Consider the following 84,984-nt stretch of genomic DNA (forward strand, 5'->3'; position numbering starts at 1 on the left):
GCTGAGGGAGCGTGAACTTCTTCGGGGCACGGTGATGCCAGTAACGACGCACCGTCCGACGACCCAGCTCGTGGGCGGCAAGCAGCAACGCGATGGGAGACTTCGTCGTTCGCACCCACACCGTACGGAAACAACACTACCTACAGTTTAGCTAGCAACGATAAGATTTCTACAGAGCTACAAAAGTCCGCCCCCACCCTGGGCGCCGACGTTCGTTTCAGCCTTGTATAGCAGCGTGTGGCAACAAAGGCCGGCGACGGGTCTGCCGACTTTTGTCCCCACCCTCGCGCCAATAGGGACAAAAGTCGTTCCACACCATCACGACCAAACTGCAAGGCATTTCGCCGCCAACCGCTCATTAGACCCCTTCAGGTGGCCGGATTCTACAACATTCTGGGAACAGTTTGCGTAGCGTGAACGAAGCGATAAGGCGTCCCCTATACTTCCATTAGACGCCGCGCGACTCACTCGTCCGTCCGGTCCTTGCAGCAACGAGCCGAGCCTTTGACTAGCTACCGCATCTGGATGATTGGCGCCTGCCTGCCCCTCCTGCCCGCGGCGACCTCGGTGGCGGCTCCGGTCGAGGTGTTCATCCCCGGACAGAACCCCGCGGCCGCCACGGCGGGGTGCGCAGTCTACGCCCAACCCTATCGGAAGGACCCTACGTTCGTCGGACGCACTAGCGACCAGGGCGCGTTGGCCGATCGCTTCGACAATGTCGAGGAGCCGGGCCGGCTCGTGCAGCGTGCGTACTGGGTGCTCCCGCACGACCCGGACCGCTGGTCATTGCATGTGGCATCCGAGAAGTCGCTCCCCTCGACGGCGGACGCGCCCTCCGATGACGTGCTGCGGCATATCGGCAAGAGAGTCGAGGCCCACTGGGACGAGGCCAACGGACAGCCGAGCGTCACGACCGACCCCGTGCCCGAGCGGGGCACGGTGCGGATCCAGACCCAGGGGGCCGACGGCCGGCCCCTGGCCGACCGGGCGGTGCACCTTTATCCCGCAGACCGTTTCGGTGGGTTCGGCAGGGAATCCCTGATGCTCTCCGGCAGGACCGACGCGCGCGGCGTGATCGAGATCCGCCAGTTCCCAGGCGTGGCGGAGTGGATCGTCTGCTTCCCCGGGCTGGGGCACACGCAGACCGGCCCGATCGTGGTGACTCCCGGCGGCGAGTCGACGATCACGCTCCACCGCCCGGCCCCGTACGCGGCCATCAGCGGCCGCCTCAGCGACGAGCTGCGTGACCAGACCGACGGCGAGTCGCCGATCGTGCTTCTCGCCACCGACCTCGCGTGGCAGTACCGCCAGGCGCCGTTCGACGCGGAGGGTCGCTTCCGATTAGCCGACGTGCCGATTGGCAGCAACTACGAACTGCGGATCAAGGGCGTTAAAACAAAGACCATCGGGATGCGAGGCCTGCACCCTGGCGAACAGCGTTCCGGAGTCGCCGTCGAACCGCGCGAGAATCCGTCTGCCGAGTGGAAGCTGATAACGCAGCAATGGAATGACCGGCAGCGAAAAGTCCACGACTGGAAACCAACACTGCGCGGGCGGGTCGTTGACCACGAGGGGCGCGCTGTTGAGGGCGCCGAGGTGTTCGCAACGATCAAGTACCACGGCGGGACGCGAATGGGGCAAATCACCAAGTCAGCGACAACGAACGCGGCGGGGATGTACGCGATTCCCGACGCAAGGGGCAACGTAAGCTCGATAGCTCTAATCGCGCATGTCGCCGGCCGTCCGCTAGCGATTGGAAGAGGCGGCTTTGCCGGCGATGACGGGCTCGACTGGTCTGGCGTGGGGTTCGGCAGCTTCCTCAGCAGCGTCTCTCGTGAAGAGCTGGATGACCTGCCCCTGCCTCAGGTGCTGCACCAAGCCGACCTGGTAATCCCGGAGCGTCAACAGGGAGGCGAGCTTCGGGTGACGATCTACCAAGACGCGCGACCAAGCGAAGGCGCCGGCGTAGCGCTGGAATCGGTGGACTACCAGCCTACTTTCAGCCCCATGTGGGCGCTTGGGAACGTTCCGAGAGAACTACAGGAGCTCCTCACCCCATCCGCGCGAACCGACGCCCACGGCGTCGCCGTGTTTTCTGGGCTGACGCCTGGGCTTTACTCAGTCACAACCTTCACTTGGTCCGACGCGTCTGACCGGATACCGCCGATCTATGGGGTGGACCGTTCGTGGTCGTCTTTCGCTGATCACGTCGCGATCCGCTCTGGCGTGTCTACGGTCGCCAGCCTCAACCGCACGAAGACCAAGCTCGAGTACCCACCCATCCGTGTGTTCGACACGAGCGGCGAATGGCTCTCGAACATCAAGGTGAACACTAGCTGGACTCGCCCCGCCTCGCGAGGCGGCGCCCGATCTACCATCGAGATCGACGAGCAAGGCGTCGGTCGCGTCCACATCGGCGGACTTGGCATGCGGCGGCTGGAGGTTCGCTACCTTTCGCCGTCACAGGATTCGGTTACTTCGCCAATGCCGTTCCATCAATCACGCGAAGGCGCCCGGAAGGTGGCCCTCTCCCGGCTCATGCCACGCGAGCAGGCGGTGGTGTTCCGCCCGCGAAAGCTCGAAGCGGCGACCCTGCAGGTCGAAGTCACCGATCAGGACGGGCGCCCCGCCAAGGGCGCCGCGGCGGTTGAGGTGAGGTACGATGTGCGAGAGGTGGCTGCGCTCGACAGCCAAGGCGCCGCACGCTTCGAACGCATGCGGCCTGGCCGGGTAACCGTCGGCGCGATTGTCGCCGGCGCCGCGGCGCCCCCCGCAAGGCTTGACGCCACCGACGAGGAGCTGACGGACCAGTGGATGATCCCCGTCAAGTCGCTCGAGCTCGCGGCCGACGAGCAGGCCAGCGTGCAGCTCAGGGTGCAGCCGGTCGCTTACATCCGCGGCAGAATCAGCCCCCTGCCGCCCAAGAACGCGTCGATGCGACTCTCGACCAGCAACTACGCCGCCCGCAGCTCACTGGACACCAAGTGCTGGTTTAATCACCAGACCGGCGAGTTCATCATCGGGCCGGTGCTGCCGGGCCGCATCGAGGCGCAAGTTCATCTCAGCCGTGACAACGCGCCGCTGGCGTACGCCAAACACACCTTCCATGTCGACCGGCAGGGCGTGCACAGGGAAGACTTCCCGCTGGAGCTCACGACCATCAAGAACTCGACGCCCAGCGCCCCGCCGCTGGAGGGAAGGGTGTACCGCGCCGACGGAAAAACGCCCGCCTACGCGGCGCGCATCGCCGCCTATACGCCCAATCAACCGAGGTCGCCCTACAGCAGGTGGCGCCCGGCGGATACCTGGACCAACGCAGCAGGACGCTTCATTGCCCGCAAGCCGACGCTGTGGCGCAAGCAGTACTCGGACCTTAAGCTTCCGCCCGGCACACCCACAGAACCGGTGCTGGTCGCCTGGCTGCCCGGCGAGCTGGGCGCCACGATCACGCCGTTGCCCTCGCCGCCGGCCGAGGGCGAGGAGCTGCGGATCGTGCTGCCCGAGCCAGCCGGCGTCCGCGGCGCGGTGACCGTCGGCGGCGAGAGCCCGCTCGGCATGCCGGCGGCGATCACGGTGCTGGCGCAGCACCGCGGGCGGGGCCGGCTGGACGAGGTGCTGAGCGTCCGCACCACGGCCAACGCCGACGGCGCCTACGAGCTGCCCGGCCTGACCCCCGGCGAGTACGACGTGCAGGCCGCCGTGGACGGGATCTGGTTGTCGTCCACCACGCGCGTCAGCGTGCCCGCCGGCGGGCCCTGGTCGCACACGCTGGACATCGACGTCCCACCGCTGGGCGACGCGGCCGAGTACCGGCTGATCGACGCCGCGGGAACGCCGCTCGCCAACCAGTCGATCCGGCTGGCCATTCCCGAATTCGACGGGCCGCTGGGCAGCACGCTCCGCAGCCCAGAGATGTCCACCGACACCGGCGGAGTTGTCCACGTCGAGGGCCTGCGGGCGGGCGAACACGAGTTTGAATTGGGGACGGACGGCGCCCGCTACAGGTTCGAGGTCCCCCCGCTTGGGTCGCCGACGCCAATCCCGGTCGATCTGCGGGTGCATGAGTAGGCCTTCGGACGCTGGCGTCGCGGCCCCGCATGCCCGACCCGAGACCTGGGGATTTGGGGCATCTTTGCGGGCGGATCAGGATTCAGATAAACTGCCTGTGTTGATCGTGCCGACTTCCCTGGATGGACACCAGGACTCCCCGCAGCCCATCCCCTCCGCCATGTTCCGCCGCGCCGACAAGCTGAAGCGTGCTATCGCCTGTGCGGCGGTGCTGCTGTCGTTGTCGACGCTGGCGCAGGGATCGGGGATGTTCTGCTACCTGGGCGCCTGCGGGGAGAGCGCTGTATCCCAGCTCGATGGCGAGCACTCGTGCTGCCAACGCGTGTCGGTTTGCCGGCAGGCTTGCTGCGGGGACGACCAGCAATCGGCCGCCCACTGCGACGACCCAGACAACCACCGGCACGACTCGTGCCCGTGCCCCGAACAGTGCTGGTGCCACGTCGCGCCGCAGCCGCTCGAGCCGCCGAAGACCTCCGCCCTGCCGGTGGAGCAGGCGCTGCAGGCAGTCTGCAACATCGACAACCCGCACGTTGGCGGCCCATGCCCCCAGCCCACAACCTCGACCCGCCGGGCGGCCCCGCCCGGCGTAGGCGACCAGCCGGCTTTGGCTCGGTGCGCCCAGCTCTGCCGGTTCTTGATCTGAGTCGCTGAACCGCGCCGGGTAGCAGGGACGGGCCTTCTGACCAGAGCCGCCCGGCCCGCCGGGTCGACTTGGATCGATCCCGGACCCCACCCGGCCCTCTGCACAAGCCCTCACAGGGCAGCGGTACGCGCGCAACGCGCCGCGCCGCCGCGACTCAACACCCGAACCAAGGACGAGATATGCATAACCGCTTTACCCGACTGGCCGCGGCGGCGACCCTGATCGCCTGCGTGCCGGCGGCCCCGGCCGCCCGGCCCACCGCCCCACCCAACGCAGCGATCACCATCACCGCCGAGAAGATGTGCTGCCAGGGCTGTGCGCGGAAGGTGTCCGGCAAGCTCTACACCGTCAAAGGAGTGAAGTCGGTGAGCGTCGACCTGCCGACCCACACGGTCACGGTCTCGCTCCCGCGGCAGGACATCGCCACCGTCGGCGCGCTGTGCGACGCGGTGCGGCAGGGCGTCGACGGCCCCGCCACGGTGACCACCGCCGCGGCGGCCTACAAGCTGGCGCCCGCCGAGTCCGACGACCAGGCCGCCGAGCTCAAGAAGATGGGCGGCACGCAGCGCGTCGTGATCGACAACCTGCACTGCCAGGGCTGCGCGCGGAAGATCGCGTCGCGGCTGTACACCATCAAGGGCGTGACCAAGGTCGAGGTCGACATGTCCCAAGAGACACTGACCGTCCGGACGCACGCGAAAGCGGAAATCTCGCCTTGGCAGACCGCCGCGGCCGTCGCGCAGGCCGGCGAACGCCCGATCGCCGTGACCGGCGCCTTCGGCAGGCTCACGATCGAGTACGCCGAGGCGGCCACGCCCAAGGACCACCAAGCCCAGAACCCCGTCAGCGGAGGCATCCAAAGATGAACGCCCGACTCGCAGCAACCTACCTGTTCCTGTCCGGGTGCGTCGGACTCGCCGGCTGCGGCGGCGACGCGCCCTCGACGTCCGCCAGCCTCACCCCGGTCAGCGTCGACGCCAGCCGCTATCTGCTCACCGAGGAGCCGGACGGCGCGGTCGGCGTGATCGACGCCAAGGAGTCCGCCGCAGACGGCGAGCCGCTGGTGCTGGTGGGCCGCATCGGCGGCGCCGCCAACCCATGGGTCGACGGACGCGCGGCCTTTACGCTGATCGACGCGTCCATGTCGGTGGTGGCCGACGGTCAGGAGTCTGCCGAGGGTGAGATCTGCACCGGCGACTGCTGCGCGACCGAGCGGCTGGGCTGCATTACGCTCGTGAAGTTTGTCGACGAGAACGGCCGGGTCTTGCCGGTCGACTCGCGCAAGCTGCTGGGCGTCGCCGCGGAGGACATGGTCGTGATCCGCGGCAAGGCGAAGAAGGACAAGAGCGGCAACTTCACGATGCTGGCCACCGGCCTGTACGCCCGCAAGTAACCCCGCCACCCGGCCAGCCATGCTCACCAAGCGACTACTCCCGTGGGACTACGGCGTGCGAAACCTGTTCCGCCGCCCGGCCCGCACTGCGCTCACGCTGGGCGGGCTGACCATCGTGGTGCTGCTGGTGCTGGTGGTGGTCGGCTTCATCCGCGGGCTGGAGCGGTCGCTCGCCGCGACCGGCAGCCCGGGCGTGGCGCTGGTGTACTCGCTGTCGTCGGCGGCGGACATCGAGAACTCTTCCATCCCCGGGCGGACCGCCACCCTGCTTTCCGCCAGCGTCGAAGGGGTGCGGCGGACCCACGGCGTGGAGTGCGTCTCGCCTGAGCTGTACCTCGGCACGCGGGTCCGGACCGCCGGGCTGCGGCAGCCGGGGATGGGTTTGGTGCGGGGCGTGACCACCTCGGCGCCGCTGGTGCGCGACCGGGTGCAGCTGATCGAGGGCGCGTGGCCCCAGGCCGGTGAGGTGCTGGCGGGCCGGCTGGCGCACTCGAAGCTCGGCGCTAGCGAACAGGACCTGCGGATCGGCCAGCAGATCGAGTTCGACGGCCAGACCTGGACCGTCAGCGGGCGGTTCGCGGCCGCGGGCTCGGCGTTCGAGTCCGAGGTGTGGGCGCCGCTAGCGGACCTGCAGACGGCGCTCAAGCGGCAGGACCTGAGCCTGGTGGCGGTCAAGATGCAGTCGCAGGACGCGATCGCCGACGTCGACATGTTCTGCCGCGAGCGGGTCGACCTGGAGCTCAAAGCGGTGGCCGAGACCGACTACTACGCGTCGCTGCAGAAGCACTACAAGCCGGTCCGCATGCTCGGCTGGGTGGTGGTGGCGCTGGTCGCCGGGTCCGGCGTGTTCGCCGGGCTCAACACGATGTACGGCGCCGTGGTGGGCCGCGTCCGCGAGCTGGCCACGCTGCAGGCCATCGGCTACCGGCGGCGGGCGATCCTGCTGACGCTGGTGCAGGAGGCCACCCTGCTGGCCTGCGCCGGCGCCCTAGGCGCCTGCCTGCTGGGCCTGCTGCTGGTGGACGGCCTGGCGGTGCGGTTCACGATGGGCGCGTTCATGCTGCGGGTCGACAGCGTCGGCATCGCGGTGGCGTGCGGCGTGGCGGCGTTGCTGGGGGTCATCGGCGCGCTGCCGCCGGCGGCCAAGGCGATGCGGCTGCCGGTGGTCGAGGCGATCAAGGCGATCTAACAAGGGAATCATGGCGACCAGCGCCCCACAACTCGACCTCAGCCAGCTTGCCGTCGACCGCGGCAAGCCAGCGCCCGCGCGGCTGCGGGTGCGTCGCGCCTGGCTCACGCGTTACGTGCTGCCCGCGGCGATCCTGTGCGGATTCCTGGCGCTGTTCGCGTGGGCCGCCCGCGACACGTTCCTGCCCGCCCAGCCGGTCACCATCACGCCGGTAGTGGTGAGCCGCGCCGAGGTGACCCAGGAGGGCGCGCCGCTGTTCCAGGCGGCCGGGTGGGTCGAGCCCCGCCCCACGCCCGTCGTGGCCGCGGCCCTGGCGCCCGGCGTCATCGACCAGATGCTGGTCGTCGAGGGTGACCAGGTGGAGCGCGGGCAGCCGGTCGCCAAGCTCATCGACGTCGACACTCGGCTCGAGCTGGCCAACGCCCGCTCGCAGCACAACCTGCAGCTCGCCGAGCTGGACCGCGCCCGCGCGAAGCTCACCGCCGCCGAGACCAACCTGGCCCAGCCGGTCGCCCTGCAGGCGAAGCTGGCCGAGTCGGACGCGCAGCTCGCCGAGACCGCGCGCGAGCTGAACAACCTGCCCTATGCGATTCAGGCGGCGCGCACCCAGCTCGAGCTGGCGGAGGTGAACGTCCGCCGCAAGGAGCAGGCCGGCGACGCCATCAGCGGCCGCCTGCTGCGAGAGGCCCGCGCCCAGCTCGAGACCGCCGCGAACGCGGTCAAGGAACTTGCCTCGCGTGAGCCCACGCTCCGCGTGCAGCGGGAGTCGCTCCAGCGCAAGCGGGACGCGGTCGCGTCGCAGCTCGAGCTGCTGACTGAGGAGCGGCGGGCCGTGGCCGAGGCCCAGGCGAGCGTCGCGGCGGCCGAGTCACGGGTCGAGCAAACCCGGCTTGCCGTGGAGGCCGCCGAGCTGCGGCTCGAGCGGATGGTCATCCGCTCGCCGATCGACGGCTGCGTGCTGAGCGTCAACGCCCACCCGGGCGAGTGGCTGTCGGATATCCGGTCGTCGTCGACCCACGGCGCCAGCGCGGTGGTGAGCCTGTACGACCCCAAGAGCCTGCAGGTGCGGGTGGACGTCCGGCTGGAGGACGTGCCGCAGGTGCAGATCGGGCAGCCGACCGAGATCGCCACCGCCGCGCTCGCCAAGCCGATCGCCGGCCGGGTGATCTCCGTGACGCCGCAGGCGGACATCCAGAAGAACACGCTGCAAGTGAAAGTCGCCGTGGCCGACCCGCCGGCGGTGATCAAGCCCGAGATGCTCGCCAAGGTGACGTTCCTGGCGCCGCCTACGCCAACCCAGGAGGACGAGGACGCGTCGCCGCCGCTGCGGCTGTTCGTGCCGCAGTCGCTGGTGTCGGCGGCCGACGGCGCATCCGCCGTGTGGGTGGTCGACCTGACCGAGGGCGTCGCCCGCCGTCGCCCGGTGCAGGTCGGACGCGGCGCCGCCGAGGACGGGCTGCTCGAAATCACCAGCGGCCTCTCCCCCACCGACAAGCTGATTGTCGGCGGCCGCGAGACGCTGACCGACGGCGCGCGGGTGCGGGTCGCGGGCGAGGACAACGGCGGCGCCACGACCAACCAGACCAGCTAGCCGAACCACCGACGAAGGAAACCTGCCATGTCGCTCGTCGACGTGCTCAACGTGACCAAGGAATACGCCAACGGCGAGGAGACCATCCGCCCGCTGGACGGGGTCAGCATGTCGATCGAGGAGGGCGACTACGTGTCGCTGATGGGCGCGAGCGGCTCGGGGAAGAGCACGCTGTTGAACCTGATCGCCGGCATCGACCAGGCCACCTCAGGCCAGATCATCGTCGACGGCGTGGACATCACCAAGCTCTCCCGGGGCAAACTTGCCGACTGGCGGGCGGCGCACATCGGCTACGTGTTCCAGACCCACAACCTGATCCCTGTGCTGACCGCCTACGAGAACGTCGAGCTGCCGCTGCTGCTGCTGCCGATGTCCGCCGCCGAACGCCGCAAACGGGTCGAGATCGCGCTGGAGGCGGTCGACCTCACCTCGCGGGCGTCACACTACCCGCGGCAGATGTCCGGCGGTCAGGAACAGCGGGTCGGCATCGCGCGGGCGATCGTGGCCAACCCGACCGTGATTGTCGCCGACGAGCCGACCGGCAGCCTCGACGACGAGACCACCGAGCAGGTGCTCGACCTGCTGGGCCGCGTCAACGCCGAGCTGGGCATGACCCTGCTGATGGTCACCCACGACGCCGACGCCGGCGCGCGGGCCCGGCGGCGGATCCGGCTCGAACGCGGCCGCCTGATGGAGAATGGCAAAGAGACCAAGGCCTCAGCCCTGAGGACCGCCTAGCCGTGGCAAAGTTCCTACCCTACGTGCTGAAGAGCCTGTGGCGCCACCGCGCTCGCTCCGTGCTGACCGTCAGCGGCACGGCCATCGCGCTATTGGTGTTCTGCTTCATCGGCTCGGTGCAACAGGGCCTCAGCGCGTTGACCTCCGACGCCGCCGCCGACCGCACGCTGATCGTGTTCCAGGAGAACCGCTTCTGCCCGCAGAGCAGCCGCCTGCCGCAGGACTACGAGCGGACGATCTCCCAGCTGCCCGGCGTGCGCGACGTCGTGCCGATCAAGGTGTTCACCAACAACTGCCGCGCCAGCCTCGACGCGATCGTGTTCCAGGGCATGCCGGCCGCGCAGCTCAAGTCCGCCCGCGACCTGGAGCTGACTAGCGGCGACTGGGCCGCCTTCGACCAGCAGGACGACGCCGCCCTGGTGGGCCAGGACGTCGCCGCGCGGCGCGGGCTCGCCGCGGGCGACAAGTTCACCATCGGCGACGTGTCGGTCGTGGTGCGGGGCGTGTTCCGCTCGCCGACCGCGGCCGAGAACAGCCTGATCTACACGCACCTCGACTTCCTGCAACGCGCCCGCGGCGCCAGCGACGTCGGCACGGTCACGCAGCTGGAGGTCCACCTGACCGACTCCGCCGACCCCGACGCGGTCAGCAAGCAGATCGACCAGGAGTTCCGCGCGGGCCCGGTCGGCACCACCACCCGCACGAAGGGCATGTTCCAGGCCGACACGCTGGGCGACCTGGCCGAGCTGATCGGCTTTGTCCACTGGCTGGGCTACGCGTGCGTGGGGCTGGTGCTGTCGCTGGTGGCCACCACCACGGTGATGTCGGTCCAGGACCGCATCAAGGAGCACGCGGTGCTGCAGACGCTCGGCCTGCGGCCCCTTCGCGTGTTCAGGCTGGTGATCGTCGAGAGCTTCGTGCTCAGCACGCTGGGCGGCCTGCTCGGCGTGGCGGGCAGCACGGCCATCCTCGCGCTGACCGGCATGTCGGTCGCCGCCGAGGGCGTTACCATCGCGTTTGAGCCCTCGCTCGCGCTCGCGATGCAGGGCGTGGCGGTCGCCGTAGTGGTCGGCATCCTGGCCGGCCTGGCGCCCGGCTGGCAGGCGTCGCGGACCGAGATTGTGTCCGCGCTGCGGCACGCGTAGCAGAGGGTCTGCCCTACGCTGATCGCCTGCGGGCCGGTGCAGTTCGACAGGAAATCTTCCGTCGCCCCTTGTATCGCGCAGGCTGGCCGCGTAACCTCTGTTGAGAATGAGTCGCGACAAGCTTCGTGGCCCGTTCGTCCCGCCCGCTAAGAGGATTCTCCTCTCCGCCAGCCCACATCGCTCCGCCCAGCGGACCCCTCGCTAGGGCTGGCCCTCCCCCTCAACCCTTCCGTTCGGCTGCGCGAATCGCACCCGTCGTGTAGCCGCGTTGCGAAATGCCTGCAAGCCACCTCGACCGACGATTCCGCCGAAAGGCGGGCCGCTGCGCGGCGGGGTTCACGATCGTCGAGCTGCTGGTGGCGGTGTTCATCATCGGCGTGCTGATCGCGCTGCTGATACCGGCGGTGCAGGCCGCCCGCGAACAGGCCCGCCACACCGCCTGCAAGAACAACCTGCGGCAGATCGGCCTGCTGACCCACATGTACCGCGACCTGCACAAGGGGAAGTTCCCCGATGGCGTCCGCACGGGCAGCTTCTCGTACCGGATGTCTCCGGGGCTGAAGACGCAGGGCGACCGGTCGGCGTTCCCGGAGACCTACGGCCTGCAGGCGGTCTTCGAAGAAGAGGACTACATCGAGCCGCGGTCGGGCATCTGGATCTGCCCCTCGCAGACCGAGGAGATGAAGCGTCACCGCAACACCTACGCGTTCAGCATCGCGAAGAGCCTCAGCAGCCGGAACCCGCCCAACCAGAAGACGTCGCTCTGGGTGTGGGACAACTTCAGTCTCAATCCGGGGCTGTCCGGGTTCCGGGGCCCGTTCTCGGCCTACACGATCAAGAGCTCCGAGCGGGTCTACCCTCACGGCTCGCTGCGCGGGAAGGGATACAACCAGTTGTTCCAGGACGGCCACCTAGGCTACCGGCGTCTGTAATCGTACGGGCACCAATCACTCACACACCAGGAGTCACCCCATGCTACGCACCAAGTCCCTGCCCGTCCTGCTAGCCGCCGCGCTCGCGGCGGCGTGTTCTGCGCCGGCGTCCGCCCAGATCGACAACCTCGAGCTGCTAGTCGACGAGCTCACCGCGACCAACGAGAACGCGATCGCCGCGTTCGGCTACAACCCGACCGACGACACCATGTTCATCAGCTCATTCGGCGCCGGCGGAGCGTTGCGCAAGGTGTCCAACGTGAGCACCGCGCCCACGTCCGAGATCTACGTCACCGAGACCGAGCTGCAGCTCTACTACCGGGACGGCGACCCCGACCGCAGCGTGCTGAGCCCGCTGCAGAGCGCCATCCAGCTCAACCCGCTGCCGATCATCGACGGCGAGAACACGATCCCCGCCTACAGCATGGCGATCATCAACGACAACGGCCGCACCCGTGAGCCGGGCAGCAACACCACGGACCCCGCGGCGACCAAGCGTTTCTACCAGTACAACCTCGAGCCGGTCGACTTCATGAACGGCGAGGACGGCCGCGACGTGTTCACCACGCTCGCCACACTCGCGGACATGCAGGCCGCCGTCGGCGAGATCAGCACCAGCAGCAACCAGGGCCGGCAGGGCGCCTGGTCCGGCGACGGCCAGTTCCTGTACTTCGCCGACTCCAGCACCTCGTTCGGCGGCGTCTGGAAGCTCAACCCGATCTCCGGCGCCATCGAGCAGCTGCTGGCCGGCGCCCGCGACACCAATATCGAACCGGCGGTGCTCACGTCCGAAGGCGTGGACACCGTCTTCATCAGCGGCGCCGACGAGGTCAATGACGGCGGCATCGACTCGTTCACCTACGACGGCGTCACCGTCGGCCCCCGCACCACCCACGTGTCGGCCGCCGCGCTGCAGGACTTCCTCGAGCTGTCCGGCGACGACGTGGCCGACGTCCGCTCGATGACCGCCGACGGTGACGGCAACCTCTACTTCAACAGCACCGACAGCAGCCCCAACCGCCGCGGCATCTTCCGCCTCGACCCCGAGGGGCGGCTCGCCAAGGTCGTGGGCTACGCTGAGCGGGACCTGTTCTTCACCGGGCAGCTGGACAGCTCGCCCAACCCGAACTCCAACACGCTCCGCATGCAGACCCGCACCGTCACGCACCCCACCGCGGGCGAGGTGACGCAGGTGATGTACGCCGAGAGCTCGCCCGTCAACTCGGTGGCCGGCGCCTACGCGTTCGAGCCGGGCGACTTCGACCGCGACGGCGACCTCGACTCCGACGACCTCGGCATGCTGGCCACCGCCCTCACGACCCGCGGCGTCGAGATCATTGACGACGGCGACTACCGGTTCGACATGAACGCCAACGCCGTGGTCGACTGGAAGGACGTGAAGATCCTGCAGCAGTTCGCCGAGTTCCCCACCGGCGACGCCAACCTGGACGGCGCCCTCGACTTTACCGACCTCGACATCCTCAACGCCAACTACCACCTGGCCGCCGCCGACGCCGACAAGACCTGGCTCACCGGCGACATCGCCAGCTTCGTGGCCGGCTACCCCGCCGCGGCGTTCGACGCCAACGCCGTGAACCTGGCCGACCTGGTTGAGTTCGCCGGCGAGTGGGTCGACACGCTCGCGCAGGCCATCTCCGAGGAAGACCTGACCACCCGCTATACCGGCGGGTTCTTGGACGACGCGCTGGTCGCCTTTGGCTTCGCCCCGTCGAGCCTGCTGGGCGACTACAACGGCGACAGCATCGTCGACGCGGCCGACTACACCGTGTGGCGCGACTCGCTGGGCGCCGAGGGCGACTCACTGGCCGCCGACGGCTACGCCGATGGCGTGATCGACGGGCTGGACTACCAGCTATGGCGGAACCAGTTCGGCGCCACGGCGGTGGTGTCCGCCGGCGCCGCCGCCCCCGAGCCCGCCTCGCTGGCCCTGGCGGGCGCGGTGGCCGTGGCTGCCGCCGCCAGCCGCCGCCCCTGCCGGGAGGACTTGTGTTGAGCTGTCGAGGCCAGAGGAGGTCGGTTGCGGCGCCAGCCCGCTCGTGGAGCGGCCGGGGCAGGCGCGCCCACACCGGACGACGGCGGACGCCGCGGCCGGCCTCACTGGCGATCGGCCGCGGCGGGCTGATGATGATCGTCGCGTGCGTGGCGCTCGCCGCCGGCGCTCACGCGCAGGAGGCGCCAACCCCTGGGCCCCGCCGGGGCCTGCAAAAAACGGTCGACGAAAAGACCCGCATCGAGGTGTTCCGCGGCCGCAGCGGCTCGTTCACCCGGCTACCCCCGCGGGCTGAGCGCTCGCCCGAAGAACGCGGACAGCACCTGGCCCGACTCCGCGCGGCCTACACCCGGTCGCCCGCCGAGTGGCCCGCCCCGCAGGTCGACCCGGGCGTCGCGTGGCGCGAGCTGGGCCTGCTGCCCACTCCGCCGCAGGTGGAGCGTGGCAGCGTCGAGGACACCCGCATCCAGCTCGGCAAGCGGCTGTTCTTCGACCCCCAACTGTCGTCCAGCGGGCAGATCGCGTGCGCCTCGTGCCACGACCCGGACCTCTCGTGGGGCGACGGCCGCACCGTCTCGTTCGGCCACGGCCGCACGCCGCTCAAGCGTAATGCGCCGTCGCTGCTCAACGTGGGGCAGGCCGACAGGCTGTTCTGGGACGGCCGCGCCCGCTCGCTCGAGCAGCAGGTGGAGCTGGTGATGCTCAATCCCAACGAGATGCACGCCAGCGAGGAAGAAACCGTCCGGCGCCTGCGGTCGGTCCCCGGCTACGTGCAGGCGTTCGCCGCCGCGTACCCGGGCCGGCCGATCTCGCTGGCGACCCTGGCAACGGCGATCGCGGAATTCGAGCGGTCGCTGGTCGGCGGCCGCAGCCGGTTCGACATCTTCCTCAAGGGTCGGCCGGAGGTGCTCAGCGACGACGCGCTGGTCGGCCTGGACCTGTTCCGCACCGACGCCCGCTGCATGAACTGCCACCACGGCCCCACCCTCAGCGACAACCGCCTGCACGACGTCGGCCTGAGCTACTACGGGCGGAAGTTCCAGGACCTGGGCGCGTTCGAGCAGACCCGCCGCATCGAGGACGTGGGCCGCTTCAAGACGCCGTCGCTACGCAACGTCACGCGGTCGGGCCCGTGGATGCACAACGGGCTGTTCACTTCGTTGGACGGCGTGCTGAATATGTACAACGCGGGCATGCCGCACCTGTACCCCAAGAACGCCGAGCAGCTCGACGACCCGTTCTTCCCACACAAGTCGAAGCACCTCCGGCCGCTCGGCCTGAACAAGCAGGACAAGGCCGACCTGATCGCGTTCCTGGAGTCGCTCGCCGAACCACCCCGCCGCGTGCGGCCGCCGGAGCCGTTCCCGCAAGCGGCGAGCGTCGCCGACCAGCGATGAGCGCCACGTGCGGCATTTCTCCACGGCGCTCCGGCAAGGGAAGCGTGCAGGGCGTTCCTTCGGCTCCGACGATTTCTTTGTAGAAACCGGCCAGCCAGCGCGGTCAAATGAGGGGTGCGCCCGCCCTCTTCCAAGGGGACCGCTGCGCGCATTGCGAGCCAAGAGCTGAACGACGGTTTTGACCGATCGGCGCGCAAAATCGGACAGAACCCCCGCGGCCCCAACCGGAGTCAATTGACGTAACCGAATACTGCAAAAACACTTACAGAAAAACCCAGGGAGAAATAGGCCCCGGGTTTTGTCCGCTCCGCGCGTGTTTTTGGACAAAACGATGGGGGCAAAACCGTGGCGAACTGGCGTGCGAGGGAGGGAGAAAGAGAACACTAATCGCCGCTAATGAGAACTTCGTTCATTAGCGTGGATTCGTGTTCCTCCACCTGGCTGCTACTTGGCGGCGGCGCCGTAGGCCTCGCGCAGCTGCTTCAGCTCCTCTGCCGACACCGGTACGACCGAGCCGTGGCGGAAGCGGAACGGGAACTCGAAGCCCTCGGCCGGCTCGAACTTGCCGGACGACAGGTCGGTCGTGGTGTAGGGCTGGTAGCCGCGGCCGCGGGCGTAGTGGTCGAGGATCAGGCCCCACACGGGCGGCTGGTCGCCGTCGGCGGGCTCGATCTGGTAGCACGCGGGGCCCTCGTAGCCGCGTAGGCGGGCGAGTGAGAACTCGGGCATGCCGGTCCACGGGCCGGCGATCGACTCGGCGCGCTCCATGGTGATCGCCTTGAACTTCTCGTCTTTGGTGAACCGGTAGTAGGCGTCGGCGTCGCGGACGATGGTGGTGTCGATCACGGTGGTCGGCTTCTCGATGTAGATGAACGGCTCGCCGAACTCGCGGAAGTCCTTCGTGCGGGCGGCCCAGATGCGGTGCTTGGCGAAGTCGTCCCGGCCGGTGGTCGACGCCCAGAACACCAGGTAGTCACCCTCCTGCTCGTCGAACACCGCTTCGGGCGCCCAGGTGCAGCCGGCGTCTTCCGGGGCGACCTCGACGCGGCGCGGTTCGGTCCAGTTAACCAGGTCCTTTGACTCCCAGATCACGATCGCGTGGCTGCCGCGGCGGACCGCGCGGCCCCAGTCGCCGTTGCGGTTGATCGACAGGTCGGTCGCGATCAGGAAAAAGCCCTCGCCGTCCGGCCGGCGGAGCAGGTACGGGTCACGCACGCCGCGCTCGCCCAGTTCGCTGACCAGCACCGGCTTGGCGTCGTTCAGCGCGTCCCAGTGGCGGCCGTCCTCGCTCACCGCGAAGTAGACCTGCTCGCCCATCGGCGAGCCCTCGCCGGTGAACGTGACAAACAGGAAACCGGCTGGCGCCGCGGCGAAAGCGGGGGCGGCGGAAAGCACAAACAGGGCCGCCAGGCGTGCGGGCAGGTTCATATTCGGGTCCTCGGTGCGCGACGATCGGCCGCATTGCATTGATTGCAAGAACGGGGGTGGACCATCAATCTTAACCAGCGGCGGCAGGCGAACCTACACCCCGCCGGCAACCGGCCCAACGACACTTGCCCGCGGTCCGCGGGTTCAATCCGGTTGCGGCCCCTACGTACTGCTGTTCTGCTGTTGCTTTCACACGCCGAACAGTGGCTCTCCTCTCCGCCTCCCGAGTACTCACCCCCGACAAACAGCTCAATGAATTGCAGCTCAAAGCTACGCCCCCTGCTACTGCTTCTCAGCAGCGTCTGCCTCCCCGGCGCGGCGTGTGCGCAAGAGTCGCCCCCCGTCCGAGAGCTGTTCGACAACGACTGGCGGTTCCAGCTCGGCGAGCTGGAGGACGGCCAGTCGCCCGAGCTCGACGACAGCCAGTGGCGCTCGCTCGACCTGCCGCACGACTGGTCCGCCGAGGCGCCGTTCGACCCCGAGTTCGCCAGCGGCACCGGCTACCTGCCCGGCGGCGTTGGCTGGTACCGCAAGACGTTCAACGCGCCCGACGAGTGGCAGGGCCGCGAGGTCTCGCTGCACTTCGACGGCGTGTACCGCAACAGCGAGGTGTGGCTCAACGGCCAGCGGGTCGGCGGCCGGCCGTACGGCTACATCCCGTTCAGCGTGCGGATCACGCCCCACCTGAACGTGGGCGGTGAGAACGTGATTGCCGTGCGCGTCGCGCGGGACGAGGTGGCCGACTCCCGCTGGTACCCGGGCACGGGAATCTACCGGCACGTCTGGCTGCAGGCGACCGACCCGGCGCACATCGCGCAGTGGGGCACGTTCGTCACCACGCCGCGCATCACCGACGAGCGGGCCGACATCCTGGTCAGCAACACGGTTGCGAACGAGTCCGACGGCCAGCGCAAGCTGCGCGTGGTGAGCGAGGTGGTCGACCCCAGCGGCGCGCCTCTTTCGCACCAGACCACCAGCGTGACTCTGCCCGCGGGCGGCGAGCAGACGCTGGCCCACTGGCACATCGCCAAAGAGCCGCAGCGGTGGTCGACCGACTCGCCCGTGCTGTACACGGCGGTCACGCGGGTGTTTGACGGCGACCGGCTTGTCGACCAGACCCGCACCCCGTTCGGCGTGCGGAGCTACTACTTCGACCCGAATGAGGGCTTCTTCCTCAACGGCGAGCCGACGCTGATCAAGGGCCTGTGCCTGCACCACGACGCCGGCGTGGTCGGCGCGGCCGTGCCCGACGCGGTGCTCGAGCGGCGGCTGCGGCTGGTCAAGGAGCTGGGCGCCAACGCGGTGCGGTGCAGCCACAACCCGATGGCCAGCGAGCTGTACACGCTGTGCGACCAGATCGGGCTGCTGGTCATGGACGAGGCGTTCGACGAGTGGGAGCTGGGCAAACGCAAGTGGGTGAAGGGCCGGAACGTCGGCCGGGCGGAGCGGTTCGGCTACAACGAGGACTTCGAGGAGTGGGCCGAGCGCGACGCGGCCGACATGGTCCGCCGTGGCCGCAACCACCCGTCGATCATCCTGTGGAGCATCGGCAACGAGATCGACTACCCCGGCGACCCCTACGCGCACCCCGAGTTCTTCGACCCTGCCGCCCCGCCCGTTGACGACGGATCGCCGAGCGTGACCCGCCTGGCGGTGGTGGCGCCCAAGCTGATCGCCGCCGTCAAGCGGCACGACCCCACCCGGCCGGTCACGATGGCGCTCTCCAACATGCCCGCGTCCAACGACATCGGCCTGGCCAACATGCTGGACGTGGCCGGCTACAACTACCAGGAACAGTACTACGAGCAGGACCACCGCGACTTCCCCGGCCGCGTGATCTACGGCAGCGAGAACGGCCGCGGCGCGCGGAGCTGGCAGGCGGTGGTCGACAACGACCACATCAGCTCGATCTACCTGTGGGTCGGGTTCGACTTCCTCGGCGAGGCCGGTCCCTGGCCCAACCACGGCAGCCAGGCGGGCGTGTTCGACACGCGGGGCTTCCTCAAGCCCTACAGCTACCAGCAGAAGAAGCAGTGGGACAGCGAACCGTTTGTGCGGCTGTTCGTCGGCCGGCAGCGGCGCGGCGACGGGGGCCGACGGCGGCGCGGTTTCGGCTACGCCGAGCACCCCCGGCTGTGGCGGGCCGAAGAGGGCGCCGAGCTGCCGGTGTTTGTTGTCACCAACACGGACGAGGTGCGGCTGACCCTGAACGGCGAGGCCGTTGAGGCGGAGCGCTCCCGGTTCGGCGGCGACTTTGTCGCCAGGCTGCCGTACGCCGCTGGCGAGCTGCAAGTCGAGGCTCTTAGCGATGGCGAGGTCGTCGCGACGGACTCGCTGCAGACCCCCGGCGACGCGGCCCGGCTCCAACTGGTCGCCGACCGCACGCGGCTGACCGCCGACGGGCAGGACGCGGCGCACGTGGAGGTGCGGATCGTCGATCGCGATGGGCGGCTGGTCAGTGACTCCGACGCCAAGGTCACGCTGTCGGTCGGCGGCGCCGGCCGGCTGCTGGGCGTCGACAACGGCGACCAGAACGATACGACCGCCCTCAAAAACCCAACCAAGCAGCCGCGCGACGGGCGGCTGCTGGCGGTTGTGCAGAGTGGTCGTGAGCCGGGTCAGGTTGAGGTCACCGCCACGGCCGAGGGGCTGGCGCCGGCGACGATCCAACTCGAAGCCGCCCGCTAACACTGCCGAGGCGTCTACTTGTTTACCGGCTCGAAACGCAGGCGCAGCTCGTAGGTTCTGCCCGGCGGCACGCTGAACTCCTTCAGCACGCCCGGCCCGCAGCTGCTGTTGCCCAGCCCGCATTGCGCAGCGTCGATGGAGAGGATCACCTCGTCACGGGGCTCGAGGTTGTACGTGTGGCCCGCTTCCGCCAGGTCCTGCTGCGTGTACGGCAGCGCCGAGAACGCGAACGGATCGCCGAGCGAAGTCACCCGCACGCCGCGGCCTTCCTCGTCGGTGAGCTCGACCCAGCGGGTGTCCTGGTGGGCGCCGGTCTCCTGCGGTCGGGGCCACGGGAAGTACTGCTCGGCCACCGTGCTGTGGAACCGGCCGAGGAAGGCGCTCGCCTTGCGGTCGGGGTAGTTGGCGTGCGGGCCGCGGCCGAAGTAGCGCAGCTGGTCGAGCGAACCATCGAGCCGCAGCACAACGCCAACCCGCGGCAGCGGCGGGAGCGACGCGTTGGGCGTGATTTTGCTGGTGAGTTCGAGGACGCCGTCGCTCCTTACGATCCAGCTTTCCCGAATGGTTAAACGCGGCTTGTCGCCTACTAGTACGGTACGCTCGGCTACGACCTTAGCCCCGGAGTCTCCAATGAATTCGAGATCAAGAAAGGTTAGCAACGGTTCTAGTTCAGCGAGGCCCACTTGCCGCCACTCCTCAGCCAACCAGCCGCCGAAGCCACGGTCGTTGTCGACCGGAGCGCGGAATAGCTGTGGCATCGGACCTCCCGCTAGTTCATCCGTGCTCGATAGCATCTCGACTTCACCCACCGTGAGAGAGGTGATCGCCGCGTACCTACGGCTGAATACAGCTCGTACTCCACTCGCCTCAATGGAGATCACGTCATCACTGTCATCAATCTGGAAGTCATCGACCTGGGCAAGCGGCGCTGCATCACGGTGGGGCGCCACTCCCAATGTGAGCTGCTCAGCAGCGACCACCTGTCCGGCCGGCGCCCAGGTCGCCGGTTCGCGGAGCACGAACTCAAGATTCAACAACCACTCGCCCGGCTGCGAGTGGTCCCAGCCATCGGGTGTCAGGGCAAGCTCGCATTCGCCGCGGGACGGGCAGGCGGGCGGGGCGACCTCGCCCTGCGTGGTCGCGACGCCATCCCGCAGCAGCGTCCAGCGGAGGACGTACCGACTCAGGTCCGCAAAGTCCTGGCGGTTGACCAGACGCACCCTCACCCGGCCGCGATCGGCAGAAACCAGCTCAGCCTCCACCGGCTGGTAGACGTGCTTCAACTCCCAGTACTTGGGCGTCAGCGTGCGGTCGGCCAGCACGACGCCATTCAAACAGAATGCGCCGTGGTTGGGTTGGTCGCCGAGGTCGCCGCCCCGGGCGAAGTACCGCCGGCCGTTCGCCGCGGTGCGGAGCAGACCCTGGTCGCACCAGTCCCAGACGAACCCGCCCAGCAGCTTGGAGTGCGAGTAAATCTCCTGCCAGTAGCGGTCGAGGTTGCCCATCGCGTTGCCCATCGCGTGGGCGTACTCGCTGGTGAGCACGGGATGTGGGTCGGCTTCGTTCTCGGCCAGGTCGAGCAGCCGCTCCCACCGGGCGTTCTCCGCCCGCTCGGGGGCGCCGTCGGCCAACGCCGAGGGGTTGAGGTACTCGGCCCGCAGGCGGGGGTAGAATCGGCTGCGGACGTCTACCCAGTCGGGGTCGCGGGGGTCGCCCTGCGCGCCTTCGTGATGGACCGGCCTGGTCGGATCGAACGCGTGCAGCCAGCCCGCGCAAGATGCGAAGTTGGGCCCCTGCCCCGACTCGTTGCCGAGCGACCACATCACCACCGACGCGTGGTTCTTGTCCCGCTCGGCGAGTCGCACCACGCGGTCCAGGAACGCCGCGGCCCAGCGGGGTTCGTGCGAAAGCTTGCCGCGGAGGCCGTGGGTCTCGAGGTCGGCCTCGTCCATGACGTACAGGCCGTGGCGGTCGCACAGCTCGTACCAGTACGGGTCGTTCGGGTAGTGGGCGGTGCGGACGGCATTGACGTTCGCCTGCTTCAGCAGCCGGATGTCCTGCTCCATCCGCTCGCGGCTGATTGCGTGGCCGGTCACCGGGTCGTGCTCGTGCCGGTTCACGCCCCGCAGGCGGATTGGCTGGCCGTTGACCAGCATCTGCCCGCCACGGATCTCGACCTCGCGGACGCCGACCTTGCCGCCGACCGCCTCGACGGTCTGGCCGGCGGGGTTCTTCAGCGCGATGGCGAGCGAGTACAGGTGGGGTGTTTCGGCGGTCCAGCGTTTGGCATTGGGGACCGGCAACTCCAACCAGCCGAACCGCCCCGCCCCACGCTGCGGCGTGCGGTCGTTCAGCACCCGGGAACGCGATGCGCGGTTGAGGATTGGCTCGGCGTCCTGCTCGTCAGCGGCAACTTGCGACGCGTCATCGAAGAGCCGGGCCGACACGGTCCAGCCGGCAAGGTCCTCGCCCGCGGGCGCGTCGAGATCCAGGTCGATGGCGATGTTTGCGTCGCGGTACCGATCGTCCAGCTCCGTGCGGACCGTGTAGTCGGCGATCCGCTGCGGCGCTGTCGAGTAGAGCGTCACGTCGCGGCAGATGCCGGCCATCCGCCACATGTCCTGGTCTTCCAGGTAGCTGCCGTCCGACCAGCGGTAGACCTCCACCGCGATGTGATTCTCCCCTGCGTGCACCGCGTCGGTGATTTCAAACTCCGCCGGCGAGCGGCTCCCCTGGCTGTAGCCGATCTTCTGCCCGTTTACCCACAGGTAGAACGCGCCCTCAACACCAGCAAAGTGCACAAGCACCCGCCGCCCGTTCCAGTCAGACGGAAGCTCGAAGGTGCGGCGGTAGCTCCCGACCGGGTTGCGGGAGGCAAACGCGGTGTGCGAACTCTTGGGCTCGGAGGTGACCCGCGGCGGGTCAATCTTGAACGTGTAGCCGGCGCTGACGTAGATCGGCGTGCCGTGACCGTGCATCTGCCAGCTGGAAGGAACCGGCAGCGTGCCCCATGCCGAGTCGTCGAACGAAGGCTCGTGGAAGCGTTCCGGGCGGTGCTCTGGATTGGGCGACCAGTGGAACCGCCAATCGCCGTTCAGTGAGGTAGAATACGGAGAATTCTCGCCGCCTGCGACTACCTGCTCGGCCGTTTCACAAGGCCAGAAAGTCGCGCGGGCAGGCAGCCGGCTGATCGCGAGAACCTGCTCGTTTTCCCAGTCGGGCGCCGAGAGGGCGCCAGCGACCAGCACTGCCCACGCGCCAAGAACCTGCGTCAGCCTAGCCATCCGACGCCACCGGATTGAGATTGCCGTCGAGCGTGACGCTCTCGCCGGCCGCCAGACTGAGCGATTTGGACGCGTCGCCGACCTTAAGAACGGCCGGGTGGCCGAGCGTCGATGTGACCGTCGCCCGCATCAGCCGGCCGTCGGACCAGCTGAGATCCACCTCGTACCCGGCCCGCGCCCGCAGGCCCTCCGCCGCGCCCACCGGCCAGGCCGATGGCAGTGCGGGAAGCAGGTTGATGACGACCGGCGAGTCGCCGGCGGGGTCCTCGAGCCGGCTCTGGAGCAGCATTTCGGCAATGGCGGCCGTTGCTCCAAAGTTGCCGTCGATCTGGAACGGCGGGTGTGCGTCGAACAGGTTGGGGTAGGTGCCACCCTGCCAGCGGATGCCGTCCTTGCCGCCGCCGACCGGGTGGAGCTGGTTATTGATCATCGTCAGGGCGCGGTCGCCGTCGCCCAGCCGAGCCCACAGGCAGGCCTTGTTGGCCAGGCTCCAACCGGTGCCGCCGTCGCCGCGGGCGTCGAGCGACCGCCGCGCGGCCTCGGCCAGCTCGGGCGTGTCGGCGTTGATCGCCTGACCGGGATAGACCGCCCACAGGTGCGAGATGTGGCGGTGGTGGGGGTCCTGTTCGGGCCGTTCGGTGAGCCACTCGAGGATCCGCCCATCGGAGCCGATCTGGTTGGGCGCCAGCCGCCCGCGGACCTGGATCAGCCGCTCGCGGAGCTGCTGGTCACGATCAAGGATCGTCGACGCGTCGATCACGGCGCCAAACAGGTACCGCAGCAGCTGCTGGTCCATGGTCGGCCCCATGCAGGTGTGCAGCGATCGGCCCTGCTCGTCCAGGAACGCGTTCTCCGGCGAGTTGGACGGCGCCGTCACCAGCCAGCCGTGGGTGGGTTCCTCGATCAGGATGCTGGCGTAAAACTCCGCCGCGCCGCGGAGCGTGGGGTAGACCTCCTCCAGAAACTCACGGTCGAGGGTGAACTGGTAGTGGTCCCACAGGTGCTGGCACATCCACGCCGAACACGAGACAGTCGACCCCCACGCGGCGGACTCGCCCGGCGAAGTGAACCCCCACGGGTTGAGCAGCAGGTGGGCAACCCACCCCGGCGCGTCGTAGTACGCGCGGGCGGTCTCTTGGCCCGGCTCGACCAGCGAGCCGATCAAGTCAAACACCGGGCGGTTCAATGGCGACAGGTTGGTGATCTCCGCCGGCCAGTAGTTCATCTGGATGTTGACGTTGGCGTGCCAGTCGGCGTTCCACGGCGTCTGCAGCTCCTCGGCCCAGATCCCCTGCAGGTTAGCCGGCAGACCCCCGGGGCGGGACGAGCTGATCAGCAGGTAGCGGCCAAAGTCAAACAGCGTGGCCGGCAGGTCGATATCCGAGGGGTCCTCGGCGTAAGCCGCTAGGCGCTGGGGCGTGGGGAGCGACGCGTTGGGGTGGGCCGCCGGGTACTTGTCTCCCAGCTGCAGCGAGGACCGCTGGAACCACCGTTGGTAGTCCGCCACGTGCTCGGCGCGGAGGGTATCGAAGTCCTTGTCGGCGGCGCTGGCGAGGTCGCGCCGGGCCTGGTCGGCTGGGTCGTCCACCGGGCGGCCGGCGAAGCTCTCGATGGCCACCGCGGCAGAAACCGCGACCACCACGCTGTCGGCGCCGGTCACCGCGAGCTTGCCATCGGCGGCGGCGACACGGCCCCCCTGATTCATCACACGGACCAGCGAAGCGAACCTGACGCCACGGTCGCCGCCGTGCCCGTCGGGCAGCTGGCCGGTAATCAGCAGCGTGGCGTCGCCGGTCGTCTCTATCGAGGCGTTCTCGGCGCGATTTAGCTCGACCTTGAAGCTGAGGCCGCCGGGCTGCTCGCTCTCTAACCGCAGCAGCAGGCACTCGGCCGGCTTGCTGACGAATGCCTCACGCGTGAACTTATTCTTGCCTTGATGGTAGCGCGTCGTCGCGATCGCTCGGTCGAGCATCAAACGGCGTTGGTAGCCCTTGGCTGGCGTTGCGGCGCCTTCGTGATTGAACCGGAGCAGCAACTCGGCCAGCTGCTGGTAGCACCCGTAGGGGGCGTCTTTCCCGCGGCCGCGGTTGGACCCTAGTCCAGTGCAGGTGAAGTTGCGATTCACGAGGGCTTCGGCCTCGGCGTTCTTGCCCTCGAGCAGCAGCCGCCGGATCGCCGGGAGCGCCCGGTGCGCGTCGGCGCGGTCGGCCTGCTGGGGGCTGCCTGACCACATGCCGCCCTCGTTGAGCACAACCCGCAGCTCGTCGGTCCCGCCGAACAGCATGGCGCCCAGCCGGCCGTTGCCCAGCGGGAGCGACTCGGTGAACCGCTCGGCCGGCTTGTCGAACCAGATCGTGCGGGCGGCGGGCAGCGCCGCCACCGTGGAATCGACGGCGACTAGCAGCGTCAGGCAAACAGCGGCAGCTCTACTCATGGTCTCCCCGGAGGTCTTTGGAGGTCGCGAGGGCGAGGGTGCGTTTCTTTCCGCCAACGGCGCAGTAGAAATGGTACACCACCCCATTGTGCTTGATCAGCCACGGCTTGTGGGCGAAGGTCTTGTCCCATTCTTCGGACGGCTCGATCAGGTTTTCCCCCTCCCACTTGGTCCAGTGCACCAGGTCCCGCGACACGGCGAAAGTGTCGAACGCCCCGATCCCCTTCTTCCAGCCGGCGCCAAAGTACGGCATCACCCACAGGTCGCCCATGCGGATGATCTGCGGGTCGCCCGTGATGCCCTTGCCGTTGTCCACGACGGGGCCGTCGCCGTAGCGGCGCCAGGTGACCAGGTCGTCGGAGACCGCGATGCCGATCCGCTCGACCCAGGCGTCCCGCTGCTTGGCGTTGTAGAACATGACAAACGGGGCGCCGAGCGTCTGCGACTCGTCTCGAAAGACGTGGCTCTTGTAAAGCGTCTTCCGCTCGAAGGGTCGGGCGTCGGCGTCGTCGGGCGAGAGGACCGGGTTCTCCTTGAGCCGTTCCCAGGGCTGGCCGCTGCCAAGCTCAGTGGTGTGGGCCATGCCGATGGCGAGCGGGTCGGTCTCGTAGCCCTGCTTGTGCCCGCCGAAGTAAGAGATCCAGTACTTGCCGTCGTGCTGGCTGATGGCGGAGCCGCCCTCCCACTTTGGATCGACCAGCGCGATGCTGCCGTCGGCCTGCCAGCGGTCCCAGCCCTGGTCGCGGAACGGGAGCACCGTTCCGAGGATCTTCCAGTCGAGCAGGTTGTCGCTCTTGGCGATGCAGGTCTCGTAACCGACCAGGTTGCTTATCTTCACGAACACCATGTACCACGAGCCGTCGTGTCGGAACACATTGGGGCAGTCGTAGTACTGGTCCTCTTCCGGCGTGAGGATCGTGCCGTACTTATAGGGAGTGCGGAGCTCTTCGTAGACGCGCTGCATGCTGGCGTCGTCGATGGTATGCGGTGCTGTCGCCGTCTCATCGGCAACCGCGCTTGTGGCAAGCAATACCGAAAGTAAAAGGACGGACCGTAGAGTCATCATTGCGGGGCTTCTGCTTGAGAAGTATTCGATTGAAGTTTGACGGGGCCAAGCAGCCCAAACGGCACAGGGCCCACCGACCCGGGCAGCGGCCGGGCGTTGGTCCAGGTCAGCCGCTCGTGCTCAGGCGCCTTGGCGTCGGCGAGGATGCGGTTCCGCCATACGCCAGCGACCTGGACCTCCAGCCTGTTCTCGCCGGCCGTCACGGCATCGGTGACGTCAACCCGATACGGCGGCGTCCAGGCCACACCGCAGTCGACGCCGTTGACATGAACTCTTGCCGTACCCGCGACAGAACTCAGGTCCAGCCAAGCCCGGTCCTGCCCGTCCTCCGGATTGTAGTCGAACGCCGCGTCGTACGTGGCGATGCCGTCGAATGCCCGCACACCGGGATCGCTGTGGTCGGAGAGGTCAACCAGGCCGGCTAGCTCGATCGCGTCCGGCGCGGGGCCGATGGCAGGCTCAAACGTTACCCGCCAGGCGGTCGGCTCGATCGCGACGACTTGCTGTCGCGAATCCGCTGGCGCCAGGTCGTTGAGCTTCTCGTCGCTCAATACCAGAAGCAACGACTGATGCGGCTCGAGAGAAACCTGCCACCGCCCGCCCTGCTGAATTGCGGGTGCCTGGCTACCGGTCACCGGGTCCCACACCGCGGCGTGCGGCCTGCTCGCCCGCACGCCTACGCTGACACTCCGCCGCGTGTCCTGCTGGTTAGCAAGGAGATAGACGTCCCAACCATCGCCTCGACGGTGGGTCCAGCCGACCTGACGGGCGGTCTCGCCCGCTTCGTCCCAGGCCTGCAGGTCGCGGTTGATCCCTAGCGGATCGAGTGAATCGGGCCGCCAGGCCCCGACCGAGACGTTCGGGTGATCGGCTAGCCGCGAGGCCAGGTCGTCCAGAACCTCGGTGTCGGCTTCGGGGTCGCCCATCCCGGGTGTCCGCTCCGGCAGATCGACCAGCACCAAACGCCCGCCCGCGTCGGCCAACGACAATAGTTTCTCGCCGACCTCCACAGACATCAGGCCCGCCTGCGGCGACATCGGCCGGCTGCCGGGGACAACCAGCACGCCGTAGCTCGCGCCGCCCGGCAGCACAATGCGGCCGTCCTCAACCTCCGCTAGTCGCAGCAGAGCGTCGCGGTTGAGGGAGTCGTACTTGTACCCGCGGAGCGGGTCCGTGCCGCCGGCGGGGTCGGCCATATTCGCCGAGTGCCGCACGCCCTCGGGCATCTCGCGGGTGGGAACGCCGCGGTTGGCGAGCCGCCGCCGCTCTTTGCTGACGCGTTGCTCGCCGATCAGGCCGGGCAGCGTGTCGATGAGTCGTTCAGGCAGAACCGCCCGACTCGGCAACTCCTCGCCGGTGAACACCGCGATGTCGACCACCGCGTCGCCCTGCTGCAGCACCGCCTGCAGCCGCTGCAGGTAGCCGTTCCAGGCGTAGGCGTGCGGCTGCCAAACCTGGTCCCGCTGCTGGAACGTGCCGATGCCGTTGAGCGTCACGCCCGGCTTGCGGTCGAGCCACGGGTTGTGCATCCAGACATGGTGCACCAACTGGTTGACGCCCAGACACAGGTTGTGGTCGGCCATCGGCTTGAGAATGGCCGGCGACTCGTCCCAGCGGATGCGGAGTTGGGTGAACGCCTCGGCGCCGATAGTGCGTTTGCCGTAGATGTGCCCGGCTGAGATCGCGTCGAGCACATCGTTCGGCTTGTCGTGCGTCGGGCTCTGCCGCCAGAATTCGCCCATCGGCATACTGACGTGCTGGTAGTGCCTGAGGCCGTCGGCCAGCATGGTGGGCGCCGTGCACTCGGCGGAAAACGAGGAGCCGGCTTCGGCCGCCAGCTCTTCGAGCGTACCGAAGAACGCTCCGTCGAGTCGCTCGGCAAGCGTCCGCCGAAAGTCGTGAAGAAAACGCTCGGAAGCGTCCGCGTCGTCAATCACGTAGCCGGCCAGTGTTGGAAGCCAGGGCGCCGCGGGGTAGCCGCGACGCTCTATGAATTGCTGCGGCAGGTCGGCCGTCCAATTCTGGCTGCCGCACTCCCAGCTATCGACGTGCAACCTGGTCAGCACCCTGCCGGCAAGCTCGGCCCCCAACTGCCGACGCGCCTCACCGAACCAACCGGCGTACTGGGTTCGAACCGCCTGCGGGTTGAGCTTGTCGCACTCCAGCCCCTTGCCGCCGCCGCCAGTGGCGTTCTGCTTGCCGGTCGAGGTGTGCCCGAACCGCAGCACTACCCATTCGCCGGGCGGCGCGTCCCAATGAAGCACGCCCTGCTCGTCCATCATCGAAGTGACGTCAACGACCGAGTTGCTGGAAACAGCCGCCGCGGCGTCCACATCAGGCGATATCGGCGACACCCGCCACACAGCGCCCGATTTGCCGCGGAAGTGGTGCACGCAGGCCGCGCTGGAGAGCTCGATCCCCTGCACCTTCAGCACGGGGCTCCACTTTGCGAAGTCCAGATCCTCGGCGCCCGGCTCGGCGCCCTCTGGGTCGAATGACAGGCGGAAAACGCAAGCGGTCGTCGCCGGAACCGCGTGCGTCACCGGGCGGCCCTCGTCCTGCCAGCCATGTCGTGGGGCCGATAGCTGGGCGATCGGGCGGAATACTTGCCCATCGTCGCTCGCCTCGAGCCGCATCCGCTGACACTGGTAGTTGTTGCCGTCGGGACGGATGGTCACGGCCCGGCAGGTGAACGGCTGTTCGAAGCGGAAGTCGATCCAGCACGGCGCCGATGAGCGGAGCCGCTCGGTGTTGCCCGGCACAACAAGCTGCTGGGCCTGCTGGTCAGCGGCGTTGGTGGTCACGGTCACCGGAACGCTGGCTGTCGAGATCCCCTCGCCCTCTGGCGCTGGGAACGTCAGCACGGCGACATCCTCATAATAGCCCTCGCGGGTGGCTGGGCGGGGAAGCGTCAGTTCCGCAGGCCCGCCGCCAGACGCGATCGTTCGGGACCAGACGAGCTGCTGCATCGACAGCTCTGGTGTGATCCACGGCCCACCCGCTAGCGCAAACCCGTCGCTTAAGTGCATAGCCAGCTCGATGCCGGCGCGATCGGCCTCCGCTGCGGCGTGACGGACAAGGTCCCACCAGTGCGGCGAGAGCTGCGTCGCCTGCGGGCTCACCAGCGGAGGGTCCTGCGGCCCGTAGATCGGCATCAAGTATGCGCCGCCGAGTCCGGCGTCGCGCATCGCACTAATGTCGGCGGAGATCCCTTCAGCTGTGACCGCCGCGTCGAGCCAGTACCAAAAGGTCCAAGGCTTGGCGGAGTCGGCCGGCGAAACGAACGCGTGCTCCAATTCCGCCGTGTCGGCCCGGGACGAGGAGCTGCACGCAAGCAGCGCACAGAGCGCAGCCGCGCAGATCGTGTTGGCGAACCGATGCGTAGCAGGCAAGCGGAGACCCAGTCGTTGGGGACCTGAGAACAGACACCAGTAGGGTGTGGGCAATCTATGCTACCCCGCGTTGCAGACCGCGTTCCACAAACCGGCGACGCAAAAAGAGGCTTGTTTTCCGTCAGATTCAATTGTTCTGCCTGAAGCAGCGGGCTCCAATGAACCGAATGCGTCCCTTCCTGTCCGCCCTGCCCACGATCCTAGCCGCCCTCTGCTGCGCGTCCGCGTACGCGGCACAGCGCGAGCGGATCGATGATGATTGGCATTTTCGCCTGGGCGACGTTGCTGACGCTCAGCTCACTGAACACGACGACAACCATTGGCCCCAGGTGCGGCTTCCCCACGACTGGAGCATCGGCTTATCGCGTTCCGCCGACGAACCTAGCGCCGGCGGGGGCGGGTTCTTCCCGACCGGCGTGGGCTGGTACCGCCGCCAACTGCACTGCGTGCCAACAGCAGGAGAACGCACCTGGTTGGTGTTCGATGGCGTCTACCGGAACGCCACGGTCTGGCTAAACGGCGAACAGCTCGGCGGCCACGCCTACGGCTACACGCCGTTCCGATTCGAGATCACCAACCGACTCTCCGCCGACGAGCCGAATCTGCTGGCGGTGCGTGTCGACAACTCCGCCCAGCCCAACAGTCGCTGGTACACTGGTTCGGGGATCTACCGTCACGTCTGGCTCGAGCGGCGCCCCACGTTGTCGATCGATCCGCAGTCCTGTGTGGCGTCGGTAGATACGCTGGAGGGCCGGCAATGCACACTCAGCACCTCGGCCCGCGTTGAACAGACTACGCCACAAGAGACTCTGGCCGAATTGCGGGTCGAGCTCTTCAGCCCTGACGGCGAGGTCGTCGCGTCGCACACCGAACCAATTCGGGCGTCACGCGGCAAGTCCGCTGAGACGCACCAGAAGTTGGTGCTTAGCAACCCGCGGCTGTGGAGCCCCGACGACCCCGCACTCTACACGGTCCGCTACCTGTTGTTGAGCGATGGCAAGGAAGTCGACCGGCACGAGTCGTCCTTCGGGATCCGCACCATTGAGGTAACTGCCGACCGCGGCTTGCTGCTCAACGGCAAGCCCGTAGCCCTGTTTGGCGGCAACGTCCACCACGACAACGGCTGCCTCGGCGCGGCCGCGTTCGACCGGGCGGAGCAGCGGAAGGCCGGGCTGCTCAAAGAAGCCGGGTACAACGCGGTCCGCACCGCCCACAACCCGCCCTCCCCCGCCTTCCTCGACGCCTGCGACCGGCTCGGACTGCTCGTGATCGACGAGGCGTTCGACTGCTGGGCGAAGAAAAAAGTCGCGCACGACTACCACGAGGACTTCGCCGAGAACTGGCGGGCCGACCTGGCGGCGATGGTGCGGCGGGACCGCCACCACCCCTCCGTGATCATGTGGAGCATCGGCAATGAGATGTACGAGCGCGGCGCCGATCACGCCCCCGACCTTGCGGGTGAGATGGTAGCGGTCGTGCGTGAGCTCGACCCGACCCGGCCCGTCACGGCGGGGGTCAACGGGCTGGGCCCGCAGAACTGGAGCAAGCTGGATCGCCTGTTCGGCGAGTTGGATGTCGCCGGGTACAACTACGAGCAGGGCCGCTACGCCGACGACCACCAGCGAGTTCCCGATCGGGTGATGTACGCCAGCGAGTCCTACCTAAGTGACCTGGCAACCAGCCGCGACCATGTATCTTCTCGCCCTTATGTGGTGGGCGACTTCGTCTGGTCGGCGATCGACTACCTAGGCGAGGCCGGGATCGGCCGGAATTTCCCGCCCGGCGCGACCGTCACACCGCACTGGGAGGGAACACACTACCCCTACCATGGCGCGCTGTGCGGCGACATTGATATCACCGGCGTCCGAAGGCCTATCTCCCACTTTCGCGAAATCGTTTGGGACCGAGGAGAAAGGCTGTCTGTTGCAGTAGTTGAACCGGCGCCCGATGGCGGAGCGTGGCAGCCATCGCAATGGGCGACCGAACCCCTCATGGCCAGCTGGACCTGGCCGGGGCACGAGGGGCGAGATCTCCAAGTCAAGGTCGCTAGCCGCTGGCCAACGGTCCGGGTTGAGCTGAATGGCCAGGTTGTTGGTGAAGTCACACCGAGTGGCTACGAGGATGGCGTCGCCACGCTGAGTGTGCGGTACGCCCCGGGCGAGGTTACCGCGATAGGACTCGACGAACAGGGGCGGGCTCAACAGCGGATGGTGCTCACCACCGCCGGCCCAGCGGAGAGCATCCGCCTTACGCCCGACCGGACGGACCTAGTCGCCGACGGACAGGATCTGAGCTTCGTCGCTGTAGAGATTGTCGATGCCGACGGTCTGGTTCGCCCGGACGCAGATCACCAGGTCACCTACACGATCGACGGTCCGGGCACGATCGTCGGTGTTGGCAGCGGCGACCTCAGCTCCGACGAACCGTACAACGCGCTTTCACGGCGTGTCTTTCACGGCCGGGCGTTGGTTGTGGTCCGCAGCGATGACGACACCGGTACCATCACCCTGACAGCCTCCGCGCCGGGACTTCCTGCAGCGGAACTGGAACTGTCGAGCCGCTAGGCTCTCCCCCAACAAACAAGGCGCCCTCGATGACCCGCGTCGCACTCACCTGCGCTATAGCAACACTGTTCCTATCGTCAGAAGGCCTGCTGGCCAACACCCCGCTGCGGATCGACCTCAGCGCCGCAACCGGCAGGCGCGACGCGGAAACCACGGGCTGGCACGAATGGGAGATCAAGGAAGGGAGTAGCGTGAGTAAGGAGTTCGACGGTGTTACCGTAACGCTAGAGAGCTCCGGCGCGCCACTGCGAGGCTTCCTGCACAAAGCGAGCCTGGCGACCGGCGCCAGCTTGGCCGCCGACGGCGTCGAGTCACGTTCGACCATCGAGATCAAGATCGCGGGCCTCGCCCCGGGAAAACACACGCTGGCGGCATTCCACAACCGCCCTGGCAATGGACCAACCAGCGGCGTGCAACTGCAGTCGGGTGAGCATCGCAGCGACGGCGCCCCGTCCCACGACGCGGCGCGCGACGACCAGATGGGCGCCACCTACGTTCCGTTCACCGCCGAACCAGGCGCCCCCGCGGTGCTGCGACTAGCAGCCCTACCCGGCGGCGACGATCCCAGCATCGTTCTCAACGCCTTGGAGATCGACACAGGCGATCCACGCGAACGAGCATTCGCCCCCTCGCCCGCCAACTTCGATGAGCACACTGATGGCAAATCCGGCCAGGTTCGGCTGTCTTGGTCTGCGCCTGTCGACGCTAGGTCATTCCGCGTCTACCTAACCCGCGACCGCGACTACAACGCCGCGGTCAACGCGGTGCGAGGAAGCGATTCAAGCACCGCGGTGCAGATCACCAACACCGATGAGCCTGAACTACCGGTCGCCGTTCTCCCCAACGACAGCCTGCAGCACTACTGCTGGCGGATCGACACGACCGACGGGCAGGGTCAGGTGACCCGTGGCGATGTCTGGACGTTCCGCGTGCGGCATCTCGCGTTCCCCGGCGCCGAGGGCTACGGGCGTTTCGCGATCGGCGGACGCGGGGGACGAGTCTTCAAGGTCACGACACTCGCCGACGATGGCCCCGGCAGTCTCCGCGCCGCGGTCGGGGCGACCGGCCCGCGGACGATTGTGTTCGACGTGGGTGGTCGAATTGAACTCAAGTCACGCCTAACGCTTCGCGACAACTACGTGACCATCGCTGGTCAAACGGCGCCTGGCAGTGGGATCTGCATCTCGAACTACAACATGGGGATGCTCGGCGCCCATGACAATATCCTCCGGTACCTCCGTGTGCGTCCGGGCGACACCTCCGGCGACACGCTCGACGGGATGGGCATGGCCAGCAGCGACCACTCGATCATCGACCACTGCTCAATCAGTTGGTCTCACGACGAGGCGTTCAGCTCACGCGGCGCCAGGAACATCACGCTCCAGCGGACGCTGATCAGCGAGGCGCTCAATATCGCAGGGCACCGCAAGTACGAAGAAGGCAAGCAGCACGGCTTCGCCGCGAGCATCAGCGGCGACATCGGATCGTTCCACCACAACCTGTTGGCCCACTGCGCAGGCCGCAACTGGAGCCTCGCCGGCGCCATCGACCAGGCCAACATCCACGCGGGCCGTTTAGATATACGCAACAACCTGGTCTACAACTGGGGCTACCGCACCACCGACGGCGGCGCCAAGAAGGTTCAGTTCGTCGCCAACTACTACAAGCCCGGCCCGGCGACTACCGTATTCCACATGCTCAAGCCCGAACGCAATCACGCTTTCGGCCCTCAAGACTACTACGTCGAGGGGAATGTGATGGAAGGCCGCTACGGGCCCGCTCCACCGCTCGAAGGCGTTGTGGCCCCACGGGACGAACCGCTATCGGAATTCGTCTACGACAAGCCGTTCTTCCCGAGCTATGTGCAGACCCAATCCGCCCGGGACGCGTACTTCGACATCCTGGCCGATGTGGGGTGCAATGTGCCCGCTCTTGACGACCACGACAAACGAGTCATCGCCGAGACCCGAGACGGGACCGCGACCTTCACCGGCAGCCGCAGCGGACTGCCCGGCTTGCCTGACTCCCAAGAGGACGTCGGCGGCTGGGACGACTACCCAGAAGAGCGACGCCCCGCTGACTGGGACACAGACGATGATGGCATTCCGAACGCGTGGGAACGCAACCATGGGCTCGACCCCAACGATCCCGCCGACGGCGCTGTCGACCGAAACGGGGATGGCTACACGAACCTCGAGGAGTACCTCAACGGGCTTGCAACGAGTTCCAATCACGCATCGTGAGCAGGTTCGACTGGACTCCTCAAACGCTAGGTCATCACGACACCGGACTCTAAACAACGGCGTTGGATAAGCCAGCCAAACCTTCGCGTTGCAAACCGTTAGCGAAACCCGTCACCAGGGGCGGGAACCCAGTCCCCCCAAACTACTGGCTGTATAGCAGGAGAGTCTCTGTAACCGCGTCTGCAACATGCCTCCCTACCGTCCCCAACTAACGCAATGCGGTGCTTCGCAAATCCACCAGGAGTGCAACATTTCACCCCCTCCTTGCAACACAGGGCACGCTGAAAAGTCTGAAAAGCAGGCGTCGAATGTGCTGACGACGCCACAAAGGCTGGTAGTATGAGTGATGACGGGAATGCCAACGGCCGCGTCTGCGGCGATAACTTGTCCTGGCGTCCGTCGTTGTGGGCCTCTGTTCCTTTTCTCCTTACGCCGTCGAGACTGTCGCTAGCGGAGCGTAGTGGTCTTACGCCTACTCGAACGATCGGCTGCTTGAGAACCGGGTGATGCCCCACGCGTACTGTCACTTCCTAATCTTTTTGCTGGTTGATTCTGCTGCTCGCCGCCCTGGTCTAGCGCGGCTCCAAGCACCGTGAGTCCTTATCAACTTTGAGGGAGAACTAATGAAGATCGCGACAACGTGCTTCGGCGTGATCGCCGTTGCCTTGATGGCGCTGCCGGCTGGGGCAGAGCTCATCTCGTACGAAGGCTTCCAGTACGCCGACGGCACCGACATCGGCCTCGGTCCGGGGTCGGACGGCGGCTCGGGTTGGTCCAACGAATGGACCCGGAACGGCAGCAATGGCGACCCCAACAGCCTGCGTGCTGTCGGCGGTGGCCTGTCCTACACCGACACGATGGGCCGGACGCTGGTGACCTCGGGCAACTATGGCCTTGTCGACTTCAACGGCCTGAACGACGACCGCGACGGCGGCGGACGCAACGCCCAGTGGTACCGGAACATGGACCTTTCCGGCTATGGCGCCGCGAACATGACGGAAGTCGTCGGTGTCGGCGGTTCGTACTACATCTCGTTCATTGGTGAGCGTCGCGGGTTCCACGACCCGCTGGTCGTTGACACCGACAACGATGGTGGTGGCGACCAGACTCAGTACCACCCGAACGTCTACGCCCGCAACGCCCACTTCACCCTGCTCAATGGCGGTGGTCTGGGCGAGGTTGCTCAGATCGGCAACCCGTCGAACAAGACGACCGACCGCTGGACCCTCCGCGCGAAGAACGCCGCGGTCGACGACGCGGTCAGCGACGAGCGGTTCTCTTACAACCAGCAATTTGTCGTGGTGAAGGTCACCGCCGGCAACCTGGACATCAACGATGTCAATTTCATCCCCGACCTCGTTGAGGTTTGGTTGAACCCAGACCTTTCCTCCGAGGGCCTGAACGGCGCCCCGGACATGTCGAAGTTCATCCTCGACAACGGCGTTGATCCCATCGACCTCGCCCAGACCGGCGTCGGCCTGCTAGCAGGCAGTGAAGGCGGCAACCGCCGCGGAGCCGTGATGGCGTTCGACGAAATCCGCGTCGGCCTCGATTGGGAGTCGGTCACACCGAACGTGCCCGAGCCCACCTCGCTGGCGCTGCTTAGCCTCTGCGGCCTGGGTCTCGCGACCCGCCGCCGCGGCTAAAACCCAAGAGACAGCTGCCCGCGTCCCAATCGCCGCGCAGCAAGAACGACTCGCGGCGCCCACGGCCAGTTCGTGGGCGCCGCCCCTTATGGACAGAGAGCACCAAGATACCCCCGCGGCCAGCGCGCCGCGCAGTGGACGCGCCGGCCTCGCGGCTCCGCGGATGAGCACCGCCACCGTTCGCTGACACGCAGGACACGCCCGGAATTTCGCCGAGGCGACTGCGATTCTGTAAGACTTACCCCTGTAGGAGACTTCGCACAGGAGCGGAGGGAAGCAGATGAAACGGGCAATCACCAAGACAGCTTTGATCACGGCGCTGGGAATCACCCTGTCAACGACCCCGGTCCAGGCGCAGACCACACTGGCGGAGTTCCAGTGGAACAATCTCAGCCCCTCCGGCCCCCAGGACTGGACCAACCCCTCAAACTGGCTTGCGCCAGGAGTCACCTCGGGAAATGCAACCTATCCCGACGACCCCAATCACAACAACGTCGATCCCGACGCTGTTGGTCCGGTCGCTGGCGCCAACCTGTCCGTTGCCCTTACATCCGACTTGGAAGTCCGCCTAAATAGCGGCGACATCACGATCTCGTCCCTGACGCTTGGCGTCGACGGCCGCACCACCACCGTCAGCGGACCGGGCCGCCTCCTGTTTGAACAAGACGAGCCTTCGATCGTGGTGATGATCCCAGACCCGGACCCCGAGGCTGAGCCGGGCGCGATGGTCGATTCGTACACTTGCTCGTTCAACTGCGGCAACTCGCTGGTAATGAGCACCGGATCCACATCGACGAACATCATTAGCGCCGTCGTGGGTTCGACCGAGCGGATCGACTTTGCAGGCCCACGAACCCTGACTCTGGCCGGTGGCTTCCAGGAAGTCGCGGTTGACTCGATGGATGACAATGTCGCCAACAATACCGCCATTCGCAGCCACATTGGAGTGTATAACCCGGCCGTCAGCATCGAATCGCAGCCGCGACTGTTGGTCACGGGGCAGACGGTCACAGTAGTCGACAACCTGCTCAATGCCGACATGCAGCCGGAAGACGTACCCCTCTACCTGGGATCCGGATTCACCGGTACCCCCGAGTTGCTCAACGATGAGAATACCGAGATGGGACAGGGATTCCCCTCCGGAATCATCGACCTGGTCGGCGGCATCACCGGCGGGGGCCGGATTCGTCTCGGGAGCGAGTCCCGCTCTTCAGACGGCCAGCCGCTGGGCACGGTCGTTCTCTACGAGAACTCCTACACTGGCAGCACCGTAATCGACCGCGGCAACGTGATCCTTCGAGACGACCTGGCCTTCGGTCCTAGCGGCTCGGTCCGCAACGGCAACCCGGCGAACTCGATCGGCTTCAACCTCATCGTCGAACCCGGCCCCGAAGAGTCCGGCGAGGGCTTAGAGCGTGTAATCGCCAACAACTTCAGCGTTCCGCACGACTTCACAATCAAGGGCCAGCACTCGCTCAAGATCACCGGCAACGCCCCGGCGTCCAATAGCGCGGGCTGGGTCAACCTGCTGCCCGAAGGCGAAACGTTCACACTAAGCGGCCGCCTGTACACCAACGAAAACCCACAAAACACTTACACGTTCGACGGCAGTGGGCGGACGGTGATCCAAGGCCAGATGGCCAACGCGGCGAACGCGTTCCTCGACACGGTCGCCGCGGCAACAACCGTTTTTGAGAAGCTGGGCAGCGGCGTTCTGGTGGTCGAGTCGAGCCTGAACGGCAACACCAACACCTTCAAGGCGGGTAACACGAACCCCAATCCAGACACGATCCTGATCGACGGCGGCAACCTCCACTTCGCCACCGTGGGCGACATGGGCAACGTGACCGGTAAGGTGCGTTCGACCGGTGGGGCCATCGGCGTTGACACCGGCACGATTGCCGCCATCAACGATGGATCTGGCAACTTCGCCAGCCGCTTCACCACAAGCGATAACGGCGGCCTGATGCTGACAAACGCCGCTGACGCGGCTGCTACGCTCGACTTCACAACGGGCAACCTCGCCCAGTTCGCAAACATGACCGTGGCAGCCCATGAAGACGGCACCACGTTTACCGGCACGATCACGCCGGCAAACAATACGTACCGCCTGGGCGGCGGCAGCGGCACCCTGACCCTCGCGGCCAGCAAGCTCGCAGGCGCCCCGAACCTGGTGGTCACCAACGGCGGCGACTACCGCAACCCCGACGGCGAGGACCGCGTAAGACTAGGCATGGTGCGCGTCACCGGCGTCACCAACAACGCGCTGACCACCACCGTGATGGGCAAGTACCACCGGACCCTGCAAGACCAGGCCGTTGCGGACAACGTCGGCCCCGCCTCGCTCCAGTACCACGGCACCACCCTCGCGGTTGAGAGTTTGGCCGACGGCGCTAGCAGCCTTGGTTCGCTGACCACCGCCTCGAGCCTGTTCATCCAGGGCTCCACTCTCCGCTACGAGGGCGCCGCGGGCAGTTCGAATCGGCTGTTCACCGTCGGCACTGCTGGCGCCACCCTGGACGCGTCCGGCGCCGGCGCCATCAACCTCACCAACACGTCCGCCCTGGCGTTCGACATCGCTCAATCTCGCACCGGCGATATGGACGGTTTCGAAGGCCAGGTGGTGTACAACATCAGCGACACCAGCGACCTGGTGATCGGCATGGGGGTCAGCGATTCCGAGGGCGTGCTCCCCGCGGGCACCGTGATCACCAGCGTCGGCACCAACCGCATTGGTGTGAGCGCTGAGATCGACCAGAGCATTTTCGAGGAGAACGCGACGATCACCTTTACCGAGATCGAACGCACCCTCGCGCTGACCGGCTCCAACACCGGGAACAACACCCTGGCGGCCCAGATCGGCAACTCGTCGAACGGCGGCGTTGTTGCGATCGAAAAGTCGGGCGCGGGCAAATGGGTGCTCAGCAACGCCGCGAACAATTACACCGGCGACACCACCGTCGAGGAGGGCACCCTGAGCCTCGGAGCCGCTTTCCTCAACGACATGTCAAGCGTGGAGCTGTTCTCTGGCGCCATCCTCGACCTCAACTACACAGGTTCAGACGTCATCGATTCGCTGTTCTTCAACGAATCTCTGATGCCCGCCGGCACCTGGGGCAGCCTTGCCTCAAGCGCCGCGAACAAGCGGAGCTGGTTTACCGGCCTCGGCATCTTGAACGTGACTAACGGCGCCGTGATCGAAGGCCTGCCCGGCGACTTTAACAACGACGGCATGGTCGACGCGGCGGACTACACCGTGTGGCGGGACAACCTGGGCCAGGACGACGGAGCCCTCAACGGGAACGGCACCGGCACCGGCACCGTGGTGCAGGCCGACTACAATCTGTGGCGTTCGAACTACGGCATGTCCGCCCCGTCGCTCGAGGCGGCCGCGGGCGTTGCCCCCGAACCAGCCGCACTACTGCTCGCACTGACGGCGATGCCGCTGGCCGTGGGACGGAAGCGTCGGTAGCCGCCCACCGGATGGCCTCGGGGCTCCCCGCCCCATGATGCAACTTAGTCGGGGCGTAGCGGCGGGTCTCCCGCCGCTACGCTCATTGCTAAGCAACCCGCCTACACAAGCCTGGAGCCTTGTGCCCCTATGACCGCCCGACGGCGCGCCCGGCGTCTCCTGTTGTCCGTAATGGCTGCGTTCTCCCTCGCTGGCGGCGCCAACGCCGCTCAGGACCTTTCGCCCGAGGAGGCCGAGTACCGCAAGGTGATCCGCGGCAGGGCCGAGAAGATCGTCGAGCAGCTCGACCTCACCGACCGCGAGCAGGCCGAGAGGGTCATCGTGCTGGTCGCGGACTACTACCGCGGCCTTCGTGACAATCACGACGAACGGGATGCGCAACTTTCTTCAGCCGACGAGGACCAACGTCAAAGCATCCGCAACGAGTCACAACTCGCCGTGCAGAAGCTGCACCGGCAGTTCGTCGCCGCGATCTCAGCCGAGGTGTCGCCGGAGCAGGTGGGACAGGTTAAAGACGGCCTGACGTACGGCGTCGTAGACGTCACCCTAGGCGCGTACAAAGAGTTGCTGCCGGACCTGACGGACGAAGAGCTGCGTTACATCCGAGCCAACCTGATCGAGGCCCGCGAGTATGCGATGGACGGGGGCTCATCCCGCGAGAAGCACGGCTGGTTCGGGAAGTACAAGGGGCGGATCAACAACTACCTCTCAGCCCACGGGTACGACCTGAAACAGGCCGAACACGAGCTCGCCGACCGCAAGCGTCGCGCCGCGGCCGCCAATCAAGCAAGGTAAGGAATGTCTAGCACACGACTCGTCGCCGTGGCCATGGCTGCGGCAATCGCGGCCACCTCCAGCGCCCAGTACCCTAAGATCACCAGCGAAGTGGCGGCCGAGAGCGCCCAGCGCATGGCTGAGATGCGCCGCCGATCAGACGAGGCCTGGCGGCGGGCCCAGCCCGCCATCAAGGCGGCCGCCGAGCAAGGCAAGCCCTACATCCCGGACGCCGCCCGGCCCGAAGACCTTCCGCAGGCGGAGATCCCGGCGTTCCCCGGCGCCCAGGGGGGCGGGATGTACAGCTTCGGCGGACGCGGCGGACGCGTGATCGTCGTCACCAACCTGAACGACGACGGCCCAGGCAGCTTCCGCGCAGCCCTCGAGGCGGGCGGCCCCCGTACGGTGGTGTTCAACGTTGCTGGCGTGATTAACCTGAAGAGCCGACTGGTTGTCCGCGCGCCCTACCTGACCATCCACGGCGGATCGGCGCCCGGCGACGGAGTCTGCATCGCGGGCGACACCGTTGAGCTCGAGACACACGACGTCGTGATTCGGCACATGCGGTTCCGCCGTGGCGACACTTGGGTTGGCGACCGCAACGACTCGCTGGGCGGCAACCCAATCGGCAACATCATGCTCGACCACGTATCGGCGAGCTGGGGGCTCGACGAGAACCTCTCCATGTACCGACACATGTACCAGCCTCCCGACGGCGGCAAAGAGATCAAGATGCCAACCGTCAACATCACCATCCAGAACTCCATATTCAGCGAGGCGCTGGACACCTACAACCACGCGTTCGGCAGCACGCTGGGCGGCTACAACAGCACGTTCCACCACAACCTGTGGGCTTGCAACACCGGCCGCAACCCCAGCGTCGGCATGATCTACGACTTCAATTTCATCAACAATGTGCTGTACAACTGGCGGCACCGCACGGTGGACGGCGGTGACCACCGCAGCTTCTACACGCTGATCAACAACTACTACAAGCCGGGCCCGGTCACGCCCGAGGGCCAGCCCATCGCCCACCGCCTGCTGAAGCCCGAGGCGCGTCGCAGCCCCTATTACCTGCTGGACTACGGCAAGGCCTATCTGGCGGGCAACGTCGTGGAGGGCAACGAGCAAGTCACGGCAAACAACTGGGACGGGGGCGTGCAACCCGACATTGAGCAGCCCCGTGAGCCCCTCAAGAAGGGCGTCCGCGTCCCCACCGAAGAAGAGCTGCTCGCCGAGATCCGCTCCGACCGTCCGTACCCGCACGCCTACGTTGATATCCAGACCGCCGAGGAAGCGTACGAGCTGGTTCTGGCCGGCGCCGGCGCCACCCTACCCCGACGCGACGCGGTCGACGAGCGGATTATCGACATGGTTCGCTCCGGCACGGTCACCTACCCGGAGGGCAAGGGCATCATCACCGACATCAAGCAGGTGGGCGGCTACCCCGAGTACCGTGGCGAGCCGTACGCCGACGCCGACTCCGACGGCATGCCGGACGAGTGGGAAGAGCAGCACGGCCTGAACCCGAACGACTCGGCCGACGCGACCGCCGACGCCAACAATGACGGCTACACCAACATCGAGGCGTTCCTCAACGGCGAAGACCCCGCCGCGCCCCGCGCCGACCCCATCGAATCCCCTCGCACCTATGTCGACCTTTTCTGGCAGGCCTTCTAGCGTCGGCGCAGCGTTGGCGTTAGCGGCGTCCGCCCTGGCAGCGTCCGCCGCTGCTGCGAAGGAGCGCGAGAGCGCCGTTCTCTCGACTGACACCGCCTACGCGTTGGCCGAAAGGTTTAACGCCTGCGACGCCGAGGACGTTCGCAACCTGGTGCCCAACAGCGACGCCGGCGAATGGATCGCCGCCAACGCGCCGCGGTTCGACTGCCCCTCCGGGCGCCTGGTCGAGACCTACTATTTCCGCTGGTGGACCTTCCGCAAGCACATCGTCCAGACGCCGCACGGGCGGGTGCTGACCGAGTTCATCACCCCAGTGAGCCACGCGGGCCCGTACAACACGGTCTCGTGCGCTGTGGGCCATCACATCGCCGAAGGGCGCTGGCTACGCGACCAGGCGCTGCTGAACGAGTACATGAGCTTCTGGCTGCGTTCGGGCGCCGATGGCGGCATGGCGCCACACTACCACAAGTTCAGCAACTGGAATGCATCGGCGCTGTATGAACGCGCAAAGGTCACCGGCGACTGGACGTGGCTTACCGGGCGGCTCGATGATTTGGTCGCCGACTATCAGGCATGGGAGGCGGAACGCCAGCTCCTCAACGGCTTGTTCTGGCAGCACGATGTCAAAGACGGCATGGAAGAGTCCATCAGCGGCGGCCGCCGCGTCAAGAACGTTCGTCCCACGATCAACAGCTACATGGTCGCCAACGCACGAGCGATCAGTGCGGTCGCTCGCCGGGCGGGTCGCGACGATCTTGCAGACGTGTACTCCGCCAAGGCGGACCAACTGCAGGAAGCGATGGTCGAAGCCATGTGGGACCCCGATGCACAGTTCTACAAGGTCAGGCTCGAATCGGGTCAATTGTCGAACGCGCGCGAAGCAATTGGCTACATCCCTTGGGTGTTTGGGATCGCCCATCCGCAGCACACCCCGGCATGGCGGCAGGTGACCGACCGAGCTGGATTTTGGGCCCCGGCGGGGCTCACCACCGCCGAACGACGCCACCCCGAGTTCCGCACCCACGGCACGGGCACGTGCGAATGGGACGGCGCCGTGTGGCCGTTCGCCACCAGCCAGACACTAACTGGCATGGCGAGACTGCTCCGCGATGCCGAGCAGGACACCGTCACCCGGGACGACTACTTCGAACAACTCCTGCGCTACGCCAACAGCCACCAGCAGAACGGCGCCGCGTACATCGGTGAGTATCTGGACGAGGTGACCGGCGAGTGGCTGATCACCGGACCGAAGGCGATGCGGAGCCGGTTCTACAACCACTCCACCTTCAACGACCTAATCATCAGCGGGCTGATTGGCGTCCTGCCCCAAGAGGATGGTAAGCTACGGGTCCACCCGCTCGTGCCGCCCAACGCCTGGAACTGGTTTTGCCTCGACGGAACGCCGTGCCAGGGGCACGACGTCACGGTCGTGTGGGACCGCGACGGCCAGCGGTATGGCCGCCAAGCCGGCCTGACCTTGATGGTCGACGGTCAGACAGTCGCCCATCGTCCGGACCTTGGTCCGCTAACCTATCAACTCCTCCCCACGACAGATCCGACCGAATGAGCCTCCGCATCCTGCTGCTGACCGCGTTGCTAACGGGACTTCCACTCTTGCCTGAAGCGGGAGCATCGCAGTCGGAGCAGGCGATCTGGTTCGATCGGCCCGCAGTTCAGTGGACCGAGGCGTTGCCGGTCGGCAACGGACGGTTGGGCGCGATGGTGTTTGGCGGCGTGCAGGAGGCCCGATGGCAGTTCAATGAGGACAGCGTCTGGACCGGACGCCCGCACAGCTACGCCAATCAGGGGGCGTCAGAACACCTTGACAGGATCCGCGAGCTGCTCCTGGCCGGCGACCAGAAGGCGGCCGAGCAGCTCGCGATGAACGAGTTCATGTCAGACCCGCTCCGCCAGCGGAGCTACCAACCCTGCGGCGACCTCGTCATCACGTTTGACCATGGCGAAAAAGCAGACGGCTTCCGACGCGAACTGAACCTGGACACTGCGCAGGCGGTTACTCGCTATCGTGTCGGCGATGCGACCTTCACCCGCACAACATTCGCGAGCTGCCCCGATGGCGTGCTCGTCGTCCGGCTCGAGTGCGACCGGCCCGGAGAGTTAGCCTTCCGCGCCGCGCTCACCAGCCCGCACAAACGGTCAAAGACGTCCGCCGCACGCGGCGACACGCTGATGCTCAGCGGACGCGTCGGCAAGGATAACGAGGACGCAATCCGCTTCGCCGCCCACGCGCGCGTCGCCGAGACCGATGGGCGCGTCGATGACTCCGATGGGCTGGCGGTTTCAGGGGCGACCCACGCCACACTGCTGCTCACCGCCCGCACCAATCACCAGAACTACCAAGACCTATCGGGGGACCCGGTCGCACGCAGCCTGGACGACCTCCAATCGGCGTCCGACAAGGATTACTCGCAACTCCTCGCCCGCCACACCAAGGACCACCAGAGTCTCTACCGACGCGTGAGCCTCGACCTTGCGGGCGATCGGAGCGATCAGCCTACCGACCAATGGGTCCGCAACAGTGAAGGCAAAGCCGACCCCGCCTTAGCCGAGCTGCTGTTTGACTACGGCCGGTACCTGATGATTGCCAGCAGCCGCCCCGGAGGGCAGCCAGCCAACCTGCAGGGGCTGTGGAACGACCAGCTCAGCCCACCGTGGGACAGCAAGTACACTATCAACATCAACACCGAGATGAACTACTGGCTGACGGACCCCTGCAACCTTTCCGAGTGTGCCGAGCCGCTCTTCGACGCGCTCAACGACCTTTCCGAAACGGGGGCTGAGGTCGCCCGCCAGCACTACGACGCGCCCGGCTGGGTAGTACACCACAACTTCGACTTGTGGCGCGGCGCCGCACCGATCAACGCGTCGAATCACGGTATCTGGCCCACCGGCGGCGCCTGGCTGTGCCAGCACTTGTGGAACCGCTACGCTTACTCCGGCGACGAGGAGTTCCTCCGCCAGGCGGCCTACCCGCTGCTGAAGGGCGCGTCGCAGTTCTTTGTGGGCGTTCTGGTCGAGGACCCGCGCAGCGATGCGGGCCTCCTGATCAGCGGCCCCAGCAACTCGCCCGAGCAGGGCGGACTAGTGATGGGACCAGCAATGGACCACCAGATCATCCGCGCACTGCTGGAGTACGCGATTGCCGCGAGCGAGGCGTTAGACGTCGACCAGTCTTTGCGGGAGGAGTGGCGGTCGGTCCACGACCGCATCGCCCCCAACCGCATTGGCCAGCACGGGCAGCTTCAGGAGTGGCTTGAAGACAAGGACAACCCGACCAATCAACACCGCCACGTTTCACATCTGTGGGCGGTGTTCCCAGGCGCGGAGATCACGCCCGATACGCCAGAGCTGTTCAACGCGGCCCGGACCTCGCTTGAGTTCCGGGGCGATGGCGGGACCGGCTGGGCCCGCGCATGGAAGATAAACTTGTGGGCCCGTCTGCAGGATGGCGACCGCGCCGAGAAGGTGCTCCGAGGCCTGCTTACCCTGACCGACTCGCCGCTGACCGACTACCGGGGTGGCGGCGTGTACGCCAACTTGTTCGACGCCCACCCGCCGTTCCAGATTGACGGGAACTTTGGCGCCACGTCGGGCATCTGCGAGATGCTTATGCAGTCCCACCGCACCACCGACGACGGCCTACGCCACATCGAACTCCTGCCCGCCCTGCCATCCGCGTGGCCCGACGGCGAAGTGACCGGCCTGTGCGCCCGGGACGGATTTGTGCTCGACCTTAAGTGGGACGGCGGCGAACTGCAGCAGGCCGTGATCCGCTCGACCCTGCCCCGCTCCGCGGTGGTCTCGATCGGGGAGAGTCGGCATCGAGTTGAGCTTCAGCCCGGCCAGTCGGTCACCTTGGGCCCTGGCTTAGAGCCGCTGGCGAGCAAGTAGCCGCCCGCGCGTTGAACACCGCGTACGCGGCAAGGCCGCGCAACGAGAGACCTCTAGCAATGCCATCGCCCCGCGTGCCGTCACGACTGCCTAACCCGCTCAGCAAGTGCTGCGCCGCCATGTTCGCGTTGCTGGCATCCACCGCTGTCGCGGAACCGATGCTGCCGATAACCGACACGGCTCAGAGTTCGCACGCCGTGCTCAAGCCAATCGGCGTGGATCAGGCCCGATGGACCGAGGGGTTCTGGGCCCAGCGGTACCAGGTCTGTCGCGACCAGTCGATCCCGTCGATGTGGGAGCTAATGGAGAGCGGAGACTACAAGCCGTTCCTGGGCCACTTCCTCATTGCCGCCGGGCAGGCCGATGGCGACTACCACGGGGCGCCTTGGAACGACGGCGACTTCTACAAATGGATGGAGGCTGCCTGCGCCCTGCTGGCGGTGGACCCCGACCCTCAGCTCCGCGCAGCGGTCGACCGATCCGTTCGCGCCATCGCCGCGGCCCAGCGTGATGACGGCTACCTGCACACGCCTGTGCTGATCCGCGCCAAGAACGGCGACCCCACCGCGAAGCCGCTGTCCGACCGGCACGACTTTGAGGTCTACAACATGGGGCACCTGATGACCACCGGCTGCATCCACCACCGGGTCACCGGATCGAACGAATTGCTCAATGTCGCCAAGCAAGCCGCCGGGTTTCTGGAGCACGCGTTCGCCGACCCCACGCCGGAGCTGGCACGCAACTCGGTCTGCCCGTCTCACTACATGGGCGCGGTCGAGCTGTACCGGACCACAGGCGATGAACGCTACCTGCGCCTTGCCCAGCACTTCCTCGACATGCGCAACCTGATCGAGGACGGCGGCGATGATAATCAGGACCGCGTGCCTTTTCTCCAGCAGCGCGAGGCGGTCGGCCACGCGGTGCGGGCGAACTACCTGTACGCGGGCGTCGCGGACCTGCTGCTCGAGACGGGCGACTCCAAGCTTCGTGCGCCGCTCGACGCGGTCTGGGACAACATCGTGCAGAAGAAGCTGCATGTTACCGGCGGGTGCGGCGCGTTGTATGACGGCGCCTCCCCCGACGGGTCGTCCTCCCAGCGCGAGATCACGCGGATCCACCAGGCGTACGGCCGGAACTACCAACTCCCGAACTCAACCGCCCACAACGAGACCTGCGCCGCCCTGGGCGGGGTGCTGTGGAACTGGCGGATGCTGCTCGCCACCGGCGAGGCGAAGTACGCCGACTGGATTGAGCTGGCGATGCACAACGCGGTGCTCGCCGGCGTTAGCCTGGACGGCGACGACTACCTCTACGTCAACCCGCTCCGCCGTCTAGACCCCGAGCCGCAGGACCTGCGCTGGAGCCGCACCCGCCAGCCGTTCATCGTATCGTTCTGCTGCCCGCCGAACGTTGTGCGTACGCTCGCCGAACTAAGCGGCTACGCCTACAGCAAGTCGGACGCCGCGTTGTGGGTCAACCTGTACGGCGCCAACGAGCTCGCCACCGACGTCGCTGGCGAGGCGTTCCGCCTCACTCAGAGCACCGACTACCCGTGGGATGGCGCCGTGAAGCTGACCATCGAGGAGTGCGGCGCCCGGCCGATCGAACTGCGGCTGCGGGTTCCAGGATGGTGCAAGGATCCAGAGGTTTCCGTCAACGGCACACCGGTCGACACGGATCTCAAGCCCGGCAGCTACGCCCGGTTGAAGCGAGCGTGGACCGCCGGCGACGAGGTCACCCTCAACCTCCCGATGCCCACGGTGCTCCTCGAGTCGAACCCCCGCGTCGAGGAGACCCGCAACCAACTAGCGGTGAAGCGGGGGCCGGTGGTGTACTGCCTGGAGGCGGCCGACCTGCCCGCTGGAGTCCGCGTCGATCAGGTCGCGTTACCCGCCGACGCCACACTCACCCCTCGGTTCGAACCCGACCTGCTGGGCGGCGTCACGGTGATCGAAGCCTCGCTCACCAAACGCCCCGCGGGCGACTGGTCGACGCTCTACCGTCCCGTGGAGAACGGCCCCCGCGAGAGCGTCTCCTCCCGGCTGGTCCCGTACTTCGCCTGGGGGAACCGCGGCGACGGTGAGATGACCGTCTGGTTGCCGCGAGATTAACCTTCTACTCCACCACGAATGAGTAGTCACCCGAGTTGACCTCGACAATGGTGTAGCCGTCTCGCACCTTGACCGACCGCACACCCGTACGCTGGGCGGCGGGCTGGCTGGCCTCGGTCACCTCGCCGATCGGCAAGTAGATGGTCGCCGTGACGTTTGCCGGCAGGTTGGCTTCGAGCGTAAACCGATCGCCCAACCGCTCCCAACGAACACGAACCGGCCCGCGAATCGACTCGTGGGTCGCCTCGGCCCAATCGATCTTGTCGACCGGACGGGGCCGGATGATCACGTTACGGTAGCCAGGCGCCTGCGGGTCCGGGGAAATGCCAACCAGGTCCTTGTAGAACCACTCCGTGATGTGACCCAGCATGAAGTGGTTGTGCGACGAGCGGGAGTTGGCGTCCCACGCCTCGGTGAGGCTGGTCACGCCCTTGTCGACCAGCATGGCGTAGCCCGGCTTGCCGGGGTTGGTGAACAACTCGTAGAGCACATCAAGCCGGTCGTTCTGCGTGAGCGCCTGGATCTCGTACCGCCAACCGACATCGCCGGCGGTGAGGGCCATCCCGCGGCTCTTGATATCATCCACCAACGACGCGAGCGCCGCCTCACGATCCTGTTCCTGCGCGAGTCCCATGACCAGCGCGATCGAGTTGGAGCACTGCGAGCCTGTCGCGTACGAGCCGTCATCGTTGCGGTACTCGGCTATCCACGCGTTGCGGATCGCGTCGGCAAGCTCTGCGTAGCGGCTGGCGTCGTCCTCTTTGCCCAGCACGCTGGCGATCTGGGACATCCGCTGCGCGTCGAGGAAATAGAACGCCGTCGCGGTCACACGCGGCGGGGTTAGCTGGGCGTGGCCGGGGCGGTCGGCAGGGCCGAGGTCGTACCAATCCCCAAGCCCCTCGTCCACAAGGTAGCCCGTGGCCTGAGAGTCGAGGTACCGCATGTATCGCTCCATCACCTCGTAGTAGTCGGCGAACAGCTTGGTGTCGCCGGTCGCCTGGTAGTGCTGCCACGGCACCAGGATCACCGCGGCGCCCCACTCCGCGGCCGCGCGAAACGTCCCCGGGAACTTCACGTACTCCGGCGCGATGTTGGGCACGAGCCCCTCATCGGTCTGCGAATCGGCCATGTCACGCATGCCCTTGATCAGGATGCGCGACACGTCGAACTCGTACCGGATGGCCGGGCCGTTTAGGTGATACTGCTCGAGCCAGCCGAGCTTCTCACGGTGGGGGCAGTCAGTGAGCACAGACACCATGTTCGACCGCTGCGCCCAGCGGACCATGGTGCGGACCTTGTTGAGCAGATCGCTCGAACAGCGGAACTCGCCGGTCGGCGCCGCCACCGAGTGCACCACGACGCCCTCAATCTGCGAAAGCCCGGGCAGGTCGCCTCCCTCGGTAGACGGGATCTTGTCGAGCTGCATATACCGGCAGCCCGCGTAGAAGAAGCGTGGGAACCACTCTTCTGGCTCGTCGGTCGCCTTGGTGTACTGCCAGTATGCGGGGCCACGGTTGCCGCCACACGTGTCGCGGTTGATCTGGCCGTCCTCATCGACGATCTCTGCGTGTGTCAGCCGCACCGTGCTGCCGCGGGGCCCGGTTACCGTGATCCGCGGCATGTAGCTGGCGTTCTGACCAAAGTCGATCACGTCGCGGGTATCGCTCAGCCGGTTGGTGGCTACCGGTCGGATCGACTCGATCGCTTGGAGCGGCGGTGCACTGAAGGTATGCCCACGCAGCGTCCCGCCTGGACGCACCAGGATTACAGCTTGGTCCCACGCCGAATCGTTGAAGCCGGGGGAGTCCCAACCCTGCTCGAGAAGCCGCGCATCGTAGTCCTCACCGCCGAAGATGTCGTTGTACGTGGTTGGCCCGGCAGAGACCCGCCAGCCGCCATCGGTGCCGATGACCTCCCGCGTGCCGTCTTCGTAGTAGAGCTCCAGCTGCGCGATCAGCCGCTTGGGGCCAAACGTGCCCTGGAACTTGCTGAACCGGTTACGCCGCTCCGTGTGGTACATGCCGTCGCCCAGTGCGACGCCAATCGCGTTCTCGCCGCTGCGGAGCATGGGCGTGACGTCATGGGTCTCGTACAGGCAGGTTCGGTTGTACTTGGACCATCCGGGGGCGAGCAGCGCATCGCCGGACTTTTCGCCGTTGAGTGTCAGCTCGTAGTGGCCGAGACCACAGATGTGCGCGACCGCCCGCTTCAAGCCAGGCCCGACCTCGAATTCTTTGCGAAGCAGAACCGACTCGCTCTCCCAGGGCGCGACGATCCACTCGCCGCTCCAGTCGTCCTTGTCGAGCAGGCCCATCGTCCAGCGTGCTGGTTCGCTCCACGCACTCTGCTCGCCTCGCTGGTTCCAGACACGCACCTTCCAGAACACCGGCTGGGATGACTCCAGTCCCTTGCCGGCGTACGGGATCAGGGCCGTCTCGGCTGACTCTACCTTGCCCGTGGACCACAGGTCGCCCTCATCTTTCGCCAGCAGATCGTGGCTGCTGGCCACCAGAATCTCGTAAGCGGACTGCCGTTGGCTGCGTTCGCCGCTGCGGAGGGTCCAAGTGAGCCGCGGGTGCGCAACATCGATCCCCAGCGGGTTCTCGGCGAACTCGCAGGTCACGCGGTCCACCGACAGAGGATCGGCGACGGCCTGGGGGAGGGTCAGCGCCAGTGCGGCAAGAGCGCACAGCGATCGGCAAAGAGATAGACTCATAGCTAGGCTTGCTACTGGAGGTTCTTAAAAAACTGCGCGGCGGCGGCGTGGAATGGGACGTCCTCGACTATCGACAGCGACTCTGCTGCGCCAGCCGCGGCGTATGCCGAACTGATCGGCGCTGACTTCCCGCGGCCTTCACCGACGACCAACAGCGGTCTGGGCGCCCCGAGCGACAGGAAGGATGGGAGGTCGCCGTACTTCACGGCGCCGGGGAGAAAGTCGAGGTCCCGCCAGTCGGCGAGCTCCGCAAACCGGAATCCGCCCGTGTCAATCGCTGCGGCGTTCAGACGATCACCGGCCAGGGCAACTGCGGTCGCCGCGTACGGCGCGGTCCCTTCCTCTGCGAGCAGCAGAACACGCTGGCCCGGCGCCAACTCGCCCGCCGCGTCGATGAGCGCAAGCAGGTCCGCGGCACGCTCCGCCACCAGCGTGCGGTTGTAGCCGTAGGTGAGGCCGGCGGCGTCACGGTCGGGTACGTTCGAAGGCAACTCGGTCAGCGGCAAGGAGCCATCGCCTCGTGTGCCTTGCTCCAGGAGATCGGCTGCCAGAACGGCGAAACCGTCATTGAGAATCCGCTGCACGCTGGGCCGTATATCGCCGTCGCCTACGACGCCTGCCCTGCCTGCCGGACTGACGTACACCACAACGCCCTGGGAGTCGCTAGCCGGCGATAGCATCGTTGCGGTCAGCGACGCCCCGGACCCCGGCACCTGGACGTAGAACGGACGGCCAGAGGCATCTTGCTGGTCCGTGGCCCGTGGTCTTAGCTGCACGGACTCCGGCGCGCCAGTTGGGATCGCGGTCATCACTCGTAACGCAGGCTCGACAATTCCCCGGAATGTTTTAAGCGTAGCCGGGTCGCCTGGGGTGATGGCCGGCAAGTTCGACTCGGAGAGCCTGGTCCACTCCTGCAACAGCTCCGTCTCATGGTCCCGACCACTGCCGGGCTTGGGGTGCGTGCCGTCCCAAACTGTCAGCTCCTCGCGGGACAGCGGCAGGAAGTCCCGCTCCACAACGTCAACACCGTCATCGAGGTCGAGCCACTCCTTCATCCAGACGTACATCGCGGCACGGGTGGGGTAGTTGTAGTTGTGCCCAAACTGGTTGAGCGAGGTAAGGCCGACATGGTCCCGTTTACCGTAGAGCCCGTACAGCTCCTGCAATTCCGGGAAGCCCTTGGTCGGCATCTCACGGGTCCAGTCGTTGGCGGCCCCGATCCCCATTGGCTTGGGAGCGAACAACGCGGCGATCTCGACATTGCCGGTCCCCAGACGCAGGCAGCAGGCGTTCTCACAGGGACAGCCGCCCTGCATCGCGGTCGAAACCATCGCAGCGGGGAAGCTGACCTTAAGCCGGTCGTCCGTCGCGCAGAGCATCATAGTCTGTGTCGCGCCGCCGCTGGCGCCGGTCACGGCGAGCCGATCGGGGTCGACGCAGGGCAGCGTTGCGAGCCAGTCGAGCGCGCAGCGGGCGTCGTACAACTGCACGCCAAGCGGGTTCTGCAGACGCAGCTCGGCCTGGACGCTGTAGAAACCCCAGGCGTCGAGCCCGCTGATGACGGTCTCGTCGGTCGGGCGATGAACGCTTTCCTCGGAGAGCTGGCTGTCGCCGTAACCGATGCAGTCGATCAGGAATACGACACACCCCATCCGCGCGAGCTGCACCGCCCGGGCTTGGATGGCGTGGCGCCCGCCCACCTCGTAGCGTTCGGCGCCCTCGGCGATCTGACGAGCCACCCCCTCCTCGCCGATGTCCTGGAAACGCCCACCAGGCCAGTGACCGTAGGGAGAGATTACGGCCGGCCGTCGGCCTTTGACCTTGGGGCGGAACAGGCTGCCTGTGGCGTAGTGGCCGGGGATCGTCTCGAGGTAGACGCGTGCGACCGAGTAAGAATCACGGTCAACCAGACCGTGCACCGTTGCGTTCGGTGTCGGTCGAGGCAATTCGGGCCACTGGCCCGCCGCGACCGCGATCTGCCGGCGCACGTCCTTCGCCCGCCGCTCCCACTCATCGAGCGACTCGGGCGGGTCGAAGGGGAAGTAGCTGGTGCGCAGGTTAACCCGCTCGCGGAGGCGGGTGTCGACAGGCGGCTTCTCCGATTTCTGGGCCGGGGCATACCCGCCGCCGATCAGCATGGCCGCCAGCGCGCAAACAATGAACCTCAATCGATTCGTCACGACTTGGCTTCGTCCTTCGTGTCGGACCTATTGGCGGTGCTCTTCGTGCCGGTCTGCTTAGCGCGGGCCTCGACGCGTTTCTGGTACTCGTCGATGTTGTCCTTGTTGATCGCCTCGACGCTCACGTGGATTGCCCCCCGGCCGACCACCGGCAGGTACTCCTGCTCACCCCGGTAGAGCGAAACGAGCATTCGCACGGCCTCGTCTCCGTACTTGAACGGGTCTTGAGCGATGGTGGCTTCGATATGGCCCTCTCGCACACCGGCCAGTGTCTCGGGCAGCGTGTCAAACGTGACCAGCTTGATCTTGTCCAGCTTGCCATCGGCCTTGAGCACCTCCAGCAGAAGCGGCGCGTGCCGGGCGTTCATGCCCACCAGACAGGCAAGGTCAGAATGGTCGGCGAGCGCTTTGCGGATGTTCTCGCGACACTTGTCGTCGTCCCCTTCATCGGTGAAGTAACCGACTACCTCGTAACGCTCGTCGACGACCTCATCTTCGGGGTTCGGCGACTCCTCAATACGGGTCTTGAACCCGCCGCGTCGGTCCTGCATGTTGCTCTTGGTGGTGTTTACCATGAGCACGGCAATCTTGCCCCCTTCGGGCAGCGTCTGCTTTACGAGCGTCCCCGCCCGCAAACCGGCGCTAAAGTTGCTGGTCCCCACGAACCCGTGGCGTGAGGAGAGCGGCGAGTCGGAGTCGAAGGTCACCACCGGGCGGTCTGCCGCCAGGGCGTTGATGACGGTGATCTGACCGTCGGCGTCGACCGGGCTGACGGCGATCCCGTCAAACTTGTCGGCGCTGAGCGTGCTGAGCACCTCGTTCTGCTCCTGCACGTTCTCGGTCTGCTCAAGCATCCGCACTTCGAGCTGCACGCCGAGATCATCCGCCGCGTGCCGGGCGCCCGCGGCCGCGGTCTCCCAGTACTCGCCATCCCCCGCGGTGACAAACGCGATCCGCGAGGGCGGGTCGCGGCTCACCTCCGCGTCGGCATTCATGCGGAACCAACCGATTGCCGCCAGCGCGACGACCACCGCGATCCAGAAGGGCGGTTTCTTGAGCATCCGTCTGTCCTCAGGAAGAGTACGTAAGAGGAGATCTACGCTGGGCATCGCCAGCAGCCCTGGGATTATACTCGATCCACGTCACAGGAATCACGCGCAGCCCCAAAAACCGGCCGGTCCTGCGACGCGGTGGAATCCCATGGCACGCCAAGCCGGTGCGTCCCCCCTAGCCACCCAACCGTCAGGGTCGCGACCGGACTGGGCGCGTCAGGCCAGCAGGTCGTGGATCACAAGCGCCGGCTCGACACCGGTTAGCTTCTGGTCGAGACCCTGCGACTTGAATGTAAGGCGTTCGTGGTCCAGGCCCAATGTGTGTAGGATCGTGGCGTGCAGGTCCCGGACGTGCACCGGGTTCTCCACGGCGTTGAAGCCGAGTTCGTCGGTGCCGCCGTAGACTTGCCCGGCGCGGACGCCGCCGCCAGCGAGCCACATGGTAAACGCGTTAGGATGGTGGTCGCGGCCATCGGCGCCCGCGCCCTCGACCATCGGGGTGCGACCGAACTCACCGCCCCAAACCACCAACGTGTCCTCCAGCAGGCCGCGCTGCTTCAGGTCTTTGATCAGCGCAGCGGCTGCGCGGTCGGTCCGCTGGCAGTTGAGTTCCAGATCGATCTTCAGGTTGCCATGCTGATCCCACGCTTCGTGGAAGATCTCGACGAACCGAACGCCGCGTTCGACGAGCCTCCGCGCCAGCAGGCAGGTCGCGCCGAAGGACTGTTTGCCGGGCTCGGCGCCGTACATCTCCAGGATGTGCTGAGGCTCGCTGGACAGGTCCATCGCCTCAGGCGCCGTGGCCTGCATGCGGTACGCCATTTCGTAGCTGTTGATGCGGGTGGCGATCTCGGGATCCCCCGACCGTTCCAGATGTATCCCGTTTAGCTGATTGACCGCGTCGACGGTGTCGCGTTGCTGCTGGCGGTCGACTCCCTGAGGGTTGGAGAGGTACAGCACCGGGTCACCGCTGGTGCGGAACGGGACGCCCTGGTGAGTGGTCGGAAGGAACCCGCTCCCCCAGTTCGCAGCGCCTCCGCTGGGGCCCTTCTTCCCAGTGCTGAACACCACAAAGCCGGGCAGGTTCTCCGATTCGCTGCCCAGACCGTACAGCGTCCACGCGCCCAGGCTCGCCTTGCCAAACTGCTGCGAACCGGTACTCATCAGCAATTGTGCGGGGGCGTGGTTGAACGCGTCAGTGTGCATCGACTTGACGATCGCAATGTCGTCAACCACCTCCCCCAGGCAGGGGAGGAGCTCTGACATCTCCACACCGCTCTGGCCATACCGCTTGAACTTGAACCGCGGGCTCATCAGCTTCGAGGAGGGGTTGATGAACGCCGCCCGGTACCCCTCGATCAAGTGTTTGGGGACGGTTGAGCCATCAAACTTGTTGAGCTCTGGCTTCGGGTCGAACAACTCAACCTGGCTCGGCCCGCCGGCCATAAACAGGAAGATGACGTTCTTGGCCCGCGGTGTGTGGTGGTGCGTTGTAGCCGCCCCAGTGGCGCCGACGGCAGCGCGGCCCCCTAACGCCGGGTGGGCCATCGCGATCGATCCCAAACCGACGCCACACTGATGGAGGAACCAGCGGCGCGCTAGAGACCGGGGTTCCGCGTTTCGGTAGAGATGGTCTTGGCAGTTCACGTCGCTACTCCCGCGTGATCGTTTCATCAAGGTTTAGCACCACGCGTGACACCGCGGACCAAACTGCCAGGTCTTGCGCGGTAAAGCGCTCACTCGCCTCGGCCGTGGCGAGCATGCCGTCCAGCGGCTGCAGCTCCCCGGACTCGTACCGCCGGGCCTGCGCCGCTGCGAACGCCTGCAGCGTCCGCAGCTCTTCACCGCTTGGGTCGCGGCCCAGGCACCGTGCGAAGAGGTACTCGATTCGCTGCGAGTCGTCGTCACCGACACGGTTGAGCGACAGCTTGGCGAGTGACTGTGCGCACTCGAAGAACAGCTCTTCGTTGAGCAGCGTCAGCGCCTGCAGCGGCGTGTTCGATCGGTCACGCCGCACACACGCGGTTTCGCCGGTGGGCGCGTCGAAGTTGTGGTAGACCGGGTAGAGCAGCGTCCGGTAGCGGAGCGTGTACATCGCCCGCCGGTACTGGCTCGCTCCGGGATCAAAGTCCCAGTACTTCTCGGTGTAGCTGGCCGGCTGTCGAAACAGGTACGCCGGCGCCGGCGGGCAGACCGCGGGCCCGCCTGTTGTGCGGTTCAGGAGCCCGCTGGCGGTCAAGGCGATGTCGCGAACCGCCTCGGCCTGAACGCGGTAGCGGGCGCCGCGGGCGAGCAGCCGGTTTTGCGGGTCGACCTCAAGCAGTTGCCCACTCACGCGACTCGACTGCCGGTAGGTGGCGGAGTCGACGATCAGCCTGACAATATGCTGCAGGTCCCACCCGCTGTCCATCAGCTCGACGGCCAGCCAGTCGAGCAGCTCCGGGTGGCTGGGCGCGGCGCCTTGCAGCCCGAAGTCGCCAGGGGTCTCAACGAGGCCGACGCCGAAGATCGATTGCCACACCCGGTTCACGACCGATCGAGCTGTGGTGGGCGAACGGCGGTCGACCAGCCACTCGGCGAAGTCCAGCCGATCCGGACCGGCCACGCCGAGCGGGTGCAGAAACTCTGGGGCGCCTGGCGACACCGCCTCGGCGGGCTTGGTGTACTCTCCGCGATCCAGTCGTCGCGTCACCCGCGGCGTCTCACGTTGCTGCAGCACCAGCTGCGATACTCCCCGCGGGTGGTCGGACCACAGCGCCTCGAGCTCCTCGTTTTCGGCCGACCAGTCGGGGCGGGTGGTGCGGTAGAAGCGGAACAGCTCGGCCGTTGTCGCGTCAGACCAGTCCTCGGCCGGCTCGGCGATCAGCTCACGGATCCGCGCGGTTAATGGGTCTGCAATGGGCTCGGCGTCTGAGGTCACCGACAACCTGAACCGGCCGATGTTGTTGGTGTGCAGGTCTTTGTGGTAGTCCTGCCCGTGCACCTGAACCAGACGCACCCTGATCTTGGTTCCTGGGTCGCAGCGGAGAGGCTCGTCGAGCACAAACACCGCCGTCCGCGGCACATTGCTCCTGCCCGGCCCGATGTCGATCCCCCAGGCGGTCTTCTTGTCACCGTCGACGGCGAGGTCTATTGGGCCGGTCACGCGGCGGCTGCCAGACCCATCGTCGAAACGCGCGGCAAGGTCGGACACGCGGGGTTCGACGTCGGCAAACGCGCGGTCGATCGAAAGCACGCGTCGTTTTCCCGGTTGCTTGGGGTCATCAACCTCAACCTGAAACTCGCTGAGCGCGCACAGCCCAAACTCCGAGCGCCCAGGCCCCTGGTGGGGCAGCGTGGGGTGGTTGAGCAGCTCAAGCCGGAAGGCCGTAACGCGCGGCCCGTCGACCTCCACCTCGAACACCGCATCCAGCTGCGCGGGCGCGTACCCCTCTGCCAGCACGGAGCCGTCTGGCAAGAGCTGGTGCTTCTGCCCCCCGCTGCCGTCGAGCTTCGGTGCGACCACCTGCCATGCGACCGGCGGACCGGCGCTGGAAGCCCCTTCTGCCCAGGCGGCCATGCCCTCGCGCCAATTGGGGTTGTCGTCTTGCAGCCGGCGTTCGGCGTCCTCGATCGCTGTCAGCACCGCATCGCGCTGCTTTCTCGCCTCAGGTGGGTAGAGCGTCACCGACGACTCGTAGGAGTCGTTGAGAAACGCGAGCATCCTGAAATACTCGGTGTGGCTGATCGGGTCGTACTTGTGCGTGTGGCACTGGGCGCACTGCAGCGTCACGCCGAGCACCGACTTGCCGATGGCGTCCATGCGGGCGAATAGCTGTTCCATGCGGAACTGCTCGGGGTCGATGCCGCCCTCTTCGTTGACCATCGTGTTCCGCAAGAACCCGGTCGGGGTCAGGCGGTGGATGTCATCACCCGGCAGCAGGTCGCCGGCGACCTGCTGCTTGACGAACTCGTCGTACGGCAGGTTCTCGTTCATTGCCGCCACGACCCAGTCGCGGTACATCCAGACTTCGCGGTTGCGGTCCTTCTCGTACCCGTTCGAGTCGGCGTAGCCGGCGGCGTCCAGCCACCACCGCGCCCAGTGCTCTCCGTAGTGCGGCGAACGCATCAGCTCGTTGACAACCGCGTGGGACGCGTCATCACCGGGAAGATTGTCGGCCCAGCCGAGCTGCCTCAGCGTGGGGGGAAGGCCTGTCAGGTCCAGGCACAGCCGACGCAGCAGCGTCGGGCCGTCGGCGGGCGCGGACGGCGTGAGCCCCTCCTCCTCAATTCTTGCTAGGACGAACGCGTCGATTGGGTTGCGCACCCACGAGCGGTCCTTCACCACCGGGGGGCCGGGACGCTGCGGGGGATCGAATGCCCAGTGCCGCTTGTACTCGGCGCCGGACGCGACCCAACGCTTGAGGGTCTCGACCTGAGAGGGCGTGATCGTCTTGCCCGAGTCGGGTGGCGGCATCCGCAGGCCCGGATCGTCGGTGACGATGCGCTCGATGAGTTCGCTGGCGGCCGGGTCACCGGGAGAGATGACGTCGCTTGCTGCGGACGAGTCCGGGTCCTCCCACGCGTCCAGTCTCAGGTCGGCCTTGCGGTGCTCGGCATCGCGTCCGTGGCAATGAAAACAAGCGTCCGACAAGATCGGACGCACGTCGCGATTGAAGTCAACGTCGCCCGCAGAAGCTGCGCACACGATCGGCGTCCAGAACGCCGCGCAAACCAATGAAAGCACCGGAAAGATTCGTCGCCGCTTCATAACAGGAACACACACTCTAGAACGCGTCCAGCTGGCCTTGGTCATGACGCCCACCCAGCATAGCAAACAGCTCGGGGTCGACGTCGTACAGGATTACGTCGACCGACCCATCGCACATGGCCATGTGCATCGCCGAGGTGTGGACGCTGCCAAACCGCCAGCGCGTCGCGGTGTCGGTAGCCTGATCGTCGCGAATCGGCGGCATCAGTTCCATCCCGTTCAGCGTGCCGTTGCCCGTGTAGCCAACGTTGTCCTGGTCGTGGCCCGTGTAAACGCACTGATCGTCCGACGAGTGCTCGCCGGATTCGTAGTCGTTCTCGTTGAGCGACTTCTCGCCGATCAGCGCCGTCTTAGACGAGCCGTCGACAATCTTCGCCATCGACGTGGTGCTCCTTTGGAACACGACGCCATTCTGCCGGAAACGACTTGACCACCAGTCGTGCGTCGCCGCTCGGTGGGGGGGCGGGCCTTCCTCCTCGGCGCGGTTCCAGCTCCCGGCGTTCGCACGGTAGTCGCCACGGGCAACAAAGCACTCAGGCGCTGACGTGGTGCCCGACTTGCACGACCGGGCGTTGTACGCAAGCTGACCGTAGCTAGGGTCGATCAATGGGTACGTGCGCACACCACGCCGCGACGGGCAGAGGAACATGTCGACCGGGGTGGAAACGAGGCCCAGCATGGCGTCGTGATCTGCCTGCGGAATATCCTCGCGTGCAGCGAGCCGACGCTTGATATCGCCGCCAAGCTGCCTCCGTGGAGCGAGCTCCATGTACTCGAGGATGTTGTAGGCCCACCCTCCGGGCTGGTCGGGGCCGTAGCCGGACGCCGCGTCTCCGACCCAGCGGTACCCCCACCCACCAGTGGGGAAGTGCCGGTGCGCGCTCTCATGATTGAGCATGGCCAGCGAAATCTGCCGCAGGTGGTTCTTGCACGTCGCACGGCGAGCCGCCTCCCGCGCCGCCTGCACGGCTGGGAGCAGCAATGCGATCAACACGCCAATGATGGCGATCACGACCAGCAACTCGACGAGCGTGAACCCGCGTGCGTGTTGGCTTCGAAACATGCCGTCTGCTCCGCCTGTTTGATTCGGGGAACGCCGCCACAGCAATGAGGGGGCAGTTGGCCGGCGCGCCCGATTAGACGCCGGCGGCCATCGCCTCGCTTACATCGGAGATCACCGCCTGCACCTCTGCCTGGCGAGAGGTTGGCAGGGCCGCGTGGGGCGCCGCCATCGTCCGGCCGCAGATGGAAATCTCTTCCAGCCCCGCCTTCAGCCCCTGGATGCAGCCGGTGCCGCCGTCGGCGCTGAGCCGGTACAGGGCGTCGAGCCGCTCAACCACCAGCTGCAGCTCCTCTGCCTGCTCGTGGTTGCCTTCGACAACCGCCTTGTAGAGATCGACAAACAACCTGGGGAAGAGGTTGGCGCCGCCGCACACTCCGCCGGTGCCGCCCATCTCAAGCGACTGCTTCAACAGCAACTCGGGGCCCGTCATCATCGCCCAGTCGGGGCGGCTGGCGGAAGCGTCGCGCATGGCCTCGAACTGTTCGAGGTCGCCGGAGCTGTCCTTGAACCCAATCACTCGCGGGTCCGACGCCATCCGACGCACGGTGTCGGCCTGGAAGCTCGCCTTCGTGAGCGCAGGCATGTTGTACATTACGACCGGCAGCGGCGATTGGATCGCCAACTGCTCGATACACCGCAACAGGTCAACCTGGGATACCGGAAAGTAGCACGGCGGGGCGTACACCGCGGCGCTGGCGCCGGCCGCGTGCGCGTGCCTCGCCAGCAGGATCGACTCAGCTAGGGAAGTGTCGGTCACGCCCACCAGCACTGGCGCCCGCCCCGCAACGAGATCGCACACGCGGTCAATCAGATCTCGCTGCAGCCGACCGCTGAGCAGCGGCCCCTCGCCGGTCGTACCCAGCACAAACAGACCGTGAACGCCCCCCTGCAGGATGTGCTCAACCAGGCGTTGCAGACCCACCACGTCGAGCTCACCGTCGGCCGTGAGCGGGGTAACCATCGGCGGCACAATGCCAGACAGAGGAGCGGGAAGAGAAGTAGTCTGCATTGCGGGAAGCCAGTAGATTAGTTCGACAACAGGAGTGGCTTAGCCATGTCTCGATATGAGCTAGCTACGGAGTGGTCCGCGAGCCGTCGCGGGCGGGCCACACGCCGTCCTGAATCGGTTGGGTCACAAACTCTCGAGGGTCGAGCACGACGTGCTTGATCCGCTCGCGTTTCCAGGTGTACGTGATGTGCACTAGCCCGTCGGAGGTTTGGATAGCAGCGGGGTACGAGAACCCAGCCGGCGCCTGAGGGTCGTCCTCAAGCACCAACGCCGCTTCCCACGCCTTCCCGTCGTCAGACACCGCAACGTTTAGAGGGCTACGACCATCACTGCTGTGATTGTAGACCAGCAGGTGGCGACCGTCCGCAAGCGTAACCGCGTCAGTGCCTGCACTGGGGTTGGGCAGTCCAAGCCGGGTGACTTCGGACCAGGTCTCTCCCTGGTCACGGGACCAAGTCTGAAACACTCCGCTATGGCGGGTGCGACCGATCGCCTGCAGGCGTCCGTCCTTGTGGACCAAAACGCTGGGCTGAATGGCCCGGATACCATCGGCAGCGGGGATGGGCTCCGTCCGACGAAACTCCTTGGCCATTGGGCCGGTGAACTCAAAGTGAAGCCGCCAGCCCTGGTCTTCGGTGCTCGTCGGGAGCACCACTTTTCCACCTGCCAGCTCGACAGGTTTGTTCTTGATTGGGCCGAGGATGCCGTCCGGCAGACGACGCGGCTTTGACCAGGACTCACCGTGGTCGGCAGACGTCATCAGCATGCCCCACCAGTCGCGGGGGGTGGGCCCCACCTTGTAATAGAGCTGCAGCGGGCCGTCGCTCGATTGGAACAGGACCGGGTTCCAAGTGGGGTGGCGGGTGTCAGAACCGACCCGTCCGTCCGCTACCGGCTTGGGCTGCCCCCACTTTCCGTCGACAAACGCCGCTGTCCAGATTTCCACGTCGGGGTGCCGCTCGTGGGTTCCGCCAAACCAGGCTGCAAGCAGACCGCTAGGCGTCTCGACCAACGTCGAGGCGTGGCACGACGGGAACGGGGCGGACTCGTAGATAAAGCCCGAAGACACCCAACCCGGGCCCATGGCACTCTCCTTGGCCCGGCTTGGGACCGGCCCCACCAGCAGCCCCACCAGCAGGAGCGCTACCGTTAGTCGGGTGTGCGGGATGGATGAAAGCAAGTTCCTGGCCCTAGTGCGATTGAGTCGACACGGAACGTTCGCATTCGATATGCGGCACGCCCTCTGCCCGGCGACGGTGTACGCGGGTTCCTTAAGCATACCCAGTTAGTCCCGCGTACCCGGACGAGACCCGAGCCTCATTCAGGACAAAACAGGCGGCGACGGGTCGCATTCAGACCAGGAAACTGACGCTGGATGCTGCTAGACACCTCGCCTCTTCGTGCATTTCAACGCACCCCAGGGTCTGAGAAACGCAAATGCGACGAGTGCTGGTCGCTTTGCAACGATCGGCATCCCGAAAGCGTTGACGCTGCGGGCCGCGCCGTCACAGAATGAAATTGTGCCACTTGAGTGCTGCCCGCACTCCACTGGCATTCCAGAGTCTAGCAAAGGACTTACGTCCGCTAGCAGGAAACTTTTCGACCGCGTCTTTTCACCACTGCTCCTATCAGGCGACGGCCATGCATCGGCATTCGCGTCACTCCCAGCAGATCTACACACAGATCCGCGACCGCATCACCACAGGCGAGTTGGCGCCCGGCGAGGTCATGTCGGAGGCTAACCTGGCCAAGCAGTACGGCCTGAGCCGAACCCCCGTTGGGGAAGCGCTCCGGCAGCTGGCCCACGAGGGCCTCGTGGTGCAGGTGCCCCGCTATGGAACCGTGGTGCGAGAGATCCCGCGGGAAGAACTGGAGGAGCTGTTCGAGATCCGCGAGGCGCTCGAAGGGATGGCGGTCGTCAAGGCAACTTCGCGGATCACGGACGACGCCCTCGACGAGCTTTCCACGCTGTGCGAGGCCATCGACGCCGAGGCGGACCGGGCCCTCGCTGTAGGCGAGTCGACCCTCGGACGCGACGGGCTGCGTCGGTTCCTGGCGGCAGACCTGGCCTTCCACACACTCATCATCGCCTCGGCCGGCAACAAGCGGCTGAACAAGCTGATGGAGCAGACCCGTACGGTTTCGCTGATGTTTACCGCTCGACGCGGCGAACACCCCGTATCGCGAGTCAAACAGGCAAACGACGCTCACAAGGCGATACTCGCAGCGATGCGTCGGCGCGACGCCGCCGAAGCGCAGCAGCTGCTCATGAATCACATCAAGACGTCCCGCGAGCAGTCGCTCAGCGCGGCGCCCCCCACCGACGCGGTCAACCTGGGCTCGATCAACCTGCCCCAGTTTGTCCGTCAGGACCTCGCCTAGGCGCGGCCCATCGGTGCGGACGACTCCCTGGTAATTGCATCTTTTCCCCAAGCGACAAGAAACTCATCTCAACGCTGGTGCAACTATGATTACTTCACTGCCACCCGCCGACGTGAGCAACGAGCATCGCAGGCAACGTGTCGAGCTGTTCGGCGGCAACAAGGCCGCAGCTCCCGCCATCGCCCGCCGCGCCGTGCGGACCCCACCGGTCGTCGAGCACCGCGAGCCGTTTGTCCGTTACCTGCCGACCGACAGGCCTTCGGCAGGCGACTCGCTCTGTGTGACTGGCGTTGGATGCGCCGACATTAGGCCGGGCGACGCCTACCCGCTTGCGGACCACCCCAATATCTACCAGCTCGACTGGCGAGCCGGGCGCGTGCTGCCCGAGTTCCAGGTTGTGCTGCTGACCGACGGACGCGGCGAGTTTGAGACCCGCGAAACCGGCCTTGTTCGGTTCCAGGGACAGGCGTTGCTGTTCCTGTTCCCAGGAGTGTGGCACCGTTTCCGCCCCGACCCCACCGTAGGCTGGAAGGAACAGTGGGTGTCGCTGAACGGGCCGCTCGTCCGCCGGCTGTTCTCAGCCAGCGGGGTTTCGCCCTCCACATCAATCACCTGCCCGGAGAACGCGGCGCGACTCGCCCAACAGTTTGAGCGGCTGATGCTGGTCGCCCGTCAAACGCCGATCCGGCAGTCCCAGGCGATCAAGCAAGTGGCGACCCAGCTGCTGAGCGACTCGCTTGGAGTGTCTCACGAACGGCCCGCCGCACACGATACGGGTGCGAAGTCGGCCACCGAGCCGGCCCATGATCCAATCGTCGACCAGGCGAGGGAAGTGATCTGGAGCCACCCGCACAAGCGTCCGCTGAGCGTGAATGACGTCGCCCGCCGGCTGCCAGTCACCAGGCGGACGCTCGACCGGCGTTTCGCTCAGGTGCTGGGGCACTCGGTGCTAGACGAGATTAACGCCTGCCGGCTGTCGCGGGCCAAGCGGATGCTAGTGGAGACCGACTTCTTGGTGAAGACGGTCTCGTACCTGGCCGGGTTCCCCAGCCGCGAGCGGATGCGATTATTGTTTTTGAACGAGGAGGGCATGACGCCCACCGAGTATCGAGAGCGGTCTATCGCCAATCAATGAACAAAAGACCGCCTCGCAACTGCATTTTCACCTTGCGGGGCAACGGCTGTCTCGATTGAAGGCGGCTTGTGCAGAAGCGCCATTTTGGCCAGCAGTAAGATTTCAGTTTGATACCATAAGGCAACACGGCAGAGGCAGCTGTGCGGCACGGCATCTCCTCAGGAGTTTCTAGTCATGTCAGTTCTTTCGCGACCCACCCCCAACCGCCTGAGCAGGGCGTTCACCCTGGTAGAGCTGCTGGTGGTCATCGCCATTATTGGCGTGTTGATCGCGTTGTTGCTCCCCGCTGTCCAGGCCGCGCGTGAGGCGGCCCGACGCAACACCTGTAAGAACAACCTCAAGCAAATCGGCTTGGCAGCGATCAACTACGAGAGCACCCACCGCACGTTCCCATCGGGCGGGTGGGGCTTCTACTGGGTGGGCGATCCGGACTGGGGCGTGGGCGAGCGTCAGCCAGGCGGCTGGGTGTTTGGAATTGCGCCCTATCTTGAGGAGGCTGCCGTCGCTCAAGTTGGCAAAGGCATCGCCGGCGGAATCCGGGGTGACACTCCGAAGAAGCAGGCGATCGGCCAACAGATGGCGCACCCGGTAAGCGTGTTTCTCTGCCCCTCCCGACGAGGCGCCGCAGCTTATCCCACCGGTGACCCTCCAGTCCAAGAGCCCTACAACGCTACAGCCCCACCACTCTATGCTAAGAGCGACTACGCGGCCAACGGAGGCGGAGATCGAATCGCGGTCGGTCGCGGCCCCGACGCGCGTTGTTACGAGCGGTATCCAAACTGCGATGGCCTAGGTGCCGGATGGACCTGGAACAAGGCGCACTACGAGCGGTGGGACGGAATCGTTGGGTACCGTCGCGGCGCCAAGCTCCGCCAGATTACCGATGGCTCGTCCAAGACGATGCTAGCCGGTGAGAAGTTCCTTAGCAGCGATATGTACACCAACGGCCTGCACGTGGGTGATGATAACTCGATGTACGAGGGGTTCGACTGGGACACCGTCCGGTGGACGGGCACCCAGCAACCGGATGATCCTGAGGACCAGCCGAATAAGATGCCACAGCCTGATCAGCCTGGGGGCAACAAAAAGGACCTTCATCCGGAGAGCTTTGGATCGCCGCACGCCGCCGTCAATGCGGTGTACTGCGACGGGTCGGTCCACAGCATCAACTTCGATGTCGACCCCGAGGCTTGGAACGCCCTGGGCCGCCGCAACGGCGCGGACACCGGCCGCGAGCGTTTCTCACAGGATCCTCTGTAGGGCAAAGGCGTGGACGTGGCCACGGAACCAACTGACTCGAGCTCCATGGCCACCGTCTGCACTGCCTGGCGCACGTGCCGGACCCAGGTTTGCCTGGTGCTGGCCGCCTGGACAGCGGCTTGGGTGTCGCCTTATCCCGCAGGCGCCGAACCGGCGACGAGGGATGCTGAGAACGTGCTGCTCTTCACGTCCTTCGAGGAACCGGCCGACGCCGGGCTGCGGCTTCTGTACAGCCACGACGGGCTGACCTGGGAACGCATCCCCGGGACGTTCTTGAAGCCGCACGCGGGAGATGGCCGGTTGATGCGCGACCCTAGCCTGGTCCGCGGCCCCGACGGCTGGTTCCACTTGGTTTGGACAACCGCTTGGCGGGGCGACAACGGTTTCGGCCACGCCCGTTCGCGAGACCTGGTGCACTGGTCACCCCAGCGGTTCGTCCCGGTGATGGAGCACGAGCCGACCACGGTCAACGTGTGGGCGCCGGAGGTGTTCTACGACGAGCCTCGGGAACGGTTCATCATCGCCTGGGCCTCCACTATTCCCGGGCGGTACCCCGACGGGTTGGAGGAGCATAAGAACAATCACCGGATGTACGCGACTACCACGCGCGATTTTGAGGAGTTCACGCCCACCGAGCTGTTCTGCGAGCCCGACTTCAGCGTCATCGATGCTGTGATCGTCCCGTTTGATCAGGACTACCGCCTGGTTTTGAAGGACAACACTCGGCCTGTGTTGGGGCTGCGCGTGGCGAAGGGCAGCTCACCGCTCGGGCCCTGGACTGATATCAGCGAGCCGATTACCAGGAAGTTCACCGAGGGCCCAACCGTCGCGCGTTTCGGGGACGAGTACCGCATCTACTTCGACGCCTACCACGACCACCGGTACGGTGTGCTCTCCACCAAGGACTTTGAGCGCTTCCGCGACATCACCGACCAAGCCCACTTCCCTGAAGGTCACAAGCACGGAACGATCTGCAACATCACGCAGGAAGAGCTTGACTATCTGAAGCGGGTTGGCGGTGAGATGCGACCCGGCGTAGGAAGCGAGTTCGCGCCGCAGCTTCCTCAGGACGAGATCAACCGGCGACTGGCCGAAGTTGACAAGACCGCCAACGGAGGGCCATTCATACCGACTTGGGAGTCCCTCAAGGGCTTTCAGACTCCCTCGTGGTACGCCGACGCGAAACTGGGCGTGTTTATTCACTGGGGTCCGTACTCTGTGCCGGCCTTCGGCAGCGAGTGGTACCCCAGAAACATGTACACCACAGGCTCCAAGGAGCACCAACACCACCTCGCCACCTACGGTCCGCTGACCGAGTTTGGCTACAAGGACTTCATCCCCCAATTCAAAGCGGAGAAGTTTGCTCCAAAGGAGTGGGCAGCGTTGTTCAAGCAGGCCGGCGTGAAGTACGTCGTGCCGGTGGCCGAGCACCACGACGGCTTCCCGATGTACGCCAGCGATTACACCACCTGGGACGCGTCGGAGCGGGGCCCCAAGCGGGACGTAGTCGCCGAACTAGCCGATGCGTTCCGTGACGAAGGGATCGTGGTCGGAGCGTCCAGCCACCGAGCGGAGAACTGGTGGTTCTTCGGACAGGGCAAGCTGATCGACTCCGACGTTCAGAGCCCCGAGTGGGCGCCGCTCTACGGCCCCGCCCACAACAAGCGTATGAGTGAGAGCCAGGCCGAGCCGCCCAGCAAGGCGTTCCTCGACGACTGGCTGCTCCGCTCGTGCGAGATCGTCGACAAGCACCGACCGCAGGTGATGTACTTTGACTGGTGGATCTGCCAACCGGTGTTCCAGCCGTACCTCAAACGCTTTGCAGCCTACTACTACAACCGAGCCGACGAATGGGGCCAACCTGCCGCCATCAACTTTAAAGAGTGGGAAGGCTACTCGTTCCCCCGCGGCACAGGCGTGCTGGACGTTGAACGCGGCAAGTTTGGCGGCATCCAGCCGGAGCTGTGGCAGACCTGCACTTCGGTCTCGCGAAACTCGTGGGGCTACATCGAGGGGCACGACTACAAAGACGCAGGCCAGTTGGTCGACGACCTGATCGACATCGTCAGCAAGAACGGCGTCATGCTGCTGAACATTGGGCCGAAGGCCGACGGCACAATCCCCGATGAGGAGCAGGCCATGCTCCGCGAGATCGGGGCGTGGCTGTCCGCCAACGGCGAGGCGATCTACGGCGCCAGGCCGTGGACCACATTCGGCGAGGGGCCAACCGCGGCGGGCGATGGCTCGTTCTCCGACGGCGCAGCCACCGCCTTCACCGACGCCGACTTCCGGTTTACCAGCAAACCGGGCGTGGTCTACGCCATCGGCCTTGCCTGGCCCGAGGGGGAAAGCGCTTTGGTCAAGTCGCTGAATACATCTGCGCACCCAATCGACGAGATCACCTTGCTGGGCGGAGAAAAGTTGGTCGAATGGCGCCAGGATGAAACGGGGCTACACGTGACCCTCCCCCGCACGTCCGACAAGGCCCCCCCCGCCTACACACTGCGGATCACTCTGGCTGACTAGGTCGGCTGCTCTTCATTCTGGCAACACGGGACATGACCACACAGAAACCCGCGCTCGGCGTTATCGTCGGCAACCGAGACTTCTTCCCCGACCAGCTTGTTTCCGAAGCGCGGGCCGACTTGCAGACGCTGTTCGATTCGCTCGGCGTAGAGCCCGTCTGGGTTTCGCCGGAAGAGACCAAGCTCGGCGGCATCGAGACGCACGCCGACGCGCGGCGGTGCGCCGACCTGTTCCGCACCCGCCGCGACGACATCGACGGCGTGCTGGTCTGCCTGCCCAACTTTGGCGACGAGAAGGGCGTGGCCGACACGCTGAAGCTCGCCGGGCTGGAAGCCCCCGTGCTGATCCAGGGCTACCCCGACGACCTGAACCAGCTGGGCGTGTCGCGTCGACGCGACGCGTTCTGCGGCAAAATCTCAGTATGCAACAATCTGGTGCAGGCGGGGATTCCGTTTACGCTAACCGAGAAACACGTCAGCACGCCGGGGTCCGACAGCTTCCAGGCCGACCTGCAGAAGTTCCTCGGCGTCTGCCGAGTGGTGAACGGGTTCCGCGGCGTGCGGCTGGGCGCCGTCGGCGCGCGGCCCGGAGCGTTCAACACCGTCCGCTACAGCGAGAAGATCCTCGAGCGGTACGGCGTCAGCGTGACCACGGTCGACCTCTCGGAGTTCTTAGCCGCCGCCGGCAAGCTGGCCGCGGACGACCCAGCGGTCATGGCCAAGCTGGACGAGGTGCACAGCTACGCCCCGGCGCCCAATGCGCCGAGTGACCGCATGCTGCAGATGGCCCGGCTGGGCGTGGTGCTCGGCCACTGGATGGACGATAACGCCATCGATGCCACGGCCATCCAATGCTGGACCAGCGTGCAGCAGAACTTCGGCTGCAACGTCTGCGCGCTGATGAGCATGATGAGCGAGAAGTTCATGCCCAGCGCGTGCGAGGTGGACGTCACCGGCGTGCTGACGATGTACGCGATGCAGCTCGCCTGCGACTCGCCGGCGGCGATCGTCGACTGGAATAACAACTATGGCGACGACGAAGACCGCTGCGCCCTGTTCCACTGCGGCAACTGGGCCAAGAGCTTCCTGCCCGATATTAGGATCGCCACAGCGCCGATCCTCGGCAGCACTCTGGGCGAAGAGAACACCTACGGCGCGCTTGAGGGCCGCACGCCGGCCGGCCCACTGACCTTCGGGCGGCTCACCACCGCCGACTGCGAGGGCCGTATCCGCGCGTACGTCGGCGAAGGGGAGCTGACCGACGATCAGCTCAACACCTTCGGCACCCGTGCGGTCGCGCGGGTGCCGCGGCTCCGCAGCCTGCTCCACCACATCTGCAAGAACGGCTTCGAGCACCACGTGGTCATGACCCAGTCCCACTCGTCCGCAGTGCTCAGCGAGGCGTTCGAAACCTACCTCGACATCGACACCCACACCCATGCCTGATCGCGGCCCTCTTACCGACGACCAGCTCCGGCGCCTCAGCGTCAGAATGCGGCAGGACGTGCTCCGGTACATCCTGTCGGCCGGCGCCGGTCACACCGGCGGCAGCCTGTCGTGCGTCGACATCCTCAATGTGCTGTACAACCGCGTGCTGCGGGTGTCGCCCGAGACCTTCGGCAACCCAGACCGCGACCGCTACGTGCAGAGCAAGGGCCACTCGGTCGAGGCCCTCTACGTTGTGCTCGCGCACGCGGGGTTCTTCCCGATCGAGCAGCTCGAAACGCTCTGCCAGTACAACTCTCCGTTCGTCGGCCACCCCACCCGCAAAACGCCTGGCATTGAGATGAACACCGGCGGCCTGGGGCACGGGCTGCCGATCTGCACCGGCATGGCGATCGGCGGCCAGCGGTCGGGCGCCCGCTACCGGGTGTTCACGCTGATGGGCGACGGCGAGCTTGCCGAGGGCTCCAACTGGGAGGCCGCGATGGCCGCCGCCCACTACAAGCTGGACAACCTGACCGCCATCATCGACCACAACTCGCTGCAGATCACCGGCGCTACCCGTGATGTCTGCAGCAACGAGCCGCTGGACGAGAAATTCGCCGCGTTCGGCTGGGCGGTGGTGTCGATCGACGGCCACGACTACGGCCAGCTGACCGACGCCCTGTCCGCGCCCGCCGAGGCGGGCAAGCCGACCTGCGTCATCGCCAACACCACCAAGGGCCGCGGCGTGAGCTTCATGGAGGGGGACGTCGCCTGGCACCACGGCGTCCCTAGCCAACAGCAATACGACGACGCCATCGCCGAGCTGCAGGCAGCCGAGCGTGAACTCGAGGAGGCAGCCCTGTGAGTGCACCCGCCCCCAGCGTCTACTCACCAGCGGCCACCGCGCACGCCGAGCGGCTCGGGCTATCTCTGGGCCGTGCGAACCTGGAAGTCTTTGCCGAAACGCTTGAGGAGCTAGCCGATTCCGACCCTAGCATCGTGGCCGTGACCAGCGACTCCCGCGGTTCCGGCAAACTGAAGCCGTTCGGTCAGAGGCTGCCGGACCAGATTGTGGAAGTGGGCATCGCGGAGCAGAACCTGGTCGGCATCGCCGCCGGGCTAGCCGCAGTCGGGCGTCGGTCGTTCGCAGTGTCGCCGGCCTGCTTCCTCACGGCCCGCTCGCTCGAGCAGATCAAGAACGACATCTGCTACTCCGACGTGCCCGCAACGGTCGTTGGGATCAGCGCTGGGGTCAGCTACGGCGCACTCGGCAGCACCCACCACTCGCTGCACGACTACGCGGCGTTGCGGGCGATCCACAACCTCACGATTATCGCCCCGGCTGACAACTACGAAGCCGCCGAGGCGGTCCGCTTGGCCGCCGCTCACGACAAGCCGGTCTACTTGCGGTTCGGCAAGGCCAAGCTGTACGACCTGCCCCGCCACGGGCAGCAGTTTGAACCGGGCCGCGCGACCTTGCTCCGTGACGGATCCGACGTGGCGCTATTCGGCATCGGCGAGACCGTCATCCACTGCCTGTTGGCCGCCGAGATGCTGGCCGAGGACGGCGTGGAGGCCCGAGTGCTGAGCATGCACACGCTACGACCGCTTGATGCCGACGCAATCGAGGAAGCCGCCCGCGACTGCCGCGCAATCGTCACCGCCGAGGAGCACTCGGTGCACGGCGGCCTTGGCGGCGCGGTGGCCGAAGCGCTTGCCGAGCGTGGCGGCGCGCCCCCGCTCAAGATCGTTGGCGTACCCGACGAGGACACCGTGACCGGGAGCCAGGCGGACATCTTCCGGCACTACGGCATCACCGGCGAGGGGATCTCGGCGGCGGCGCAGCATCTGCTGCAGCGGCAGGAGGTCGCCCGATGAGCGTGCTGCTCGCGATCGATCAGAGCACCTCGTCTACTAAGGCGATCCTGTTCGACGCGGAGTGCCGTACGATTGACTCGGCCTCGGTTGACCACCGGCAGCACTATCCTGAGCCCGGCTGGGTCGAGCACGACGCGGAGGAGATCTGGCGGAACGTGCTGGCAGTGACCCGCACGGTCGTCGACCGCAACCCGGGAAGCCCGCCGGTCGGTGTGTCGATCACCAACCAGCGGGAAACGCTGGTGGTCTTCGACAAGGCGACCGGCCGCCCTCTCTGCCCCGCAATCGTGTGGCAGTGCCGCCGAAGCGACCCCATCTGCGAAGAACTGCGTCAGGCGGGCCACGGCGAAATTGTCGCCGCGGCGACCGGTCTTAAGCTCGACTCGTACTTCTCGGCGTCGAAGGTGCTGTGGCTGGTCCGCAACAACCCCGATGTCGCAAGAAAACTCGCGTCTGGTGAAGCCCTCATTGGCACGGTCGACGCCTACCTGGTCTACCGTATGACCGGCGGCGATGTGTTCGCCACCGACCACACCAACGCCAGCCGGACGCTGCTGCTGCACCTGACCGACCGGTGTTGGGACCAGCGGCTGTGCGAGCTGTTCCAAGCGCCGATGGCGGCCCTGCCAGAAGTCCGTGAGAGCTTCGCCCACTTCGGCAACACCGACCTGGGCGGCGCCCTCATGGAACCGGCGCCCATCTGCGGTGTGATGGGCGACTCGCAGGCATCGCTTTTCGCGCAGCGGTGCTTCACCCCGGGCGAGTCAAAGGCCACCTTCGGCACCGGTACCTCGGTGCTGCGGAACGTGGGCGACTGCTCGACGGCGCCGCCCGGCGGCAGCGTCGCGGCGTTAGCCTGGGTGCACGACGGCACACCGACTTACGCGTGGGAGGGACTGATCAACTACTCCGCCGCCACCATCACCTGGCTGCGCGACCAGCTGGGTCTGATTGCGACCGCCGAGGAGTCGGAGGCGCTCGCTGCTCAGGTCGACGACAGCGGCGGCGTCTACCTGGTGCCCGCCTTCGCCGGCCTGGGTGCGCCTCACTGGAGCCCCGACGCCCGTGCGGCGATCGTCGGCATGACCGCCTACACGAACAAGCTGCACATCGTGCGGGCGGCGCTCGAATCAATCGCCCACCAGGTGCGGGACGTGCTCGACTCGATGCCGTTGGACGCGTCGTCCGCCGGAGTGCTTCGGGCAGACGGCGGGGCCACGCGGAACCAACTGCTGATGCAGATGCTGGCCGACTTCACCCGGCTACGAGTGGAGGTCGCCGACGCGGCGGACTTCTCCGCCCGCGGCGCCGCGATGGCAGGCCTACTTGGCCTAGGCATCGTTGAGTCCTTCGACGAACTTCGCCACCTGCCCGCGGATGTGACCAACTACGAGCCCCGCATGCCGGCCGAACAGGCCGACAAGCTGGGCGCGGGCTGGCGGGACGCCGTGCGACGGGTGCTCTAGAACAGTCGCTCCTCTACCTATCCTCTTCCCAAAATCAACGGTACGCGATGAAGACCCTCCGCTGTCTGACCGCCGTGCTCTGCCTTGCCGTTCCCCTCGGCTGTACTCAGTCACCGGCCGGCGACAACGCTGGCGACGCCCCGGCAACTACCAGCAAGGAGCACGGCCGAGTCGCCGTGGTAGTCTCAACGCTCAACAACCCCTGGTTCGTCAAACTGGCGGAAACGGCCAAGGCCCGCACCGAGGAGCTAGGGCACGAGGCGGTGATCTTCGATTCCCAGAACAACGTAGAAAAGGAAGCCAGCACGTTCGAGAACGTGCTGGCTTCCGGGTTCGACGCGATCCTCTTCAACCCGACCGACGCCGACGCATCGGTCGCCAACGTCCGCCGCGCCAAGAAGCGTGGCGTGCCCGTGTTCTGCATCGACCGCGAGATCAACGCTTCGGACGCGGCGTCCGCGCAGATCCTGTCGGACAACTACGCCGGTTGCGTCGAGCTCGGCCAGTACTTCGTCGAGACCGTCGGCGAAGACGGCAAGTACGCCGAGCTGCTGGGCCTGGTCGGCGACAACAACACCCACAACCGGTCCAAAGGGTTCCACAGCGTCGTCGACCGGTTTGAGGGCCTGAAGATGGTCGCCCAGCAGTCGGCCGACTTCGACCGCACCAAGGGCCTGGAGGTGATGGAGTCGATTCTTCAGGCGAACCCGGACCTCAACGCCGTGTTCTGCGGCAACGACGCCATGGCGCTAGGCGCCTACCAGGCGATCGAGGGCGCCGGCAAGGCGGACCAGATTAAGGTGTTTGGCTTCGACGGCGCCGAGGACGTGGTGCGGTCGATCTCCGACGGCAAGATCCAGGCGACCGCGATGCAGTTCCCCAAGCGGATGGCCCAGATGGCTGCCGAGTTCGCCGACGAGCACCTCAAGGGCCGCCGCGAGTTCGAGCAGAAGATCCCCGTCGCGGTCGAGCTGGTGACGCCAGAGAACGTCTCGCAGTACGGCGACTACGGAGCCAAAGAGTGATCCACGCCGCGGCCCATCGCTGGACCCTCATCGGGGCGGCCGCGGCCATCGGCTGCTGGTTCGTACCGCTGGTGCACGTCCGGCCGCTCGGCGCCGATGAGACCGATCCCCAGAGCCAGCCCGCAACCGCGGCGGAGTTGGCCGAGCAGTTCTGGTCTGGCCCACTAGCCAACTCGCACGACCGCGCCCACCCCGCCAATGCCGTTCTGACGGCCCTCACCGCCGACGCGGCCGCGGCCCGCGAAGAGTACGGGCGCACCGTAGGAGTTAGCCGATCTTTCTTGGTGCATCTGCGGGGCGAGGGCACTGTGACGTCGGTGGAACGCAAAGGCATTGGGGTCGACGTCAGCGGCGACGGCCACCGCGATCTGCTCTTGCTTACCGGTCCGATCTTCGGCGCCGCGGTGCGAGACGCCACCGGGCTGCTGACGGCCGACCAGGCGTCCAACTCGCAGCAGTTCAACGAGGTCGCCAATGAGCTGAACCTGATCGTCGAAACGCAGGTCGCTCCGACGCTGCGTGAGCAGCCGCCCGGCCAGGTGGTCCGCTTTGTCGCCTGTGCTGAGGTAAAGTCGCCCAGCAGCATCCCGTCGCCGCTGCCGGCCGTGCCCGTGTTCGTCGAGGCGACCGCCACCCCATGACCGACGAAGCCCAGCCGCCGCTGCTCGAAGCCCGGGACATCGTCAAGACGTTCCCCGGCGTACGTGCGCTGGGCGGCGTGAACCTGCGGGTCCAGGCGGGGCGGCTCAACGCGTTGCTCGGCGAGAACGGCGCCGGCAAGTCGACGCTGATGAATATCCTGGCCGGCGTCTTCGCCCCCGACGCGGGCCAGATCCTCCTCAACGGGTCGCCGGTCACGTTCGCCAACCCCCGCGCCGCTCAAGAGGCGGGCGTGTCGATCATCCATCAAGAGCTCAACCTCGCCCCGAACCTGACCGTCGCGGAGAACATCTTCCTCGGCCGCGAGCCGCGAAACAAACTTGGGCTGGTGGACTACGCCCGCATGAACCACGACGCCGCCGAGCTGCTCGCGCGGCTCAACCTGAGGGTCGAACCCACCCGCCCGGTCGACCAGCTGACTGTCGCCTCCCAGCAGGTGGTCGAGATCGCCAGGGCGTTGTCGTTTGACTCGCAGGTGGTGATTCTGGACGAACCGACCTCTGCCCTCTCCCAGCAAGAAACCCACGCGTTGTTCGCACTGATCGCCCAGCTCAAGGCCGAGGGCGTCGGGCTGGTGTACATCACGCACCGCCTGGAAGAGCTGGACGCTGTGGCGGACGACGTGACCGTGTTCCGCGACGGCGCCTTCATCGCCGCCAAGCCGTACGCGGACGCCACCCGCGAAGAACTCATCCGGCTGATGGTCGGCCGCGACACGAGGCTCGATCCTTCGGCCGCCCGCGCCGCCGGCGAGACGCTGCTGCAGGTGCGCGGCCTGTCGCTCCGCGGCCCAGTGGCGGCCAGCAAGCCGCTGCTCGACGACATCAGCTTCGATCTGGCGCGCGGCGAGGTGCTGGGCGTGTTCGGGCTGATGGGCGCCGGCCGGACCGAGCTGCTGCAGGCGTTGTTCGGCGTCTATCCGACCCGGACCAGCGGCGAGGTGGTCGTCGCTGGGCGCCCCGGCGTGCCCCGCTCGCCAGCCGAGGCGATCGTCGCCGGGCTGGCGTTGGCGCCAGAAGACCGCAAGCAGGACGGGCTGGTGCTCGGCATGAGCGTCGCCCCCAACATCAGCCTGGCGTGCCTGGGCCGCGTGCAGCAGACCGGCCTGCTCCGGACCGCCAAGGAAGACGCCCTAGCCGATCAGTACGGCGGCCGGATGGCGATCAAAACCGCCGGGCGCCGACAGCCGGTCCGCAACCTCAGCGGAGGCAACCAGCAGAAGGTGGTGCTGGCCAAGTGGCTGGCGACCGAGCCCCGCGTATTGATGCTCGACGAGCCAACCCGCGGCATCGACATCGGCGCCAAGCGTGAAATCTATGCGGTGATCGATGAGCTCGCCGCCGCCGGGCTGGGCGTGCTGATGGTTTCGTCCGAGCTGCCGGAGGTGCTCGCCCTCTCGGACCGCATTCTTGTGCTCTGCGAGGGGCGCCTCACCGGCGAGTTCACCCGGGAGCAGGCTACCGAGGACGCCCTGCTTGCCGCCGCCCTCCCTGCCGCCCAACCAAGACCGGCCGCCTGACGCTTCCATGAAACTCTCCGAACGCATCGCGCAGCTGCAATCGCTCATCGCCCTCGCGGTGCTGATGATTGCGCTGAGCGTGTCGAACGACTCGTTCTTGTCGACAGAGAACGGCATGAACGTGCTGCGGCAGATCTCGGTCAATCTCTGTCTCTCGATCGGGATGACGCTGGTGATCATCTCCGGCGGGATCGACCTGTCGGTCGGGTCGGTGCTCGCGTTCTCGGCGGCCGTGTCGGCCAGCCTGCTGAAGCACGGCGTCGACCTGACGCCGCTGGGCGTGCACGTCGAGTTCACCGTGGCGGGGACGATTGTCGCCGGCGTGCTGGTCGGCTCGCTGCTGGGATTGATCAACGGGGTGCTGGTCAGCCGCGTCGGGATGCCGCCGTTCATCGCGACGCTCGGCATGCTCAGCATCGCCCGCGGCATGACCGAGCTGTGGACCGGCGGGCACCCGATCACCGGACTCGGCGACAGCTTCGGCTGGCTCGGCACGGGGGACGTGGCGCGCGTGCCGGCGCCCGCGCTGATCGTGGCGGCGCTGGTCGTCGTGTTCTCGGTGATCACCCTCCGCACCCGCTTCGGCCGGCACCTGTACGCCGTTGGCGGCGCGGAACGCGCCGCCCGCCTGAGCGGTGTGAACGTCGCCAGCGTCAAGACCTGGGCGTACGTCTGCAGCGGCGCCCTGTCCGGCGTGGCAGGGCTATTGCTCACCGCCCGGCTCGACTCGGCCACGCCCCGCCTGGGCGAAACGTACGAGCTCGACTCGATCGCCGCGGTGGTGATCGGCGGCGCCTCGCTCTCCGGGGGCCGCGGCTCGGTGCTGGGCGCGGTGCTCGGCTGCCTGATCATCGGCGTGCTGAACAACGGGCTGGCGTTGCTGGACGTCTCGCCGTTCTGGCAAAAAGTCATCAAGGGAACGGTTATCCTGGCGGCGGTCGCGATCGACCGGCTGAGCCGCCGGCAAGGAGCATAGCGTTGGAACACCTCAAAGCCACCTACCTGATCGAGACCCCGCTGCCCGTCGACGACGCCGCGGCCGTGCTGGCCGGCGAGCAGTCCAGCGGTACGTTTGTCAGCGTGCCGGGCGAAACGGCCGAGCTGAAGCAGCGGTACGCCGCCCGCGTCGAGAGCGTCACGCCGCTGGAGGACGTCGACTCCCCTTCCCTGCCCGGCTGCCGCGCGGGCGATGGGCCGTACCACCACGCGCAGGTCACAATCGCCTGGCCGGCGCACAACTTCGGCCCCAACCTGCCCACCCTGCTGTCGACCGTCGGCGGCAACCTGTACGAGCTGACGCAGCTGTCGGGCGTGAAGCTGCTGGACCTGGAGTTGCCGGAGTCGTTCGCCGACCACTTCCGTGGGCCGGCGCACGGCGTCGGCGGCAGCCGACGCGCCACGGGCGTCGAGGGCCGGCCGCTGATTGGCACCATCATCAAGCCGAGCGTGGGGCTCACGCCCGAGGACACGGCCGCCATGGTCAAAACGCTGGCCGAGGCCGGCATCGACTTCGTAAAGGACGACGAGCTGATGGCCAACCCGCCGCACTCGCCGTTCGACAAGCGCGTCGATGCGGTGATGCGGGTGGTCAATGACCACGCCGACCGCACCGGCAAGCGGGTGATGGTCACGTTCAACATCTCCGATGAACGCGACGCCATGCACCGTCACTACGACAAGGTCGTGGAATCCGGCAACACGGCCGCCATGATGAGCCTCAACAGCGTCGGCCTAGTAGGCGCGAAGGACATCTGCGACCGCGGCGAGCTGGTTATCCACGGCCACCGCAACGGGTGGGGCATGTTCAACCGCTGCCCCACGCTCGGCATGGGCTTCGCCGCGTACCAGAAGCTGTGGCGGCTGGCCGGCGTGGACCAGCTGCACGTCAACGGCATCGCCAACAAGTTCTGGGAGCCCGACGACTCCGTCGTGGCGTCGATCGAGTCCTGCCTGGCGCCGATGGCCGGCATGACGCCGCTGCTGCCGGTGGTCTCCTCCGGCCAGTGGGGCGGTCAGGCGTTCGAGACCTACCGCCGCACCCAAACGGTCGACCTGCTGTACATGGCGGGCGGCGGCATCATGGCCCACCCGAGCGGCCCTGCCGCCGGCGTCCGCTCGCTGCAGCAGGCCTGGCAGGCCGCCATCGACGGGCTCACGCTCGAGCAGGCCGCCGCCCAGCACGAAGAGTTCCGCCAGTCGGTCGAGAAGTTCGGCCGCAAGTAGTCCACACCGACAGGCAACCCACTCCCCCAAGACGTGACCGACAGCCCCTCAACAACGCCGCTGCGACTGGCCTACTACGCCGACGACTTCACCGGGTCGACCGACGCGCTGCAGGTACTGGCCCGCGCCGGTTTGCAGACACGGCTGTTTCTCAACGCGCCAACGCCCAACCAGCTGGCCGCGCACGGGCCGCTGGACGCGATCGGCGTGGCCGGCCGGTCGCGGTCGCTGCCGACCGAGCAGCTCGCCGGCGAGCTCCACCCCGCATTCGAAGCGCTCCGCAACCTGCGGCCTCGGCACGTGCACTACAAGGTCTGCTCGACATTTGACTCCTCGCCCGCCGTTGGCAGCATCGGCCGCGTGCTGGAGATTGGTTCGGATGTGTTCGCCGGCCCGTATGCGCCGATTGTGGTCGGCGCGCCCGCGCTCGGCCGGTGGTGCGTGTTCGGCAACCTGTTCGCCCGCTACGGCATTGGCTCCGAGGGCGGCGTCTACCGGCTGGACCGGCACCCGGCGATGTGGAACCACCCCACCACGCCCGCCACCGAGAGCGACCTGCGGCGGCAGCTTGCCCAGCAGACCGAACTGCCGGTCGGGCTGGTTGACGTGACCCACCTCGACGCCGGCCCCGAAGCAAGCGACGCCGCCCTGCAATCGCAGCTCGCCGCCGGCGCCCGCGCCGTGCTGTTCGACGCGATGACCGACGAACACCTCAACCGGGTCGGCCAGCTGCTCGAGGCTTCGGCCGCCGAGTCGGCCCCGCTGTTCTCGATCGGCTCGTCCGGCGTCGAGTCGGCGCTCGCCGCCCAGTGGCAAGCGGCCGCCCCGGCGGCGGCCTCGGCGTTGCCCCCAACCGACCAGCCGCTCTTGGTGATCGCCGGCAGCTGCTCGCCGGTCACGGCCGAACAGATCGACCACGCCCTGCAGAACGGCTTCGCCGAGGCGCCGCTCGACGCGGCCGCGTTGCTCGACGAGCGCCGGCAACGGCAGGCGATCGCCGACTGCTTGGAAGCGGCCCGCGTCGCGCTGACGGCCGGCCGGCCGGTGGTGGTGCACACCAGCCGCGGCGCCGATGACCCCCGACGCGCTGCGGTCGCCCAGGCCATGGAGCAACGCAGCCTTCCACCCGACTCCCTCGCGCAGCAGATCGGCGGGGCGCTCGGCGCAATCGCGCTGGAGTGCCGCCGCGCGGGCCTCGCCGGGCGGGTCTGCGTCGCCGGCGGCGACACCTCCAGCTACGCCGGCCGGGCGCTCGGCGTGGCGTCGCTCGCCATGCTGCACGACTTCTGGCCCGGCGCGCCGGTCTGCGCCGCCGCGTCGTCCGACCCCGCCGTCGACGGCCTGCCGATCGTCTTCAAGGGCGGGCAGGTGGGCGGCCCCGACTTCTTCACTCAACTCGCTCAATAACACTCTTTCCCGCAAGCGTAACGGAATGAAAATCGAAAAGCTGGGTCTGATCCACACCTCGGCCACGCTGGTGCCGGTCTTCGCCGACCTGTGCCAGGCGAAGCTGCCAGCGGTAAAGACGTTCAACATCGCCGACGACAGCCTCATCAAGGAGGTCATCGAGCGGCAGGAACTCACCCGCAGCGTCAGCCGCCGCGTCGGCAGCCACGTGCAGGCCGCCCAGCAGGCGGGCGCCGACTGCATCCTGGTGACCTGCTCGTCGATCGGCCCCGCAGTCGAGGCCGCCGCCGCCCTGGCCGACGTGCCGGTGCTGCGGGTCGACCAGCCGATGGCCGACAAGGCCGTGCGCATGGGCGCCAAGATCGGCGTTGCGGCGACGCTCCGCACCACCCTCGAACCAACCGCCGACCTGATCCGCCGACGCGCCCAGGCGGCCGGAAAGCGGGTCGAGATCAACGCCCAGCTCTGCGATGGCGCCTTCGAGGCCCTCATGTCCGGCGACGCCGCCAAGCACGACCAGATGGTCGGCGAAACACTCCGCCGGCTGGCCGCCGAGGTCGACGTGGTCGTGCTGGCCCAGGCCTCCATGGCCCGCGTGGCCGACGCGCTCGACCCGTCCGAGGTAACCACCCCGGTGCTCTCCAGCCCCGGCCTGGCCATCGACTTCCTCGCGGAGCAATCCTCTTGAAGCCGCTGCTCTCCCAAGTTGAACGCGCCGCTCTTTACCTCAGCCCAATCGCCCTGCTCGCCGCCGTGGCCGGCTTCGCCGGCGGAGCGACGGCGGTTGGTCAGTGGGCGGCCGCGGCCGCCTGCTTCGCGCTGGCGGTGGGGATCGGTTCGGTCGAGTCGCTCCGCACGTTCCGCTTCACCGCCTGGCTGGCGGCCGCGGTCGCGTTGGCGCTGGTCTACCCGCCCGCGTTCCAGCCCTTCGAGCCCGGCTCCGACGCGTACAAGGTGATGCTGCTGGTGCTGATCCAGGCGGTTATGTTTGGCATGGGAACGCAGATCTCGCTGTCCGACTTCGCCGGCGTCGCGCGGCAGCCGTGGCCGGTGGCCGTTGGCCTGGTGTGCCAGTTCTCCATCATGCCGCTGGTCGGCTTCGCGCTGGCACGGGTGTTCCGCCTGCCGCCGGAGATCGGCGCCGGTATGGTGCTGATCGGCGCGTGCTCCAGCGGGTTGTCGTCCAACGTGATGGCCTACCTCGCCCGGGCGAACCTCGCGTTGTCCATCACCATGACCGCCGTAGCCACGATGCTTGCGCCGATCATGACGCCGATGTGGATCCGCCTGCTGGCCGGCGACGCCGTCGGCGACAACGCCGGCAGCGGCAGCTTCCTAGGCATGATGTCGACCATCATCAAGATCGTCATCGTGCCAATCGGCGCCGCGCTGATCCACGACTACCTCCGCTCGGCCCGCGGCTCCGGCAAGGCGATTGTCTACACGGCCGCCGCGGCTGGCGGCGCCGGTGTGCTCTTCGCCTCGCTAGGCGGCTGGGCCTGGATTGCAGCGCAAACCAGCGAGGCCGGCGTCGTCTGGGCGCAGCTTGTGTTGTTCCTCCTGGGCGGCGTGACGTTCGGCGTCCTCTACCACCACGCGGCCGGGCTGTTTGGCTGGCTCGACAACGCCATGCCGGCCGTGTCGATGATCGGCATCTGCTATGTCACCGGCATGACTTCCGCCGCCGGGCGGGACAACCTGATGGTCGTCGGATTGTCGCTGTGCGTGGCGGCGGCGCTGCACAACCTGCTAGGCTACGTGCTGGGCTACTGGCTGAGCCGCGCCCTGGGGCTCGACCGCTCGTCGGCCCGCACCGTGGCGTTCGAGGTTGGATTGCAGAACGGCGGCGTCGCAACCGGGCTGGCCGCGTCGATGGGCAAGCTCGGCACGCTCGGCCTGCCGGCCGCGTTCTTTATCGCGTGGATGAACGTCTCCGGGTCGCTGCTGGCCAACTACTGGCGCCGCCGGCCCGTGCTGGATGAATCCCAACCAGAATCAATCGAACAAGCTGCGTAAAAGGCGGCCATCACTTACCACCAAGACACCAGGACACGAAGTCGACGATCGAGAACGGAACTTCTTGCTCTGTGCCCCCGTGCCTTTGTGGTTCATCCTCCCAACGCTCAACCAAACATGCGTTCAAAAACACTACTGGGACCACTCCTCCTTGCCTTGCTCGTCGCAAGCAACGTCTGTGCTCAGTCGTGGCCCGTGGCGCGCGGGGCGGGCGGCAGGCTCGACTACCAGCGCAACGAGCACGGCGACCGCGTCCCTGACTTCTCGAGCTGCGGTTACCAGGGCGGCGACCATCCACTGCCGAACGCCGAGGCGGCGCTATTGGTCCGCCCCAGCGGCGGCGACGACACCGCTCAATTGCAGGCCGCGATCGACCGCGTCGCCCACCTACCAGTCGAGGAAGCGGGCGCCCCGCGCGCGGTCTGTCTGGCGGCGGGCGAGTTCAGGGTGTCCGGGTCGCTCCGAGTGCGTGACTCGGGAGTCGTGCTCCGCGGCGCCGGCGCCGACGCGACGACGATCATCGCCACCGGAACGGGCCGCCGGCCGCTGATCCGCATCGAGCCGACCGACGCGCCCAAGCCCAAACTCACCAACGAAACCCCCATTTCCGCCGACCGCGTGCCGGTCGGCGCCGCGCGGCTGCCGCTGGCCGTGGGGCACGGCTTCCAAGCCGGCGACCGCATCCTCATTACCCGCCCCTCGACCGACGAGTGGATCGCCCACCTCGGCGCGAAGGTGTTCGGCGTCGGCTGGCGGGCCGGGCGGTGCGACATCCGCTGGGAACGCGTCGTCACCGCGGCCGACGACGACGGCGTCGATCTCGACGCCCCCCTCACCACCGCCATCGAGTCCCGCTTCGGCGGCGGCACGGTCGCCCGGTACGAGGCCCCCGGCAGGCTGGAGAACGTCGGCGTCGAGCACCTCACGCTCCGCTCCGAGCTCGACGACTCCAACCCGCACGACGAGGCCCACAGCTGGCACGGCGTCGTGGCGAACCAGGTCCGCGACGCCTGGGTCCGCGGCGTGCGGTTCCAGCACTTCGCCGGCGGCGCGGTGCTGCTGCTCGAAGGCGCCAGCCGCGTCACGGTCGAGGACTGCCTGGTGCTCGAGCCGGTGTCCGAGCTCGCCGGCTACCGCCGGCAGAGCTTCTTTACTCAGGGCGGGCAGTGCCTGTTCCTGCGGTGCTACAGCGAGCGCGCCCTGCACGACTTCGCCCTCGGCCACTGCGCCCCAGGGCCCAACGCGTTCGTGAACTGCTACGCCGAGCGCTCGTTGGGCGACAGCGGCCCTCTCGAGTCCTGGGCGTCCGGCGTGCTGTTCGACAACGTCCGCATCGACGGCGGCGAGCTCTGCTTCGTGAACCGCTGGCTCCACCCGCCCGGCGCCGGCTGGTCCGCCGCCAACTGCCTGGCGTGGAACTGCCAGGCCGGCGTGATCCGCGCGTTTAATCCTCCCTCCGCTCAGAACTGGGTGGTCTGCTTCTGGGCCAAGCCGATCGGCGACGCGCACATCACCGGCGACGGCGACTTCGCCCGCCCCATCAGCCTGTTCCAGCAGCAGCTCGCCGACCGGCTCGGCACGCAACCCGCCGAGCGCATCGGCCCGCTGCTGCTCGACCCAATCGCGTCGACCAACCCCACACTCAAGCAGGCCAAGCGGTTCGTGGCCGAGTCCGACGAGCCCGGCCCCACGCTCCGCGGGCTGATCGAGCGCCGCCTCGCCGAGCAGACCGCCGCGTGGACGCCGCCGCAGAACGTCCCCATCGGCGGCGAGCCCGACCCCGACTCCGCTCCCGACCAGCCAACGCAGCCGCCGCGCCCCATCACGCTCGCCAACGGCTGGCTCACGGTCGACGGCCGCGTGCTGACCGGCGGGCACGTGAACCCCACCTGGTGGCGGGGCACGATCCGGCCCGCCGACGCGCCGCAGTTCGGCCCCTCGATCTCCCGCTGGGCGCCCGGCCGGTACGGCGTCGGGCTGACCGACGAGTTGCAACCCACCATCGACCGCCTGGCCGCGCTCAACACCGCCGCGTACGACCACCACTACGGGCTGTGGTACGACCGCCGCCGCGACGACCACCTCTTGGTCCGCCGGCCCAGCGGCGTGAACGCGGCCCCGCCCTTCTTCGAGCAGCCCTTCGCCCGCAGCGGCCAGGGTTCGGCGTGGGACGGCCTCACCCGGTACGACCTCACCAAGTTCAACGCGTGGTACTGGCGGCGGATCACCGACTTCGCCGGCCTGTGCGACCAGCGCGGCATGGCGTTCTTCCACCAGCACTACTTCCAGCACAACATCCTCGAGGCCGGCGCCCACTGGGCCGACTCCCCCTGGCGGCCGGTGAACAACGTCAACCAGGTCGACCTGCCGGAGCCGCCCCCCTACATCGGCGACAAGCGGATCTTCCTCGCCCACAAGTTCTACGATGTCTCCAACCGTCACCTGGCCGAGCTGCAGGCCAACTACGTCCGCCACTGCCTGTCGGCCACCAAGGCCAACCCAAACGTCATCCACTCGATCAGCGCCGAGTACACCGGGCCGCTCGAGTTCACCCAGGCGTGGCTCGGCACGATCCGCGACTGGCAGGCCGCCGAGCAGGCCGACCCGCTCGTGGCGCTGGCCTGCACCAAGGCCGAACAGGACGAGCTGCTCTCCGACCCGGCTCTGCTCGACTTGATCGACCTGATCGACATCCGCTACTGGTGCTACGCCCGAAATGGCGAGCTGTACGCGCCGCTGGGCGGGGCCAGCCTGTCGCCGCGGCAGCAGCTCCGCCGCTCGCGGCAGCTGTCGGCCGACTTCCGCTCCATCGCCCGCTCCGTCCGCGAGTACCGCCTCCGCTACCCACAGAAGGCCGTGGCCTACTTCGCCGAGATGTACTGCAAGAGCCCCCGCGAGGGCTGGGCCGTGCTGATGGGCGGCGGCTCGCTGGCCGCCGTGCCGCCGCTGCCCGAGCCGCTCGCCCGCGCGCTGGTCGACATGGCGCCCGAGCCCGTCGACGAGGGCGCCGCCGCGCTCACGCTCAGCTCGCCCACCGGCGGGCGGCTGGTCTACCTGCTTGACAACGACCGGCCCGCCAAGCTCGACCTGCCGGCCGCCAGCCGCCTGGCCTGGATCGACCCGCGCACCGGCCGCGTCACCGCCGAGGAGTCCCACCCCGCCGGCGCCGCCGAGCTGACGCCCCAGGCGCCGGTCCTCTGGATCCAGCCCGAGTAGCCCACCAACCGCGCAACAAGGCGTCGCCCTCCGCCGGCCGTGGGTTCTGTCCGCTTCTCAATTGTCCAAAAACACGAGCGAAGCGGACAAAACTAGCTCTGTAGAAATCTTATCGTTGCTAGCTAAACTGTAGGTAGTGTTGTTTCCGTACGGTGTGGGTGCGAACGACGAAGTCTCCCATCGCGTTGCTGCTTGCCGCCCACGAGCTGGGTCGTCGGACGGTGCGTCGTTACTGGCATCACCGTGCCCCGAAGAAGTTCACGCTCCCTCAGC

The 84,984-nt window shown here is 66.9% G+C and carries 51 protein-coding genes; 38 read left to right on the plus strand and 13 right to left on the minus strand.

The annotated features are described in order from the left end of the window. Window positions 1-504 precede the first annotated feature (504 nt). The 11 genes from KOR34_RS24955 (at window position 505) to KOR34_RS25005 (ending at window position 15,107) form a co-directional block, all read left to right on the plus strand. Window positions 505-4,068: a carboxypeptidase-like regulatory domain-containing protein gene (locus KOR34_RS24955; protein ID WP_146568870.1), complete on the plus strand. Its 3,564-nt coding sequence runs from the start codon at window positions 505-507 to the stop codon at window positions 4,066-4,068. Between the two features lie 160 nt (window positions 4,069-4,228). Continuing rightward, window positions 4,229-4,711, plus strand: coding sequence for a hypothetical protein (locus KOR34_RS24960; protein WP_146568871.1), 483 nt, complete (start codon window positions 4,229-4,231; stop codon window positions 4,709-4,711). A gap of 179 nt (window positions 4,712-4,890) precedes the next feature. Continuing rightward, window positions 4,891-5,577: a heavy-metal-associated domain-containing protein gene (locus KOR34_RS24965; protein ID WP_146568872.1), complete on the plus strand. Its 687-nt coding sequence runs from the start codon at window positions 4,891-4,893 to the stop codon at window positions 5,575-5,577. Further along, entirely contained in the window at window positions 5,574-6,104 is a 531-nt protein-coding gene (locus tag KOR34_RS24970; RefSeq protein WP_146568873.1) for a hypothetical protein, read from the plus strand. Before KOR34_RS24965 ends, KOR34_RS24970 begins: the two co-directional genes overlap by 4 nt. Window positions 6,105-6,123: 19 nt before the next feature. Then, on the plus strand, window positions 6,124-7,293 hold the full coding sequence (locus KOR34_RS24975) for an ABC transporter permease (protein WP_146568874.1): 1,170 nt from the start codon (window positions 6,124-6,126) through the stop codon (window positions 7,291-7,293). 10 nt (window positions 7,294-7,303) lie between these two features. After that, window positions 7,304-8,884, plus strand: a complete 1,581-nt coding sequence (locus tag KOR34_RS24980) for an efflux RND transporter periplasmic adaptor subunit (RefSeq protein ID WP_146568875.1) — start codon at window positions 7,304-7,306, stop codon at window positions 8,882-8,884. A gap of 27 nt (window positions 8,885-8,911) precedes the next feature. Continuing rightward, window positions 8,912-9,622 carry an ABC transporter ATP-binding protein gene (locus tag KOR34_RS24985; protein ID WP_146568876.1) on the plus strand — a complete coding sequence of 237 codons (711 nt, stop codon included), beginning with the start codon at window positions 8,912-8,914 and terminating at the stop codon, window positions 9,620-9,622. Window positions 9,623-9,624: 2 nt separating this feature from the next. Further along, the gene (locus KOR34_RS24990) at window positions 9,625-10,767 is read left to right on the plus strand and encodes an ABC transporter permease (protein ID WP_146568877.1); all 1,143 of its coding nucleotides are present in this window, start codon (window positions 9,625-9,627) and stop codon (window positions 10,765-10,767) included. 275 nt (window positions 10,768-11,042) lie between these two features. Continuing rightward, window positions 11,043-11,699 carry a type II secretion system protein gene (locus KOR34_RS27615; RefSeq protein ID WP_146568878.1) on the plus strand — a complete coding sequence of 219 codons (657 nt, stop codon included), beginning with the start codon at window positions 11,043-11,045 and terminating at the stop codon, window positions 11,697-11,699. A gap of 40 nt (window positions 11,700-11,739) precedes the next feature. Next, window positions 11,740-13,713: a hypothetical protein gene (locus tag KOR34_RS25000; protein WP_146568879.1), complete on the plus strand. Its 1,974-nt coding sequence runs from the start codon at window positions 11,740-11,742 to the stop codon at window positions 13,711-13,713. Further along, a complete protein-coding gene (locus KOR34_RS25005) occupies window positions 13,710-15,107 on the plus strand; it encodes a cytochrome-c peroxidase (protein ID WP_197531727.1) in 1,398 nt (465 codons plus the stop codon). Before KOR34_RS25000 ends, KOR34_RS25005 begins: the two co-directional genes overlap by 4 nt. A gap of 444 nt (window positions 15,108-15,551) precedes the next feature. Here the strand turns inward: KOR34_RS25005 and KOR34_RS25010 are convergent, their stop codons facing one another. Further along, a complete protein-coding gene (locus KOR34_RS25010; RefSeq protein ID WP_146568880.1) occupies window positions 15,552-16,535 on the minus strand; it encodes a glycoside hydrolase family 43 protein in 984 nt (327 codons plus the stop codon). A 252-nt stretch (window positions 16,536-16,787) separates the two neighbouring features. On the opposite strand from KOR34_RS25010, the gene KOR34_RS25015 reads away from it, so the two are divergent. Then, window positions 16,788-19,223 (plus strand): glycoside hydrolase family 2 TIM barrel-domain containing protein, encoded by a 2,436-nt coding sequence (locus KOR34_RS25015; RefSeq protein WP_146568881.1) that lies wholly within the window; start codon window positions 16,788-16,790, stop codon window positions 19,221-19,223. 14 nt (window positions 19,224-19,237) lie between these two features. Here the strand turns inward: KOR34_RS25015 and KOR34_RS25020 are convergent, their stop codons facing one another. The 4 genes from KOR34_RS25020 to KOR34_RS25035 form a co-directional block, all read right to left on the minus strand. Continuing rightward, on the minus strand, window positions 19,238-22,507 hold the full coding sequence (locus KOR34_RS25020; RefSeq protein ID WP_146568882.1) for a glycoside hydrolase family 2 TIM barrel-domain containing protein: 3,270 nt from the start codon (window positions 22,505-22,507) through the stop codon (window positions 19,238-19,240). Further along, window positions 22,500-24,941, minus strand: a complete 2,442-nt coding sequence (locus KOR34_RS25025; protein WP_197531728.1) for a glycoside hydrolase family 95 protein — start codon at window positions 24,939-24,941, stop codon at window positions 22,500-22,502. Before KOR34_RS25025 ends, KOR34_RS25020 begins: the two co-directional genes overlap by 8 nt. Continuing rightward, entirely contained in the window at window positions 24,934-25,905 is a 972-nt protein-coding gene (locus KOR34_RS25030) for a hypothetical protein (protein ID WP_197531729.1), read from the minus strand. Before KOR34_RS25030 ends, KOR34_RS25025 begins: the two co-directional genes overlap by 8 nt. Before the next feature lie 98 nt (window positions 25,906-26,003). Further along, complete coding sequence (locus KOR34_RS25035) at window positions 26,004-29,399, minus strand: glycosyl hydrolase (RefSeq protein WP_197531730.1); 3,396 nt, start codon at window positions 29,397-29,399, stop codon at window positions 26,004-26,006. A gap of 158 nt (window positions 29,400-29,557) precedes the next feature. Here KOR34_RS25035 and KOR34_RS25040 point away from each other — a divergent pair, with 158 nt between their 5' ends. The 9 genes from KOR34_RS25040 to KOR34_RS25080 all read left to right on the plus strand — a co-directional run bounded on the left by KOR34_RS25040 (window position 29,558) and on the right by KOR34_RS25080 (window position 47,801). Further along, entirely contained in the window at window positions 29,558-31,963 is a 2,406-nt protein-coding gene (locus KOR34_RS25040) for a glycoside hydrolase family 2 TIM barrel-domain containing protein (protein WP_146568886.1), read from the plus strand. A gap of 29 nt (window positions 31,964-31,992) precedes the next feature. Continuing rightward, on the plus strand, window positions 31,993-34,206 hold the full coding sequence (locus KOR34_RS25045) for a thrombospondin type 3 repeat-containing protein (protein ID WP_146568887.1): 2,214 nt from the start codon (window positions 31,993-31,995) through the stop codon (window positions 34,204-34,206). Between the two features lie 623 nt (window positions 34,207-34,829). Continuing rightward, window positions 34,830-35,852 carry a PEP-CTERM sorting domain-containing protein gene (locus KOR34_RS25050; protein ID WP_146568888.1) on the plus strand — a complete coding sequence of 341 codons (1,023 nt, stop codon included), beginning with the start codon at window positions 34,830-34,832 and terminating at the stop codon, window positions 35,850-35,852. A 280-nt stretch (window positions 35,853-36,132) separates the two neighbouring features. Next, entirely contained in the window at window positions 36,133-39,324 is a 3,192-nt protein-coding gene (locus KOR34_RS25055) for an autotransporter-associated beta strand repeat-containing protein (RefSeq protein ID WP_146568889.1), read from the plus strand. A gap of 171 nt (window positions 39,325-39,495) precedes the next feature. Then, window positions 39,496-40,119 (plus strand): DUF3826 domain-containing protein, encoded by a 624-nt coding sequence (locus tag KOR34_RS25060; protein ID WP_197531731.1) that lies wholly within the window; start codon window positions 39,496-39,498, stop codon window positions 40,117-40,119. Between the two features lie 3 nt (window positions 40,120-40,122). Further along, the gene (locus KOR34_RS25065; RefSeq protein ID WP_146568891.1) at window positions 40,123-41,778 is read left to right on the plus strand and encodes a pectate lyase family protein; all 1,656 of its coding nucleotides are present in this window, start codon (window positions 40,123-40,125) and stop codon (window positions 41,776-41,778) included. Next, window positions 41,750-43,345, plus strand: coding sequence for an MGH1-like glycoside hydrolase domain-containing protein (locus tag KOR34_RS25070; RefSeq protein WP_146568892.1), 1,596 nt, complete (start codon window positions 41,750-41,752; stop codon window positions 43,343-43,345). The genes KOR34_RS25065 and KOR34_RS25070 overlap by 29 nt, the downstream gene beginning before the upstream one ends. Next, complete coding sequence (locus KOR34_RS25075) at window positions 43,342-45,690, plus strand: glycoside hydrolase family 95 protein (protein ID WP_146568893.1); 2,349 nt, start codon at window positions 43,342-43,344, stop codon at window positions 45,688-45,690. Before KOR34_RS25070 ends, KOR34_RS25075 begins: the two co-directional genes overlap by 4 nt. 59 nt (window positions 45,691-45,749) lie before the next feature. After that, complete coding sequence (locus KOR34_RS25080; protein ID WP_146568894.1) at window positions 45,750-47,801, plus strand: glycoside hydrolase family 127 protein; 2,052 nt, start codon at window positions 45,750-45,752, stop codon at window positions 47,799-47,801. 4 nt (window positions 47,802-47,805) lie between these two features. On the opposite strand, the gene KOR34_RS25085 is transcribed toward KOR34_RS25080, so the two are convergent. From KOR34_RS25085 to KOR34_RS25120, 8 genes are all read right to left on the minus strand, one after another. Beyond that, window positions 47,806-50,517 (minus strand): family 78 glycoside hydrolase catalytic domain, encoded by a 2,712-nt coding sequence (locus KOR34_RS25085; protein WP_146568895.1) that lies wholly within the window; start codon window positions 50,515-50,517, stop codon window positions 47,806-47,808. Window positions 50,518-50,528: 11 nt separating this feature from the next. Further along, a complete protein-coding gene (locus tag KOR34_RS25090; RefSeq protein ID WP_146568896.1) occupies window positions 50,529-52,697 on the minus strand; it encodes an alpha/beta hydrolase family protein in 2,169 nt (722 codons plus the stop codon). Next, window positions 52,694-53,758 (minus strand): substrate-binding domain-containing protein, encoded by a 1,065-nt coding sequence (locus tag KOR34_RS25095; RefSeq protein WP_197531732.1) that lies wholly within the window; start codon window positions 53,756-53,758, stop codon window positions 52,694-52,696. The genes KOR34_RS25090 and KOR34_RS25095 overlap by 4 nt, the downstream gene beginning before the upstream one ends. 207 nt (window positions 53,759-53,965) lie before the next feature. Further along, a complete protein-coding gene (locus KOR34_RS25100; protein ID WP_228714762.1) occupies window positions 53,966-55,297 on the minus strand; it encodes a DUF1501 domain-containing protein in 1,332 nt (443 codons plus the stop codon). 103 nt (window positions 55,298-55,400) lie between these two features. Next, the gene (locus tag KOR34_RS25105) at window positions 55,401-58,475 is read right to left on the minus strand and encodes a PSD1 and planctomycete cytochrome C domain-containing protein (RefSeq protein ID WP_228714763.1); all 3,075 of its coding nucleotides are present in this window, start codon (window positions 58,473-58,475) and stop codon (window positions 55,401-55,403) included. Window positions 58,476-58,515: 40 nt separating this feature from the next. Beyond that, window positions 58,516-59,562: a DUF1559 family PulG-like putative transporter gene (locus tag KOR34_RS25110; RefSeq protein ID WP_146568900.1), complete on the minus strand. Its 1,047-nt coding sequence runs from the start codon at window positions 59,560-59,562 to the stop codon at window positions 58,516-58,518. A 73-nt stretch (window positions 59,563-59,635) separates the two neighbouring features. Continuing rightward, on the minus strand, window positions 59,636-60,571 hold the full coding sequence (locus tag KOR34_RS25115; protein ID WP_146568901.1) for a dihydrodipicolinate synthase family protein: 936 nt from the start codon (window positions 60,569-60,571) through the stop codon (window positions 59,636-59,638). 64 nt (window positions 60,572-60,635) lie between these two features. Further along, on the minus strand, window positions 60,636-61,655 hold the full coding sequence (locus tag KOR34_RS25120; protein ID WP_146568902.1) for a sialidase family protein: 1,020 nt from the start codon (window positions 61,653-61,655) through the stop codon (window positions 60,636-60,638). Window positions 61,656-62,212: 557 nt separating this feature from the next. Here KOR34_RS25120 and KOR34_RS25125 point away from each other — a divergent pair. The 17 genes from KOR34_RS25125 (at window position 62,213) to KOR34_RS25205 (ending at window position 84,711) form a co-directional block, all read left to right on the plus strand. Further along, complete coding sequence (locus tag KOR34_RS25125) at window positions 62,213-62,953, plus strand: GntR family transcriptional regulator (protein WP_197531734.1); 741 nt, start codon at window positions 62,213-62,215, stop codon at window positions 62,951-62,953. Window positions 62,954-63,038: 85 nt separating this feature from the next. Continuing rightward, window positions 63,039-64,088 (plus strand): AraC family transcriptional regulator, encoded by a 1,050-nt coding sequence (locus KOR34_RS25130; RefSeq protein ID WP_146568904.1) that lies wholly within the window; start codon window positions 63,039-63,041, stop codon window positions 64,086-64,088. A 174-nt stretch (window positions 64,089-64,262) separates the two neighbouring features. Beyond that, the gene (locus KOR34_RS25135; RefSeq protein ID WP_146568918.1) at window positions 64,263-65,348 is read left to right on the plus strand and encodes a DUF1559 domain-containing protein; all 1,086 of its coding nucleotides are present in this window, start codon (window positions 64,263-64,265) and stop codon (window positions 65,346-65,348) included. A 45-nt stretch (window positions 65,349-65,393) separates the two neighbouring features. Next, window positions 65,394-67,874 (plus strand): alpha-L-fucosidase, encoded by a 2,481-nt coding sequence (locus KOR34_RS26965; RefSeq protein WP_197531735.1) that lies wholly within the window; start codon window positions 65,394-65,396, stop codon window positions 67,872-67,874. A 32-nt stretch (window positions 67,875-67,906) separates the two neighbouring features. Then, window positions 67,907-69,319: an L-fucose/L-arabinose isomerase family protein gene (locus tag KOR34_RS25145; protein WP_146568905.1), complete on the plus strand. Its 1,413-nt coding sequence runs from the start codon at window positions 67,907-67,909 to the stop codon at window positions 69,317-69,319. Beyond that, the gene (locus tag KOR34_RS25150) at window positions 69,312-70,166 is read left to right on the plus strand and encodes a transketolase (RefSeq protein ID WP_146568906.1); all 855 of its coding nucleotides are present in this window, start codon (window positions 69,312-69,314) and stop codon (window positions 70,164-70,166) included. Before KOR34_RS25145 ends, KOR34_RS25150 begins: the two co-directional genes overlap by 8 nt. Then, window positions 70,163-71,179 (plus strand): transketolase family protein, encoded by a 1,017-nt coding sequence (locus tag KOR34_RS25155; RefSeq protein WP_146568907.1) that lies wholly within the window; start codon window positions 70,163-70,165, stop codon window positions 71,177-71,179. The genes KOR34_RS25150 and KOR34_RS25155 overlap by 4 nt, the downstream gene beginning before the upstream one ends. Continuing rightward, window positions 71,176-72,645, plus strand: a complete 1,470-nt coding sequence (locus KOR34_RS25160) for an FGGY family carbohydrate kinase (protein ID WP_146568908.1) — start codon at window positions 71,176-71,178, stop codon at window positions 72,643-72,645. The genes KOR34_RS25155 and KOR34_RS25160 overlap by 4 nt, the downstream gene beginning before the upstream one ends. 47 nt (window positions 72,646-72,692) lie before the next feature. After that, the gene (locus KOR34_RS25165) at window positions 72,693-73,670 is read left to right on the plus strand and encodes a D-ribose ABC transporter substrate-binding protein (RefSeq protein ID WP_146568909.1); all 978 of its coding nucleotides are present in this window, start codon (window positions 72,693-72,695) and stop codon (window positions 73,668-73,670) included. Further along, a complete protein-coding gene (locus tag KOR34_RS25170; RefSeq protein ID WP_146568910.1) occupies window positions 73,667-74,311 on the plus strand; it encodes a DUF2291 family protein in 645 nt (214 codons plus the stop codon). The genes KOR34_RS25165 and KOR34_RS25170 overlap by 4 nt, the downstream gene beginning before the upstream one ends. Next, window positions 74,308-75,849 carry a sugar ABC transporter ATP-binding protein gene (locus KOR34_RS25175; RefSeq protein WP_146568911.1) on the plus strand — a complete coding sequence of 514 codons (1,542 nt, stop codon included), beginning with the start codon at window positions 74,308-74,310 and terminating at the stop codon, window positions 75,847-75,849. The genes KOR34_RS25170 and KOR34_RS25175 overlap by 4 nt, the downstream gene beginning before the upstream one ends. Window positions 75,850-75,856: 7 nt before the next feature. Then, window positions 75,857-76,825 carry an ABC transporter permease gene (locus KOR34_RS25180; protein WP_146568912.1) on the plus strand — a complete coding sequence of 323 codons (969 nt, stop codon included), beginning with the start codon at window positions 75,857-75,859 and terminating at the stop codon, window positions 76,823-76,825. Window positions 76,826-76,827: 2 nt separating this feature from the next. Next, complete coding sequence (locus tag KOR34_RS25185) at window positions 76,828-78,072, plus strand: ribulose-bisphosphate carboxylase large subunit family protein (RefSeq protein ID WP_146568913.1); 1,245 nt, start codon at window positions 76,828-76,830, stop codon at window positions 78,070-78,072. 33 nt (window positions 78,073-78,105) lie between these two features. Beyond that, the gene (locus KOR34_RS25190) at window positions 78,106-79,479 is read left to right on the plus strand and encodes a four-carbon acid sugar kinase family protein (RefSeq protein ID WP_146568914.1); all 1,374 of its coding nucleotides are present in this window, start codon (window positions 78,106-78,108) and stop codon (window positions 79,477-79,479) included. A gap of 25 nt (window positions 79,480-79,504) precedes the next feature. After that, entirely contained in the window at window positions 79,505-80,167 is a 663-nt protein-coding gene (locus tag KOR34_RS25195) for an aspartate/glutamate racemase family protein (protein ID WP_146568915.1), read from the plus strand. After that, complete coding sequence (locus KOR34_RS25200; protein ID WP_197531736.1) at window positions 80,164-81,495, plus strand: bile acid:sodium symporter family protein; 1,332 nt, start codon at window positions 80,164-80,166, stop codon at window positions 81,493-81,495. Before KOR34_RS25195 ends, KOR34_RS25200 begins: the two co-directional genes overlap by 4 nt. Before the next feature lie 156 nt (window positions 81,496-81,651). Continuing rightward, a complete protein-coding gene (locus tag KOR34_RS25205) occupies window positions 81,652-84,711 on the plus strand; it encodes a DUF6298 domain-containing protein (RefSeq protein ID WP_146568916.1) in 3,060 nt (1,019 codons plus the stop codon). The last annotated feature ends 273 nt before the right edge of the window (window positions 84,712-84,984 follow it).

The sequence above is a fragment of the Posidoniimonas corsicana genome (genome assembly GCF_007859765.1).
In the GTDB taxonomy this organism is placed as follows: domain Bacteria; phylum Planctomycetota; class Planctomycetia; order Pirellulales; family Lacipirellulaceae; genus Posidoniimonas; species Posidoniimonas corsicana.

Excerpts from the sequence above, each read along its gene's own strand:
- KOR34_RS24960 (WP_146568871.1), top strand. The coding sequence starts at position 4,229 with ATGTTCCGCCGCGCCGACAAGCTGAAGCGTGCTATCGCCTGTGCGGCG.
- KOR34_RS24965 (WP_146568872.1), top strand. The coding sequence starts at position 4,891 with ATGCATAACCGCTTTACCCGACTGGCCGCGGCGGCGACCCTGATCGCC.
- KOR34_RS24970 (WP_146568873.1), top strand. The coding sequence starts at position 5,574 with ATGAACGCCCGACTCGCAGCAACCTACCTGTTCCTGTCCGGGTGCGTC.
- KOR34_RS24975 (WP_146568874.1), top strand. The coding sequence starts at position 6,124 with ATGCTCACCAAGCGACTACTCCCGTGGGACTACGGCGTGCGAAACCTG.
- KOR34_RS24980 (WP_146568875.1), top strand. The coding sequence starts at position 7,304 with ATGGCGACCAGCGCCCCACAACTCGACCTCAGCCAGCTTGCCGTCGAC.
- KOR34_RS24985 (WP_146568876.1), top strand. The coding sequence starts at position 8,912 with ATGTCGCTCGTCGACGTGCTCAACGTGACCAAGGAATACGCCAACGGC.
- KOR34_RS27615 (WP_146568878.1), top strand. The coding sequence starts at position 11,043 with ATGCCTGCAAGCCACCTCGACCGACGATTCCGCCGAAAGGCGGGCCGC.
- KOR34_RS25000 (WP_146568879.1), top strand. The coding sequence starts at position 11,740 with ATGCTACGCACCAAGTCCCTGCCCGTCCTGCTAGCCGCCGCGCTCGCG.
- KOR34_RS25010 (WP_146568880.1), bottom strand. The coding sequence starts at position 16,535 with ATGAACCTGCCCGCACGCCTGGCGGCCCTGTTTGTGCTTTCCGCCGCC.
- KOR34_RS25015 (WP_146568881.1), top strand. The coding sequence starts at position 16,788 with ATGAATTGCAGCTCAAAGCTACGCCCCCTGCTACTGCTTCTCAGCAGC.
- KOR34_RS25020 (WP_146568882.1), bottom strand. The coding sequence starts at position 22,507 with ATGGCTAGGCTGACGCAGGTTCTTGGCGCGTGGGCAGTGCTGGTCGCT.
- KOR34_RS25025 (WP_197531728.1), bottom strand. The coding sequence starts at position 24,941 with ATGAGTAGAGCTGCCGCTGTTTGCCTGACGCTGCTAGTCGCCGTCGAT.
- KOR34_RS25030 (WP_197531729.1), bottom strand. The coding sequence starts at position 25,905 with ATGCAGCGCGTCTACGAAGAGCTCCGCACTCCCTATAAGTACGGCACG.
- KOR34_RS25040 (WP_146568886.1), top strand. The coding sequence starts at position 29,558 with ATGAACCGAATGCGTCCCTTCCTGTCCGCCCTGCCCACGATCCTAGCC.
- KOR34_RS25045 (WP_146568887.1), top strand. The coding sequence starts at position 31,993 with ATGACCCGCGTCGCACTCACCTGCGCTATAGCAACACTGTTCCTATCG.
- KOR34_RS25050 (WP_146568888.1), top strand. The coding sequence starts at position 34,830 with ATGAAGATCGCGACAACGTGCTTCGGCGTGATCGCCGTTGCCTTGATG.
- KOR34_RS25055 (WP_146568889.1), top strand. The coding sequence starts at position 36,133 with ATGAAACGGGCAATCACCAAGACAGCTTTGATCACGGCGCTGGGAATC.
- KOR34_RS25060 (WP_197531731.1), top strand. The coding sequence starts at position 39,496 with ATGGCTGCGTTCTCCCTCGCTGGCGGCGCCAACGCCGCTCAGGACCTT.
- KOR34_RS25065 (WP_146568891.1), top strand. The coding sequence starts at position 40,123 with ATGTCTAGCACACGACTCGTCGCCGTGGCCATGGCTGCGGCAATCGCG.
- KOR34_RS25070 (WP_146568892.1), top strand. The coding sequence starts at position 41,750 with ATGTCGACCTTTTCTGGCAGGCCTTCTAGCGTCGGCGCAGCGTTGGCG.
- KOR34_RS25075 (WP_146568893.1), top strand. The coding sequence starts at position 43,342 with ATGAGCCTCCGCATCCTGCTGCTGACCGCGTTGCTAACGGGACTTCCA.
- KOR34_RS25080 (WP_146568894.1), top strand. The coding sequence starts at position 45,750 with ATGCCATCGCCCCGCGTGCCGTCACGACTGCCTAACCCGCTCAGCAAG.
- KOR34_RS25085 (WP_146568895.1), bottom strand. The coding sequence starts at position 50,517 with ATGAGTCTATCTCTTTGCCGATCGCTGTGCGCTCTTGCCGCACTGGCG.
- KOR34_RS25095 (WP_197531732.1), bottom strand. The coding sequence starts at position 53,758 with ATGCTCAAGAAACCGCCCTTCTGGATCGCGGTGGTCGTCGCGCTGGCG.
- KOR34_RS25100 (WP_228714762.1), bottom strand. The coding sequence starts at position 55,297 with ATGGCCCACCCGGCGTTAGGGGGCCGCGCTGCCGTCGGCGCCACTGGG.
- KOR34_RS25110 (WP_146568900.1), bottom strand. The coding sequence starts at position 59,562 with ATGTTTCGAAGCCAACACGCACGCGGGTTCACGCTCGTCGAGTTGCTG.
- KOR34_RS25115 (WP_146568901.1), bottom strand. The coding sequence starts at position 60,571 with ATGCAGACTACTTCTCTTCCCGCTCCTCTGTCTGGCATTGTGCCGCCG.
- KOR34_RS25120 (WP_146568902.1), bottom strand. The coding sequence starts at position 61,655 with ATGGGCCCGGGTTGGGTGTCTTCGGGCTTTATCTACGAGTCCGCCCCG.
- KOR34_RS25125 (WP_197531734.1), top strand. The coding sequence starts at position 62,213 with ATGCATCGGCATTCGCGTCACTCCCAGCAGATCTACACACAGATCCGC.
- KOR34_RS25130 (WP_146568904.1), top strand. The coding sequence starts at position 63,039 with ATGATTACTTCACTGCCACCCGCCGACGTGAGCAACGAGCATCGCAGG.
- KOR34_RS25135 (WP_146568918.1), top strand. The coding sequence starts at position 64,263 with ATGTCAGTTCTTTCGCGACCCACCCCCAACCGCCTGAGCAGGGCGTTC.
- KOR34_RS26965 (WP_197531735.1), top strand. The coding sequence starts at position 65,394 with ATGGCCACCGTCTGCACTGCCTGGCGCACGTGCCGGACCCAGGTTTGC.
- KOR34_RS25145 (WP_146568905.1), top strand. The coding sequence starts at position 67,907 with ATGACCACACAGAAACCCGCGCTCGGCGTTATCGTCGGCAACCGAGAC.
- KOR34_RS25150 (WP_146568906.1), top strand. The coding sequence starts at position 69,312 with ATGCCTGATCGCGGCCCTCTTACCGACGACCAGCTCCGGCGCCTCAGC.
- KOR34_RS25160 (WP_146568908.1), top strand. The coding sequence starts at position 71,176 with ATGAGCGTGCTGCTCGCGATCGATCAGAGCACCTCGTCTACTAAGGCG.
- KOR34_RS25165 (WP_146568909.1), top strand. The coding sequence starts at position 72,693 with ATGAAGACCCTCCGCTGTCTGACCGCCGTGCTCTGCCTTGCCGTTCCC.
- KOR34_RS25175 (WP_146568911.1), top strand. The coding sequence starts at position 74,308 with ATGACCGACGAAGCCCAGCCGCCGCTGCTCGAAGCCCGGGACATCGTC.
- KOR34_RS25180 (WP_146568912.1), top strand. The coding sequence starts at position 75,857 with ATGAAACTCTCCGAACGCATCGCGCAGCTGCAATCGCTCATCGCCCTC.
- KOR34_RS25195 (WP_146568915.1), top strand. The coding sequence starts at position 79,505 with ATGAAAATCGAAAAGCTGGGTCTGATCCACACCTCGGCCACGCTGGTG.